Source organism: Leptospira kmetyi serovar Malaysia str. Bejo-Iso9 (genome assembly GCF_000243735.2).
Classification (GTDB): Bacteria; Spirochaetota; Leptospiria; order Leptospirales; family Leptospiraceae; genus Leptospira; species Leptospira kmetyi.
Map to the genome: position 1 here is coordinate 292,501 of NZ_AHMP02000003.1, position 115,343 is coordinate 407,843.

The 115,343-nt window shown below is 45.4% G+C and carries 92 protein-coding genes, 1 tRNA gene and 4 pseudogenes (2 of these 97 only partly in view); 44 read left to right on the forward strand and 53 right to left on the reverse strand.

Annotation, left to right across the window (positions count from 1 at the left end; translation table 11 throughout):
* The 7 genes from fliF to LEP1GSC052_RS03820 form a co-directional block, all read right to left on the reverse strand.
* Positions 1–1,185 carry the 5' portion of a flagellar basal-body MS-ring/collar protein FliF gene (gene fliF / locus LEP1GSC052_RS03790; protein WP_010574501.1) on the reverse strand. It extends 516 nt beyond the left edge of the window, so 1,185 of the gene's 1,701 nt are visible here — the first part of the coding sequence; its start codon is at positions 1,183–1,185; its stop codon lies off the left edge, out of view.
* A 357-nt stretch (positions 1,186–1,542) separates the two neighbouring features.
* Positions 1,543–2,688, reverse strand: coding sequence for a peptidoglycan DD-metalloendopeptidase family protein (locus tag LEP1GSC052_RS03795; protein WP_010574502.1), 1,146 nt, complete (start codon positions 2,686–2,688; stop codon positions 1,543–1,545).
* Positions 2,681–3,679: an N-acetylneuraminate synthase family protein gene (locus tag LEP1GSC052_RS03800; RefSeq protein ID WP_020986831.1), complete on the reverse strand. Its 999-nt coding sequence runs from the start codon at positions 3,677–3,679 to the stop codon at positions 2,681–2,683. The genes LEP1GSC052_RS03795 and LEP1GSC052_RS03800 overlap by 8 nt, the downstream gene beginning before the upstream one ends.
* Positions 3,680–3,694: 15 nt before the next feature.
* Entirely contained in the window at positions 3,695–5,650 is a 1,956-nt protein-coding gene (locus LEP1GSC052_RS03805) for an LTA synthase family protein (RefSeq protein ID WP_010572098.1), read from the reverse strand.
* Positions 5,651–5,659: 9 nt separating this feature from the next.
* Entirely contained in the window at positions 5,660–7,774 is a 2,115-nt protein-coding gene (gene feoB, locus LEP1GSC052_RS03810; RefSeq protein WP_040912820.1) for a ferrous iron transport protein B, read from the reverse strand.
* Positions 7,761–8,012, reverse strand: coding sequence for a FeoA family protein (locus LEP1GSC052_RS03815; protein ID WP_010572099.1), 252 nt, complete (start codon positions 8,010–8,012; stop codon positions 7,761–7,763). Before LEP1GSC052_RS03815 ends, feoB begins: the two co-directional genes overlap by 14 nt.
* Positions 8,009–9,310 carry an ABC1 kinase family protein gene (locus LEP1GSC052_RS03820; protein WP_040912821.1) on the reverse strand — a complete coding sequence of 434 codons (1,302 nt, stop codon included), beginning with the start codon at positions 9,308–9,310 and terminating at the stop codon, positions 8,009–8,011. Before LEP1GSC052_RS03820 ends, LEP1GSC052_RS03815 begins: the two co-directional genes overlap by 4 nt.
* A gap of 169 nt (positions 9,311–9,479) precedes the next feature.
* Here LEP1GSC052_RS03820 and LEP1GSC052_RS03825 point away from each other — a divergent pair, with 169 nt between their 5' ends.
* Entirely contained in the window at positions 9,480–11,483 is a 2,004-nt protein-coding gene (locus tag LEP1GSC052_RS03825) for a helicase (protein WP_010574505.1), read from the forward strand.
* A 148-nt stretch (positions 11,484–11,631) separates the two neighbouring features.
* Here LEP1GSC052_RS03825 and LEP1GSC052_RS03830 read toward each other — a convergent pair whose 3' ends face one another.
* From LEP1GSC052_RS03830 to LEP1GSC052_RS03840, 3 genes are all read right to left on the reverse strand, one after another.
* Entirely contained in the window at positions 11,632–11,901 is a 270-nt protein-coding gene (locus LEP1GSC052_RS03830) for a hypothetical protein (protein WP_002993672.1), read from the reverse strand.
* A gap of 89 nt (positions 11,902–11,990) precedes the next feature.
* A complete protein-coding gene (locus LEP1GSC052_RS03835) occupies positions 11,991–14,528 on the reverse strand; it encodes a methyl-accepting chemotaxis protein (protein WP_010574507.1) in 2,538 nt (845 codons plus the stop codon).
* Between the two features lie 393 nt (positions 14,529–14,921).
* Positions 14,922–16,031: a tetratricopeptide repeat protein gene (locus tag LEP1GSC052_RS03840; RefSeq protein ID WP_010574508.1), complete on the reverse strand. Its 1,110-nt coding sequence runs from the start codon at positions 16,029–16,031 to the stop codon at positions 14,922–14,924.
* A 455-nt stretch (positions 16,032–16,486) separates the two neighbouring features.
* On the opposite strand from LEP1GSC052_RS03840, the gene ilvB reads away from it, so the two are divergent.
* The gene (gene ilvB / locus LEP1GSC052_RS03845) at positions 16,487–18,196 is read left to right on the forward strand and encodes a biosynthetic-type acetolactate synthase large subunit (protein ID WP_040913270.1); all 1,710 of its coding nucleotides are present in this window, start codon (positions 16,487–16,489) and stop codon (positions 18,194–18,196) included.
* Complete coding sequence (ilvN, locus tag LEP1GSC052_RS03850) at positions 18,193–18,678, forward strand: acetolactate synthase small subunit (protein ID WP_010574510.1); 486 nt, start codon at positions 18,193–18,195, stop codon at positions 18,676–18,678. Before ilvB ends, ilvN begins: the two co-directional genes overlap by 4 nt.
* 63 nt (positions 18,679–18,741) lie before the next feature.
* Here ilvN and LEP1GSC052_RS03855 read toward each other — a convergent pair whose 3' ends face one another.
* From LEP1GSC052_RS03855 to LEP1GSC052_RS03865, 3 genes are all read right to left on the reverse strand, one after another.
* The gene (locus LEP1GSC052_RS03855; RefSeq protein ID WP_010574511.1) at positions 18,742–19,158 is read right to left on the reverse strand and encodes an acyl-CoA thioesterase; all 417 of its coding nucleotides are present in this window, start codon (positions 19,156–19,158) and stop codon (positions 18,742–18,744) included.
* Between the two features lie 364 nt (positions 19,159–19,522).
* Positions 19,523–20,686 carry a radical SAM family heme chaperone HemW gene (gene hemW, locus LEP1GSC052_RS03860; RefSeq protein WP_010574512.1) on the reverse strand — a complete coding sequence of 388 codons (1,164 nt, stop codon included), beginning with the start codon at positions 20,684–20,686 and terminating at the stop codon, positions 19,523–19,525.
* The gene (locus tag LEP1GSC052_RS03865) at positions 20,683–22,425 is read right to left on the reverse strand and encodes a glycoside hydrolase family 3 protein (RefSeq protein WP_020985750.1); all 1,743 of its coding nucleotides are present in this window, start codon (positions 22,423–22,425) and stop codon (positions 20,683–20,685) included. The genes hemW and LEP1GSC052_RS03865 overlap by 4 nt, the downstream gene beginning before the upstream one ends.
* A gap of 64 nt (positions 22,426–22,489) precedes the next feature.
* Between LEP1GSC052_RS03865 and LEP1GSC052_RS03870 the strand changes: the two genes are divergently transcribed.
* The 5 genes from LEP1GSC052_RS03870 to clpX all read left to right on the forward strand — a co-directional run bounded on the left by LEP1GSC052_RS03870 (position 22,490) and on the right by clpX (position 26,528).
* Complete coding sequence (locus LEP1GSC052_RS03870; RefSeq protein WP_020986278.1) at positions 22,490–23,128, forward strand: arylesterase; 639 nt, start codon at positions 22,490–22,492, stop codon at positions 23,126–23,128.
* A gap of 62 nt (positions 23,129–23,190) precedes the next feature.
* Positions 23,191–23,262: transfer RNA gene (locus LEP1GSC052_RS03875), tRNA-Gly, on the forward strand.
* 39 nt (positions 23,263–23,301) lie between these two features.
* A complete protein-coding gene (gene tig, locus LEP1GSC052_RS03880; RefSeq protein WP_020985979.1) occupies positions 23,302–24,657 on the forward strand; it encodes a trigger factor in 1,356 nt (451 codons plus the stop codon).
* On the forward strand, positions 24,654–25,247 hold the full coding sequence (clpP, locus tag LEP1GSC052_RS03885; protein ID WP_002626411.1) for an ATP-dependent Clp endopeptidase proteolytic subunit ClpP: 594 nt from the start codon (positions 24,654–24,656) through the stop codon (positions 25,245–25,247). The genes tig and clpP overlap by 4 nt, the downstream gene beginning before the upstream one ends.
* 15 nt (positions 25,248–25,262) lie before the next feature.
* Positions 25,263–26,528 carry an ATP-dependent Clp protease ATP-binding subunit ClpX gene (gene clpX, locus LEP1GSC052_RS03890; RefSeq protein WP_010574517.1) on the forward strand — a complete coding sequence of 422 codons (1,266 nt, stop codon included), beginning with the start codon at positions 25,263–25,265 and terminating at the stop codon, positions 26,526–26,528.
* A 400-nt stretch (positions 26,529–26,928) separates the two neighbouring features.
* On the opposite strand, the gene LEP1GSC052_RS03900 is transcribed toward clpX, so the two are convergent.
* Together LEP1GSC052_RS03900 and LEP1GSC052_RS03905 are read right to left on the reverse strand one after the other, a co-directional pair.
* A complete protein-coding gene (locus tag LEP1GSC052_RS03900) occupies positions 26,929–29,223 on the reverse strand; it encodes an inorganic phosphate transporter (protein WP_010574519.1) in 2,295 nt (764 codons plus the stop codon).
* A 165-nt stretch (positions 29,224–29,388) separates the two neighbouring features.
* On the reverse strand, positions 29,389–30,435 hold the full coding sequence (locus LEP1GSC052_RS03905) for a serine/threonine protein kinase (RefSeq protein ID WP_010574520.1): 1,047 nt from the start codon (positions 30,433–30,435) through the stop codon (positions 29,389–29,391).
* A gap of 115 nt (positions 30,436–30,550) precedes the next feature.
* Between LEP1GSC052_RS03905 and LEP1GSC052_RS03910 the strand changes: the two genes are divergently transcribed.
* From LEP1GSC052_RS03910 to pgsW, 7 genes are all read left to right on the forward strand, one after another.
* Positions 30,551–30,946 (forward strand): RNA recognition motif domain-containing protein, encoded by a 396-nt coding sequence (locus LEP1GSC052_RS03910; RefSeq protein WP_010574521.1) that lies wholly within the window; start codon positions 30,551–30,553, stop codon positions 30,944–30,946.
* Positions 30,943–31,332: an FKBP-type peptidyl-prolyl cis-trans isomerase gene (locus LEP1GSC052_RS03915; protein WP_010574522.1), complete on the forward strand. Its 390-nt coding sequence runs from the start codon at positions 30,943–30,945 to the stop codon at positions 31,330–31,332. The genes LEP1GSC052_RS03910 and LEP1GSC052_RS03915 overlap by 4 nt, the downstream gene beginning before the upstream one ends.
* Before the next feature lie 117 nt (positions 31,333–31,449).
* Positions 31,450–32,571, forward strand: a complete 1,122-nt coding sequence (locus LEP1GSC052_RS03920; RefSeq protein WP_010574523.1) for a sensor histidine kinase — start codon at positions 31,450–31,452, stop codon at positions 32,569–32,571.
* 59 nt (positions 32,572–32,630) lie between these two features.
* Positions 32,631–33,893, forward strand: coding sequence for a SpoIIE family protein phosphatase (locus tag LEP1GSC052_RS03925; protein WP_020986248.1), 1,263 nt, complete (start codon positions 32,631–32,633; stop codon positions 33,891–33,893).
* Position 33,894: 1 nt separating this feature from the next.
* Entirely contained in the window at positions 33,895–35,118 is a 1,224-nt protein-coding gene (gene pgsB / locus LEP1GSC052_RS03930) for a poly-gamma-glutamate synthase PgsB (RefSeq protein WP_020986126.1), read from the forward strand.
* Positions 35,119–35,124: 6 nt separating this feature from the next.
* Complete coding sequence (gene pgsC, locus LEP1GSC052_RS03935) at positions 35,125–35,583, forward strand: poly-gamma-glutamate biosynthesis protein PgsC (protein ID WP_010574525.1); 459 nt, start codon at positions 35,125–35,127, stop codon at positions 35,581–35,583.
* A gap of 32 nt (positions 35,584–35,615) precedes the next feature.
* Positions 35,616–36,701 carry a poly-gamma-glutamate system protein gene (gene pgsW / locus LEP1GSC052_RS03940; RefSeq protein WP_040913272.1) on the forward strand — a complete coding sequence of 362 codons (1,086 nt, stop codon included), beginning with the start codon at positions 35,616–35,618 and terminating at the stop codon, positions 36,699–36,701.
* A gap of 67 nt (positions 36,702–36,768) precedes the next feature.
* On the opposite strand, the gene LEP1GSC052_RS03945 is transcribed toward pgsW, so the two are convergent.
* From LEP1GSC052_RS03945 to LEP1GSC052_RS03955, 3 genes are read right to left on the reverse strand one after another with little or no spacing between them, the layout of a single operon-like run.
* Entirely contained in the window at positions 36,769–37,776 is a 1,008-nt protein-coding gene (locus tag LEP1GSC052_RS03945) for an alpha/beta fold hydrolase (protein WP_010574527.1), read from the reverse strand.
* Positions 37,773–38,078, reverse strand: coding sequence for a hypothetical protein (locus LEP1GSC052_RS03950; protein WP_010574528.1), 306 nt, complete (start codon positions 38,076–38,078; stop codon positions 37,773–37,775). The genes LEP1GSC052_RS03945 and LEP1GSC052_RS03950 overlap by 4 nt, the downstream gene beginning before the upstream one ends.
* Positions 38,079–38,092: 14 nt before the next feature.
* Complete coding sequence (locus LEP1GSC052_RS03955) at positions 38,093–39,319, reverse strand: DUF445 domain-containing protein (RefSeq protein WP_010574529.1); 1,227 nt, start codon at positions 39,317–39,319, stop codon at positions 38,093–38,095.
* 234 nt (positions 39,320–39,553) lie between these two features.
* Between LEP1GSC052_RS03955 and LEP1GSC052_RS03960 the strand changes: the two genes are divergently transcribed.
* The 3 genes from LEP1GSC052_RS03960 (at position 39,554) to LEP1GSC052_RS03970 (ending at position 42,449) form a co-directional block, all read left to right on the forward strand.
* Positions 39,554–40,870, forward strand: a complete 1,317-nt coding sequence (locus LEP1GSC052_RS03960) for a sensor histidine kinase (protein WP_165782926.1) — start codon at positions 39,554–39,556, stop codon at positions 40,868–40,870.
* An 89-nt stretch (positions 40,871–40,959) separates the two neighbouring features.
* The gene (locus LEP1GSC052_RS03965; protein WP_010574531.1) at positions 40,960–41,436 is read left to right on the forward strand and encodes a cyclic nucleotide-binding domain-containing protein; all 477 of its coding nucleotides are present in this window, start codon (positions 40,960–40,962) and stop codon (positions 41,434–41,436) included.
* Positions 41,437–41,507: 71 nt separating this feature from the next.
* Entirely contained in the window at positions 41,508–42,449 is a 942-nt protein-coding gene (locus LEP1GSC052_RS03970) for an alpha/beta fold hydrolase (RefSeq protein ID WP_010574532.1), read from the forward strand.
* Between the two features lies 1 nt (position 42,450).
* Here LEP1GSC052_RS03970 and LEP1GSC052_RS03975 read toward each other — a convergent pair whose 3' ends face one another.
* Entirely contained in the window at positions 42,451–45,522 is a 3,072-nt protein-coding gene (locus tag LEP1GSC052_RS03975; RefSeq protein WP_020986186.1) for a response regulator, read from the reverse strand.
* Between the two features lie 352 nt (positions 45,523–45,874).
* Between LEP1GSC052_RS03975 and LEP1GSC052_RS03980 the strand changes: the two genes are divergently transcribed.
* Positions 45,875–47,287: a sensor histidine kinase gene (locus LEP1GSC052_RS03980; RefSeq protein WP_010574533.1), complete on the forward strand. Its 1,413-nt coding sequence runs from the start codon at positions 45,875–45,877 to the stop codon at positions 47,285–47,287.
* 48 nt (positions 47,288–47,335) lie between these two features.
* Positions 47,336–49,207, forward strand: coding sequence for an ABC-F family ATP-binding cassette domain-containing protein (locus LEP1GSC052_RS03985; RefSeq protein WP_020986550.1), 1,872 nt, complete (start codon positions 47,336–47,338; stop codon positions 49,205–49,207).
* A gap of 15 nt (positions 49,208–49,222) precedes the next feature.
* Here the strand turns inward: LEP1GSC052_RS03985 and LEP1GSC052_RS03990 are convergent, their stop codons facing one another.
* The 5 genes and pseudogenes from LEP1GSC052_RS03990 to LEP1GSC052_RS21770 all read right to left on the reverse strand — a co-directional run.
* A complete protein-coding gene (locus tag LEP1GSC052_RS03990) occupies positions 49,223–51,592 on the reverse strand; it encodes a peptidoglycan recognition protein family protein (RefSeq protein ID WP_156892101.1) in 2,370 nt (789 codons plus the stop codon).
* A 37-nt stretch (positions 51,593–51,629) separates the two neighbouring features.
* The gene (locus LEP1GSC052_RS03995) at positions 51,630–52,769 is read right to left on the reverse strand and encodes an LIC11435 family protein (RefSeq protein WP_010574535.1); all 1,140 of its coding nucleotides are present in this window, start codon (positions 52,767–52,769) and stop codon (positions 51,630–51,632) included.
* Positions 52,759–54,876, reverse strand: a complete 2,118-nt coding sequence (locus LEP1GSC052_RS04000) for a FecR domain-containing protein (protein ID WP_010574536.1) — start codon at positions 54,874–54,876, stop codon at positions 52,759–52,761. Before LEP1GSC052_RS04000 ends, LEP1GSC052_RS03995 begins: the two co-directional genes overlap by 11 nt.
* Positions 54,860–56,710: pseudogene (locus LEP1GSC052_RS21765) on the reverse strand (adenylate/guanylate cyclase domain-containing protein); the annotation flags it as partial. The pseudogene LEP1GSC052_RS21765 and the gene LEP1GSC052_RS04000, both read right to left, overlap by 17 nt.
* A 299-nt stretch (positions 56,711–57,009) precedes the next feature.
* Positions 57,010–57,745, reverse strand: a pseudogene (locus tag LEP1GSC052_RS21770) (adenylate/guanylate cyclase domain-containing protein); the annotation flags it as partial.
* Positions 57,746–57,937: 192 nt separating this feature from the next.
* Here LEP1GSC052_RS21770 and LEP1GSC052_RS04010 point away from each other — a divergent pair.
* The 3 genes from LEP1GSC052_RS04010 (at position 57,938) to LEP1GSC052_RS04020 (ending at position 61,395) form a co-directional block, all read left to right on the forward strand.
* A complete protein-coding gene (locus tag LEP1GSC052_RS04010; RefSeq protein ID WP_020985603.1) occupies positions 57,938–58,396 on the forward strand; it encodes a peptidylprolyl isomerase in 459 nt (152 codons plus the stop codon).
* Between the two features lie 486 nt (positions 58,397–58,882).
* Complete coding sequence (locus LEP1GSC052_RS04015) at positions 58,883–59,935, forward strand: sensor histidine kinase (protein WP_010574538.1); 1,053 nt, start codon at positions 58,883–58,885, stop codon at positions 59,933–59,935.
* Positions 59,936–59,958: 23 nt separating this feature from the next.
* Positions 59,959–61,395, forward strand: a complete 1,437-nt coding sequence (locus LEP1GSC052_RS04020; protein ID WP_020985771.1) for a sensor histidine kinase — start codon at positions 59,959–59,961, stop codon at positions 61,393–61,395.
* Here the strand turns inward: LEP1GSC052_RS04020 and LEP1GSC052_RS04025 are convergent.
* From LEP1GSC052_RS04025 to LEP1GSC052_RS04035, 3 genes are all read right to left on the reverse strand, one after another.
* Positions 61,392–61,823 (reverse strand): LIC13259 family plasminogen/vitronectin/complement-binding protein, encoded by a 432-nt coding sequence (locus tag LEP1GSC052_RS04025; RefSeq protein WP_020985536.1) that lies wholly within the window; start codon positions 61,821–61,823, stop codon positions 61,392–61,394. The genes LEP1GSC052_RS04020 and LEP1GSC052_RS04025 overlap by 4 nt on opposite strands.
* Before the next feature lie 20 nt (positions 61,824–61,843).
* Positions 61,844–62,320, reverse strand: a complete 477-nt coding sequence (locus LEP1GSC052_RS04030; protein WP_010574540.1) for a four-helix bundle copper-binding protein — start codon at positions 62,318–62,320, stop codon at positions 61,844–61,846.
* Between the two features lie 68 nt (positions 62,321–62,388).
* On the reverse strand, positions 62,389–62,793 hold the full coding sequence (locus tag LEP1GSC052_RS04035) for a hypothetical protein (RefSeq protein ID WP_010574541.1): 405 nt from the start codon (positions 62,791–62,793) through the stop codon (positions 62,389–62,391).
* A gap of 140 nt (positions 62,794–62,933) precedes the next feature.
* On the opposite strand from LEP1GSC052_RS04035, the gene LEP1GSC052_RS04040 reads away from it, so the two are divergent.
* The gene (locus LEP1GSC052_RS04040; RefSeq protein WP_010574542.1) at positions 62,934–63,926 is read left to right on the forward strand and encodes a GGDEF domain-containing response regulator; all 993 of its coding nucleotides are present in this window, start codon (positions 62,934–62,936) and stop codon (positions 63,924–63,926) included.
* 16 nt (positions 63,927–63,942) lie between these two features.
* Here LEP1GSC052_RS04040 and LEP1GSC052_RS21775 read toward each other — a convergent pair.
* Both LEP1GSC052_RS21775 and LEP1GSC052_RS21780 read right to left on the reverse strand, forming a co-directional pair.
* Positions 63,943–64,479 (reverse strand): annotated as a pseudogene (locus LEP1GSC052_RS21775) (MOFRL family protein); the annotation flags it as partial.
* A gap of 80 nt (positions 64,480–64,559) precedes the next feature.
* Positions 64,560–65,292: pseudogene (locus LEP1GSC052_RS21780) on the reverse strand (DUF4147 domain-containing protein); the annotation flags it as partial.
* A 145-nt stretch (positions 65,293–65,437) separates the two neighbouring features.
* Here LEP1GSC052_RS21780 and LEP1GSC052_RS04050 point away from each other — a divergent pair.
* Complete coding sequence (locus tag LEP1GSC052_RS04050; protein WP_010574544.1) at positions 65,438–66,331, forward strand: alpha/beta fold hydrolase; 894 nt, start codon at positions 65,438–65,440, stop codon at positions 66,329–66,331.
* A 146-nt stretch (positions 66,332–66,477) separates the two neighbouring features.
* On the opposite strand, the gene LEP1GSC052_RS04055 is transcribed toward LEP1GSC052_RS04050, so the two are convergent.
* Positions 66,478–67,335 (reverse strand): sterol desaturase family protein, encoded by an 858-nt coding sequence (locus tag LEP1GSC052_RS04055; RefSeq protein WP_020986318.1) that lies wholly within the window; start codon positions 67,333–67,335, stop codon positions 66,478–66,480.
* A 51-nt stretch (positions 67,336–67,386) separates the two neighbouring features.
* Positions 67,387–68,568: an AraC family transcriptional regulator gene (locus LEP1GSC052_RS04060; protein WP_020986780.1), complete on the reverse strand. Its 1,182-nt coding sequence runs from the start codon at positions 68,566–68,568 to the stop codon at positions 67,387–67,389.
* A 419-nt stretch (positions 68,569–68,987) separates the two neighbouring features.
* On the opposite strand from LEP1GSC052_RS04060, the gene LEP1GSC052_RS04065 reads away from it, so the two are divergent.
* Positions 68,988–69,389 (forward strand): hypothetical protein, encoded by a 402-nt coding sequence (locus LEP1GSC052_RS04065; protein ID WP_010574548.1) that lies wholly within the window; start codon positions 68,988–68,990, stop codon positions 69,387–69,389.
* A 285-nt stretch (positions 69,390–69,674) separates the two neighbouring features.
* On the opposite strand, the gene LEP1GSC052_RS04070 is transcribed toward LEP1GSC052_RS04065, so the two are convergent.
* Positions 69,675–70,436 carry an exodeoxyribonuclease III gene (locus tag LEP1GSC052_RS04070; protein WP_020986495.1) on the reverse strand — a complete coding sequence of 254 codons (762 nt, stop codon included), beginning with the start codon at positions 70,434–70,436 and terminating at the stop codon, positions 69,675–69,677.
* 99 nt (positions 70,437–70,535) lie between these two features.
* Between LEP1GSC052_RS04070 and hisD the strand changes: the two genes are divergently transcribed.
* The 10 genes from hisD to hisF are packed head-to-tail and all read left to right on the forward strand — an operon-like array spanning position 70,536 to position 84,827.
* A complete protein-coding gene (gene hisD / locus LEP1GSC052_RS04075) occupies positions 70,536–71,816 on the forward strand; it encodes a histidinol dehydrogenase (RefSeq protein WP_010574549.1) in 1,281 nt (426 codons plus the stop codon).
* Between the two features lie 15 nt (positions 71,817–71,831).
* Entirely contained in the window at positions 71,832–72,689 is an 858-nt protein-coding gene (gene panC, locus LEP1GSC052_RS04080) for a pantoate--beta-alanine ligase (protein ID WP_020986242.1), read from the forward strand.
* On the forward strand, positions 72,686–76,198 hold the full coding sequence (mfd, locus tag LEP1GSC052_RS04085; RefSeq protein WP_020986125.1) for a transcription-repair coupling factor: 3,513 nt from the start codon (positions 72,686–72,688) through the stop codon (positions 76,196–76,198). Before panC ends, mfd begins: the two co-directional genes overlap by 4 nt.
* A gap of 48 nt (positions 76,199–76,246) precedes the next feature.
* Positions 76,247–76,981 (forward strand): lipoprotein LipL31, encoded by a 735-nt coding sequence (locus LEP1GSC052_RS04090; protein ID WP_020985829.1) that lies wholly within the window; start codon positions 76,247–76,249, stop codon positions 76,979–76,981.
* Between the two features lie 6 nt (positions 76,982–76,987).
* Positions 76,988–77,836: an undecaprenyl-diphosphate phosphatase gene (locus LEP1GSC052_RS04095; RefSeq protein WP_010574553.1), complete on the forward strand. Its 849-nt coding sequence runs from the start codon at positions 76,988–76,990 to the stop codon at positions 77,834–77,836.
* A 39-nt stretch (positions 77,837–77,875) separates the two neighbouring features.
* The gene (locus tag LEP1GSC052_RS04100) at positions 77,876–80,866 is read left to right on the forward strand and encodes an LPS-assembly protein LptD (protein WP_040912825.1); all 2,991 of its coding nucleotides are present in this window, start codon (positions 77,876–77,878) and stop codon (positions 80,864–80,866) included.
* A 1-nt stretch (position 80,867) separates the two neighbouring features.
* Positions 80,868–82,283 (forward strand): undecaprenyl-phosphate glucose phosphotransferase, encoded by a 1,416-nt coding sequence (locus LEP1GSC052_RS04105; RefSeq protein ID WP_010574555.1) that lies wholly within the window; start codon positions 80,868–80,870, stop codon positions 82,281–82,283.
* A 26-nt stretch (positions 82,284–82,309) separates the two neighbouring features.
* A complete protein-coding gene (gatC, locus tag LEP1GSC052_RS04110; RefSeq protein WP_010574556.1) occupies positions 82,310–82,600 on the forward strand; it encodes an Asp-tRNA(Asn)/Glu-tRNA(Gln) amidotransferase subunit GatC in 291 nt (96 codons plus the stop codon).
* Entirely contained in the window at positions 82,597–84,060 is a 1,464-nt protein-coding gene (gene gatA / locus LEP1GSC052_RS04115) for an Asp-tRNA(Asn)/Glu-tRNA(Gln) amidotransferase subunit GatA (RefSeq protein WP_020986365.1), read from the forward strand. Before gatC ends, gatA begins: the two co-directional genes overlap by 4 nt.
* Complete coding sequence (gene hisF / locus LEP1GSC052_RS04120) at positions 84,057–84,827, forward strand: imidazole glycerol phosphate synthase subunit HisF (protein ID WP_010574557.1); 771 nt, start codon at positions 84,057–84,059, stop codon at positions 84,825–84,827. The genes gatA and hisF overlap by 4 nt, the downstream gene beginning before the upstream one ends.
* Positions 84,828–85,023: 196 nt before the next feature.
* On the opposite strand, the gene LEP1GSC052_RS04125 is transcribed toward hisF, so the two are convergent.
* From LEP1GSC052_RS04125 to folD, 5 genes are all read right to left on the reverse strand, one after another.
* Positions 85,024–86,169: an esterase/lipase family protein gene (locus tag LEP1GSC052_RS04125; RefSeq protein WP_040913277.1), complete on the reverse strand. Its 1,146-nt coding sequence runs from the start codon at positions 86,167–86,169 to the stop codon at positions 85,024–85,026.
* Positions 86,170–86,323: 154 nt separating this feature from the next.
* A complete protein-coding gene (gene rlmB / locus LEP1GSC052_RS04130; protein WP_084492193.1) occupies positions 86,324–87,085 on the reverse strand; it encodes a 23S rRNA (guanosine(2251)-2'-O)-methyltransferase RlmB in 762 nt (253 codons plus the stop codon).
* The gene (gene cysS, locus LEP1GSC052_RS04135) at positions 87,070–88,485 is read right to left on the reverse strand and encodes a cysteine--tRNA ligase (protein WP_020986671.1); all 1,416 of its coding nucleotides are present in this window, start codon (positions 88,483–88,485) and stop codon (positions 87,070–87,072) included. Before cysS ends, rlmB begins: the two co-directional genes overlap by 16 nt.
* Entirely contained in the window at positions 88,482–89,447 is a 966-nt protein-coding gene (locus LEP1GSC052_RS04140; RefSeq protein WP_010574561.1) for an acetylxylan esterase, read from the reverse strand. The genes cysS and LEP1GSC052_RS04140 overlap by 4 nt, the downstream gene beginning before the upstream one ends.
* Before the next feature lie 15 nt (positions 89,448–89,462).
* Positions 89,463–90,317, reverse strand: coding sequence for a bifunctional methylenetetrahydrofolate dehydrogenase/methenyltetrahydrofolate cyclohydrolase FolD (gene folD / locus LEP1GSC052_RS04145; protein ID WP_010574562.1), 855 nt, complete (start codon positions 90,315–90,317; stop codon positions 89,463–89,465).
* A gap of 81 nt (positions 90,318–90,398) precedes the next feature.
* Here folD and asnS point away from each other — a divergent pair, with 81 nt between their 5' ends.
* From asnS to LEP1GSC052_RS04160, 3 genes are all read left to right on the forward strand, one after another.
* The gene (gene asnS / locus LEP1GSC052_RS04150) at positions 90,399–91,706 is read left to right on the forward strand and encodes an asparagine--tRNA ligase (protein ID WP_010574563.1); all 1,308 of its coding nucleotides are present in this window, start codon (positions 90,399–90,401) and stop codon (positions 91,704–91,706) included.
* A 294-nt stretch (positions 91,707–92,000) separates the two neighbouring features.
* Positions 92,001–92,792: a tetratricopeptide repeat protein gene (locus LEP1GSC052_RS04155; protein WP_010574564.1), complete on the forward strand. Its 792-nt coding sequence runs from the start codon at positions 92,001–92,003 to the stop codon at positions 92,790–92,792.
* A gap of 74 nt (positions 92,793–92,866) precedes the next feature.
* Positions 92,867–93,739: a DUF1176 domain-containing protein gene (locus LEP1GSC052_RS04160; protein ID WP_010574565.1), complete on the forward strand. Its 873-nt coding sequence runs from the start codon at positions 92,867–92,869 to the stop codon at positions 93,737–93,739.
* A 239-nt stretch (positions 93,740–93,978) separates the two neighbouring features.
* On the opposite strand, the gene LEP1GSC052_RS04165 is transcribed toward LEP1GSC052_RS04160, so the two are convergent.
* Genes LEP1GSC052_RS04165 through LEP1GSC052_RS04175 form a run of 4 tightly spaced genes read right to left on the reverse strand, consistent with a single transcriptional unit; the run spans position 93,979 to position 98,569 of the window.
* Complete coding sequence (locus LEP1GSC052_RS04165; RefSeq protein ID WP_010574566.1) at positions 93,979–94,845, reverse strand: hypothetical protein; 867 nt, start codon at positions 94,843–94,845, stop codon at positions 93,979–93,981.
* Positions 94,846–94,881: 36 nt separating this feature from the next.
* Positions 94,882–96,858, reverse strand: coding sequence for an ATP-dependent DNA helicase (locus tag LEP1GSC052_RS04170; protein WP_010574567.1), 1,977 nt, complete (start codon positions 96,856–96,858; stop codon positions 94,882–94,884).
* Positions 96,855–96,980: a hypothetical protein gene (locus LEP1GSC052_RS21720; protein WP_020986473.1), complete on the reverse strand. Its 126-nt coding sequence runs from the start codon at positions 96,978–96,980 to the stop codon at positions 96,855–96,857. Before LEP1GSC052_RS21720 ends, LEP1GSC052_RS04170 begins: the two co-directional genes overlap by 4 nt.
* The gene (locus tag LEP1GSC052_RS04175; protein WP_010574568.1) at positions 96,977–98,569 is read right to left on the reverse strand and encodes a sodium:neurotransmitter symporter family protein; all 1,593 of its coding nucleotides are present in this window, start codon (positions 98,567–98,569) and stop codon (positions 96,977–96,979) included. Before LEP1GSC052_RS04175 ends, LEP1GSC052_RS21720 begins: the two co-directional genes overlap by 4 nt.
* 290 nt (positions 98,570–98,859) lie before the next feature.
* Here LEP1GSC052_RS04175 and clpB point away from each other — a divergent pair, with 290 nt between their 5' ends.
* Positions 98,860–101,439, forward strand: a complete 2,580-nt coding sequence (gene clpB / locus LEP1GSC052_RS04180; protein WP_020986685.1) for an ATP-dependent chaperone ClpB — start codon at positions 98,860–98,862, stop codon at positions 101,437–101,439.
* Positions 101,440–101,454: 15 nt separating this feature from the next.
* Here the strand turns inward: clpB and LEP1GSC052_RS04185 are convergent, their stop codons facing one another.
* Positions 101,455–102,621, reverse strand: a complete 1,167-nt coding sequence (locus tag LEP1GSC052_RS04185; protein ID WP_010574569.1) for a helix-turn-helix domain-containing protein — start codon at positions 102,619–102,621, stop codon at positions 101,455–101,457.
* 652 nt (positions 102,622–103,273) lie between these two features.
* On the opposite strand from LEP1GSC052_RS04185, the gene LEP1GSC052_RS20680 reads away from it, so the two are divergent.
* On the forward strand, positions 103,274–105,259 hold the full coding sequence (locus LEP1GSC052_RS20680) for an Lcl domain-containing protein (protein WP_010574570.1): 1,986 nt from the start codon (positions 103,274–103,276) through the stop codon (positions 105,257–105,259).
* Between the two features lie 20 nt (positions 105,260–105,279).
* The gene (locus LEP1GSC052_RS04195; protein ID WP_020986213.1) at positions 105,280–105,768 is read left to right on the forward strand and encodes an Lcl C-terminal domain-containing protein; all 489 of its coding nucleotides are present in this window, start codon (positions 105,280–105,282) and stop codon (positions 105,766–105,768) included.
* 63 nt (positions 105,769–105,831) lie between these two features.
* Here the strand turns inward: LEP1GSC052_RS04195 and LEP1GSC052_RS04200 are convergent, their stop codons facing one another.
* The 4 genes from LEP1GSC052_RS04200 to LEP1GSC052_RS04215 form a co-directional block, all read right to left on the reverse strand.
* Positions 105,832–106,239, reverse strand: a complete 408-nt coding sequence (locus tag LEP1GSC052_RS04200; protein WP_010574572.1) for a helix-turn-helix domain-containing protein — start codon at positions 106,237–106,239, stop codon at positions 105,832–105,834.
* Positions 106,240–106,597: 358 nt separating this feature from the next.
* A complete protein-coding gene (locus LEP1GSC052_RS04205) occupies positions 106,598–108,076 on the reverse strand; it encodes an LIC12015 family putative lipoprotein (protein ID WP_010574573.1) in 1,479 nt (492 codons plus the stop codon).
* A 19-nt stretch (positions 108,077–108,095) separates the two neighbouring features.
* On the reverse strand, positions 108,096–108,449 hold the full coding sequence (locus LEP1GSC052_RS04210; RefSeq protein WP_010574574.1) for a hypothetical protein: 354 nt from the start codon (positions 108,447–108,449) through the stop codon (positions 108,096–108,098).
* A gap of 2 nt (positions 108,450–108,451) precedes the next feature.
* Entirely contained in the window at positions 108,452–109,093 is a 642-nt protein-coding gene (locus LEP1GSC052_RS04215) for a hypothetical protein (protein ID WP_040912827.1), read from the reverse strand.
* 44 nt (positions 109,094–109,137) lie between these two features.
* Here LEP1GSC052_RS04215 and LEP1GSC052_RS04220 point away from each other — a divergent pair, with 44 nt between their 5' ends.
* The gene (locus LEP1GSC052_RS04220) at positions 109,138–109,491 is read left to right on the forward strand and encodes an STAS domain-containing protein (RefSeq protein ID WP_020986572.1); all 354 of its coding nucleotides are present in this window, start codon (positions 109,138–109,140) and stop codon (positions 109,489–109,491) included.
* A 7-nt stretch (positions 109,492–109,498) separates the two neighbouring features.
* Positions 109,499–110,245 (forward strand): diacylglycerol/polyprenol kinase family protein, encoded by a 747-nt coding sequence (locus LEP1GSC052_RS04225; RefSeq protein ID WP_010574576.1) that lies wholly within the window; start codon positions 109,499–109,501, stop codon positions 110,243–110,245.
* A gap of 208 nt (positions 110,246–110,453) precedes the next feature.
* Here LEP1GSC052_RS04225 and lcpA read toward each other — a convergent pair whose 3' ends face one another.
* The 7 genes in view from lcpA to eno are tightly spaced (at most 30 nt apart) and all read right to left on the reverse strand, a layout consistent with a single transcriptional unit that may run on beyond the window.
* Positions 110,454–111,038, reverse strand: coding sequence for a complement regulator-acquiring protein LcpA (lcpA, locus tag LEP1GSC052_RS04230; RefSeq protein WP_010574577.1), 585 nt, complete (start codon positions 111,036–111,038; stop codon positions 110,454–110,456).
* Positions 111,013–111,570 carry a DUF4416 family protein gene (locus tag LEP1GSC052_RS04235; RefSeq protein ID WP_010574578.1) on the reverse strand — a complete coding sequence of 186 codons (558 nt, stop codon included), beginning with the start codon at positions 111,568–111,570 and terminating at the stop codon, positions 111,013–111,015. The genes lcpA and LEP1GSC052_RS04235 overlap by 26 nt, the downstream gene beginning before the upstream one ends.
* A gap of 10 nt (positions 111,571–111,580) precedes the next feature.
* Complete coding sequence (locus tag LEP1GSC052_RS04240; protein WP_010574579.1) at positions 111,581–112,594, reverse strand: YheT family hydrolase; 1,014 nt, start codon at positions 112,592–112,594, stop codon at positions 111,581–111,583.
* A 30-nt stretch (positions 112,595–112,624) separates the two neighbouring features.
* Positions 112,625–112,981, reverse strand: coding sequence for a hypothetical protein (locus tag LEP1GSC052_RS04245; protein WP_010574580.1), 357 nt, complete (start codon positions 112,979–112,981; stop codon positions 112,625–112,627).
* A 12-nt stretch (positions 112,982–112,993) separates the two neighbouring features.
* On the reverse strand, positions 112,994–113,587 hold the full coding sequence (locus LEP1GSC052_RS04250; RefSeq protein ID WP_010574581.1) for an ATP-dependent Clp protease proteolytic subunit: 594 nt from the start codon (positions 113,585–113,587) through the stop codon (positions 112,994–112,996).
* Between the two features lie 15 nt (positions 113,588–113,602).
* Positions 113,603–114,061 carry a septum formation initiator family protein gene (locus LEP1GSC052_RS04255; protein WP_010574582.1) on the reverse strand — a complete coding sequence of 153 codons (459 nt, stop codon included), beginning with the start codon at positions 114,059–114,061 and terminating at the stop codon, positions 113,603–113,605.
* Between the two features lie 15 nt (positions 114,062–114,076).
* Positions 114,077–115,343, reverse strand: partial view of a phosphopyruvate hydratase gene (eno, locus tag LEP1GSC052_RS04260; protein WP_010574583.1) — the 3' portion only. 32 nt of this gene lie beyond the right edge of the window; only the last 1,267 of its 1,299 coding nucleotides appear in the window; its start codon lies beyond the right edge, outside the window — the gene reads right to left on this strand; it ends in the stop codon at positions 114,077–114,079.

The following is a 115,343-nucleotide window of genomic DNA, read 5'->3' on the forward strand; positions in this document are numbered from 1 at the left end:
TTCCCACATGCCGTCGATGACCACGGAGAGATTTACCTTCTCCACTTTCCAAGGTTGTTTTTGAACTTCGGAAACTCTTCTGTTGAATTCGTAGTTGTTGATGTTTTCGGATTTGCTGTATTCCGATTTTTGATAGTCCGTGTCCTTGTATCCGGGAGGAATGTTCGGCTCGGTTCCCGCGGGACCGTCCGGAGTAAAACCTCTTCCTTTGAAGTCTTCTTTGGTTTCTTTGGAGGAAACTTTCAAGGAATAGCCGTCGACGAGTTTCAATTCGGAGTAAGGAGTGTTCGGGTTATCGGGAATTGCGACAACCGGAGAAACGGAGTTGTCTTTGTAGGATTCCTTGTCCCAATTTAAGTTATATTCAAAACGTGTAATGTCGACTCTTTCTTCTCCGCCGAGCAGCCAACGAAGGGTGTTTCTCATGTCGATCAAACGTTGGATTCTTTGTTCTTCGCCGATTCTCAACTTCTCTTGAACGATTCTGAGTTCGAGTCTTTCCTTTTCGAGATCCTCTTCGAAGTCGCTGATGATCTTACCGTCCGCGTCGGCAACGCTTACGTTTTCGGGTTTCAACTTGGGAACCGCTCTGGAAACCAAGTTTACGATCCCTTTGACTTCTTTTCTGGAAAGGGATTCGACGCCAGGAATGTAATGGAGAATTACGGAAGCCTTAACAGGAGAAGCGTTCGAAGTGAAGAGCTCGTCTTCGGGAAAAGCGATGTTGACGTAGGCCTTGTCCACCGAACGAAGCGTCATCAAGGATTGTTCGATCGCACCTTTTAGAGCGCGATACTTTTTGATATCCTTGTCGAACTGAGTCTCTGTGAACTTATCCACGTTGAAAAGTTCCCAACCTTGCACTCCGGAAGGAATTAAATTCTCCTGAGCGAGTTTGGTAACGATCTCCTGTCTTTGTTCGGGATCGACCGTGATGATGCTCGTGTCCGACGAGCCGTATTGATAGCCGAGAGAATCCAATTTCTTGGTCACTTCGGCAAAGTCCTTGCTCGTTAAGTCCTTAAACAGAACCACACGGTTCTTTTGAAGCGAGATCGTGGAAAGAATTCCGATCGCGATCAAAACGGTCAAAGCCACTCCACCGAGTATAAGCTTTTTGGTCGTATCCAGGGTAGTAAAAAATTCCCGGACGTTGTTTAAGATTTTCTGTAACTGCTCAGGCATAACGAATCTCCACCGAATTTACAATACGGGACATAATCAAATATCGGAAAGAAAGTACAATCCCTTTTCGAATTTTTTTAGAAAAATTTATTTCGGTACACAAATGTTAAGCGCAGTGGAGCGCGAGTATTCGTTATTTTGAATGTTTTTAAGAAGGGTAAAACGCGTACTGAATTTTTGTGTAGTGGAACGGGCGAATTTTTCTCCGCTTTGCGCGGGGAAAACCGCTCTCTCGGCTTCAGTCAAGAAATCGAATCTATTGTAAGAATATTATAATGTACGAATTCCGATTTCGTGACTCCAGAACGGCGATTCATAGAAAGTCGTTCTGTTGAGTTTATATTGATCGCTTTCGCGTTAGTCCACGCCGCTTCGTTTGAAGAAGAACTGCAATAACTTTCGCACCTGCGCGGGCGCGACTCCGTTTCCGAAGAATTCTCCGTCGACCCAGATTTCAAAGTGCAGATGAACGTTATCGGCGGAACCTTTCGCTTCCTCGATCAAACCGGAGTTTCCGACGTTGCCGATCACTTCTCCTTGTTTTACCTTGTCTCCGACTTTGAGATTCTTTCGAATCGAAGATAAATGATTGAAACTCGTCATAACCCCGTGTCCGTGATCGATCCAAACCTGTCTTCCGCCGAAATCCTTTTCCACATAGGTCACGGTTCCTTTTTGGGATTGAGCGGTATGGAATTCGTAATCGGCCAAAGTCATCGGAGAATAGGTTTGGTCCGCGCGAACGATCACTCCGTCCGCCGGAGAAACGGCCTCGTCCTGAAAGGAAAGATTCTTAATCTGTCCGTCCGTATCACGTTTTTTGTATATATCGATTCCCTTATGAACTCCGTTTCGATAAACTCGGGGCGCGTTCGGAAGTTGAAAGTCGAAACTCGGAATCAATCCGCCCGGAACGGGAAAGGTATAACCTCTAAGCCGTTGCTCGATTCCGTTTAAAAGCCTTTGGTTGAGGAAAAGTTTCAGATCGCTGATGACGACCCCGCGCTCCGTCGTATCGGGAAAATAAATTCTCAGAACGGATGCGTCCAAATTCTCAAGTTTATGAAAATTGACGAGTTCCACATTCTGATTTGTGAATATGGTTCTCCAGTCGTCCCGAATCAAAACCTGAATCTCGTATTTTTTAACCGCTCTTTCCTTTCGAAACAAAGGAACCGTGATTTCCAAACCGTTGATGAGCCGTTTGGAACCGAAGTCCACGATGATCCATTCGGAACCCGGTCGATTGGAGGAATACCAATGAGAGTTCGGATCGGAATCGAAAAGATTAAATCCTCCGTATTCCGCGGAAAAGGAAGAGGAAACGGAATAACTAAAAGGCGCCGTCGTCCATCGACCGAAATCGATAAAGTCCACTTCCGAGCCGAGGTTTCCATACGCCGAAGGGGGAGCGGCCATCGCCGAAACGGAAACGAGCAAAATCGCCAGAAGGGATTTTACTTTCCAATTTTGTAATTTAGAAAAATGGAATGGATTAAACATGAAAGGGTTCGCCCGGTTCCGCCTTCAATCGGTTCGTTTTTTCGGTTTCCCAGGAATCCAAATACCTTTGGTCCCTTTGTGTGAGGTCCGGTCTAAGAGCGATCGGAGATCCTTTTGCATCCGCGTAAAGGGATCTTCTTCCGAAAAATCTTCCGTTTACCTCTTCGGGCCAAGGTTTTTTTTCTCCGTTTCCTTTCATCTTCCAAGCGATGAGCGCGCTTTCGCAAACCGATTTCAATTCTTCCGGGTTCGCCGAAATTCCGTGGTCCGGTCCGTCTAAATTCCGATCCAAGGTGAAATGTTTTTCGATCATGGATGCGCCCAAAGAAACCGCGACGGAGGAAGCCACGCTTCCCGCCGTATGATCCGAAAAACCCACCGGAAACGTATAAAGATTTTTGAATGTTTCCACGACCTTGAGATTCGCCTTTTCGGGAGGAGTAGGATACAACGAAACGCAGTGTAAAAGACAGAGTCGATCCGTTCCTTCTTTTTCCAAAAAGGAAATCGCGCGGCTCAGTTCGAAAAAGTCCGCCGCGCCGGAGGAAAGAATCACCGGAAGTTTTGTTCGAGCCGTCTCTTCCAAAAGGGTTTTGTTGGTCACGTCTCCGCTTGCGATTTTGATCGCGGGAACTTTTAAAGCGACAAGCATCTTCAAGGAACTGACGCACAACGGAGTCGAAAAAAAGAGCAAACCCTCATCTTCGGCGGCTTTTTGAAACGTACGATGCATCGCCTCGGATAGTTCATACTTTTTGAATATATCCACGAGGATCTTGGCGTCCGGATTTTGAACGTCTATAAATTCTTCCGTTACGTAGGATTGAAACTTAACCGCTTGTGCCCCGGCTTTTTTTGCGGCGGCGATGGTGCGTTTCCCGATCTCTGCGTCGTTGTTGTGATTGAGTCCGATTTCGGCGACTACGATCGGAGGATGTTCCGAACCGACTTGCAGAGCGGAGGAAAGTGAAAATTCTTTTTTAAATGTCATTGTTCTACTTCGTTTTTATTTTTTAGGAGGATATATAAGATTGGAGTTCATCAGCTCATAACTTAAGTTCCAAAAAGATTTCGCTTTCGTATGATAGGCTTCACATTTCGCGGGTGTCGTTTTGCATTCTTCGGTTTCTCCGATCCGAGGAACGATGGAGAACGGGGAAATCCGAACCTTATCGGTCAAACTGTAAAAGATCCAATTTCCCTCGATCCATCCGATGAAATTTCCGAACGCGAAGTAGGCGACCCCTCCGGAGATGTCTTCGCTTAACAAATCCCTTCCCATAGCCGAGAATCGAACCTTCTTTCCCACGATCCCGAGAATTGTCGGAATCACGTCGAGTTGGGAGGAAATACGCGGATCGATTTTCGAAGGAATTCTTCCCGGAGAATATATCAAAAACGGAATGTTGCGGTCCTCGAAATAGTCCAAATTTCTGTGATGCGCGTGATCGCCTACGAAGATGAACACCGTATTCTTGAAATAGGGAGCCTTCTTCGCTTTTTCCAAAAAGTTATGAATCGATTTATCCGCATAACGATACACGTTGAAGTAGTCCGCTTCTTCAAGAGGCGCGGAGAATACTTCGTCTTCTTGTTCGGGCGTTTTGTACGGATAATGGGTGGTCAACGTCAAAGTCACTGCAAGAAAGGGCGCGCGTTGACGCATTAGAATTTCGTGTAATTCGTTTAACAAATCCCCGTCGTAATAACCCCAGGGCCCCGGTTTGTATTTGCCGAGGGAATCGAAATATTCCTGACCGAGAATTGTATCGAATCCCCAATGCGAAAAAAGAAAATTCATGTTGTCGAAGTTTACGTCCCCTCCGTGTAGAAAGAACGTTTCGTATCCGACCGACTTTAGGATCGTTCCGAGTCCGCCGAAACGACTTAAGATTTGGGGTGTTCGAACCACGGTCAAACCCGGACCGTCCGGAATTCCGGTTAACGTGGAAAGAAGACCGTTGGTCGTCCTTCCTCCGCTCGCAAAAAAGGAAGAGAAATACGTTCCTTGTCGGATTAAATTTTCGAAATGAGGGGCGATCTTTTTTCCCTGGAGGAGAATCGTCCCGTTCGTATACGCGTATTTTCCGGTCCAACTTTCGAGAAGCACCAAAACGATGTTAGGTGGAGTGTTCGGATTCGTTTCTTTTGTTTCCCGCAAGATCGGATATTTTTCCGAAACGAACGTTGCGCCCGGATAATCGATTTCTTTCCGCACGGAAACGATCGAATCCTCGTACGAAACGAAAAGATTTCGAGGAATCGACTGATTCTTAATGTCCATAACGGAGGTGAAGATTCCGTTTAAAACCAGTTGATTGACGATATACGTTTCCGAAATCATAGCGTCGCTCGCGCGTAAAGGCCTGGATTGAAATCCTCCCCGAACGAGCAGAAATATAACGGGGGGAAGAATCAAAAGCTGCAGAAGTTCGGATTTCTTTCGGGATGGATCGAAGGTATATAATTCTTTTTGAATGTATTGAAAGATCGAAAAGGGGAGCAGGGTTGCGATCGCCGCAAACGAAAGGATCGCCAAAATCGTATGCCCGACAAAAAAGGATTTGAGAATGATCGCCAATTCGGGACCTAAAAAGACAAAACCCTCGTATCCCAGGTGTTTGTTTGTTTCTCCGAAATACAAAACGTCTCCGATCAAATGAGCGCCCGCCCAAAAGAAAAGAAGGATCGGAACGATTCCCCAGAAGATCGAATAAACACGAAATCGATTCAAAGGATGGATCGCGGACAAAATCCAAAAAGGGCCCAACAAAATCGCGCAAACCGAAAGATCAAAACGGATTCCCGCCAAAAAAGCGAGTAGAACGTCCGAAACGGAAGAGGACGCGAACTTAGAAGAAAACGCGAAAAGAAAACAGATCCTATAGATGGAAAATAAAATCAGATAACCGATCGTAAAACCCGAAACGATTCGGAGGTTGGAGGGAATTTTCTTCAACATCCGTTTCGTTTAGGAAAAAAGATTCCAGATCTGAAAGACTATAAAAGAAGTTGAATATGCTAAAACTGTCATATATCCGAACATAAACAAGGGCCACGCGATCGAATTGGTTTCCTTTTTGACGACCGCGAGTGTGGACATACACTGACAGGCGAACGCGAAAAACAAAAGAAGACTGACCGAGTTTCTCATTCCCCAGACGGGTTTTCCGTTTTCGTCCTTGTCCTTGCGGATCGCCTCTTTCAGGTCGTCGTCCGATTCTTCCCCGCCTACGCCGTAGATGATGGAAAGAGTGGAAACCATGATTTCCCGCGCCGCAAACGAAGTGATGATTCCGATTCCCATTTTCCAATCAAAACCGATCGGTTTTAAAACCGGTTCCATAAATTTTCCCGCGGAACCCGCATACGATTCTCGGATCTGAATTTTTTTCAGCTCGGCTTCGTTTGCGCCGGGATGAAGACCGGAATCGATTCTCGGATAGTTCGCCAAAAACCAAAGAAGAACGGAGATAAAAAGAATGATCTGACCCGCGGAAGCCAAAAACGCTTTCAATTTTTTGAATACGGTAATCGCGAGACTTTTGACGGAAGGGGCGTTGTACGCCGGAAGTTCCATCAGAAAGTAAGAAGAATCGGATTTAAAAAATGTCTTTTTAAAAACGAGCGCGACGATCATGGACGCGATCATTCCCAAAAGAAAAAGTCCGAGCATCGTAAGCGCTTGGATGCTGAAGATTCCGAAAATTTTTCCCGCGGGAAAAATCGCGCCGATCACTAAAACATAAACCGGATAACGAGCGGAACAAGTGATGAGAGGGGCCACCAAGATCGTGGTCAGTCGATCCGATTTGTTTTCGATCGTTCTTGTTCCCATGATCGCGGGAACCGCACAAGCCGCAGAAGACAAAAGAGGAATAAACGATTTACCGGAAAGACCGAACTTGCCCATAAAACGATCCATCACAAAGGAAGCCCTTGCGATATAACCGGTTTCTTCCAAAATTCCTATGAACAAAAACAACAAACTGATCTGAGGAACAAAAACCAAAACCGCTCCGACTCCGCCGATGATTCCTTCCTGAATCAAGGAACGAAGAGGACCTTCTTCCATAAAACCGCCCACAAAACTTCCGAGGTTTTGAACGGTGGATTCGATCCAGTCCATCGGAGTTTCGGACCAGGTAAAAAGAGCCTGAAAGACCAAGGCCATAATTCCCAAAAAGGAAACAAGTCCCCAAAACGGATGCAGAAGAATCTTATCCGCTTTGGAAAGAACTCTTTCGTTGTCGCTTGCGTTTCCTACGAGGGCCTTACCCAAAATCTTCTTGATATACATCGATTTTTGAGTGAGTTCTTCGAGATAGGTAAACGTTTTTCTGAAACGCGTAAATTCTTTCCGAATGTATTTGCGGGAATTTTCGGGAAAAAGAGAAATTCCGGGAAGACCTTTCTGCAACGTTTCTCCCGAAAGTTCCTTAACGGAATTGGTCAAAACGAACTTTAAAGAATTTGAATGTTCGGAAGAAAGGGATTTCAAAAGACCGTTTAAGAATTTTTCGCGGTCCGCGTCCCACTGAAAGGATTTGATCGGAAGACGAAACGCTCCCGGGGAAACGATCAATTCCTTGAGTTCGGAGATTCCGTGACCGGTTTTAGGATTTACGTATTGAAACTGAATTCCGAATTCCCTCGAAAGAGAATCCAAGTCCAAGGAGATTCTTTTTTTTTCGAGAACGTCCTTCATCGTCACAGCGACCAAAACGGGAACGTCGAGTTCCAAAATCTGTAAAAGGAATTGAAGACTTCTTTCCGCAAGAGAAGCGTCCATCACGAAAAGAATCCGATCTCCTTCTTCGTGACCGATCAAAACTCTGCTTGTGACCTGTTTGTCTTCCGCGTTTCCGCCGAGACTGAACGCGCCCGGAAGATCGAGTACCTTGAGAGAATGATCCGCGTGAGACAAAAGACCTTCCGCTTTTTCCACGGTGACTCCGTGGTAGTTTCCGGTTTTTTGTCTAAGCCCTGTTAGGCGATTGAAGAGAGTGGACTTACCGCAGTTCGGATTACCGGCCATCAATATCCGGGAAGTTTTTGAATGCGCTTGGACGTTAGAGTGACCCACGGATATCTCCTATTTGAATCAGCTCGGCTTCTCCTTCTCGGATCGCGATTTCGACTTCGCCCGCGCGGAGCACGATCTTTTTTTGGGAAGAATACTTTTCTAGAATCAAAACTTTGGTTCCGGGAAGAAGACCGATGTCCAGGATGTTTCGGAAAAGATCCTCTTTGCCGGGTTGGGAAACCAAGGAAAGAATGGAGGCTTCCTGACCTTTTTCCAATTCGTTTAACAATTTTTTCATATTAGAAATTTATCACGATCCCGGATGAGATCGATGTCGGGCGCCATTGTTTTTACGTAACGATCGAAGTAGAGAATCTGTTTGATCAGAAGTCCGAATTCTTTCGGAATTTTAAGGCCGTTTCTCTGCGCAATTTCCCGGAACTCGAATAGAATCGCGTTCAACTTTTTATCGTCCAAGGATTCGAGGTCTCCCATCTGAACCTTCATCACCATCTCGGTCATTCTGGAAAAAACCGCTTCCAAATCCTTGGAAAGTTTTTTTTCGTCCACGCCCTTGGCCGTGGAATCCATCTGAATCAAACCCTTGGCGATCTTTTCGGTCCTGTTCAAACTCAGACCTTCCAAAAAGATCATCAAACCGTCCCAGACGCGGGGAGAAATTCTTCCGACAATGCCGAAGTCGATAAAACCGACGGTTCCGTCCCGAAGAATCATTAGATTTCCTGCATGTACATCCGCGTGAAAGAATCCGTTTCGGGCGAGAGTGGAAAACCAAATCTCAAGCGCCTCCGTCAAAGTTTTCTGCGGATCGGAGGAATACTTTCGGATGGAATTCTCGTCCGTGATCGGAGCTCCGTAAAAACGTTCCATGGTAAGAATTTTTTTCGTGGATAACTCTCTATAAACCTTGGGAACCCTCGCTCTGGTTTCTCCCATCGCAAGAAGTTCTCTTTCGAACTCTTCGATGTTGTCCGCTTCCTTATAAAAATCAATTTCTTCTAATATGGATGTTTGGAACTGTTCGACCATATCGGAGATCCCGGACTTACTCAAACCGGGCGCGAATCTTTCGAATAAAACGGAAGCGAAGTAGATGAGGTTTAAATCGGCGGATAACGTGGATTCTATATCGGGTCTTTGTACTTTGATGACTACGTCGAGTCCATCCTTGGTCACCGCGGAATGAACTTGTGCGATGGAAGCGGAGGCGATCGGAACGGGTTCCACGCTGTAAAAATGATCGCTGAGTTTGCCGCCGAGTTCCTTTTGGACGATTTTTTCCACGGTTGCAAACGGAATCGGTCGGATCGAATCCAAACATTTTTGCATTTCGGTAACGAACTCGTCCGGGAAAAGGGAAGGAGCGGATGCGATGAATTGACCTAACTTGATGTAGGTGGCGCCTAACTCTTCGAACGCTTCCCGAAGACGGATCGGAAAGGTTTCCATCGAATCTCCTCCGAGAGCGAGATCTTTTAAAAGGAGGATGGTCTTCGTAGAAAATACAAAACCGCTGTTCAGGATTCGGGAGGCACCGCCAAAACCCATTTTCAGGGAATCAAAAAAACCGGCCATATTCACAAAGATTTTGCACTTCGATTCAAATGACAACTACAGAACGGAACCTTAAAAAACCGTAGAATTCCCGGATTTGCCTGCGGGTCAAAACAGCTTTTTTGTTTACGAACGAACTCAAATTCTGATTATGGCTACATAAAATACTCCGTCCGGCGTATCTTCCCTTATGAGTAGCGATTCAGTATTACTTCAAGAACTCGATAAACTTGAACTCAACGATCTGAAGAAAGTAGCGACTCTTTGGAACCTTGCCAAACTTCCTTATAAAGAAAAAAATAAGAACGTAGCCTATCTCTACGAAACCTTTCAGGACGAGTTTTATCTCAAAGGCGTTCTTGAAAAACTCACTCAACTCCAGGTTACGATTTATACGAGCATTCTTAAGAATAAGAACGTTCTGACTCTCGGTGAGATTTCGAGAAAGGTGAACATTCCTCCGATCAACGTCGAGATGGAATTGAACCTTCTCAGAAAGTATCAACTCGTTTATCAAAGAAAGAACCGCGAACGTCTTACCAATAATTTAGATAAGTATCATGCGTTTGAGGAGATCGCGGATCTGGTTCCGCTCGATCAGAACCTCAAAGGCGATAAGTATAAGATCTCCTTGGAGAAATATCTCGATCGTAAAAAGACGACGGAGATCGCAGACGAGTGGAAAGCCGCCGTTAAGGCGCCGAAACAACTCGATTCGATTAAGAAGTTTTATACGATCGCTGCTTCCGAAGAAGGAATCGATCTCAATCTTCAATCTCTTGCCGATTTGGAAAGAGACACCTTGGTTCGTATCTATCTGAGCGGAGGCGTTTCCGAAGCCGAAGACATCCGCAGTTACGTGGTGACCAGTCGCGGCAAATACGAACAGATCGTTCCGGCTTTGATCGCGAAGGGTCTTGTCGTGGACGTTTGTTTCGTCGACGAGAAGTTCGTGCGCGTGTTCGCGATTCCCGATGAAATCTTAAAATACGTTCAGACGCATCCGATTCTTCCTTCCGTAAAAAAAGGAACCAAACAAAGAACGGAAAAACTCGCGGCCAACGACCTCGATTTCTTTCTCAATACGAAAAAACTGATCTCTTATATCAGCCGCAAAGGACTCGTTCTTGCAAAATCGGGGAAGGTGAAACAAGCCGATCACAAAAGAACCGAACAGGAACTTTTGAACCCCGATATCGGAATTTTTCCGGAAAAAAGTCAGATCTATCAAATGGAACTGATTCTCCCCGTATTAAAACTTTTGAATCTTGTGGATATCAAAGGCGAAAACATCGTTCTGAAAGGGGACGTAAACGGGTTTAACGAGAAAGATATATTCGAAATCATGAAACTCGTCGTACACGAGGTGAACGAAGCGCGTATGAAACGTGTCGTTCCTGCGGAAGTTTTTACGGCGACCGAAATGCCTTTTTACGATAAACCTATACTGGATAAGTGCGTGAGCCTCATCATCAAGGCGAAACGGATTCATCTATCGGTGATCTTTTCCAATATCATTCGGGAACACATGATTCTTTCTCCCGGATTTCGGACTAAGAATTTTCAGTCCGACCTTGCGGAGCTCCGTAAGGAAATCATGAGCGCCATTTTTTATCTGCATCTGTTCGGACTTTTGGAAGTGGAATATCCGAATCGTTTTCTCGGCCTTTCGAAGTTGGGCGAATACTTTTTCCAAACCGGAGAACTTTCGCACAAAACCGAAAAGGGCGGAATCACGATCAACCCGGACTTCACGATCATCGCGTTCCCGGATCGTGTTTCGATTCACGGACTTCATATCCTCAAAGCCTTTACGGAACTCAAGGACTACGATCGTGTTTATACGTTCGTTCTTACCAAGGAAGCGTTTCAGTTGGGAATTCTTCTCGGTTATAAACCTTCCGAGTTCATCGACTTCTTAAAGAATTCGAGCAAGGCCGATCTCGCGCAGAACCTTCTCTTCTTATTGGAAGACTGGGGCGGAAATCTTCCCGTCGTCGACATCACGGAAGATTGTGTTTTGGTTCGCACCAAGGATCAGAATACGATGGAACTTCTGCTCGGTCAGATCAAAGGGAAGAAGATCGTTCTGGATGAAATCGGTCCGACTGCGGTTCTTGTGGATAAAAACCGCGTTCAGGACGTGATCACGGTTTCCGAAAAACTCAATCTCATCGTCAACCTGACTCGTTAAACCGAACTCGAGTCCGAGTACGATTTTTCCAATTTCCAGATTCTTCCCTTTTAAAAAAGAAAGTCTGCGTTCAATTCAATTGGATGGATTTTGAAAAAGAAAGGGGAGTTCGGAAGAATTCCGAGCCGCGCGGCTCGGATGGGGAGAATTATTCTTCCACTTTGATTTTGGTTTTGAATTCCCATTTGCGATACGGAGCGATCGCTTGGAGTCTTTCGTCGGTTACAAAAAAGAGGGCTTCGCCGTATTTAACGAGTCCTCCTTTATAATGCGCGTATTTGGTCTTATGATCGATCAGACCGATCTCTCGAACCTTGCTCCAATCGTCGCAGGTTTTGAGAGTGGGGACTTTTCTAAGATGCAGTTCCTTGATCTTATTGTCTTTAACGGAGTCCCGGAGTATCTTTTCCCATTCCATAAAGTGCAAACTAAAAGGAAGGGGGGAAAAATCAAGGGTTTTTGCGATCGTCCGACCGTTCGGAGCGGGGAAACAAGTTCCCCGATTTCCTAAAGTTTAAAAAATTCCACTTCGCGTTTCAACTCTTCCGCTAATTTCGCTAACCCGATCGAACTAGAGCTGAGTTCCTCCGAAGAAGCCGCCGAGGATTGGTTGAGTTCGTTGATGGTCGTGATCGTTCTTGAAATTTCCTCGATCGCGATTTTTTGTTCCCGCACCGCGACTTGAATCACGTCCGATCTTCCTTTGACTTCCTTGGCCGTTAGATTCATCTGATCGTTTTTGGAAAGTTGATTCTCCATAAATTGATTCACGACCTTCATCTGACGATTGATCTCGGAGATTCCGCTGATGATTCCCGAGATGACCTTTACGGTATCGGTGATGTTTTGAATTCCGATTCCGATCTCGGCTTCGTTGCTTTGAATGATCTGTTCGATGTCTTTGATGCTGTTCGTCGTCTTATCCGCGAGTTTTGAAATCTCGTCGGCGACCACGGCAAAACCTCTTCCTGCGCTTCCCGCTCTTGCGGCTTCGATCGCCGCGTTGAGAGCGAGAAGATGAATCTGTTCCGAGATGGTGTTGATGATTTCGATGACTCCGACGATGTCTTCCGAACTTCGGCTGATCTTGGTGATCGAAAGATTGGTCAACTCCAAGGAGCTTCCTCCTTTTTTCGCGTCCAAGGTGATTCGTTCCACGTCGGACATCGTGTTTTCCAAGTTGCTCGAAGTTTCATGGATGGAAGCGGAGAATTGATTCATATCCGTCGCGAGTTTGTTCAGAAGGCTGACCTGTTCCTTGGTCTGCATTTCCACTCCGTCCATTCCCGCGGAAATCTCTTCGATCGACGCGGAAATTTCCTCCGAAGAAGCCGCTTGATTTTGCGCGTTGTCCGAAATAAAATTCAGAGCTCCGGACATTTCCTCCGAAGAGGACGCGAGATTGGTGGAAGCGTTTACGATCTTACCGAGGATCGTCTTCACCTTTTTGTTAAACGAATTGATCGAAACCGCCATCTCGCCGATCTCGTCCATGGAAAGAACCTTAAGACCTTTGGTGAGATTTCCTTCCGCCATCGCTTCGAGGACGTTCTTACTTTCTTCCAAAGGAAAAAGTCTTTTGCTGAGAATGATGTAGATCAAAAGTCCCACGAAGAGCAAACCGACGAACGAAATCCCTGCCATCGCATACACGGAAACGATCGCTTCTCCCGTGATCTCCTCGTTTTCGATGGAGGCGAAGGTAAGAAAATCGTATTTCAGATTTCTTCTCAGGATCATATATTTATACTTACCGGAAAACAGATAACGCACCGGAACGTTGTCCTGATAATCCTTCACCTGTTCGTAAAAGGGAAAGTCCTTCAGTTTTTTCAGATTCAACGCGGGGTTCACGTGATTGATGACCGTTTCGTAACGATCCAAAAGTCCGGGATATCCCGATTTACCGATTTGAATCGAACCGATCAACTTACTCGTAAGATCCGCGATTCTCAAAGAATAAGCGAGGTAAAGATTCGGAGTTTCGGGGATCGTTTCCAAAACCAAAAAAACGGGAGTTCCCGAAACGGGAGACGGAAGAGGTTTACTCAAAAACATCTTCTTCTTTTCGATCGTTTCCAAAACCGTTTGTTCGGAAGGAAGATCGAAGGCGCGGAGCGCGGATTCTCCGTCTTTTGCGAGGGTTCCGGTCGCGGAGAGAAGTTTCCAAGTTCCGTTTTGGGATTGGATCAGCGAAATCGATTCGTATTTAGGCGAACGCGATAAAAGCGTTTCCAAAAGTTTTTGCGTTTCGGAAATTTTAAAACTCTTCGCAAGGGAAAGAAAGATTCCGTCGTTTTTGAGTTTGTCCGCGTCGGATTGCACTTCTTCAAAGATGGATTCGGTGAGAATATGAAGCGTCTCGTTTACGTTCAACATCTGGTTGAAATAGGATTTGCGGATCGCGTTGTAGTTGAGTTTAAAAACGAGACTGGAAACTCCGATCGCTAAGATCAAAACGATAAAGATAAAGGTCATCGTAAGGGAACGGGTCAAACGGATCTTTACCAAAGAGGAAATATCGATATTGCTGAATGCGCCCGATTCGATCAAACTCGAAGTCAACTTCTCGCAGACCAAAAAAGTATACACGCCCACGGAAAGGGACATGAGAAGCGCGATCGCAAAAAGATTATAATAATCCGCCATGTCCAAGGCCGCAAAACGACTCAACACAGCGACGATGATCGAAGCGGTGATCAAAATTCGAACCGCGATCTCGATCGAATGAAACAAAGGCAAACGAAGAATGGACTTCTGCGCACTGAGCGCGGTTTCCTTGTCGATGATTCCCTGTTCCACCGTATGAAGATATTTGCGGATTGGTTTCAGTCTTCGCAGATCCGAAAGCACGGTTAAGGCCAGCGTAAAAACGGACGTCGCTAAAGTGATGCGAATCGCGATCGAAAGTTGATCGGGATCCATTTCGAGAAACGTTTTATAAAATAGGACGGCGGCTCCGATCGTAAGAACGAAACCTACGACTTCCGTAATCAAGATAAACTGAAAAGTGAATCTACGTATCGATTTTGTAATATCATCCATGAGTTGTCGGTTCCGAAATCCAGACGCTACGTTACGCGTTTTTGAATTAGTTTTTATTTCCTGAGTAAATTTCCGAATTTGGGTCCTTGAACACAAGGATTAAAGTAAGAAGAGGGGGAAATTCTGCTTCGGAAAAAAAGAAAACGCGTAGGAATTAGGCGACGGAAGCGAGATTGATTTCGTCTAACTCGATTTAAAAGACAAACGATTGACTCGGTTTGTGTCGAATTTTCCGTGCAAGAAATCCGGAATTTTAATGCGACATCACTCGAATCGGCGCTTATTTCCTAAGTGGTGTTCGACTCTAAACTGAAATCAAAAAAGGAATCGGAAGGAAGGACGATACAGGACGACTTAAGGGAGGAAAGAAATTTCCTCCCGGAAAGAACGGAGTCATTCTCCTCGAATGCTTTCGAGTTTGTGTTTGATTTCTTCGTTGAGAGGTTGTTTCTTCTGAAAGTCTTCGAGCAAACGAACGGCCTCGGTCGGTTTGTCGACTTCGACGTAAAGATCCGAAAGTTCGAGAAGAGGTCTCGGATCCATCGGAAACTTTTTGTGGAGATCGAGATAGATTTCCTCCGCCTTGTCGCGTTTGCCGATGAGCTTGAGGGAAGAAGCCTTGCCCAAAAGAGCGAAGTAGTCTTCTACTTCCGCGAGAATCCGGTTAAAACACTCGAGTGCCTTGTCGAATTCTCCCATTCCGCGCAAGCTGTCCGCATAACGATTGATGATGAGTTTGTTGTCCGGATCGAATTCCAAAATTCTTTCCCAATATTGATTGGCTTTGTGAAAATCCTTCTTACCTCGATAACTTTCCGCAAGACCGTATAACGCGAAAAAGTTTTTACGATCGAGTTCGGCGGCCCTGTGATAATACTGAATCGCTTCGTCGTAATCCTTGATTTTACGGTAAGAATTCCCGATTTCCGTGAGAATTTTGATATTGTCCGGTTGGATCAAAAGAAGTTTTTCCCACCAGTGAATCGCATCCTTGTATTTCTGACACGCGAAGTAGAGATGACCCAAACCTACGATCACATACTGATCCTTGGGATTGATCTGCAAAGCCTGCATATAATAAATTTCTGATTCTTTAAAGTTTTTCAGTTTTCGATGAGCATCCGCGACCCGGCTGAGAATGGAAGCGTCCGTAATGGTGATATGTCTGTAATCTTCGGCTACTTCGATCACTCTGGAAAGAAGATTCATCTCGCGGTAGCAATTCATAAGGCCCATCAAAGAGAACTTGTTTGAGGGATCTTCTTGTATACATTTATGATAATATTCGATCGCGTTCTTATAGTCTTTCTTCTTAAAGTAAAGGTCGCCCATACCGACCAATCCGTATGTGTTATGCGGATCTTTTTCCAGAAGTTCCTTGAGTTTTGCTTCCGCCTTCGGGAACTGATGAGAATCTAAAAGTTTATAGGCTTCTTTCGCGAGACTTTTGATAACCGCGAATTGTTTGTCCTCTTCTTCTTTTTCAATATTAGGATTTTCCATTTGATTCTCTCTTTTTAAAGTTTGCTCTCTTCCAAATTTAGAATTCGCATTATTATTTTTTGACGCGCGAGATTCATTGAATATTCTTTTGAGGCTCAAATATTCTGTAAAGAAAATAAGAACAGATAGCTACATTCTCAAAACAAAAAGTAATTTGAACCGGAAATTAGTCCTTTCTATCTATTAGATTTTGGAAAAAAATTTCCGTTTCTCTTTTTTATAAAAATGTTCAATTAAATAGCAACCATGATTTTCATCCGATGAATTCGAGTGGGAAGATGTGCGTTTGTCTCCGTATAAAAAACCATCGAACCGATACGACTTTGCTCATTAATTTTTTGAGTTCCTTGAACGCCCGAAAAAGCGAATTCTCGGGAGAAGGGCGACGATCGAAGAACACGGTTCCTCTTGACAGTAGCCTTTCCGGTATCTTTATGGACGTAAGGGGTGGGATCATGTCCGCAGAATCAGTGAGAATTACAGGCGCCAGACTGATGGTGGAACTTCTGGAAGAATATGGGGTGGATGTCGTTTTCGGTTATCCGGGCGGAGCCATTCTTCCCTTTTACGATGAAATTTATAAAAGCAAAAAGATCAAACATATCCTCGTAAGACACGAACAAGGCGCGGTTCATATGGCGGAAGGATATGCGAGAGCGACCGGCAAACTCGGTGTGTGCATTGCAACATCGGGACCCGGAGCGACGAACTTAGTGACCGGACTTACGGACGCAAAGATGGATTCGGTTCCGGTACTTGCGATCACGGGTCAGGTTGCGACCAACACGATCGGAACCGACGCGTTTCAAGAAGCCGATATTTTCGGTATTACGATCCCGATCACGAAATACAACGCGCTGATGAAGTCCGCGGACGATATCGCGAGACATTTCGAGGAAGCCACCTTGATCGCGTTAGGCGGTCGTCCCGGTCCGGTTCTTTTGGATTTTCCAAAGGACGTTCAAACCGAGCTGACTAACGTAAGAAAGGCGAGCCGTCTGAAAATCGCCGCACACCACTATAAAAAGCCGGAAGTTCGCGGTAACTTGGAAGAATTCGCCGAAGCGATCAACCGAGCTGAAAAACCTCTTTTGTATGTCGGAGGAGGAGCGATCAACGCGGGGGCTTCGAAGGAAATTTTCGAACTCGCGACCAAGGCCGGTATCCCGGTAACGACAACTTTGATGGGGCTCGGTTCTTTTCCGGGAACACATCCTTTGAGCGTGGGAATGCTCGGGATGCACGGAACCGCCGCGGCCAACAAAGCAGTATTAGAATGTGATTATATTCTCAACTTAGGTGCGAGATTCGACGACCGTGTGGCAAAAATCGGAGAGTTTGCCGAAAAAGCGGTAAAGGCGCATGTTGACATCGACACCGCGGAATTTAATAAACGAATTCAAGTGGATCATCTTCTGCACGGAGATCTGAAGGACGCGTTAAGCGCCATTCTTCCCTTCGTGAAAAAGAAGGAGAGAACTTCCTGGATTCAATATCTGCAAGGATTGAAAAAAGAACATCCTCTCGATTTTGATAACTCCGGAAAAACGATCAAACCTCAGGACTTTCTGGATCGTCTTTATAAAAAAACCCAGGGTAAGGCGATCGTTTCCACGGACGTGGGACAACACCAGATGTGGGCCGCTCAGTATTATCTTTTGGATGAACCGAACAACTGGCTTACGTCCGGCGGACTCGGAACGATGGGTTACGGTTTGCCCGCGGCGATCGGAGCGAAATTCGGAAGACCGGATAAGATGGTCATCTGTGTTTCCGGTGACGGATCCATCCAAATGAATATTCAAGAATTGGCAACCATTGCGGCGAACAAACTCGGGGTGAAAATTCTCGTGTTCAACAATAACTTTCTCGGAATGGTTCGTCAGTGGCAGGAACTTTTTTATGAGGAACGATTCTCGCAATCGGAATGGAACTTCAATCCGGATTTCGTGAAACTCGCGGAAGCGTATTCGATTCCCGCGATGAAAATCTCCGATAAATCCGAGATCGACAAAGCGATCGAATTTTTCACCAAAGACGACGGCGCGGCTTTCTTGGAAGTGATGATTCCCGCCGAGGAAAAAGTATTTCCGATGATTCCCGCGGGAAAATCCCAAAAAGATATGATCGAATTTAAGGATCTGGCCGGACTGAAAAAAGCATGAAACACATTCTAAAAATTCTGGTTAACAATCATCCCGGGGTCATGAGTCATGTTTCCGGCTTATTCACTCGTAGAAGTTATAATATAGATTCGATCGCGGTCGGTGTGACCGTTAATCCCGAAGTTTCGAGTATGGTGATCGTCGTCAAAGGCGACGAATCCACGGTGGATCAGGTCAAAAGACAACTTTTAAAACTCCCGGACGTTTTGGAAGTGGAAGACCTTGCTTATCACGATTGTGTCAGCAGAGAACTCGTTTTGATCGTGGTCAAACTCACAGAAGCCACAAGAACCGAAATTCTTTCCGTTTGCGACGTGTTCGAAGCGAAGGTCGCGGATTTAACGCATTCTTCCCTTACGATCGAATATTCGGGTAACTCGCGTAAGGTGAACGCGATCGTGGAGATTCTTTCCAAATACGGAATCGAAGAGATCGTCCGCACCGGACAAATCGCGATCCGATACAGAAGCATCGGATCCTGATCGTTTTCGTCGTGTTCGCCTACGTTTCGTTAGGTGCAAATCCCGAATTCAAAACTTCCGAATTCAAACGGCTCTGATTCGCAATGGAGTGGAAGCAGATTGTTTCCAAGGTCTTTTGCGATCGTAATCGAATAGAATGCAGAACGAATTCGAGTTGCAGATCACCTTACGATCCGATTTACGAATCAATCTCTGAAGAATCCGATACCGCGCGTTTGAGATCGTTCTAAACTCGGTCTGAACGAGAAGCGAATCCGGGAATTTAATCTTTCCTCTGTAATCGCTTTCGGACCAAAGAACGATGGGTTCTATGCGGCTCAGATTCGAATTCGAAGAATCGAGCTGAACTTCTTGAAGCGCGTGGTTTCTCGCTTCGTTCAAAACGGTTTGTGCGTTTTCGATCATCAGGCTTCCATCCTTGTCGCATTGATGACTCGCTATGGAAATCTCATAGTTGTATATTTTTGTGTCGGAAATCATTGGTTTGTCTCTTCAGTCTAACTGCTTTGAATAAAAAAAAGTGCCGTTGGAACTTGCGTAAAAAAATTCTTTCTTGGAATCTTTGAAATCCATCTTTGCAAGTGTTAATCGTTTGGATACAAAACGGAGAATCTTCTCTTCTGTATCGTTCTTCTTGGACACAGTTTATGGATCTGATATATATTAAAAATTGTATACAATTATTTTTGAATATTTCATTTCCGTTTTTACTTTGAAAATCGAGTTCTTTTGCGAAAGAATGGGGCGCGGGTGAGGATTCAAAAAACGAATTTATCATTTGTCGAACTGTTTATAAGTCGCGACTGATCGGCGCTTATAAATCGGGAAATAAATTTTTGCGAGGTTATAAGGAGGCGAGTTCGAGAATCTTAGTATCTAAGAATAACACCGCTTCCGGTTTCCACTGAAAGATCCCGTTGGAAAACTCGCAGAATCCGGTTTCTTCAAGTCGTTTTAAATGTTTGTCCAAAACTTGTTTCCGATCGGGGATGAGGGAATAAAAACTTTCCATGGCGATCGGTTGAAAAAGTCGGAATAAGGAAAGAATCAATTCTTCGTAAACGTCGGGTTTCGTATATTCTTTGGAAAAATCTTTCCGTTTGTAAGTTTCCACGTTTCTCGGATTGGAATATCTTCCCGATGAAAGAAATCCGTGCGCTCCCGGTCCGATTCCCAAATACTGTTCCATCGTCCAATACTTGAGATTGTGTCTGGAATGAAATCCGGGTTTTGAATAATTGCTTACCTCGTATTGACGCAGTTCGTGAGGAGAAAGTAGATCCGGTAAAAGTTTCAGAATCTCTTCCTGGATTTCCTCTTCGGGCGCGGGTACGACGCGGTCCATTACTTTTCTTGAATATTCGGTTCCCTTTTCCACGGTCAGCGCGTAAAGGCTGATGTGTTTTCCTCCGGCAGATAAAACCTGTACGATATCCTGAAGAATTTCTTCGATCGTTTGTCCTGGAATTCCGTAGATCAAATCCGCCGAGAAGTTGGTGATCGCAGAATTCTTTACCGTTTCCAAAATCGTTCCGTATCGATCCGGATCGTAGTGTCGTCCCAGAAATTTCAGCTTTTCCGGATGAAAACTTTGAATCCCCACGGAGATCCGATTGATTCCGGCCTGTTCGATGGATTTTAGAAAATCGGGAGTGATGTCCTCGGGATTGCATTCCATCGTAATTTCCGAATATTCGGAAACTTTGATGTTTCGTTTTAGAAAAACGATCAGATCGGCGATCTGTGCGACGTCAGCGCGGGAAGGGGTTCCTCCGCCGAAAAAGATCGTATCGAATTCGAGGTCCGCGCTCGAAGGATCGTCCGAAATCCTGCGTTCGATTTCCTCTTTGTATCTTCGGAAGAGGGCGGATTCGTCCGGGATCGGATTTTGGCCGTTCCCTACCGAATAAAAATCGCAATATTCACATTTTTGAATGCAGTAGGGGTAGTGGACATAGATTCCCGGAATTCCCGTTTTAGAAACAGGATTTCCGGAAACGGATTTCATGGCTTTTGGGAAGCCGTTTTCTCGTTTTGACCCTTTAGGATCAGATCTACGACCGGAATCGGAGAAGTTCTTTCCAACACGGAATACAAAAGAGCCTTTTTGGATTCCAAGGTCGGAGAAAAGGAGAATAGAATTTTTAGGTTCGGAAGCGTATTCAATTTTAAGAATGGAGTTCCGTAGTGAAGCGCGACGATTTCCAAATCGGTATGACGTTTCGCGAGTCCCGCGGCGAGATCCAACTCCAATTGGCTGAAGGTGGTCACCACGATTCTTTTGAATTGATTCTCTTTAACGAGAGAAGGAATTTTACCCGCGTTCGCGTTCGGAAGATTCTTTTCCGCAAGAACGGTTTCGAATTCTTTTCCGCGAACGGCAAAGATCGTTTCTTCCGCTTTCACCGAAGCCGGATTGAAGGAAGAAGGAAACGAAACGATGGTCGCCCTGGAGATTTCGGCGTTTAACGTGGGAGAAAAAATTTCCAAGAAACTTTTTTCTCTTTGTGCGAGCTGATCTTGAAAGAACGCGACTTCCTTTTGTTCGATGTCGGAAAGTTTTTCTTTCGCCGCCGTTTTTTTAGGGGAGAATTCGAATACGATTCCGTGTTTGAGTTTTAAAAGAACCTGTCTGTAAGCGGCCTCTTTCAATAGGTCGCGTTCTCCTTTTTGAAAGGTTCCTTTTTTATACGCGCTTAAGATTTGATTCTTCATATCACGCGTGGTTTTTCCCCAGCTCGTCATAAGAAGTATATCAGCGCCTGCTAATAGAGCCAAAACGCCCGGATCGCTGTCCTTGTAATGTACGTCGATCGCGTCCATCTCCATCGCATCCGTGATGATAACTCCTTGAAATCCCATCTTCTCTCTTAAGATTCCGGTAAGAATTTTGGAAGAAAGAGTCGCCGGAAAATTCGGATCCAACTTGGGATATACGATATGCGCGCTCATCACGACTTCCGCGCCTTGTTTGATGGATTCTTGAAACGGAATGAGTTCCATTCTTTCCAATTCTTCCAAGGTCTTGTCGATCTTCGGAAGTCCGAGATGACTGTCCACGTTCGTATCTCCGTGTCCCGGAAAATGTTTGATCGTGGGAATCGCACCGCCGACTCTCGCGCCTTTTTCGTAAGCGATCCCGGCGGTCGAAACCATCTCGGGAGTACTGCCTAGAGAACGTGTGTTGATGACCGGATTGTCCGGATTGTTGTTGATGTCCAAGTCGGGAGCAAAAACGAAATTGAGTCCGAGTTTACGAAGTTGGTAAGAAGTTACAAAGCCGACCTTATACGCGTAATCCGCGTTCTTGGTTTGTCCGAGCGCCATCGCACCGGGAAACTGAGTGACCCCGTCCTTCACTCGAAGGACTCTTCCGCCTTCTTGGTCGACGGAAATCAAAAGAGGAAGTTTGGAAAACTCCATGCTCTTCTTCTGCAATTCGAAGTTGAGTTTTAAGATTTCCTGTTTGGTTCCGAGATTCATTCCGAACAGAATGATTCCGCCGGGAAGAATCTCCTCGATTTCTTTTTCAGCGGTTTGATCCAGGGATTTACCCGGAATCGCCACGTGAATCACTTGCCCGGTCAATTCTTCCGGGGTCATTTTATCGACGATGGATTTGGCTTGGGATTCTAAATATCCGTCCCAGCCTTGCGCTTGGAGTTCTTGTTGATAAGAACTTACGTAGTAGAACACGGTGAGGAAACCCAAAAGAAGGAGGAACGCGAAGGAAAAACGTCGGATCATAGTTTGACAGAATATCAAAACCGGAAATTCTGTAAAAACAAATTCCGTGGAGAAGACCTTCGTTATGATTCGATCCAAACTCTTAATTATAATTCTGTGTTCTTTGTGTTCGCTTTCCTTGTCCGCGCAATCCAAGGATTCGAAAGTTCGAATTCTTTTCTTCGGAGATAGTTTGACCGCGGGGCTCGGACTGAATTCTCCCGATGAGGCGTTTCCCGCCTTGATCGAAAAGGCTCTGAATCAAAACGGAATTTCTTGCCAAGCCGTGAACGCAGGAATGAGCGGGGATACGACCTCGGGCGGGCTTGCGCGTTTGGAATGGGCGATGAGCGCGGGATTCGATCTGTTCGTGTTGGAGCTCGGAGCGAACGATTCTATGAGAGGAATTTCTCCCGATCAAACCGAAAAGAATCTGAAGGAGATTCTTACGAGGGTCAGAAAGAAAAATCCGAAAGCGAAGATCCTTCTCGTGGGAATGAAAACGTTTCCGAATCTCGGAAAAGAATATCGAAAAAAATTCGAAGCCGTTTTTCCAAAAATTTCCAAAGAAGAGAATCTTCCACTCGTTCCTTTCTTTATGGACGGCGTTGCCGGAATCAAAAAACTCAATCAGAAAGACGGAATTCATCCGACTGCGGAAGGTCATAAGATTCTTGCGAAAAATCTTTTGCCCTTCGTTCAAAAAATTCTGAAGAAAGGATGATTCTCCAAAAAGTGAGTTTACACCGGACTTTTGAAGAAAATTATGGATCTACCTGAATAATCGCGGGAATAGCTCAGTGGTAGAGCACCTCCTTGCCAAGGAGGGGGTCGCGGGTTCGAATCCCGTTTCCCGCTTTTTCTTTTATATCACCCTTCCCCAGGCCGATTTACATCATGGATTATAAAACAAAAAAAAATTCCAACGCTACCGTTGATATTAAACTTACCTTCGAAGCTTCCGACATCGAAAAAGCTTTTGATAAAACTTACGCAGAAAAACAGAAAGACGTAAAGATTCCGGGCTTCCGACAAGGAAAGGCTCCGCTTCACCTGGTTAAAAAACAACTCGGCGACGCGGTGGCGAGTGACGCGATCAACAATCTCATCCTAGACGGAATGACTTCCATTCTCACCAAACTGGAACATCCGATGGTGCGTTTTCCGAAATTCGAAATTCAGGATTATCAACCGGGTAAAACCCTCGTTGCAACCGCGGTTTACGAAACCAATCCCGAAATCACCCTCGGAAAGTATAAAAAAGTAAAAATAAAACTTCCCGAAGTCAACGTAACCGATTCCGACGTCGCCGAAGAACTCGAAACCATTCGCAAACAACTCGCTCGTAAACAGCTCAAGGAAGAAGGTCAAACCGCGGCTTCCGGAGACATTATCGATATGGAATATACGGTTCACGAAAAAGATCAGGAACCGAAAAACGCAAGCAACACTTCCAACGACTATCACTTGGGTCATGAAAGCAATCTGAAAGGTTTCGACGAAAACCTCTACGGTTTGAAAGCCGGAGAGAAAAAAGAATTCTCCCATACTTTCCCCGAAGATTATTCCCAAAACGAAGTGGCCGGTAAAACGTTCGAATACTCGGTTACCGTAAAGGCGCTTTATGCGAACATTCTTCCCGCTGTGGACGACGATCTTGCGTCCGAGTTCGACGGTTCCGAGTCCCTAAAGGCTCTGAAAGAAAAGATTCGCAAGAATCTGAAGGAACGTTTTGAGGAAGGAATCCGCAATAAGAAGATGGAGGAGATTTATAAGGAAATCATCGACGATTCCAAGTATATCTTCCCGGATTCTTACGTGAAGGAAGAATCGGAACACGTTTTCCACAATATGATCCACGAATTCAGACTTCCTCACATTACCATGGAAAAATACGCCGAGATGATCAAAAAGGATCTGAAAGAAGTTCAAGAATCCTTTAAGAATCTGGCGGAAACCCGTCTCAAACACTTCTTTACCCGCCAAAAAATTGCGCAAACCGAGAATATTACGTATTCCGATACGGATTTTGATGCCGATTTAGAAAAACTTGCGTCAAGTTACCAAATTTCCCTGTCCGATCTTAAAAAAGAGCTGGAAAAGGGAAAACTCATGGATAATTATCGAGAGAATTTTTTCGCAAAAAAGGTGGATGATACCCTCTTTGATCTTGTAGAAAAGAAATACACTGACAAATTGAGTATTGGCCAGGTAAAAGACTATCTGAACCAAAAGGAAGAACAGAAAGCATGAGTGTAATTCCGTATGTGATCGAGCAAACGAGCAGAGGGGAAAGATCTTACGATATTTTTTCCCGACTTTTAAAAGATAGAATCATCTTTCTCGGGAATGCAATCAACGACGATTACGCAAACGTCATCACGGCGCAGTTGTTATTCCTCGAGGCCGAAAATCCCGAAAGAGATATTTATCTTTATCTGAATTCTCCCGGTGGTTACGTATCTTCCGGTCTTGCAATTTACGATACAATGCAGTATATTAAACCGGATGTGAGAACTCTTTGTCTGGGACAGGCTTCCTCTATGGCGGCTCTGCTTCTTGCGGGAGGAGCGGCGGGAAAACGTTCCGCGCTTCCGAATTCAAGAATCATGATGCACCAACCAATGGGCGGGGCAACCGGACAAGCGAGTGATATCGAGATTCAAGCGAGAGAGGTTCTCAAGCTGAAGGAAATTCTCAATTCCATCTATCATAAACACACGGGAAAAAGTGTGGAGCAGATACAGAAGGATACCGAAAGAAACTTCTATATGACTGCGGAAGAAGCGAAGAATTACGGGATCATCGACACCGTCATTCAGATCGATCGCAAACAAGCTTAATAAAGGAGCGCTCCCTTGGCTAAGAAAACACCGGGAACCAACGGTAAACAAAAACTATTCTGCTCTTTCTGCGGAAAGGAACAAGATGCAGTAAAACGTTTAGTCGCCGGACCTGGTGTTTATATCTGTGACGAATGTATTTCCCTCTGTAACGAAATCATCGCCGAAGATCATGATCACAACGCACACGAAAAATCGGAAGTGTTCAGCGAGGTTCCAAGCCCCGCAGACATCAAATCCATTTTAGACCAGTATGTGATCGGTCAAGACCACGCTAAGAAAGCGCTTTCCGTAGCGGTTTACAACCACTACAAACGAGTGAATCTCAAAGAGAAGAAGTCCGACATAGAAATCGAAAAATCGAATATTCTTTTGATCGGACCGACCGGAAGCGGTAAAACCCTTCTTGCTCAAACACTTGCCAGAATCATCAAAGTTCCTTTTGCGATCGTAGACGCGACCGCGCTCACCGAAGCCGGTTACGTCGGGGAAGATGTGGAGAATATCATTCTCAAGTTGATCCAAAACGCGGACAACGATATCAAAAAGGCCGAAGTAGGAATCATCTATATCGACGAGGTGGATAAGATCGCCCGTAAATCCGACAGCGCTTCCATTACGAGGGACGTGAGCGGAGAAGGAGTGCAACAAGCGCTTCTGAAAATCATCGAGGGAACGGTGGCTAACGTTCCTCCGCAAGGCGGAAGAAAACATCCGCATCAGGAATACTTACAAGTGGATACGAAGAACATTCTTTTTATCCTCGGAGGAGCCTTTGTGGATCTTCCGAACATCATCAAGTCCAGAACCGGCGTGAAAACGATCGGTTTCGGCTCCGAAGAACAGAGAATCCAAGGCGATAGTAAGGACGCTCTGATGGAACAAGTGATCCCCGAAGATCTGATCAAGTTCGGATTGATTCCGGAGTTTATCGGAAGACTTCCGATCGTTGCGACTCTGCAAGAGTTGGACGTGGAAATGCTCAAACAAATCTTCCGCGAACCGAAGAACTCCGTTCTCAAACAATATACTCGTCTTTTAGAACTCGAAAACGTAAAATTGACTTTCCGAGAAGACGCGATCGACAAAATCGCGGAACTCGCGATCAAAAGAGAATCCGGCGCTCGCGGTCTCAGAGCGATCGTGGAAAACATCATGTTGGATCTGATGTTCGATATTCCTTCGCGCAAGGATATCGAAGAGGTGATTATCACCGCAGAAGTGATCACCGATCGAGTGACTCCTACTTTAGTTTTGAAAAAAGAATCGAAGATCGCTTAATCGATTTTCGATCTTCCGTTTCAAACGTAAAGGGCGTTGTCATCGCGTCCAAAAGGACAAAATACCGTCCGTTCTCACTCCCTCCAAAAACTAGAGCCTAAACGTATCACTCGGGGCGTATCAAACGTGAAACGTGTGCTGCACAGGTGCATGGAACGTATAACGATCTACCGTATTCGAATTAGAGTATATTCTGGATTTGGCATATTCCAACGAAGAAAAAATCTTCGGCTTCTCGTGCCCGGTCCCTTGGTTCGTTTTCGGATTAATCCCGTAAATCGGTTCGGTTTTTCGTTTTCCATTCTTCCCAAATCCAGAAAATAAAAAACCCCGTGATGTCCAAAAGGATCACGGGGTTCAAACGAAGAAATCGACCGATTTTTACGGGTTAGTCCTTTTCTTATTTCTTCTTTTTCTTTTCTTCCGCTTTCAAAGCGAGAATCGATTTGCTCTGCAATTCTATCTTTTTCTTTTCGGTCCAAGGAATCGCAACGCTCAATTCTTCCGCGAGAGAAAGAAGGTTTTCGTTGATGTCGATCAGTTCGTCGATGATCACGAAGTAGGAGACGCTGGACTTCAGTTTGCTGTCACCTTTTTTGATCCGTTTCATCTGACTCTTGTAGATGTTCTGTTTCATCTTCTCGAGATTTTTGGTTTTCTTTTCCGATCTCGCTTTTTCCAAAAGATCGGGGAACTTATCCGAATCCGCGAGGAGTTCCATGAGATTGGTAGCGGACTTTCTGAGTTCCTTGACTTCTTCCTTTTCGTCTTTGGAAACTTCCTGGAAAGTGCTGATTCCGTTCGAGGAAGTTCTCAGAATGTTCCAAATACTTTCGGTGATTCGATCCAAATGATTGATCGACTCGGTGATCGGATGAATGGAGGAAAGATCGTCTTCTTCCAAATGTTTGTTGGCGATGGATAAGAAGCTGGAGAGGGAATTTTCTCTCATCTTCTTTAAGTCTTTCAGAAGTTTTTGGGTCTGTCTGAAATTCTTCTTTTTACCGTTTACGTAACCCGCGCACGCGTTGTTCAAAGCCTTTCTGGCGACGCTCAAACTCGCGAGCATGGAAGATATCGTTCTGGAAAGAGCTCTCTCCGGATGTTTTTTGAGAGTAATGAGTTTTTCGAGATTCTCATCGTATGCTTCTTGGCGTTTTTTGTGAATTCTTCCGAAGAGGAAAATCAAAAGCCCCGCTACCAACACGAGAACGATCACGGAAGAAAATCCGAAGATGTAAAGAATCGATCCGATGATTCCCGCGGTTGTCGACGCGATGATCGCCGTGAAGAACCAACCGCCTACGACGGTAAGAACCCCGCTCACTCGGTTGACCGCGTTGTCCTTGTTCCAAGCTCCGTCCGTCAAAGACGTTCCCATCGCAACCATAAAGGTAACGAACGTTGTGGAAAGCGGAAGTTTGTAAAGGGTTCCGATCAGAATCAACGCGCTGGAAATCTGAATGTTTACGGAAGCTCTGAGCAAGTCGAACGCTTCGGTTTCGTGAACCTTTACGATTTCGGCAAAACCGTTTTTCTGTTCGAAACGTTTTCCGATAAAGTTGCGGACGCTCGCCGGAAGAATCGCCTTGATCGGAGTGTAGATTCCGAGAGCGATCTGAACGAAAACGCGGGCCACTAAACTCGTATTAAAACTTTCTAATGTTTCTCCTTGAGAACCCAAGGTGACTTCGGTTTGTGTCACCGTCTCCGCCTTTTTGGAGAACCAAAGAGGGAAAAGCATCACACAAGCCGCGCCCAAAAGGATGAAGTTCGGAGTGGGAACGTTTCCGGCAAGACCGGTTGCAAGAGCGCTCGCGTCTCCGCCTCCCGCTTGGATCAAGGTCCAAGTCGCGAAACTCGCGAGCGGAACCCCGATGAAGTTCACTAAGTCGTTGCTCGCAAACGCCATCGCCAAGGAGCCGGTTCCGACCAAAACTAAGAATTTTAGAATATTCCATTCTAATAATACTAAGAATTGGAAAACGACCGCGAAACTCGCGAACGTAACGAGAAGAATGTTCGTAAAGTTTTCGTTGATGTATTTTACGATTTCGGGCGGGATTACGGTGGAACCTTTCATCGCGGACAATAGCGTAAAAAACGCCACCGTCGTCATGGAAAGACCGCCGAACAATCCTCCGAAGTATTTCAACGAATTCTTAAGATTGAAGGAGAAGATGAATCGGAAAACGAACTGTAAGATCATTCCCGAGAAGAACGCCACGATCACGCTCGTAATGATACCGAAGATGATCTTGAGCGCGCTTTCGGAGTTGATGATCTGAAACGCTCCGTTTAAGGTTCCGGTTTTTAAGAATGCGATCGCAAGAGCCGCTCCTAAAAGTTCGAAAACCAAGGACACCGTAGTCGAGGTCGGAAGTCCGAGAGTGTTGTAAAGATCCAGAAGAACGATGTCCGTCAGCATCACCGCTAAGAATAAGAACATCAGATCTTGAAGCGCGAAACCGCTCGGATGAAAGATCCCTTTTCTCGCGACTTCCATCATTCCAGTGGAAGAAAGAGCGCCGAGGATGATCCCGATTCCGGCCACGACCAGAATGATTCTTTTAGAAGAGGCTTTGGAACCCACGGCCGAGTTCGTAAAGTTTACGGCGTCGTTTGAAACCCCGACCAAGAGGTCGCCGACACCGAGGATCGCCATGAGTACAACGATGATTAAAAAAAAGTCCATGAAACGCTTCCGTTGATTGTTTTGTAGAATCTACAGTTTTAAGTTTTCGCATTCACTCGTCAATTTCGAGTTCGATTGAGTGTTTTTGATCCTGGGAACCGGACAACTGAAATTTTGCCGGAAACCCATCCGTGATTATTACTTTTCCGTTACAAAATCAACCGGTTAATCTTCCAAATCCCAAAAAAAATCTTTATTGGTAAGTTCTTCTTCCTCGGGAAGAGAATCTGTAACGGAAAAGAAATGTTTTCCCCCTAAGGAATCCAAAATCAACTTGTATTGTTCCTTAAGTTCCAAGGTTTCCTTTTCCCAATATTCGTTTCCGGCAAAATGAGGAAACGCGGTCGGGAAGGAAGGATCGGTTTGGAAGCGAGTCGAAATCCATGCGGAGTAGTGAACGAACCGCATCGCTCTGAGAATTTCGATCAGATCAAACCAACGCTCTTCAAAATCCCTAAATTCTCTGTAACCGGAAAGAAGATGTTCTCTTTCTTCGAGCCCTTCTTTTCCTCGGGAAAGAAGCATCCAAAAATCTTGAACGGCCGGACCTTTCAAACAATCGTCGAAGTCGACAAAGAACCAACCGTCTTTTCCGAAGAGAAGATTTCCCTTATGACAATCTCCGTGGATACGATGCAACGGAACCGATTCGATTTTTTCCCGGAAAAGATCCAGGATCGCGTTTGCGGTTTCCAGATATTGGGTCCTGCAACTCGAAGGAATCCATTCTCCCTGGAGTAAGGTTTCCAAAGGTCCGCTTCCGTATGTTTTGGAATCGAGGGTGATCCTATGTTCGAACCGTTTCGCTTCGCCGACGTTGTGAATTCTCGCGAGAAGTCTTCCTAAGATTTTCAGATTGTCGGGGCTGAGTTCGTCGGGCGATCTTCCTCCGACCCTCGGCCAAAAAGAATAATGGATCTCATCCTGAAACGAGGCGAGGCTCGTTCCGTCTTGAAAACGATAGGGAGCGCAAACCGGAATTTCTTCCTCTTTCAAATCCTCTAAGAAACGATGTTCTTCCAAAATCTGTTCTCGGTTCCATCGTCCCGGACGGTAGAATTTCGAGATGATATGCGAACCGTCTTCGAGCCGAAGATCGAAAACCCGATTCTCCAAACTGTTCAAAGCCATACAATGACCGGAAGGTTCGTAACCCGCCTTTTCGACAAGGGTGAGAATTTCTCCCGGATTGAGTTTAAAAAAATCGGCCATCGACTCCAGGATTCCCGCTTCCGGTTTCCTTGGAAATTTTTTTATTGGAATGGTCTTCCAACTTGATCGTTTTGTTCTGATCGCTTTAGAATTTGGTTTTCAATAGAATTGGATTTTGCAAATTGATTCCCGAGAAGGAAAAATCATGAAGATATCAGTAGGAAATCTGCCTCAGGAGCTTACCGAAGACGAGTTAAAAAAGATATTTTCGGAGTTCGGTACGGTTCAGGAAGCGCATATTAAAAAAGACAAAACCACAGGTCGTTCCTTATCCTATGGATCCGTCGAAATGGAAGACTCTGCGGGCGCAAAAGCGGTCGCGGCTTTGAATAAAAAAGAAATCCAAGGCAAACAGATCGCGGTCGTCGATTCTGAAGAACTGAAAAAAGAATTCGAGAAAAAACAATCTTTAAAAGGTGGAACTTCCTCCGGTAAGATCCACGGAAATCAAGCGAAAGGCGGATTTGCTGGTGGAGCAACCGTAAGAAGAACCGGAGGGAGAGGAAAATGAAATCAATCCGTTTAACGTTGATCTTAGTCGTTCTTTTTGTTTTTATCGCTCCCGCGTTTGCGGAAGATTTAGTCATCAAGGACATTCGTATCGGAACCGGTAAGGAAGCTTTCTCCGGTTCCAACGTGACCGTTCATTATGTGGGAACTCTTACGAACGGTAAGAAGTTCGACAGTTCCAGAGACAGAAGAACTCCGTTTACGTTCAATCTCGGAGCGGGCGAAGTCATCAAAGGTTGGGACAGAGGCGTGCGCGGGATGAAAGAAGGCGGGATTCGCAAACTTACCATTCCTCCCGAACTCGGCTACGGTTCCAGAGGTGCGGGAGCCGCGATTCCTCCGAATTCCACTCTCATTTTCGAAGTGGAATTGCTGAAAGTGTACTGAGATTCAATTCTTTTGAAACAGAATTTACCGGATTCTGACGTTAGATTCTGAGAGGTTTCCGGTTCTAATCTATCATGGAAAGGAGGGGCTTTCTTCCACTGCGATAGCTTAAACCGGATGTCTTACAACTTTTTCGAACATTCCCCGGTTCCGGCCTGTATCTTAGAGCCGTCCCTTTTGCTCCTTCGAGTCAATACCGCGTTTAGCCGAGCCTTCGGTTTTTCCAAATCGGAACTCGAAGGAATTCAAAACTGGAATCATATCTGCGAGTTTAAAAACTCAAAACCCAATCTTTCCGATCCTTCTCTTTGGCCTTCCGTAAACGTTCTGGATGAGAATTCATCCTACGCAGTCTCCATTCTTACCAAAGATGGAACGAGAAAAGAATATTCGGTTTCCTTTGCATTCGATTCGGAAGAATTTCAGATCTTCGCGTATTTGGAAGCTTCTCCCTTTTCGGACCTTTCTCCGATCCGTTACGATTCCGCCAAAGTTCTCGCAGGAAACGGCGATTGGGAAAGACCGAGCGATTCCTGGGTTCAAAAACAAAAACTGGAAGCGATCGGAACTCTTTCCGCCGGGGTCGCGCACGAAATCAACAATCCTCTGATGGGAGTGATCAACTACGCGGAGATGGTGTTCAACGGAATCGAAACCGGAAATCCTCTTCGCAAATACGCGGGAATCATTCTTCAGGAAAGCAATCGTATCTCCGAGATCGTCAAGGACATGCTTACGTTCACACGTTTGGAAAAGGAAGAAGCGAAGGTCCACGACCTCACGACCGTTTTTTGTTCCACGTTCGGTCTTTTGAAAAGCGGTTTTCGAAAAGCAGAAATCGAAACCGTCGCTCCGGCCTTGGACATTCCGATCTACGCGGTTTGTTCCGCCGGAAGACTCAGACAGGTTTATCTCAATCTTCTGACAAACGCAAAAGACGCGATCGAAAGTCATCCCGATCCGGATCATAAAAAGATTCTCACCGTATATTGGGAAAAGATCAAAAAGGGAAATCGCAATTACGTTCGCACGATCGTCGAGGATACGGGACCGGGGATTCCGGAGCAAAACAGACATAAACTTTTCGATCCGTTTTACACCACCAAGGAAATCGGAAAAGGCACGGGACTCGGTCTCACCGTTTCCTACAATTTGGTTCGAGAAATGGGCGGGGATCTTTCCTTCGAATGCGCAAACGGAACGACCCGCTTTTACGTGGATCTTCCCGAATCTTTCTGAAAGATCCTTGACTTTGGGGAGAATTATCGGATTCTAATAGACTCTCTTTCAAACCCCTCATGACCGGTTCCACGCGTTCAGAACACAAAAGTTACGATCCCGAGGAACGTTATTCGATTCTATTTCATTCCGCGATCGACGCAATCGTTTCTTTGGATAAGAATTTCCGCGTGTTTCTCATCAATCCGGCCGCCGAAAAAATGTCCGGTTTTCTCGCATCGGAACTGATCGGCAATTCCATAGAACAACAGTTTCCTCTGAGAATTCGAAATCGATTTTATAAAATTCTAAAAAACGTAGCCAAACTTCCGGATAAAAAAAGACAAAAGCCCTTCGGTCCGATCCGTTTGATTCGAAAGGACAAAAGCATTTTGATCTCGGAGGTTTCCGTTTCCGTCACCGGGCCCGCCGACGACTATCAATATCATATCATCATCCGAGATATATCAGAAAAACATAGAATTCTAATAGAGTTGAAACGGGCCAATCAGACCTTGAAAAAGATGGACCGCGAAAAAGAGGAACTTCTCGAAAAACTCGAAGAAAAGGTAAGACAAAGATCCAGACTTCTCGCGAACTATTACAAGGTAATGAAGGAAGAACTCAGTCTCGCCAAAAAACTTCAAACCGAAATTCTTCCCGATATTCCTTCGGTCGCCGGAGTGCAGATTCATTCGGCGTATCTTCCGATGATGGAAGTGGGCGGGGATCTTTACGATATATTCGAAATTCGTCCCGGAGTTCTGCGCGTGTTTCTTGCGGACGCGACCGGTCACGGCGTACAGGCTGCGCTTCTTACGATGACTCTTAAGGGGATTTTGGAATCGATCAAAAAAAAGGATACGGATCCGGGAAGTATTCTCACCGAATTCAACGGAGAATATTGCAGAAACTTCGGCAATATAGGAATGTTCTTTTCGTGTTTTCTCGCGGACATAGATACGATTTCAAAAACGATCGTGTATTCTTCGGGCGGTCATCCTCCTCAATTTTTTCTTTCCCAGGATTTGGTCATGGGTTTGGATCGGACCGGTTCACTTTTGGGGCTCGATCCGAACAACCGTTACGCGATCTTTAAACTGAACTATCAATACGGGGACCGTTTATTTTTACTGACGGACGGGATCTACGAAGAATTCAACTCCGACAAACAGCAGTTTGGCGAACTTGCGGTTCAGAATATTCTCGCGAAAAAATTCTCGGAACCGATGGAAGAAACGATTCCGGCGATTCTTCAAAGTCTTATGGATCATCTTGGACCGCAAAAAATACAAGACGATATCACGGCCATTTTGATAGCGTTGGATTCTCCCGATCTTTGATATGTCTTTTTCGATTTTTGTTTTCGGTCTTTTGATTCTTTTCTTTTTTCTTTTTTTAAAAAACGAAAAAAGAAAACACGATCTTTCGATCGAAAACGTTCCGATCCGCATCCATATAAACGGAACGAGGGGAAAGTCCTCGGTGACCCGTTTGATTCATTCCATTTTAGTCGAAGAAGGTTGGAACGTATTCGCAAAGACGACCGGCTCGGTTCCGAGTCTTTTGTTCCCCGATCGAAACGAAAGAAGAATCTTTCGAAATAAGATTTCCATCGGAGAACAAGGTTCCTTTTTACGTTTTGCTTCGACTAACGACGCACAGGCGGTTGTGCTCGAATGTATGGCGGTTCAACCCCGTTATCAAAAAGAATCGGAAGAGATTCTCGTACAAGCGACGCATACCGTTCTTACGAACGTTCGACCCGATCACGGAGAATGGACCCAATTGGAAGAAGAAATCTGGAAAGGATTTTCGGAAACGATTCCGAAGGAAGGGATTTTGATCCTCGGAAGTTCCGTTACGAACTCAAAGGCCGCAACGTATTTTGAAACGATCGCAGACCAAAGAAACACAAACGTTGTAAACGCGGAAATGCCAAACGGGGAAACAAGCCATTCTTCGGATTTTATACAAGCGGCCTTACGTTCTCTCCGTTATCCGGAACACCCGGAGAATGTGGAAATCGCTGTCCGCGTTTGTAAAACGTTAGGCGTAACCGAAACGTCGATCTTGTCCGGCATCGCGAAAACATTTCCCGATCCGGGCGCGCTTAGGATTACGGAAACGGAGTTTGAGGGAAAGAAACAAAGATTCGTATTTGCGTTTGCCGCCAACGATACGGTTTCCTGGAATTCTATCTTGCAGGAAACTCGAAAGACCGGCAAAGATAAGAAACAAAGTTTTGATTCCGTAGTCGTCGTCTTCAATTCGAAACAAGAAAGACCGATTCGAACGATGGAGTTCGCAAAATTCTTCAGTAAGAAAGAAGAGTTTTCTAAAATTTATTTTTTCGGAGCCTGGAAAAACTTGTTTCGATCCTTTTATCAAGGAAACGCCGAATTGATTTTTTGTAAGAATGATTTTTGCTTTGATGAAAACGAATGTCAACGCGGTTCTCATCTTTGGATCGGCGCGGGAAATTTCCAAGGACCGGGTCGAACTCGTTTGCTGGAATTCGTAGAACGGATCCAAACCGAACACGGCGACGGCGCTCACATTGGATAAGAAAGAATGGAAATCATAACTTTATCGATCGGTGTGGGAATTCTTTTCGGTTTTTTACTTTGGGAAAAGACCGGTCTCTATCCCGGCGGTTGGGTCGTTCCGGGTTACGTTGCCCTTTTTCTATTTCAACCTTGGGTCATAGGAATCTTGGTATTCAGTTCGATTCTGACGATCGGGATCTATAGGATTTCCGAATTTTATTTTTTAAGTTTTGGCCAAAGAAAGACGGTTTTGATTTTGCTCCTTTCGATTTTAGTTTCGATGATTTTGGATTATTTTGCGGTGAGTCACTTCGGGTATATTCGAGATTTTGAATCTAAAACGATCTCTCATATCGTTCCCGGGTTGATCGCACTTTCCGCGGAAAAACAAGGAATTCCCAAGACACTTTCCTCGATCTGGATCTGTTCGATACTCGTTCGTTTGTTTTTGATTTTCGTTTTCGGAGACGTTTTGCTTCCGTGAAAATTTCCTTTTTGAAATCAAATCCGTTTCGAATGAATTCGGCGATCGCCGTGGTCTTGTTGTGTTCGGTTTCGTTCGGTTTTGTGGTTTGGATCGAAACGGTTCCGATCGTAAAAGAAGCCGATCACGCCGTTATAAAAAAAGAAGCGAGCCAAAGAGCGTATAACGCGTTTCAAAAAATCAAAGAATGGAGACTTTCCCAAAACGTTCCGATCGATCCTACGATCGATCCGGCTCGAACGGGTTGGATCGGATTGGAAAGTTCCCCGGTCACCAGTTCTTCCGGAAAACTCTCCTCCAAACAGGCGTCGATCCATCCGGACTTTGCGGTTTGGTTTCTAGATCGTTTTCAAAATGCGGGTTTAAAACCGGGAGATACGATCGCAGTGGGAATGTCCGGTTCTTTTCCGGCGTTGAACGTTTGTTTTTGGATCGCGGCGGACACGATGAGGTTGAACGTGATTTCGATCGCGAGCGTGGCTTCTTCTCAATACGGAGCGAATCACCCGGATCTTCTTTGGCCGGATCTTGAAAATCGCCTGTATCAAGAAAATAGTATATTCCAAAAATCTGTTTTTATGTCCATCGGCGGAATTTCCGATCTCGGAATTGGCATCGGAAAAGAGGGTAGGGAAAAAATTCTAAACTCGATCCGAAAAAACGGATACGCCCATCTTTCTTCCGATTCGTTCGAGGATTCCCTGATTCAAAGAAAAAAAATCTACGATCAAAAACCGGTTTCCCTCTATGTCAACATAGGAGGAGGAACGATTTCCTCGGGAACAAGCCTTGGAAAAAAGAAAATTCCTAAGGGAACCGTGATCGGCGAAGACGATCTTGCAGTTGCCGATTTACCGGATTCGATTTTAAAAAACTATCTGTTGCAAAAGATCCCGGTGTTGCACGTAAGCGGGATCGAAACGATCGCAAAAGAATCCGGTATGAAATACGAATCGGATCGACTTTCCAGTCCGGGAAGTTCCGATCTGATTTTTAAAAAGGAAAAGAATCGTTGGCTTGCCGGTTTTCTTTTCGTTTTGTTAAGCGCAATGATCTGGAAACTTTCGCCTTGGATCTCTTTAACCGATACGAAAAAGGAAAATTCTTTTTTTCTTTAAGAAAAACTTTTCGAACGAGGAATCGAAAAACGAAACAACGTCCCGATGCGGCCGCGGCGTCCACAGGCTATTCGTTCTTAAATTTGGAAAAAAACCAGGCGATGGTTTCGTCCCGTTTGAGATCGGGAAGAAGGATCGCCTCGTAATGATTCTTATCCGGTAAGGTCAAATAAACGGACGTCCTTAGTTCCCTTTGAAAAACTTGGATCGCGGAATCGGGAAGCAATTCGTCCCCTTTTTTAAAGTTCGATTTTCCGGCGCGGATCACGAGCACCGGCGAATGAATTTTGGAGTAGGGAAGTATTTTATTCTTTTTTAATGTTCGAACGCTTGCGATCGGGCTTTTCAAAAAACGAAGCGGAATCTGCCAAGGAGATCGCGCGCCTCCCATACTTTTTAGTTCCGAGTCGATGATGGATTCCGGAATACTACATCGAAAACCGGTCGTTCCCGATCCGTTATCCGAAACCTCTTCCAATTCGTAGTTTAGGAAATTCTCAACGTCCTTGTTCCAAGAACTCAGAATCGGGGATGCTTTGGCGAGTTTTAGATAGGCTTCTCTGGAAGGAAAAATCTTTCCAAGACGTTCCAGAGATTGTTGTATCATGACGAGATTGGAAAGTTTTCTTCGGACCGAAAGTTGTCCGCCCCCGTCGATGAGACAAAGTTTGCCGGTTCTTTCGGGATAATTCTTTCCGAACGCGAGAGAAATCCAACAGCCGAGGGAATGTGCGAGCAGATTGGCTTTGTCGATTTTTAAAAAATCGAGCATAAACTTTAGATCTTTTGCATGTGATTCGTGGGAATATTGCGTATCGGGTTTGGAGGAATTTCCTCTTCCTTTCAGATCGTATGCGATAACGGTAAGGCCTTGTTTGACGAGATCTCTCGCAAGAGGCGCGAAGTTTTTTAAATTCCCCGTAAGACCGTGGATACAAATCACGGGCGACGGAGAATTTTTGGAAAGTGGAAACTTGCCGTACACCTCCGCCGCTAAAAACTCGGAACCGCCGATCGGGATTTGTAATGATTTCGAAATCGTTTTCGGGTTCGAAGCGGAAGTTGAATTCTTCATTCGTCCGTTATTTCAGCTCCGAATCTTTCCATCAAGCTTCTTAACTCGGATTCGATTCCAGATCGAAACGCGAGATGCGTAAACGCGATCTTTTCTTTTTGTTTGATCGCTTCGTAACCCGTTTGTGATTTGGAAACGTTGTACCAGATTTTGGATTCTCCGAGACCGGCAAAACGGATCGTCAACTTTTCTCCTTCTAAAAGAAAGCTGACGATGTTTCCGAGTTCCTTTCCGCTCAGAGCCTTTTGGATCTTTTTCAAAAAGATCTCGGGAGAATCTTCGGACAATCGTATCGTTTTCATCTCAGTTCTCCCTGTTAGGAAACGTAGAGCATATAGATGCCTTGGAAAAGACCCACGATGGCTCCGAGCACCGATCCGATGAGAATCAAAACGTATTCGTCTTCTTGAAACGCGGAACGAAGAATCGGTTCGAACTCCTCGGGCGGAAGATCCTTCATTCTTTTAAACATATTGTTCTCGATGGACATCGCGCGTCCCATATACGTTTCGAGTTTGTTCGAACTGTTTGCGAGAGATTCGGAAACTCTCGCGATCACTTCCTTCTTCGTCGTTTCGAATTCGGAATTTTCGTTGCTCGTCTCCGAATCCAAACCTCCGTTGAGATGCAGACGTTTCGCCGCTTCTTCGGTTTCGCTTTGGATCGTTTCCACGAGGGAACGTGCGGCGCGTTTGTATAAGATTTCTTCGAGAACGTTTCTTGCGGTCAACACTTGAGTCGCGAATACGTTGGAATATTTTTTGGAAACGTCTTCTTGTCTTTTTAAAAAAAGACCTTGGTAACGGATCGGTCCGATCTTCTTTTCATACAAGGGACGAAAGATCATCGTAAGGGCGACCCAGTTCGTGATATAACCTACCACCACGCCTTGGATCGGAAGAGTCCACCAATACGGAAATAAATTCCATGCAAGGGCTTGTAGAATTCCCATCGCTCCGCCCAAATACCAACCGCAGTGTTCTATGAATTTGAATTCTTTCGAACCGACTTCCTGAAAGATGTCCACGATTCTTTTTACGTTGGGACCGGTGAGTTTACGAAGAACCAAGGAGCGGAAATTGAATACGCTCGAAACGTTCTCCTTTACCTGGATCATAATATTCTTAACCGTATGTTCGCTTTTTTTCTGAACGCCGGAGATGATTCTCGCTTCTTCTTGTCCTTCCAATTTGGCGCGAAGGGCCGGATTGATATGATGTACGATTTCGCGCGTGGCCTCGGGAACGAGTTCGTCCAATACGGGTTGGAATTCTTTTTCCAACTGATCCGGGTCCACCTTCGAAAAGAAGTCTTCCACCTTGATCAATCTTTCGGTCATGATGTTGACCGATTTCAACGCGAGTTTTTGCGATTTTTTGGGAACGATTCCCTGCCAACCTAAGTAAGGCGGAATTCCTACGAACTCCAGCGGATAAAAGGTCATTTTGAGAGCGACTACGTTTGTAAACCAACCCACGAATCCGTAGGTGATCGGCATCATCAAAATCCCGATCAATTCCTTGTTTTCAGCTAAAAATTCCATACAATTTCCTGTAGCAACCGCTATAATTTTTCAACTTCTAGCAAGTTCGGTTCCTCGTTGAAAGAGGGCAAATCATTTTTTTTGAACGGTTAGAATAAAATACTCGAATTGGACAAGATCGAAGATGTCTTTCCAGCCTAAAATTTCCGCCGCCCGCGCCCTTTTCGGAGAGTTTGGAAATAAATTTTCATTTGCAGTTTTGGCGATTTGAGCGATTCTATGGGTTCATTCGATATGAATTCACAAAGTCCGAATCAGAAAGGGGAGAATCCGGAGATAAAACCGGATTTCGAACCCCGAATCTCCGTACTTCTGAAAAAGAACGGGGAAATCCTTTCGATCGATTCCGGAATTATAAAATATCTCGGTTACGAAACGGAACCTCCCGCCTCTGCGGAGAATTTTTTCGAGGACTGGACGAAGATCGCGGATCTCCGTTCTCCCTGGTCGGGAACGTTACGTCTGATCGATTCGAAGGGCGTTCGGATTCCTTTTGACGTTTTAATAGAATTGTTAAGCGAAGAACTTTTTCTGATTCGTTTTCAGAATCTGAAAGCGGGTTTCCGTTTGGAGGAACAGTTCTTTCAGATCTTTCACAAAAACCTCGCAATCAAACTCGTCATTGACGTGGAAACGGGAAGGCTCGTAAACGTAAGCGATTCCGCCCTCGAATTTTACGGATATACCCGGGAAGAATTTTTAAATCTAAAAATCAGCGACGTCAACATGCTCGGTCCCGAAGAGGTGAAAACCGAGATGCTCAAAGCGAGTTCGGAAAACCGTCTTTATTTCAACTTCATCCATCGTTTGAAATCGGGAGAACTGAGGGACGTGGAAGTTTTTTCGGGTCCGATTTCGATCAACGGAAGAATTCATCTTTATTCCATCATCCACGACGTTACGGAACGAAACCTCATCCGAAAGAAACTCGAAACTTCTTTGAAGGAAAAGGAATTGATGCTTCAGGAAATTCATCACAGGGTGAAAAACAATCTGCAGATCGTTTCGAGTCTTTTGAGTCTTCACGCGGAATACAAGGAAGATCCTTATCTGCAAAAGGTTCTTCGGGAATGCGAACTCAGAGTCAAATCCATGGCCTTGGTTCACGAGGAGTTATACCGTTCGGACAATCTTGCCAAGGTGGATCTGAAGAATTATTGTTTTTCCCTTTCCTCGAATCTTCTTTCGATCTACGGTCAGGCTGGAAAAATCCGTTTTCACAATTTGGAAAATTCTTTCTTTATCTCGATCGACCGCGCGATCCCGATCGGATTGATTCTGAACGAACTTCTTACCAATTCCCTAAAATACGCGTTTGCCGATCAGGACAAAGGAGAAATTTTTCTGATCTTAAAACATACCGGAGGCAACGTGGAACTCGAATACAGGGACACCGGAGTCGGCTTTCATCTCGACGGAGCGCAGAACAAACAAAGCGGTCTCGGTTTGAAATTGATCGACATGCTTTCCATGCAACTCCACGCAAAACTTTCCTTCGAAACCGAAAACGGATTTTATCTGAGAATGCACTTCGCGGGTTGGAAGGACTAGAACATTTTCGAAAGAAGAGGGCTTGTCCGATTTCGGAACCTGCTTGCATTATTTAAACTGCGATTTACAGTCGCATTTCGGGAAATATTATGCAACATACAAAAGAAGAAATTCTCAAACAGATATATCTTTTCTCCAATTTTACGGAAGACGAATTAGGGGCGATCGCCGAGAAGACCGAATACAAAGTCTACGACCAAGGCGACTCGATTTTTCACGAAGGCAACGAAGCGAAAGCGTTCTTCGTTGTAATCTACGGAACCTTAAAGGTCCTCGCTTCCACCGAAAAAGGGGACGACGTAAACGTAACCACGATCGCAACCGGCGATCACTTCGGCGAACTTCCTTATCTCGATCCTGGCAAACGTTCCGCTTCCGTCGAAGCGATGGAAAGATCCGAACTTCTTCGAATTCCTTACGATCATCTCAAGGCGGTTTTCGAAAAGGATAAGAACGCTTCCTTAAAATTCTACCAAGCGATTTCCCATTTCTTAGCCAAACGCTTGAGAATGCTCACACACGATTTAACATACGCGAGAGAACTCAGAAAAAGATACACCATCTGATTTCTTCGACCGGTTTCGGAAACGTATTTAAAATCCGATTCCGGTCTTTCTCTCCTCAAAAGGACATTGAAATGAAATCCAAAACTTCTTCTCTTTCCATTCTTCCCTTCGTTCGATCCGCTTTTGTTTCCCTTCTGGTTTTATTCGTCTTTTCCTCGTGCACGAACCTTTTGGTGAGCGGCGGTCTTTACTACGAACGATCCAAATCCGAGCTCGAAAAGAAAGAAATCCAAGTCGGTACGTATCATTGGAAATATTTGGAAGGCGGGAAGGGGGAAACGATTCTTCTGGTTCACGGTTTCGGCGGAGACAAGGATAACTGGACGAGATTCGTAAGAACGTTAACGCCTCACTATCGCGTGGTGATTCCCGATCTTCCGGGTTTCGGAGAAAACGATCGCAAACAAGAAGACGAATATTCCATTCTTACCCAGGTAAGTCGTTTGAACGAATTTCGCAAAAGTCTTGGATTAGAAAAGTTTCATATCATCGGAAATTCGATGGGAGGTTCGATCTCCGGAGTTTACGCGGCGACGTATCCGGATCAAATTCTTACCTTGGGTCTTGTCGATTCCGCCGGGGTCAAGGCTCCGATCAAAAGCGAACTTCTTACCTTGCTTGAACAAGGAAAAAATCCTCTGGTTGCGGGTAACGCGGAAGAATTCGATTTTCTAATGAATTTTATTTTCGTGAAGCCGCCGTATGTTCCTTCTTTTTTAAAAGAATACTTTGCGAACAAGGCGATCGAAAGCCGGGATTTCAACACAAAAATTTATAGCGAAATCAGAACGCAATCCACCGCGCTCGAGGAAAGACTCGGAAAAATTCAGGCGAGAACGTTGATCCTTTGGGGAGATTCGGATCGTGTGATTCATATCAGCGCGTCCGACGTGATGTTGAAAGGAATTAAAAATTCCAGAAGAGTCGTGTTGAAAGAATGCGGTCACAGTCCTCAACTCGAACGTCCGACCGAATTGGCCGAGCTATACGCGGATTTCCTAAAGGGTCAATGACCTAAGACTGAAACAGAAGAACGATCGTCGATTCTATGTCCTGAGTCTGGATCGGTTTCGAGATATACGCGTCCATTCCCGCTTCCAGACATTTTTCCTTGTCGCCTTCCATCGCGTTAGCCGTCATCGCGACGATCGTGGGTTTTTGTTTTGCGAAATCCTTTCGGATATGAAACGTGGTTTCGAATCCGTCCATCTCGGGCATTTGAATATCCATAAAGATCAGATCGTATCGGTTGTTTTGAAGATTTGCGATCGCCTCGACGCCGTTCAGCGCCGTGTCCGCGGAGTAACCGAGTTTGGAAAGAAGTCGGAGCGCGATCTTCTGATTGATTACGTTGTCCTCCACCAAAAGAATCTTCAGAGGAATTTTTTCCGAAAGAAGTTTTTTCGAATCTCCTTGTTTCTCTTCCTTTAAGGTTTTTGTAGGAAACGCCTTTTCGAAATTCTTACTCAGTTCGTCCAAAAGAATCGGTTTAAACATCATAAAAATCTTAAACCCAGGACGATTGAACAATCCTTCCGTGACGAGATAATACGAATCCCTGAGTTCCTTTTCCATAAAAAGAATGATCGTAAGTTTTAAGGTCGGGTTTTGATTTTTGAGTTCGTCGAGAACCTCGGGCAATGTCATGTCCGGAAAGTTGAGATCCGTAAGAAAGATTCCGATTCGATCCTCCTCTACGAGCGCGCGGATCGCCTCCTTTGCGGTTCGTACAATCTTAACGGAAAACCCGTTTCGTTCGCAGAACTTTTTGATCTGATCTCTGAGAGTGAATTCTTGGATGGAAAGAATGGCGGTAGTCGCCAAGTTTTTGGAATGAAGTTCCTGAACTCCGACCGGAATTCTATATTCCAATCTTTCCGTGATGAGCGAAAGGGAGAATTCGGAACCGCGGCCCACTTGGCTTTTGACGATGATTTCTCCTTTCATAAGTTCGGCCAATTTTTTACTGATGGTAAGGCCGAGACCCGAGCCTCCGTATTTACGGGTCGTGGAAGAATCGACTTGATTGAACGCTTTGAAAAGAAGTTCCAATTTGTCTTCCGCGATTCCGATCCCCGTGTCTTGAACGCGAAAGATCAATCGTAACTTTTCGTTCGGAAACTTTTCGGCTTCCACATCCACGAGAATTTTTCCTTTTTCCGTGAACTTCACCGAGTTGCCGAGAAGGTTCATGAGAATCTGCCTGAGTCGATACGGATCGGAGATGATCCAGTTCGGAACCTGGGAGGAAATTCTGGATTCGATCACAAGACCTTTCTCTTCTGCCATCGAACGAAAAAGATTGACCACGTCCTTGGTGAGTTTTTCGGGAGAAACGGGTTGCATTTCGAGTTTGAGCTGGCCCGATTCGATTCTGGAAAGATCCAGAATGTCGTTTAACAAAATTAGAAGATTTTGACCGCTCGACTTGATGATGTCCAGATATTCCTTCTGTTCCACGTTGAGCGAGGTTCCTTCCAAAAGACTCACCGTGCCGATCACTCCGTTCAAAGGAGTTCGGATCTCGTGGCTCATCATCGCGAGGAAGTCCGTTTTCGCTTTCGAAGCGGCCTCGGCGATCTCCTTGGCGCGCTTTAGAGAATCCTCATATACTTTACGTTCCGTGATCTCGTGCCAAACCGCGAGAAAGACTCGTTTCTGATTGATCAACATCGGAGTCAGAGTGATTTCGGTTTGGAATTCTTCTCCGTTAAACCGTTTGTAAATCCATTCGAACGTATAAGAACCTTTTTTCAGAGCGATCGCCTCTAACTCGGAAATACTTTCCCGCTCCCTTTTTCCGTCGGCTTGTATCTGCGCCGAAAAATCCGCGGGATGTCTTCCGAGGACGAGTTTTTTATCGGGACAACGAAGCATCTTCAAAGTCGCGGGGTTACATTCGAAAATTCCGGATTCGTCGTAGAGAACGTGCGGTTCGCTCGAACGTTCGAAAAGAAGTCTGAACTTTTCTTCGGCTAATTTTTTATCCGTGATGTCCACGGAAACCGCGCTGACTCCCGTGATCGTATCTTCCGTGTTCACGATGGGATAAAAGGAAAGTTCGCTGAACACAAAACTGCCGTCCTGATTCGGTCTGCTTCGAGTTACGCTAAATCGTTCCCCGGAAAGAGCCCGATCGTAAAATTCTTTCCAATACTGGACGATATCGGGAGGAAGTTCCTTTTGGAACACGTTAAAACCTGTCGAGATTTCGGAATGATAAAAATCCTGCATCATCTTCTGAAACTGGGAATTGAATATTAGCAATTCATAATTCGTATTGATGGACCAGATCATCGCGTCCGAATTTTCGATGATCGCGTTCAGATTCGCTTCGTGTTCCGCGATCGTTTTGGATTGTTTCAAAAGCGATTTGCGAGCGTTGATCTTATCGGTGATATCCTTGATTTGTACGAGAACGATCCGGTTTAGATTCGAGGTGAGAATTCGAAACGAAGCGTATCCCCAGAATTTTCTGTCCCGAAACGTTTTGAATTCCACTTCCCAGGAAACTCCTTCTCCCGAAAGAATCTTTTTTTTTCTGGATTCGTATTCGGAAGGGGAGAATCCCTCCGCCAATAAATCGGAAAATGGAATATTCAAAATTTCGGATGAACCTTCGGTTTCGAAATACTGACTCGACGTATGATTGATTTCTAAAATCCGATCGTCTTCGGGGTTTAACAAAAGAATCGCGTTCGCCGATTTCTGAAAGATCATCGAACGAAGTTCGGAATCCCTCAAAAAGATGTTCGGAGTTTCCGAGGAAGAGGATTCCGAATCGGTAAAAAATAAAAGCAGAATATGATTTTTGCCGGAAGGAAGGATCCGAATTTCCAAATCCAAAAAGGTTCGATTTCGGTTTCGATACGCGGTCTTAAAAAAGGCCGAATTTTCTTTTAGATTCTGCGCGCTTTTCCACAGAGAATCCCAGGAATCGCTTTCCGACCAATTCCACTGGGAAGGATGGATTTGATGGTCCAAATTCTCCGAAAATTCTCGAAGCGGCTCGGAGAAATTCCAGGTCACCGCCTGTCCGGCGGAATCGAGAATGAGAAAGTCTGAATCAGATCGTAAGATGGACATTTCTTTCTATAATCGAGACAAAGGGTATTATAATTTCTCGTAGGGAAAACGCAAACAAGCAAAATAAAAAATCAAAATGCCCTCGGAGTCATTTATTTTCCATGAGACGGAAGAATCCTTTCTCAGATTCGATTTTTGTCAAATCCTCGTATATTTTTTAGGAATTGGTTATCAAATTAAAAAAATTGAATCTTGGACGGACATTTGAATCCGGCATTCATTTTTCAGGTAATTTGAGTGAATTTACCATTCTTTCTTTTTGATAAATCAGTATGGGATCGCAAATCGGGTTTGATTGACGTCCCGTTCCTTCTCTTTAGGATGCGTTTATTGCTCGTTTATAAAAAGAATCATGGAACCGATCCCAATTACAGAAGAACGTTATCAGCTCCTTTTTGATCTCTCCCGAGACGGTCTGGCGATTCATTCCGAAGGAAAAATTCTAAGAGCGAATGACGCGCTCGTTCAAATGCTCGGGTACGACTCGGTCGACGAGGTGCTTGGAAAATCCGTTCTTCAATTTGTACATCATAGATCGCAAAACGTAGTAAAACAAAGAATCCAAAAAATGAACCAAGAAGGCGTTGCTGTCGGAGTTCTCGAGGAGGAATTCGTTCGCAAAGACGGTTCCACCTTGTTCGTCGAAGTAGTCGCCACGGCGTTCTTTGAAAACGAACGCCAGTATGTTCAAGTGATCGTAAGGGACATCAATACGCGAAGAAGAGCCGAGTTGGAATTGGAAAGACTCCGTTCCAAACTCAAAACCACAAGGGATCGATTGATCGGCGTGATCGAAGGAACCAAGGATGCGATCTGCGCGGTGGACATCAACTTCCGAGTGATCGCGTTCAATTCTTCCTTCGAGCTGAACTTCTGGAAACTCTACGGTAAAAAAATCGAAGAGGGAAATCTTTTACCCGAACTCATTTTGGATCCGCTCGAACGAAGTGTGGTCATCGAAAATTGGAGCCGCGCTCTCCGAGGTGAGGTCTACACGACGGAAAGAACGATGCGCGGTTTCGTTCAGGACGTGGCTATATTAGAAATCAGTTATAGTTCCATAAAGGATTCTTCCCACAATCTGATCGGCGCGACGCAGATCATCCGCGACATCACCGAAAGAAAACGCGGTGAGGAAAAGCTCAAAAAAACCCTGGAAGAAAAGGAAGTGATGTTGAAGGAGATTCATCACAGAGTGAAGAATAATCTTCAAGTGGTCGCGAGTCTTTTGGGTTTACAGGCGGAACATTCCGAAAACGAAAAGATCTCCCAGATCTTAAAGGAATGCGAACGTAGAATCCAATCCATGGCCCTCATTCATAAGGAACTCTATCAATCCGAGAATATTACAAAAATCGATTTTTATGATTATCTAAACACTCTTCTCGTAAGTCTTCTTCATTCTTTCGGAAAAGAGAAGAAGGTTGAATTTCGAATTTCCTCAAAACCGAATTTTGTTTCGATCGAAACCGCGATTCCATTGGGATTGATCGTAAACGAACTCGTCACCAATTCCTTAAAATACGCGTTCCCGGACGAGAACTCGGGGCTTATTTCCGTCAAACTCCGATCGGATATGAACGAATCCGTTTTGGAAGTGGAAGATAACGGAATCGGAATGCCCGAAAAATTCGATCTCGCAAAATCGGAATCCTTGGGTTTACGCCTTGTGGAAATTCTTTCCAAACAGTTGAGAGGAAAGTCTTCTCTTCTTCCCGGCAACGAAGATAAGGGAACGAAGTTTCAGGTTCGATTTAAGATCTAAAAACACTTGTCCTAAGACGTTCCGATTCGGACCCTGCTGGTATCTCCTATGAATTTAATATCCGTCGACAAGATCTCGAAAGAGATCGGCGCCAAAGTTTTACTCGATCAAATCAGTTTCGGAATCAACGAGGGAGAAAAAATCGGAATCCTCGGAATCAACGGTTCCGGTAAAACGACCCTTTTAAAAATGCTCGCGGGTTTGGACGTTCCCGATAGCGGGCAGATTTTGAAGAACAAAATTCTTCAGACCTCCGTTTTATCGCAGTCGCCTTCTTTTGATCCGGATCATTCCATCTTGGAACATATCTTTTCGAGTCCGAGTCCGCTCTTAAAAACGGTTCGTTCTTACGAAGCGGTTTGCGAACGTCTGGAATCCGGCGACTCGGACGTAGAGGAAGAATACAATCGTTTGATGCAGGAGATGGATCGTCTCGATGCTTGGGAGCTCGAGTCTTGGTTCCGATCGCTCTTGAAGGAATTGGCGATCCCCGATCTTTCCTTGAAGATGGGTTCTCTTTCGGGGGGAATGCTCAAGAAAGTCGCATTAGCACAAACGTTAATCGAAGAATCCAATCTGATCATTCTCGACGAACCGACCAACCATTTGGACGTGGACGCGATTCTGTGGCTTCAGGATTATCTGATCGAAACGAAAAAGGCGGTCCTTCTCGTAACCCACGATCGTTATTTTTTGGAAGAGGTCTGCGATCGGATCATAGAACTGGAGAATGGAAATTTATTTTCCTTTCCGGGGAACTTCGGATTTTATCTCGAAAAAAAAGCCGAAGCCGAAATCGTCCGCGAAAAAACCGAACAAAAGGAAAAACAGTTTCTCAAAAAGGAATTGGAATGGCTCCGAAGACAACCCAAAGCCCGTGGAACAAAACAAAAAGGAAGAACGGACCGCGCGCTCGAGGTTTTAAACCGGAAAAAAACCGGAAAGGAAATCGTTTTGGATTTTTCGGTTTCGGGAAGAAGGCTCGGCAAAAAGATTCTCGAGTTGAAAAACCTCAACAAATCATATCAAAAAACTCTAATATCTAATTTTTCTTATACGTTTAAAAACGGGGAACGGATCGGAGTCGTGGGTCCGAACGGGGCCGGAAAATCCACGCTTCTCAATCTGATCGCGGGACGGGAAAAACCCGATTCGGGCGACGTAAGCGTAGGGATGAACACGAACTTCGGTTACTTCGATCAGATTTCCAAGGAACTCTCCGGAGATACGCGAGTGATCGAATACATCAAAAAAGAATGCGGAGTTTCCGTAAAGATGAGCGACGATCGCGTTTTGAGCGCGGCGGATATGCTCGAACTTTTTCTCTTCGACGGAAGATTGCAGGCGGGATATATCAAAAATCTTTCGGGCGGAGAACGAAGAAGGTTGTATCTCGTTTCGATTCTTATGACTAATCCGAACTTTTTGATTTTGGACGAACCTACGAACGACTTGGACATCAAAACCTTGTCGGTTTTGGAGGAATTTCTCGCCGAATTCGGCGGTTGTATTCTCGCGGTTTCCCACGATCGTTACTTTATGGACCGGACCGTGGATTATCTTTTTGTCTTCGAAGGGAACGGGGTGGTCGAAAAATTTCCGGGAAACTATTCCGAATATTTGGAATATAAGAATTATCTAAACAAGCAGAAAGATAAAAAAGAACCCGAAACGAGAGTCAAGGAGAACGATTCTTCCAAAACCAAAAAAGGTCTGAATTTCAATCAGAAAAAGGAACTCGAAACCTTGGAAGCGGAAATCGCGGAACTCGAAGGGGAGGAAAAGAAACTCACCGAAATTCTCCAATCGGGCGCGGGAAAACCCGAAGAACTCGTTTCTTCCGGGAACAGACTTACCGAGATTCACTCCATTCTTCCCTTAAAGATGGAACGTTGGGAAGAACTTCAAAATCTACTTTAAGAAAGTTGAATGTGATTAAGGGGAACAGGTTCCGTCGTGTTCCTTAACTCCGATCGTATATCCGAACGATCCGACCGGAACGGGAGCAGGGGCCGAGTTTGTCGTTCTTGCGGTTCCGAAAAAGTCGTTTTGATACAGAGTGATAAACCCGCCGTAATTCGGATCCACCCCGCCGTAGACGGTATCACATTTAGAACCCGCGCCGATCAGATAATACGTAAGAGGACTTGTAGGCGGTAAGAACCCCGGATTGTGACTGAAATTTTGAGTGTTGGCTCCAGTCACGAGGTTCGTAAGACAAAGTACGTTGTTCCGTAAAGGTCCGGGGTTTCCCGCACAAAGACTAAAACCGAATAACGGGGTTTGCGCCAAGGTCGAACAGTTGAATAAGTTATTTCCTTTGACTTCCGCGCTCGCGCCCGGTGCGACCCCGTAATTGATACAGATTCTGCTCGGAGCGGTCGAGTTTGTAAAGATCTGATTGTTCGCGATTTTGGTTTCCACCGCGGTTCCGAGAGAATAAATTCCGATCGATTCCGAAGTTCCGACTCCGCCAAAAACCGTATTGTGGATCAGATGTAAGTTCGTGGAAGTTACGTTTTGAAATCTAAGTCCCGATGTGCTCGCCGCCGTAACCGCAGGGGTTCCCAATTGTTGAAAAGAATTGACCACGTTGTTCGATACGATCAGAGGTTGTGCGGCCGTTAAATTTCGTACGAGAAGCGCTGTTGAAAAATCTGCTGCCGTAGATCCTACATGAGAATTTCCGTTCAGCCAATTGGAATAAATCACACCCCAGCTTCCGTTGTTGTAGATTCCCGCGGAGATACTGTTTCCGCTTCCGCCGACGATATAATTATAAGACACGTTTAAGTTCGGAGTTACGTTATACGTCGCGATTCCCGATCGAATCGTGGTCGCCGTATACGCACTGGACGAATCCGTTCCTTGGATCACGTTTCCGGCGATGATCAACTGGGACGCGCCCGTAGCCAATCCGTTTAAGAAAATGCCGGTCGCCCACGGGTTGTTCGGATTCGATTTGATCGTGAATAAATTCACCACAAGATTGCTCGTCATCGTCGTAAACGGAGGTCCCGCAAAGATCGGGGCGCATGTAACACCTTCGGAAGCGCCGCAGTTTCCGGGAGGGGATATGTCTTCGATGATCGTGGTATGAGTCGTTCCGTTTCTTTGAGTAAACGTCGAGTCGAAACCGCCCATAAGATTGACCCCGTCCTTGAGATCGATCCTTTGAGTCGCGTTATCCGAAATCGAGAAGATTCCTTCCGAAACCAAAACGAAACAAGGAACCGCGGAACACTGAGCGACCGCATAACGGATCGAGGAACAAGCGGTCGCGACCGTATCACAAAGACCGGCTCCGGCTCCTCCAGGACTTGCATACTTCACTTCGTTTGCGACCGTATAGGTGAACGTCAAAGGGGTTCCGTTGTTATACGCTTTTCCGGAACCGGGATCTATACACCCCGTTAGGCGGAGATATTGATTTACTCCCGTTGTCCAAGTTCCTCCCGAAGTGATTCGTATCGTATTGGAAGTCGGATAACTAAAATTGGAGCCGGGATGGGTGGATTTTAGATTTCCAGCGGGCGTATTGACCGGATCCAAAACACAACCCGATACGTTTTTGGAGAATGTAAGATCGACATTGTCCGAAGGTTTGAGAACCGTTTGACTCGGAGGACTCGAGTTCGTAACGCTCAAACAGTTTATTAAGACCGTATTCGGTCCCGTCATCGTACCGGTCGCGTTAGCCGGAATCTCGAACTGACAAATGTGATTCTGAGGACTTGCCACGATTTGAATCGTATAACTCGATTGATCCGGAATTGGAGCGGCGAACGTATTGGTTCCGTCCGCGCTGAGATTCAATAAATCCACATTCCCGCTTCGGATCTGCAAGGTCCCGCTGACCGATGAGGAAATTCCGTAGACTTGAACGGAAAGGGGATAAGACCTTGTGGCACAAACAACTTCCACGTATTCAAAAAAAGGAGAAAGAATTCCGTTCGCGTTGGTGATCACGCAATCGATCGCCGGAGTGACCGTCGGTTGGGTTTTGACGCTCACGCTATAAGAAGAATACTTCGGCTTGAATTCAGGAAAATTGAAATCCCCGTTGGAACTCAGAGAAAGAGTTTCGTTGTCTTGGTTTGCAAGGACCAGGGTTCCACCGGTCAAACCGGAAAGTCTTACTTTGAGAGGAATCGGGGTTTGTGCGATGGAAGCAAAATTGGCAAAGGTAAATGTGTCTAAGAAAGAGGTCCCGGACGGCTTTGGAAAACAGTTTTGAAGCAAAAGGAAGCTTAGGAAGAATAGAAGGGTATGTACGGTCCTCGATTGTCGGTTTGGTTCTTCCACGGAAAAAATATCCTTTTCTATAAATAACAACACGTATCTATAGAAAAATTTTCATCCCAAATTCAAATGAATTTGGAAAAAAATTGCCGGAACCAGTTCCTCCGTTTCTGGAATCGATCGTCCCGGTTTTGAAATACGGGACGAATTTGCGGTCCGATTCCGAGACCGTCGTTTTCGAAGAGGACGGGCCGACAAATGCCGCATCTGACACATTTAAAAGGTAAAGCAATGCCACAATTCCCAAGGAAACGTTAAACGAATTGTAATGCGAAACCGCGTTTGAATAGTCCGACTGGACCTGCAGGTAGTTGTAAGTCGCAAACGGAATAAAAGTCGGATTATCGAGTAGAAGAAGACTCGAATTCAGATTCTTACTTTGATCTAAGGCCGCCAAACTCGCGTTATACTCCGAATACTGTTGCGCCGAATAGGCGATTGCTCCCGCGATCAAGATCGGAAAAATCCAAGTTCTATACGTTTTGTCCTGATTGGATTGTCCCCAACCCGGAAGAACGGCCGATTGCAACGCAGGACCCCAGTTGATTCCGGGCGTTGCGACCCGATTCTCCCGTTCGTTCTGCTTTACGATTTCCGCAAGTTCTTGTTCGGAATCGGCCAAGACCAAAAAACCTTTTTTCGCGGTCTTTTTGTTTCGAGGATTTTCCAGGGAAAGAGTATAACTCCCGTTTTTCAGATTCAAACCTTCGATTTTGATCTTGATTTCCTTCGAGTTGATATATTCGAATTCGGGTTTGATCGTTTCTCCGGAGGGTAAAAGAAGACTAACGTTCATCGCCTCGGTAAAGTTCTCTCCCTTTACGACGAGCGAGGGCCCGAGTTTTTCCTTTAACAATTTCATGTTGGATTCCGGATCGACCACGGGAGCGCGGGAAAGAATCACCTCGAAGGAAATCCATTCCGAAAAAACGGAAACCCTTCCGAACTTATTCAAAACGCCGATTCTGTGTTCGTAAATCCCGGGGGGAAGATTGACCTCGAAGCGCGTTGACTTCGTTTTTTCCCTCGTGATCCTTCCGCTGGAATCCTTGATTTCGACCATATAGGATCCCGCTTCGGGTACGGGTTTCCATTCCAAATATTGATTTTCCTCTTCCGCAAAAACCGAAAGGGAAACGATCAACAAAAGAACGAAGTATAAAAGAATCTTATTCCACATAAATTTCCTTCGGCGAAAGTATTTCCGGAGGTCGGATCGTCTTACTCAACTTAATTTCAAAATTTCTGGAAACGGGAATCGTGAACTTCTGAATTCCCGCCTTGTCCTTGTATTTCGCGGAGATTCTCCACTGAAATTTACCTTCTTCTAATATTCCAAAATCCTTAAACGAATAGGAATCGCCCTTGAGTTCGCGTTTCCAAATCGTTTTATTTCCTTTTGCACGAACCTCGAAAATTTCCAACGTGATCGATTCCGTGTTTCCCTCGGTTTCCCATCGGAAGTCTATACTTTCCCGATTGGTGATGTCTATACTTTCCTCGGTGGCCGGACTGTTCTGGCTTAGGAAAGGAGCGCTGTCCGAGGTTTTAAAGTTCTGGGTTTTACTGGTCAATAAATTCTCCCCATTGGATCCGAGCAGCGAAACCTTCCAATAGTATTCTCCCACGGAAGGAAGAGAGATCGTTCCGGAGGACGCACGGAAATTCTCGCGAATCACGTTCTCGCTGAACTCGGAATTTTTGGAGACTTCCAATTTATATACTCCCGAAGGTTCGGGTCTTTGCCAACGAAACGTAAGTTTTTGATTGGCCGGATGTCCGAGTTCCTGCTGATTTGCGGGAAACAGAAGATCCAAATTCTCCTGAGATTGAACCGTAAATTTTCTGGCGGACGAAGAGATCGGCTCTCCTTCTTTCGGGTTCGCTTTGACCCTCCAGTAGTAAACGCCCGCGTTGGCGATCGGGGAGGAAGTCGCGGAAGAAGAATTCGTTTTTTTGGAGAATAGAATATTCTTAAAGTCGGAATCGTTTGCGATTTCAAGATTGTATTCCGCTAAGTCGGCGGAGCCGGTCCAAACAAATAGATTTCCTTCTTTGGAAATTTTGCGTAAGGATACCTCTTCCTGATCGGAAGGTTTTTTCAATACGGGAGGTTCGGGTTTTTCCAGCTTTCTTACGTTAAACGAAATCGTTTCCGATACGGACGTTTTCAAGTCGTTCATCAAAGGTTTCGGAGTGACCCTTGCGTAATACGTTCCTTCCTTCGTTTTATCCCAGCGATACAAGGTTCCTTGGATTTCCTGACTGACGACCGTTTCCTTAAAGGTTTTATCCTTTGCGAGTTCGAACGTGTAATTCTTCGTAAAATCCGAAGGTGTCCATTGGAAGACGACGTTCGGAGGATTGGATGTGAACTTGAACTCCTCGGATTTGGATGGAGCGAAGAGAGAAGGTTTCAATTCTCCTAATATAATTAAGGAGCGGGTTTCGCTGTATTCCGGAGTTCCACTTCCCGGATTGACCGCGGTGACTCTCCAAAAGTAAGTTCCCTTTTCCAGGGATTTGTTCAGCGAAATGGAATTCGATTTTGTTCGGATCACGTTTTTGGAAAAACTAGGATGATTCGAAATTTCCAACGTATAATCTTTTACCGATTCGACCTTGTTCCAGCCGAAAGAAACCGGATAAGAACCGCCCGATGTTTGAAAAAATTTTCTTTCCTGCGGAGAATTGAGAGAGATGGATAAGGATCGAATTTCGGATTTTCCGTTTTTGAGTTCGATGGCTTGGTTGTTCGCCACGTTCGATTCTTGGTTTCCCGATTTTACCTTTGCGTTTCCTTTGGAAACTTCGAGGTTCAGGGCCTGGTCTTCGGATTTGGAAAGTTTTAGATCGCCTTTGTTGACTTCGACGGTCGTCTCACCGCTTTTGATCTTCATCTCGGTTCCACTGTCCTTGTTCGCGGAAACGGAACCGTATGCGAAATCGATGGAAAGATTCTTATCCGAAAAGTCGAGAAAGATCATACTCTTTTGATCGAGTTTGATTTCGGTCCCGTCGTTCAAAACGAGAATGGCTTCCGCCCCGTCGTCGGTGCGGACCGTGTCTCGGTTTCGAACCTTCATTTCGGTTTCGATTTCCTCCCAGACCACCTCGGAGTCGAATTTTCTCTGAGCTTTACGGTTTTTGAATATGATTTTTCCGATTTCGGGATTGTTTCCCTTTTTGTGACCGGAAGTTATATGAAGGTACAGTAATACACTGAAGAGGACTATCAGCCCCGTCAAAAAAGATACTACGTATTTTCCTTCAGTCAAGTATCTCATACTTAACTTCTTCCCCCGGTTCCGAATCCTTCGCCTTATCCTTCTTAGGCGGTTCCCATACGATTCCGATTCTCGCTCTGAGTTCCTCGATATTTTTGGGGCAGTTCGGATCGTCCTTTCTTCCCAAAACCGCATAGATGACCTGCGGTTCTTCCTTTCCTTTTACCTTGATGGATTGCATCTTCTCCACGTTGAAGATGCCGGGAACGTGATCCAAAAGATCCTGAGTGATGAGAATGTCCGTTCCGAAAGGTTTATTGAGGGCCTCGACTCTGGAAGCGAGGTTTACCGCGTCTCCGATTACCGTGTATTCCAATCTTTGTTCGGAACCGATTTGTCCCGCGATGACCGGGCCATAGTTCAGACCACAACCGATTTTGATGATCGGTTTTTTATCTCCGCCTCTGCCTTGGTTGAATCGAATCAAAGCTTCTCTCATCATAAGAGCTCCGTTGACCGAATTGACCGCGTCTTGGTCCGAAGTTTTTGCGGCTCCCCAAGTCGCCATGATCGCGTCCCCGATAAACTTATCCACGATTCCGTGTGTTTCGTTTACGCAATGGACCATTTCGGTCATGTACTCGTTTAAGAATTCGACGACTTCTTCCGGTTGTAATTTTTCGGAAATCGCCGTAAAACTGCGGATATCGGAAAAGAAAATCGCGCACATCTTTCTTTCCCCGCCGAGGGTAAGTTCCTGTTTCAGAACCATTTCCGCGATTTCCTTGTTTACGAATCTTCCGAGGGCGTCCTTAACCTTTTCCCTTTCTTCCAAACCCTTACCCATGTCCACGAAGTAGTCGGTGAGAAGTCCGACCTCGTCCCTTGTCGTGGAGCTGATTCCGATTTTGAAGTTTCCTCTCGCGATTTCGGTCGTCGCCTGAAGAAGATTTAACAACGGTTTGGTGATCGTTTTTGCGAAAAAGAATACGATGATGAGCGCCAAACAAAGCGCGATTCCCATGATGAGAAGATTGGTTCTTTGAATTCTATAAACCGCTTCGAAGGCCTTGTCTTCGGGAACGATGGAGATGACCGCGCCGCCGCCGAAGCCGAGTTTTTGATACGAACCGAACCAGGATTTACCTTCCTTGTCCTTATACTCGGTTTGTTTCGTGTTTTCCGAACTGTTGATCATGGACTCGACGATCGGAAGATTCATAAAGTTCGTATTGGATTGAAGCAGTTTCGCGTCGGAATGCGCGATCAGATCGCCTTCTCCGTTTACTAAAAAGACTTCGGATATATCTTGTTTTTGGAATGCGTTTAAGAATTTTTCCAAACGAAGAATCAAAACCAAAACCTTCGGATTGGAACTGGAAGAGGGAACCGCGATCGCAAAGATCGGTTCTTTGAACTCCGCGCTTAGATTCTCCATTCTCCCGCCGGTAAGAACCGATTTTTGAATCAGTCCCGGTCTTCCCGCGATGAGATCCGAAACTTCTTTTTGCGAAACCTTCACCTCGCTTAAATACGGTTCGTTGAAGAATTCGTTGATCGCGGTCGGCGCGTTTCCTTCGATCTGATAAAGCCCCGCGTAGATAAAGTCCGGATCGTTTTGAAAGAAAATATCCGCGAAGGAAATTCCTTCCTTTCCTTGAGCCAACGCCCCGACGATTTGTTTTCCGTTTCCGAGAATTTCGTTGATATCGGTTTTGATTTTTAAACCGAGAATATTCACTAAACTTAAATTGTTTTGAAGAACCCGAACCTCGGAATCGCCTCGAAACGCGGAAGAAGCGAAGAAGATGATCGTGGAAACCGTCAAGGTCATCAAAAGGGAAATCACCGCCATCAACTTGATTTGCAACGGCAGTTTCGTTTTTACGGAAGCGGAAGAACCGTTTTCTACTTTTTGCGGTTCGGCTTTGGGCGTGGAAGATTCTTTCGCGGGCGAAGTTGTATTCGATTTTTCTAATGTTTTATTTCCGTTGGAAGAATCGGAAACGGCCGGAGTTGCGTTCTGCGACGGAACTGTATCGGAAACCGTCGAAGACGCAGAAGTTTCGTTTGTAGTTGCGGGAGAATTCTCCGTGGGTGGAGCAGAAGCGGGGGCAGTCGCCGCGGCCGGAGCGGCAACGTTTTGAACTTCGGCGTTGTTCGTTCCGTTTTCATGGGAAGAATCGGGGATTTTTACCGAAATTTCCTTCGGTCTTTGCGCCTCGTCCATATGATCGATTTCGATCGCATGAATCGGAGAGGATTGAAAACCGGGTTTGGAAATTTTTCTTTCCTCTTCGGAATAAGGAACCGCTTTGATTTTGGTCAGATTTTCCACGCCGGGTTCGTATTGGATTTTGTATTTGAGCGCGGACGGACGTCGGCCTTCCCGAGCGAGATGGGAAGAAACCGAAAATTCTCCCGGAGGAATTTCATGAAACGCGTGACCGTCTTTGTGTCTGGAAAGAAATTTCCTAAAAACGGCTTGGTCCGCTTCCGGGTAAGAATATCCGAAACGGGAAATTCGATCCTGAAGATCGGAGTCCGTGATCGACGGATCGCTTGCGAGTAAAAGTTTGGAAAGAAAAAGAGGGAATCTGGATTCGCAATCGGGCGCGATCAAAAAAAGAAGGTTTCCTCTTTTTAAGAATTTTCGGATTTTTAAATACGTTCCGTACACCGAATCGTTCGTTTCGGGTCCGGGTGGGATGAGAATGGAAAGTACGGTCGCCGAAGGATCGATGGAGTCTAACGTTTCCGCATCGATCGAATGATCGCTTGACACGACGCAGACGGTGCCTATTTCTTTTTTGGCGATTTCTTCCGAGAGAATGGAATGGTCGGTTCTCGAATTCGAATGCGCGCCCGAAATAAAAATCAGAGCGCCCGAGGTTCCGAATGGAAGATAACGATGATTGATTTCTAACATGTATGAAGACTCTCTTATCCAGAAAAAAATAATTCCACTGGGAGGAATATTCTATTTTAATCTTAGATTTTCCTCTTATATAATATAATCGCTCAATTCCGCGTTTTTGTTTGTTTTTCGCAAGAAATCGCTTTCTGCTATTCTCTAGTTTCGGAAAATGGAGTTGAATTCTTAAAATAGAGGAAAACGGACATGGCAACTGCATTATTTAAGACAAATTATGGAAATTTTTCGGTCTTTCTGGACGAAGAAAGAGCTCCGATCACTGCGGGCAATTTTATCAAATTAGCGAAGGACGGATTTTACAACGGTCTTACATTTCACCGTGTTATCAAAAATTTTATGATCCAAGGAGGTTGTCCGACGGGGAACGGAACGGGCGGGCCCGGATACAAGATCCAAGACGAGTTTCACAAGGATCTTAAGAATGAGAAATTCACCCTTTCTATGGCAAACGCGGGACCGAACACGGGTGGATCTCAATTTTTTATCAACGTAAGAGACAATTTCTATTTGGACAACCGCCACGCCGTGTTTGGAAAGGTTACCGAAGGATCGGATATCGTGGAAAAAATTTCCGAAACCGAAACCGGTTTCCAAGACAAACCAACGAAAGCAGTCGTGATCGAGTCTATCACATTTTCTGAATAAACGATCTACCATAAAAACGATATAAAACCGCTCGAAACAAAAAGTAGGGCGGTTTGCCGCTCCACTTTTATAAATAAGTAATTTCCAAACCTCGATTTTCCAATCTTACCGAACCATCCAAGAAAAAACGAATCCGATTTGAATGTATTCTTCGAGAGATTGTTTTCTTTTGGGTTTCACCTTTTCATTTTGAACGGGGGCAAGCCTTTTTCTTTCAAAATCGTTTTCTAATCACTTCGTACTAATGCGTATGCTTTAGAGGATTCTAATTTCGAAAAAAAGAATATTCTGAAATGCGTAAAAAAGAAGGAAAACCAAAAACCAGGATTGACATTTTTATCGAAATCTCTACTTTTTAACGTCAATAAGAACGGGTCTTAGGAAATTCGATAGAATTTTCTAAATCGTTCGGTGGATCGAGGGTTCGAACTTTGAACACGCATTGGATTCTTTTTAAGACCCGGAAAAATTCAGGAGTCATTTCCGTTGACTGAATCCGATTTTCAGATTTTGTCCCATTTGAAAACGCCCATCGGTGTTTTGGACAATGATTTACGTATTATAATATGCAATTCTTCTTTTGCAAATCGATGTTCTTGCTCCAATCCGGAAGATTTAAAAAGCCAAGACCTTTCTCAAGTCCTTCCGTTTCAAAATGTTTCCCTTTGGGAAGAATTCAAAAATTCTAAATTAGAAAAAACGATTTATTTTAAGGAACATTTTAAAAACCGATTTGCGGAGGAACTCGATCTCAAAGGCGCCTTAACGCGGCAAAGATCCGGCGAAGACGAAGTTTTGTTTTTGGAAATTTGGGATTCTTCTTCGGAAGAAACGGGGAAGATCCAAGAAAAGGAAATCGCGACGATCGTTTCCAGAATGTATCACGATCTTCAGGAACCGATTCGTAATCATACCACCTTTTTAAAATTCGTTTCCGAAAAATATTCGGACGCGCTCGACGGCAAGGGAAAAGAATTTCTACAACTCAGTTTGGATGGTGCGGGTCGTCTTTGGAATCGGATCAACGGTTTGCTTTTGTTCTTAAGAATCGAAAAGGAAAGAAACGTTTTTAAAACTCTTTCCCTTCGAGAAGTTTTGGAAGAATCGATTCTTCCCTTTCGCGAAAGTCTCGACGACGCAGGTATGAAGATCGGTTTTACGGGAGAATTTCCCGAACTTGTGGGAAACCTTCCTCTTTTAAAAGAACTTTTCGGAAATCTAATCTCGAATTCGATTCAATTTAAAAACGAGGACGGAAACCGCGTTCTTTCTTTTTCGTACGAGCGCGAATCGGATCGTCACGTCGTCCGCGTTCGAGACAACGGAATCGGTATCGATCGAATGGAAAAAAGTTATTTCATAGATCTATTCAAAAAGTATCATATTGCGGAGGAATTTTCCGGACCCGGAACCGGTTTGTTTTTTTGTAAAAGGATAGCGGAACTTCACGGAGGCGGTTTGGAAATCCGCACCGATATCGGCTCGGGGTTCGAAGCGATCGTACGCTTTCCGTTGGAATTTAAGTTAGAACAATTATAAATAGAGAAGAGAGTTTCCCCTTTATGTTTAAAGATTCTTTTTCAGTCCTTTTGATCGAAGACTCGAACGCGGATTACAGATTGATCCAGGAATATCTGGGCGAGTCGCAGAGCCCTTCGTTTCGAATCAGCCGAAGCGAGGATTTTACCGCGGGTCTCAGTAGAATTACGCACGAAAATCCGGACCTCGTCCTTTTGGATCTTTCGCTTCCGGATCGGGCCGGTCTCGAAGCGTTATCCGAAATCAAGAAAAAATTTCCGCAAATTCCGGTCATCATCTGCAGTGGAGCCGAGGACAAGGAAATTACGGTGAACGCGCTTCAGATCGGTGCGCAGGATTACGTTTATAAGGGAAAGTTCGATTCTTATTCCTTGAGCCGTTCTTTGATCTTTGCGTATGAACGAAATCGTCTCGCTTTGGAACTCGAAAAGAAAAACGTATTCGAACAGGAAAGCGAAGAAAGATACCGTTTGTTTTTTCAATACAATCCGCATCCTGCGTTTTTATTCGAACACGATACGTTTGAAATTTTGGAAGTGAATCAGGCCGTCCTTGAAAAATACGGTTACGAAGAAAAGGATTTGATCGGCAAAAACATTCTCAAGATTTTCGAGCCGGTCGATTTTGATATGGTTCGAAAGGAAATTCTTACCTTTAAATTCGGAGTCAATCGGGCTTCCTCCGTCGTTCACAAAAAAAAGAACGGGGAAGAATTGATCGCCGATACGACCGTTTATAAATTTCGTTATCGAAACCAGATTCTGGATTTAGCGGTGGTTACGGACGTTACCGAAATGGTCCGCAACCGCGAATCGATTCTCGCTTCTTTGGCCGAAAAGGACACTCTGATTCAGGAAATTCATCACAGGGTCAAGAACAACATGCAGATCATGGTTTCCCTTTTGAATCTGCAAGCGGACAATGCTATGTCAAGGGAACTCACCGCAAAAGAACTTTACGGTCTGCTAAAGGATACGGAGAGCCGCGTATTCTCCATGTCTTTGGTCCACAACGAATTGTATAAGTCCAGAGATCTTTCTCACGTGGACTTCGACAGTTATTTGAACATGCTTCTTCAAAATCTTTGGAATCTTTACGGTGTCGATCCTAAGATCCGTCAAACGATCGAAGCGAAGGGTTTGATTCTCAGCATGAACATCGCGATTTCTTTGGGATTGATCGTATGCGAACTCGTGACCAACGCGATCAAACACGCGTTTTCGGACGGAATTCAAGGAACGTTAAAGGTAATCGCGCGTTCCGAAAACGGAATCGTTACGGTAGTGATCGAAGACAACGGAAAAGGAATTCCAGAAGAATTTTTAAATGCGGATCACGAAACGCTCGGGTTACAGCTCGTTACGATTTTAACCAAACAGATCCAAGGGAAGTTGAAGTTGGAAACCTTAAGTCCGGGAACCAGATTTCAAATCCAATTCCCGGAAAAGGAGCTTTCTTAGATTTTTTTTCCGCAACCCTTCATCGAAGGATCGTACGGATTTTGAACCTTATCGCCGGACGCGATCCATTTCTTTTTTACCATGGGACAGTAAAAAACGTGGAACCCGGTGGATTCATCTTTTTGAATATACTCTTTGAGGCTTTCCGAAAGTTCTCCGTAGGCATCGAGTTTCGTTTTTTCGTCGGTCGACGCCTTGAGTTTTTCGGCCGCTTTCAACGCGGGAGTCAGCGATTTATCCCTTGCCACTTCCTGTTGTAAAACCGCGATCAATTTATCCGTGTTCACTTCCTTTCCGTGTAAAAAGGAATGATGGATCTGATCCAGTTCCGCGAGGACCGTCGGTCTTGTGGGAAGAATCGACTTCGCTTCGGCGGTACCGAACGCGACAAGAGCTATCAATGAGAATATTATAATTTTCTGTTTCATTTTTTTTATTCCTTCCTGGATTACGCGACTTTTTTCAGTTCCGCGATACATTCTTTACAGCTGTCCGCGCAATTCTTGCAGATTTCGTGATGGGATTCGTGAACTCTACATTCTTTCTCGCAGGTTTCGCAAGCCTTGATGCAAACCGCGGCGATTTCCTTTGTAAGCGGAGAATTGGAAGCGCCCAAACTTACGAACGCCTTACAAAGAGCCAGAGTGTCCTTTACGGTTTTTAAACAATCGGCGAGCATCGTATCTCCGGTGGAAAGATTCTCCTCACAATGAGAAAGACAGATTTCCGCGTTTAAGATACATTTGGAAGCCGCTTCGAGTGTTTTACGATCCACTTTTTTCGGAGCCGCGCCCGATGCGGGTTTTTCCGATTTCTTGGAGGACTCGTGGTGTTTGTGTCCGGATTCTTTTGCCAAAAGGGAACCGGCGGATGCAAACGCGAGCAGTGCGGCGGATTGAGAGATTAATTCTTTTCTAGTCAACATACAATATTCCTTAATTCTAAAATTCAAAAAACGAGTTTAAAGGGTAAAACAAAAAAGGGAAGGATGGATCAGATCAGAAGTCGAACCGATGCGATCGATTGAAACGTGAATTTTTGAGAGCTCGGGTTCGGACTTCGACCATACAAATCTTTGCGATCGGTATGAATTCCGAATCCGAAATCGAAGGGGTTCTGCAGAACGGACAAAACCAAAAAATAATTTCTATCCAACTCGGGAGTTTTCGGATGAACGGATTCCGGAGAAACGAGTATGTCGCAGGAAGAACAGGTTGGAACGGGATCGTTCGACTTTTCGGTTTGATGACAAGGAGGAAGATCGTTAGCCGAGATTTGTTCGGAAAATCCGAAGGCCGGACATTGATTTCCGGAAAGCATTACGGTAAAACAAAGGAGGGCAACCACCAAACCGGTCATGCCAAAAAGAGCGGCCAGACGTTTCGTTTTTTTGCTCATCCTGCCCCTTAGACTTTGGGAATCAAAGGATCAGGCAAGAAGTTTTTAAAAAATTCGTTTGATTTCATTTATAATTCGGTAGAGCTTAGTATCCTTCCGAGGCTCGGCGAAACTTTGAAACACCGAGGAGAACATCCGTGATGAATTCCATTCTCATTTTAGACGACGCACAGGAGAATTGCATGTTGATGCAAGGTATTCTGAGAAAGTCGGGATACAAGGACACGAAGACGAGTCAATCTCCGGATGAGGTCATCGGTTGGCTGAGTTTAAAAAGTTCGGATCCTCCTCAAAAGGAATTCTCACTCATCCTATTAGATATTCTTTTACCCGGAATCACCGGTCTTGAAATTCTAAAGATGATCCGTGAAAAGGAAGAATTAAAGGACATCCCCGTCATCATGATCACCGCGCTCAAAGAATCGAACGTTCTGCAAGAAGCGTTCGATACGGGCGCGATCGATTACGTGGTAAAGCCGTTCGACGCCAACGAACTTTTGGCGCGGGTTCGTTCCGCTCTTCGTCTTTTTGAAGAGATGACTCGAAGAAAGGAAAGGGAAAAAGAACTCGAAAAACTCACCGATCAACTCCAAGAAGTGAACGCTTATCTCGTGGCGATCGCGAGAACGGACGCGTTAACCGGTCTTTACAACCGAAGATATTTCGACGAGGTTCTCGCCACCGAATGGAAACGTTGCTGGAGAACGGGAACGAGCGTCGCGCTTTTGATGTTGGACATCGATCATTTTAAACTCTACAACGATTCGTACGGTCATCAAGGCGGGGATCAATGTTTGAAACAAGTCGCCTCCGCGATTCGAGATTGTGCGAGAAGAGCGGGCGACGTAGCAGCGCGTTACGGGGGCGAGGAATTTTCCGTGATTCTTCCGGAAACGAGCGAGTCCAACGCGGTCATCGTAAGCAGAAACATTTTGGAAAGGGTGGAAAAACTCGCGATTCCCCATATCGCTTCCAAAACTTCTTCGATCGTCACGATCAGCATCGGAATGGCCACTTTGAGTCCGAGTCCCGAAAATTCTATCGCGGAATTGATCGAACGGGCGGATAAGGCCCTCTACTTAGCGAAGGAAGAAGGAAGAAACTGTCTTCGGTTTTATCCTCAAGGCGATTGAACGCGCGAAATTTCGACTAACGTTCTTCGTTTGGATCGATCCATAAAAATTGAATGTCGTTTACGTTGGTTCCGGTCGCTCCCGTAAATACGAGACAATCCGCCGTCTTCAAAGCCTCGTACGAATTGTGAGTTCGAAGAGCCGCTTGCGGGTCCGTAGATTCCTCGATTTTTTTCCAAGTGCTTCCGTCTACGATCGCTCCCGCTGCGTCGGTCGGTCCGTCGCTTCCGTCCGTTGCCAGGGATAAGAACGTGATTCCTCTTTGTCCCGAGATTTTTTCGGCAAAGGCCAAGGCGAGTTCCTGATTTCTTCCTCCTTTTCCCTTTCCGTCGTGTGTCACGGTAGTTTCCCCTCCGCAAAGAATCAACAAAGGCCCGGTTGTATCTTTGAGTTTTTTCAAAGCAAGAGACGCGAGAGAATACCCGGCTTCCTTCGCTTCTCCGTTTAAGGAGGAAGTATATAATAAAACGGGAATATTTAGATTCTTGCATTCTTCTTGAAGATGCGCCAGGGTTTGGGATACGTTTCCGATAGATTCTACGGAGTTTCTTTTTTCGTCGAAAGGGGTTGATTTCGAACTTGACGGATTCTCTTTTGACATCGTCGGTCGTTGGTTTTCTTGGACTCGCCGATCCAGAATCGATTCGAGTTTGGAATCCGTTGATAAATTATATTTTTTGAATATTCTTAAAATAGAATTATTTTCGATCCGAGAAGGGATCGTAGGCCCCGAAGCGACCTTGGATAAATCGTCTCCGAGAACGTCCGAAAGAATCAAAGTGATCGATTTCGAGGGAAGAATCTTTGACAAAAGTCCGCCTCCCTTGATCGAGGACAATAGAATTCGAACCGAGTTCACGTCTTGAATCTCCGCTCCGCTCGCCAAAAGTTTCGAGTTCCAGGAAATCAAATCCTCCAATTCCAAACCTTCCGCGGGAACTTCCATCAAGGCCGAACCCCCGCCCGAAAGAAGAACCAAAACCGTATCTTCCGGTTTCAAAAGAGAACAAAGTTCCAAAATTCTTTTTCCGCCGAGAATGCTGTTCGCATCGGGGATCGGATGACCCGCTTCCAAAATTTCCAAGGGCGGAAATTTTTTTCCGGACGTATGTCCATATTTGGTAAGAATCATTCCCGCGAAAATTTGATCTTTTAAAATTTCATACGCGGCCGCGGACATTTCCTCGGCGGCTTTTCCGATCGAAAGAAGAAGGATTCTTCCGGAAGGTTTTGAGTTTGTCAAAAAGTTGTGAACTGCCGGACCCGGAAGGGATTTGCGGATCGCAAACGCGCCCAGATACGATAAAACGGATCGGGGATAATGGAGATTCGGGATTCGAGTTTGATCAAAATCGAAACGAGGCACGAAATCAGAATCCGAATCTTCGGGGAAAAAAAGAAGTCTTTATTTCCTTTGACATTTGATTTCGAAAAACCAATGTAGTTCCGCGCGGGAATCGCGGAAACGTTAGACGCCGCATTCGAATCGGCGTTTGCAATCAGGAGAATTCATGTCCGAAATCAAAACCTCTAGCTTAAAAAACGGAGAAAGGGAATATAAATATCTAAGTCTGGGTAAGGGGAAAAATCTCGCCTTTTTCTTTCACGGATTTCCGGACGACGCGGGTTCCATGAAGGAACTCATGGAAATTTTTTCGAAGAAGGATTTCACCTGTATCGCTCCGTATATGAGAGGATATTCTCCCGGTTCCAACGTTCCTTTTTCGACGACCGTAAGCATCGCCGAACTCGCGGGCGATCTGAAGTTTATCATAGAATCCTTAAAGACGAAATTCAAATCGGAAAACACGGTTTTGATCGGTCACGATTGGGGGGCGATCGCTTCCTACGCCGTCGCGAATCTTTCGCCGGGATCCATCGATGCGTTAGTCGCTCTTTCCGTTCCACCGCTTCCGACATATATCAAAAACCTGTTCGTATATCCTTCCCAAATCGTAAGAAGCTGGTACATTCTATTCTTTCAATTGAGGGCGGGGATTCCGGAATCGGCTCTTCTCAAAAACGAACTTCTACGCAGACTTTGGGAGGATTGGAGCCCCGGTTGGAAAATTCCCGAAGATCGTTTCCGGGAGGTTTCCGAAAACCTAAAAGTTCCCGAACATCTCACCGCCGCGCTCGGGTATTACAGAGGATTGTTGACCCCGGGAAATCTCGCGCTCTGGAACTCGAGTCGGGAACTCGTGTTTCAAAAAATTTCTGTTCCCACCTTGGTTTTGGCCGGAGAGAACGACGAATGTATTTCCACTTCGGTATATAAGGGATTGGAATCCGAGTTCTATTCCAGAGTTTCGTTTCAGGTGATCGGAAAGGCCGGACATTTTTTACCCTTGGAAGCGCCTGCCCAAGTCTCCAAAGAAATATTCAAGTTTTTGAAATTAGAATAACTGCATATTCTTTCGGGTTTCCGCGAAGGTGAGGGAAGTCCGCGTTCTACATTCTCCGTTCAAAATAAAAAAACCGCGTTCGGTTTTCACCGAAACGCGGCCAGATGTGTTTCGTAAGTTTGGGTTGAGGAAGGGTTCGTTGCCGCTTAACTTTCCGCGGGTGACTCGGACCACTGAATCTTAGGATTGGAATCGCTTCCTTTGGCGGAACGTTTGTCCGCAAGAGATTCGAAGTAGTCTTCGTAGTAAGGAAAGTTCGTTCCCATAATCCGATCCCAAAAGTTGAAGTAAAGGCTGTAGTTGCCGTGAAACTTTTGGTGATGGAGATTGTGGTGCGTCGAAGTGTTGATCCATTTGAGAATCGGATGTCTAGTCCAGGACTTGGGAAGAAACTCGTATCCCAAATGCCACCAGATGTTCATGATCATCGCGTAAAACGTGTGAAACAAAAGCACGTGAAAATGGATCGGAATCAAAAGAACGAAGAATACGATGTAGATTCCTTCCAAAAACGCTTCCAGAAAATGAAAGTGATACGCGGCGATCGGAGAAGGGTTGACCGATTGATGATGCACCGAATGCACTCTGGAATAAACCTTCTTATGATGCATCAAACGATGCGCCCAATAAAACCAGGTTTCGTGCCAGACCGTAATCAAAAGAAAGGAAAGAATCATATAAGGGATTCCGCCGTGTGAGGAATAATCTCCGAAGTAGACGTTGTTCGGAATCAGTCCCATTCTCGCTGAAACGATATTGGTCGTTGCGATGATCGTGAAAACGAAAAGGGTCACGGCCGATTGTTTGATTTCGTTTTTGATCTTTTCCATCTTTGGATAAACGGATTGGATTCTGAAACGATGGAAACTGTCCTTTTTCCAAACGTAAAAAATCAAAAATGCCAAACCCGCGATCGGATAATAACGGATGACGTTCATCGTGAACTGAAACAATCCGATCTTTTGAACGCAGTCTAGGACTAACTCACACTGAATTGGATTCATGGAAAGAATCTCCCCTGTTTACTTGAGAAGAGTTTACTTTCGTTTCGGAAATCAATCGTCCGACTTGGTCGAGACGGTCGAAAAAAAACGACCTGACTTATCAATCAGGTCCTTGGATTCGCCTTTTTTTCTAAATTCGGTCGGACTCAAACCCACTTCTTTTCGAAACGCTTCGTTGAACGAGGATTTGGATTGAAAACCGACTTCGTAGGCGATCGACAAAACCGTATCCTTGGGAGAATGGAGGAGCAGATGTTTCGCCTCGGAGATTCTATATCCGTTGACGAGTTGGAAAAAACTTCTTTTTACGTGAAGATTGAGATATTCCGAAAGTTGATGCGAAGAGATTCCGAGTTCCTCGGCCAATCTTGCGAGCCCGAGATTCTCCTCTTTGTACATCTTTTTTTCTTTCATCAGGGAATTCAGATTCTTTTCCAGGGATTCCAGATCCACGGACTTGAGCTGGGTCGTTTTGTATTTTCTTTCCTCTTCCACGATCTTTTGAACCGCGCTGAAAATTTCGGGATGGCTCTGACGAATGATATAAATCCCGCAAAGAAGAACTCCGATGAGAACGGAAGAAATTTCCAAACGAACTACGCCGGTTTGTTGGATGCTCGTGGATAAACCCAAAAGGGAAGAAGAAACGGCAACCGCGAGAATAAACAGAATCAAACGGATTTCGGGCCGAGTGTAAATCACGATCCAACGGATTCTATGCACTAGGTTGAGAATGATATCGATGAGATAACCGAGCAGGGTCAAGGACATCACCGCGATTCCGATTCTTAGATCGGTGGAGAAATTTCCTGCGGCGGATTGTCTCAGACATTCCAGTTTGTTTTCTTCCGAAGAGAGGTAAAACGGGAACATAATGACGAGAATGACGACTAACGGAATCAAATCCCAAAGACGAAAGAGGGGAATCTTACTTTCTTCTTCCCAAAGATTGGAGATGTAGGATCGCAACAACGGTCCGAACAAAACCGCCAAAGGAAGATGGATCGCATACAGATGAGGGAAGAATCGAATATTCTTACTCACCAAAAGATAGGCGTGGATCTGAAAGATAAAAACGGCCACGAACAAAATGAGAAGAATCGTATTTCTCCGATTTTTGAGCGCGAGAGGGATTTCTCCCAAAATAAAAAGCAGGGAAAGCGCGGAGGTAAACCCGACGAATCCGGAAACGATGGAATGGATTTCTAAATTTCCGAGGCTAAACGCAAACATGGAACTTTTTTCGTAGGATAACCGAGTTCATTCCTTTGGAAAGCAAAACTAAGCTTTTGGGGGTATAAAAAGAACGTTTGATTCTGCCGAAAATGGAACGATCGCAAGAAAAAAGGGTTCGAACTCCTTATATTCTTTCTCGGATTTCCGAGAATCAGAAGGTCGGGCGGCGGTGTGGATAGGAATGTTGAGCCAAAACCCGTCCTCGCTCGGTTTCATTGGGATCCAAAACTGAAAAAATTAAAAACATACGAAAGAATGAAAAAAACAAAGAATTCAGATGTTTTTACAAGAAACAGATTCGTTTAAGATTCCAATAGTTTGGGAAATTTGTTTTGTTGTTGCGTTGCACAACGTCTAATAGGACAAAGATAATGGGACAAAATAATGTTCTTTTCTCCTTAGAAGGGAGGCGCCAAATGCTCGAAAAAATGATCGAAGATTTAAAAGATTCCGTAAAGGAATCCGTAAAATCCGTTCGCATTCCCTTGGAAGTTCACAGTAAAACAGGAAATTATTCCGCTGAAATCGGCGGTTGGGAAGGCACGTCCATGAGTTTAAATCTCGGACGTTTTAACACGGACTCGGTGGGCGAATCGGCTACCTTGGAAGTGAGAATTCCTTTCTGGAAAGATCCGATCCTACTGCACGGGACGATTACCGAAAAGAAAATCGTCCGTTCCAAGTCTCAAGATAGAATTACGGATAACGTACTTTTGTTCGAATCGGATGCGATCGGATTGGTTAAAAAATTCTTACCGAAATTTCCGGTGGATCTGAAGGATTGGAAAATTCCGGATTTTCCGAAAAAAGCGAGCTGATCGAAAGATCGGTTCGTTCTTCCGGAAATCGGAAGTTTTTGAACAGTTTAAAAAGGACGCTCTAAAGCGTCCTTTTTTATTGTCCGTTGGAGGTGAGAGCTTTGTTTTGATTTTGTGGTAGTTCCTACATTTTTCAGGATTTACTCGGAAACGATCAGCTTGTGGGAGATCCTACATTTTTAAGGATTTACTCGGAAACGATCAGCTTGTGGGAGATCCTACATTTTTAAGGATTTACTCAAAAACGATCAGCTTGTAAGAGTTCCCACATTTCTAAAAATTCCTTTAAAGTTTGATCTCAAATTCCAAAGGAGCGTGATCGGAAAGCGGTTTTTCTCTGTAAATAGAATGAGACTTTACGTTTTTCTTAAGTTCTTCGGTAACAAAAAAATAATCGATTCTCCATCCCTTATTTTTAGCGCGAGCTCCGGCGCGAAACGTCCACCACGAATATTCCTGTTTCTCCGGATACAGATATCGAAACGTATCCACCCAGCCTTGGTTTAAAAATCCGCTCAACCACTCTCTTTCTTCGGGTAAGAATCCGCTACTCTTCGCGTTTCCTTTCGGATCGTGAATGTCCTGCGGAGTATGCGCGATGTTTACGTCCCCGCATACGATGATGTTGGGTTGTTTTTTTCTTCTTTTCGCGGCTTCTTTTTGAAACAGATCCAGAAATTTCATCTTCGCGGTTTGACGCACGTCCCCCGTCGTACCGGATGGAAAGTACAAGTTCCAAAGGGCAAAACCGGGATATTCCAGATAGATGCTTCTTCCTTCCTTGTCGAAAAAAGGATCTCCGATTCCGATCGTGATTTTTTGAGGCGGCTTTTTATAAAGAATCGCGACCCCGCTGTATCCCTTTTTTTCGGCGCTGTTGAAGACGGGACTGTAACCGAGTTCTTCCCAAAAAGGAGACACTTGTTCCTGCATCGCCTTGGTTTCCTGAAAGGAAACGAAATCGGGTTTCGTATTCCGAATGTAATCGGCGAGTCCTTTTTCCAACGAGGATCTGATTCCGTTGCAGTTGAGAGATATGAGTTTCATAGGCAAGGTGTAAATTGAACGAATTCTTCTTCCGGGCAATTGTTTTTTGTGTAAATTTCAGATGCAGGAACAGTTCTTCCGGAAATTCTGGTTTTTGAAATGGCGATACAAATTCTGCAAGTCGGTCTGAAAGATCGGTCCGTTTTGGATCCGGTTCTGAAACGCGCTCGAGAGGACTTAAGTTCCACCTTGACGATCGTAAAACCGATCATCGAAGACGTTCAAAAAAACGGGGATTCTGCGCTCAGAGAATATACTCGGAAGTTCGACGGAATGGTTCCCGATTCTTTCGTTCTCGATCTTGCCGGTTTGAAACCGAAGATCGATTCGGAACTCGAAACCGCTCTTCAAAAAGCCGCCCAAAACATAGAAGCGTTTCATCGGATTCAAATTCCGGAAGATAAGGAAATCGTCGTTCATGGAAACCGACTCGGGATTCGCCATACTCCCGTGGAATCGGTTTCGGTTTACGCGCCCGGCGGAAAGGCGTTGTATCCTTCCACGATTTTGATGGGAGTGATTCCCGCCAAACTCGCGGGAGTGAAAAACATTCAAATCGTTACACCTCCACAACAAGGGGCCTTGCCCGACGGACTCGTTGCCGCAGCGAAGATTGCGGGCGCGGATCGGATCATTCTCGCGGGAGGAGCGCAGGGAATCGCGGCGGTTTCTTACGGAACCGAAAGTATTCCTTCTTCCGAATTCGTCATCGGTCCGGGTAGTAAGTTTGTGACTGCCGCAAAAGTTTATCTCAGCGGTCAAGGTGTGATCGGAATCGACAGCCCCGCCGGTCCGAGCGAAGTGCTCGTGATCGCGGACGATTCCGCAAATCCGGTCTGGGTCGCCGCGGATCTTTTATCCCAAGCCGAACACGGAGAGGATTCGGTTGCGATCCTTTGTACGGATTCGATCGAACTCGCCAAAAAGGTTCAAGTCGAAGTCGAAAAGGCCCTGGTCGAAAGACCCAAACGGGGCGAAATGAAACGCAAGTCCGTCGAGGATCACGGAAGAATATTCGTTTTTCCTAATTTAGAAGAATGTTTTGCGTTTTCCGATCTTTTCGCTCCCGAACACCTGGAGATCCAGACTCGAAACTTCAAAGAGGATCTGAAAAAAATCCGCCACGCGGGTTCGGTGTTTTTGGGGAATTATTCTCCCGTGGCGATGGGAGATTATATCAGCGGGACCAATCATATTCTTCCCACCGCGGGCGCCGCGAGAATCTATTCTTCTTTGGGAGTTTCCACGTTTTTAAAACGGGTCACCTGGCAGGAGGTTTCCAAGGAATCCTTGGCGGATCTTTATCCGCACGTAAAGGTTCTTTCGGAATTCGAAGGTCTGGACGAGGAACACGGAACCTCCGTAAAAATTAGAACTTAAGAATATTCAAATTTTATGATTATCTGTAAAACTCCAGAAGAAGTCGGGGCCCAAGTCCGCAAGTGGAAGGCCGAAGGTAAAAAAGTGGGATTTGTTCCCACGATGGGTTATCTTCACGAAGGTCACGCGACCTTGTTCGACGAATCCGTTTCCAAAGCGGATAAAACCGTGGTTTCGATTTTCGTAAACCCGGCCCAGTTCAACGATCCGGAAGACTACGCCAAATATCCGGTCAACACGGAAGGGGATTTGAAACTCTGCGAATCCAAAAAAGTGGATCTCGTTTTTTTACCGGACAAAGAGGCCATGTATCCCGGCGGAATTCCGAACGTAATTTTGCAAATTCCTCATCTGATGAAAAATCTCTGCGCCGTCTCAAGACCCGGACATTTCGAGGGAGTTCTTCTCGTGATCTCCCGATTGTTTCACTTCGTGGAACCGGACCTCGCGTTTTTTGGAAAGAAGGATTATCAACAATATCTTTTGATCCGCGAGTTTTGTAAGACGCTTGCGTTTCCGGTCGAAGTGATCGGTTGTGAAACGATTCGATCGGGAAAGGGTTTGGCTTTGAGTTCCAGAAATGCAAGACTCAGCGAAGAGGAAAGGGAAGAATCCTTGTTGGTTTCCAGAGCCCTTCGTCTCGGCGAAACCCAAATTCTTTCCGGGATGAAAGATCCGGTTCTCGTGCGCGACATCATGAAGGACGTTTTGGATTCTTCTTCCAAAATTCGTTTGGATTATCTTGAAGTTTTGAACGCGGACACTCTCGAACCTTTGGAAAATTTGGTAGGGAACATTCTTCTCGCGGTCGCCGTTTTTATCGGACCTGTGCGTTTGATCGACAACATCACCTTGAGCGTGAATCCCTTATGAAGGATCTTCTTCGGATCATCGGCGAAGAATTGTTTTCCCAATTCGATTCTTCACCCAAAAAAAAGAACGTCGTTCCCAAAAAGAAAACATCCGTCGCTTCCGCGGCGGCCGCGAAATCCTCTTCTTCCGTAAACGAAGAGATTTCGGGTAACGTGTATTCCGTGACGGCGGGAAGTCATTCCATATTAGCTTCTTCTTTATTCCAAAAATTGAATCAAACGGTCGTGGTCGTTTCGGAAAACAACACCGCCGCCGAGTTTTTATACCGGGAAGCCTTGAGTTTTCTTCCCGCGAGCGATCTCGTTTATTTTCCGGGTCAAGAAGTTCTTCCTTACGAATATCTTCGTTATCCGACCGAAATGAAACGGGAAAGAATCAAGGCGATCGCAAAGATTCTCTCCGGCGAACCCGCGCTCATCTTTACTTCCGTCGCCGGTTTTTTAAAAACGCTTCCTCCGATCGAAACGATGCAAGGACGAGCGATCGTTTTGGAAAAGGGAAAGGAAATCGATCTCGAAAGTCTTCTCATCGGGCTCATCGATCTCGGTTATAAACGTACGGACGTTTGTGAAACCTTCGGCGAATTCAGTTTGAAGGGCGGGATCCTGGATATTTATTCTTCCTATTCCACCGAACCCGTGCGGATCGACCTTTTCGGAGAGGAAATCGAATCGATTCGAACCTTCGATCCGGACAGCCAAAGATCGATGGCGGATCTGAACAAAGCGGTTCTTCTTCCCGCGGACGAATATATCCTTTCGGACGAACAAAAATTAGAATATCAGAATCTTCTAAAGTCTGCGGATTCTTCCCTGCATCTTCCCGAAATCCCGGAAGCGAACTACGGAATTTATTACGAGGAACTCGTTCCTTTGGTAAGGGAGAATCACGGGATTCTTTCCTATTTTCCGGAACCTCCGGTTCTTTTGTTTCCTTCTCCGAATACGGTGAAGGAAAGAATTCTCCACTTGGAACGGGAATACGTTTCCTTGTTCGAAAAACGTTCCAAAGAAATCCTCTGCGCTCCGCCCGAAAAACTTTTATCCTTCGGGGAAGAACATCGGGTTCTGACCGATTCGATCGGTTTGTCGTTCATCGGTCTTCCTCCGAGAAACGGAAACGATCTGGTTTCTTCTTTGAAGGAAGCTCCGGCCTTTAAGGGAAAAATCCGCGAAGTCCGCGAAAAGATCGCCGAACTCAGAAACGAAGGCGGTTGGAAGATCGTCTTAACTTCCTCGTTCGAGGCTCAGACAAAAAGACTACAAGGGCTTTTCGAAAAGGAAGGAATCGTTTTGTTAAACGAAGACTCCGCCGAGCCGATTCCGTTTCATCTGGGCAAACACAAAAAGGACGCCTTTCTCGTGTTATCCGAACTCAGAAACGGATTCATATTCGAAAATCAGAAAATTCTAATCCTTTCCGAAAACGATATTTTCGGCCGAGAATACAAACGCAAAACCCGTTTTAAAAAGCAGAACAGCAAGGCTCTTCAGAGTTTTATCGATCTCAAAGAAGGGGATTACGTCGTTCATATCCATCACGGGGTCGGTAAGTTTTTAAAGATCGAAAGAACGAACGCGGGCGGTAAAGAACGAGACTTTCTGAAACTGGAATACGCGGGAGGGGATTCTTTATTCGTTCCCTTGGATCAGATTTCTCTGGTGCAGAGATATATCGGTGGAACAGAATCTCCTCGTTTGGACAGTCTTGGTAAGAGCACTTGGAAAAAAACCAAGGACCGTGTTCAAAAGGCAGTCGAAGCGCTCGCCGAAGATTTGGTTCAGATGTATTCCAATCGTTTGAAACTTCAGGGTTACGCGTTTCCACCCGACACGATCTATCAGGAAGAATTCGAGGCCGAGTTCGAATACGAGGAAACCCCCGATCAGATCGACGCGATCGAAGCCGTCAAAAAGGATCTGGAATCGCCCCGTCCTATGGATCGTCTTGTCTGCGGGGACGTGGGTTACGGTAAAACCGAGGTGGCGATCCGAGCCGCGTTTAAGGTCGCGATGGCGGGCCGTCAGATCATGATGCTCGCGCCCACCACGATTTTAGCATTACAACATTATAATACGTTTAAGAACCGTTTCGAAAACTATCCGCTTCGCGTAGAACTCGTTTCCCGTTTTAAAACGGCCGCGGAAACGAGAGATATTCTTTCCGACTTCAGTCTCGGAAAAATCGACATGATCATCGGAACCCACGCCATTCTTTCCCCGAAATTGAAACCGAAAAATCTGGGACTTCTGATCATCGACGAGGAACAAAGATTCGGAGTCAATCACAAGGAAGCGATCAAGAAGTTTAAGAATCTCGTCGACGTTCTCACCTTAACCGCGACTCCAATTCCGAGAACGCTTCACATGGCCTTGACCGGAATCCGCGAACTTTCCATCATCGCCACTCCGCCTAAGAACCGTCAGTCGGTCGAAACCTACGTACTCGAAGAGGACGAGGATCTGATCGCGGACGCGATCCGAAACGAAATTCAAAGGGACGGTCAGGTTTTTTATCTCTACAATCGAGTGGAAACCATCGAACAAGAAACGAAATATCTGAACGAAATCGTTCCCGAGGTTTCGATCGGAGTTCTGCACGGACAAATGACCGAGGACGAAATCGAAGAAACGCTTCTCGATTTTTACAATCGCAAATACGACATTTTGGTTACAACGACGATCATCGAATCGGGAATCGACATGCCCAACGTAAACACGTTGTTCGTAAAACGCGCGGATCTATTCGGTCTTTCCCAGTTGTATCAGATTCGGGGAAGAGTGGGTCGAAGCGATCGAAAGGCGTTCGCGTATATGCTTTTGCCGAAGGATCGGGTCGTCACCGAACAAGCCGAAAAACGTCTCAACACGATCTACGAATATCAGGAGTTAGGTTCCGGTTTTAAGGTTGCGATGCGGGATCTTGAAATCCGAGGCGCGGGAAATCTTCTCGGGAAAGAACAATCCGGAGACATCATGGAAGTAGGATTCGATCTTTACGTGAGAATGCTCGAAGAGGCGATTGCAAGAATCAAGGGAGAAGAAGTGGCCGTGGAAGTCAGAACTTCCGTGACCTTGAACACGAACTTCTTCATTCCGGAAACATATATTGCGGATACAAGACAAAAGATCGAGTTCTACAAAAAGTTCGAAGGCGCACGGGATCTGGAAGAGATCGACGAGGTTTACACCGAGATGGTGGATCGTTTCGGAGAACCTCCCGAAGATGCAAAAACCTTTATTCTTTTGGAGAAGATTAGAACTCTCGCATCCAATTTAGGTTTCGAATCCGTCGCGGAAATGAAGGATGAAATCAAATTGAAATCCGGTTCTTACTTCCGAGGCGATAACGTAAAAATCATTCAACTGATCTCCGCGAGAACGGGCTTAACTCTCAACCCGAGGGAACCGAACGTGCTGATTTTTCAGACCGGAAAAAAATCGGAGAAGGAAAAGCTCGATACTTTGATCTTTCTTCTTTCGGAAATGTTACCTTCCAAAAAAGTATAGACGACTAAACCCCGAATCCTATCCTTTGCACCAGGAACCCTAAGTCCGATGAAAAAAAACATTATTCTGATTTTTATTGCTCTTTCTACCGCTTTTTTTGCGGGTTGCGGAGATAACTCCGAAGTGATCGAAACCCTCGATGGAAACAAAATCACTGTAAATAGTTTTGATGATACCTATAACGTGGCCATCGACGCGATGAGCCGAGTTCAAAACATCGAGAAGGAAAATCTTCTCGAGTTCATCCAAAAGGATATCGCTGAAGTTCCCGAGCAGATGAGAGCTTTGAACTATCAGTTTCAAAAGAAGAATTTTTACGATCAGTACAGAGACATGATGATCACGACGATCGCGGCCGAAAAAGACGGTTTCACGAAACGCGACGACATCAAAAAGATTCTTAAGTTTCAAGAGATGCAGATCGTTTCTCAGCTTTACGTAATGCACCTTGTGGAAAGCAAGATCAAGATCTCCGAAGAAGAAGCGATGGAAGAATGTCAGAAACTCCGCGCGAAAGAACCTCAAATCGGTTCTCTTCCGATCGATCGTTGTATCCTTTTCGCGAGAGCGAAGTTGAAAAAGGACAAGTCTCAGGAAATTCTTCCTAAGGTTCTCGAAAGAATCAAAGAACAAGTCTCGATCAAACACAACGACAAGTTCGACCTCGAAGCTTTCTTAAAGAGAAAAGTCGGAGCGCCTGCAACCGAAGAGAAAAAGGAAACGCCCGCGACCGGAACCGAAGCTCCTAAAACAACGGAAACTCCGAAAACTCCCGGACAGTAAATCCCCTTGAACCATTATCTGAACGCCTTTCTGAGAAGCATCATTGAGGCGATCACGGAATTTCTACCGGTGTCCTCCACGGGACACCTGTTCTTATTCAGTTCCTTCTTTCCTTTCAGCGGGGAGAATTTCGGAATTGAATTTGACGACCTCTTCGATATATTCATTCAAAGCGGAGCGATTCTTTCCGTTTTGTATTTGTATCGGGAAAAATTCAGATCGCAGATCGTTTCTTCCTTTCAATACGTAACCAAACAAAACGCGGACCCTCATGGGTTTCACTTTCTCATTCAGATTGCGATCGGCGCGTTTCCGATTTTAGCGGCCGGTTTTATCGCGAAGAAATTTTTGGACACGATCAAAGCAAGACCGGATCTTTTGGAGATTCTCGCGGGCGCCTGGATCTTCGGCGGAATTCTCATTCTCATCGCGGAATGGTTCTTTCATAAAAAACAAGGAAGCGGAGAACGCGAACCCATCGGTTTTAAGGATTCGATTCTCATCGGAATCTTTCAATGTATGGCTCTCGTTCCCGGTATGTCTAGATCTGCGGCGACGATCATCACGGCTCGTTTTTTAGGAAAGGATACGAGGAGCAGCGCGGAGTTTTCCTTCTTTCTTGCGGTTCCCGTTTTACTCGCGGCGGGTATATACAAACTTTATAAATATCGTTCCATTCTGAACGGAGATACGATCCCCGTTTTAGCCTTCGGATTTTTGGTTTCCTTTCTTCTTTGCACCTTGGTGATCCGTTGGTTTTTACGCTATCTTCAGAGACATTCGTTTTCCGTCTTCGGGGTTTACAGAATCTTATTGGGGGTCGGCGTTCTCGTTTTCACTAAATTTATTAGATGAAAATCTAATTCACGAGAATAATCTGACACCGGTACCGGAATGCATCTCCGTCTGATTCTGATTCTATTTTTTATGCTACTGGGCCTTCCTATCTTTGCCCAGACCGAAGAACAGATGCTTCGTTTTATCACGGGCGGAGCGGGATCTTCCGATCAAAGTCCTTCTTCTTCTCCGGGAGACGATAAGAAACTCGCCATTCTCCGAGCGAAAAACCGTCTTCTTGGAAAGTCCATCGACACTCTTCCGGACCGGGAAGTGGACGATCTTTTATTATCCCTCGGTTTGACTCGGGACGGTTCCTTGTTCAGCAGAAGAAAACGTTTGCGCGCGGCCTTGGAAGAAGCGGTTCCCGTCGCGGCCGATCCGTTTGCACAAATTCCTCAACAAAAAAAGGCCCTTCCGATTTCCATCGAAAACGCTTCCGAAGGAGAACTCCTTCAAGTAGATAAGAATAAATCGGGCGTTCTCGTGCTTCGGGGACGGGTTCGTTTGAAACTTCGTTCGGGTTCCATCGAAGCCGAAACGATCACGGTCGACAGCGAACGTCAAGAAATCTACGCGGAAGGCGGGATCGTCTACAAGGACGGACGCGCGGTCGTGGAAGGCGATAAGTTCATCTACGATTTTCGTTTGGAAAAAGGGGTCGTTTACAAAACGAAAGGAACCTTCGCACCGGCTCATTTTATCGGGGAGAAACTCAAGAAACTAGACGACAAACGTTATGCGCTCGAGATGGGTTACTTCACGATTTGTAACGCGGAAAAACCGCATTATTCCTTTAAGGTCAATCGCCTTTATATCTACGACGATAAAACGGTAATGGCGACTAACGTTCGTTATCAGGTCGGAGGCACTACCGTTCTTTGGTTGCCTTTTTTATACAACAGCAATTTAGGAAACGGATGGATCACCCAAGCGGGTAAGAACAATACGCAGGGTCTGTTTATGCAGAACTCGTATCAGTGGTCCGTGATGCCGACCTTCGCGATCGCTCCGATGGGTTACAAGGTCCGCGCCGACTTTTACGAAAAGACGGGGCAGGCGTTTCACTTGGAGATGTGGAAACAAAGTCCTTTCTTAAACTATTTGATCGATATCGGTTACGCGAATCATAAAAACTATCAGATTTCCGGCGCGTATGAGGATCGTTTTCATAACTTCGGAATCGGAACGAGCGCGGTTACCAATCAGGTCGATCGCGGGGCGTATTACTCCGCGGATCCGAACGCTCCTCTTCGAAGAATCGGCGAGGATACGGAACCTTGGTGGAAGGGGAGAATCATGTTGAACTCCAAATTCCACAACACCGAAAAAGACGTTACGCGAAACATCAGTCTTCAATACGAAAACTACACCAACAGACTTTTTGAATACGAATACGGAAACCGTTACGAACCAGCGAACACTCTCCAATCCCTTTACACCGCGAGAAACGTTCGTCTCGGTTTTATCCGAAACACCCTCGAATGGAAGTTCGATTACACCGAGAACCGGGGAGATCTTTCCATCAACGTGGGAATGAAACGGAACATGCTCTACTATATCTTGAACCCGACGGGTAAGTCGGGATACTTTCCGACAGTGGACGTCCTTCCTACGACTACGATTCGAAATTCTTCCGAGATTACAAGGCTTCCGTATTTCAACGCGCCCGTATATTGGGACGTATATCTCACCAATATGATTCTCCGGTATTACGGAGTTCCCACAAGGGAGAATTTAAACATTCCGACGCTCGACGGTTCTTATCAGGATCCTTGGGGCAATTACAAGGAAAACGTCTTAAGAACACAGTATTTTACGCAAGGCGAGTCCGGTCTTCGAACTACCTTGAATTTCGGAAGTTATCTTACCTTTACTCCCAACGCATTTTTCGGAGCTAAAAAACAATCCGCGACGGTACGAAACAACGCCGCGGTCACCGGTGTTACGGATAACGCGTTTACTTCTCTCGAACGTTTTCTTGCGAGAGAATCCTACGAATACGTAAGAACCTCCTCGAATTTAAGATTCGGGGTTCCATTGTTATTTTTTAATGCGACATACAGAAAACTCGAAGCGTATAAACCGGAACTACAGGATCCGATTCTCGCCAAAACGAGACAACACGAACTCGAACTTTCCTTGGAAAGTTACGCGCTTGAGAACTTCGAGATTTCGGTTCGTACCATACGGGATTTGAGAAACTTCTCCCCCGAATACAAACCACAACCAACGGACGCGGAACGATGGTATTTTACGGTCGCAAGATTTTCGGGTTACTTCGATTTCCTGGACGGGTTTCGTCCGAAACGAGCTTCCTTATTGGAGAAGAAGAGAAGTTTTTATTCCGGTCTTTTTATCAACAACGACTACGTACATCATAACCCAAAAGCGAAACCTCTTTCCAACAGTTTTACCGCTTCGTATAAGATGGGCGGATTTACTCTTCCGTTTATCCGTTTGATCCGCGAACTCGAGTTAGGCGGAACCTGGTATCACGTCTACAACAGTCCGATTCTGGACGGTTATCGTGTGTTCGTAAAAGCGAACGTGGACTTTACGAGACATTTGGGAATCGAAGCGGAACTCGATTCTCGCGTAAGTCAGCCTTGGAGATATACGAATCAGGTTGGAAATACGTACGATACGTTCTATTATGGAAACGATCCAACGACTTCCGTCGCGAATCTCAACTTGGATCGAACCACTCTCCAAAGGGACTTGGTCGACGGAACCGGGGTGAACGGAAACGGAGCGAGACAGAACACCGCCTTGAACATCAACCGCTTTATGGGAACCATCAAATACAACCTTCATACCGCGAACTTTAGACTCGGTTACAGTATGGACTTGCGTGCGGTTCCGGGCGGAAGAACGGACGGTCTTGTTTCCTTTTACGATCAATCCGTGTTCTTTTCGATTTCGATCAGCGACTTCACCTTGGGTCAACAGGATTCTTCGGAACTTACGAGAGTCCGTCTGTTTCGTTTCAGAAAACGTCCTTTCCAAACGGGAGACCGCGCGGGAATTTCTTCGGAGAACCCTTGATATGCTGAAGGAAAGAAGCCAAACGTTCAAACTGATCTTTACCGTATTAGATTTTGTGAATGCGCTTTTCAGCGGCGCGCTCGCGTTCGTTTTCCGATTTTACTTTCTGGACGAGAACGGGGCCGATCGCCGATACGTGGACGTGGAAAGTTATATCTTTCTTTTCTTTCTTTTGGCGTTCTTTCAAGTGATCGTGTTCATCGCGATCGATCTCTATCATCCGAGAAGAGGTCTTTCGTTTATCGACGAATTCTTGACCATCGTAAGCGGCGTTTTTTTAAATCTCGTTTTGGTTCTTGCGGTTTTATTCTTCTTTCGAGGCGACTTAGGAAGCGAACGGTTTTCGAGATACGTCATTCTCGCGTTTGCGACGATCAACACTCTGACTTCGAGCGTTCTTCATTATACGGCGAGACTGGTTTTACAAACTCTCCGCAAAAGAGGTTACAACCTAAGAAGCGTTCTTGTGGTCGGAGTTTCCGAAACCTCCAAACGTTTTAACGACGCGGTCATCAAACACGGAATTTACGGTTACAAAATTCTCGGGTTCGTTCAGACAAAAACCGCCAAACCGGTTCGTAAGGACATGAAGGTCATCGGTAAGATCGAAAAGATCGCGCAGGTTTTGGAAAAAGAAAGACCGGACCTGGTCGTTTATACTCTGGAACCTTCCGAAGGCGATTATTTAAAAGAGGTTCTCGACGCCTGCGATCACGAAGGAATCGATCTCAAGATCGTTCCCGGTTTTCAGGAATTCATCAAAGCTCGGGGAAGAGTGGAGGAGATGGAGGGACTTCCCGTGATCTCCATCCGAAACATTCCGATCCGACTCGGTTATAATAAATTCATCAAAAGAATCTTCGATCTCGCGTTCTCCATTCTATTCATTTTGTTTTTCTCCCCGTTTTATCTATTGATGGCCTTGCTCGTGAAACTCACTTCCTCCGGTCCCGTGTTTTATTATCAGGAACGAGTGGGTTTGGATAATAAGAAATTCAACATGATCAAGTTCAGAACGATGGTCGTTCAGGCGAAAAGCCAATCCGAAACGACTTGGACGATCCAAAACGATCCGAGGGTCACGAGCGTGGGAAAAATTCTCCGCAAACTTTCCTTGGACGAAACCCCTCAGTTTTTCAACGTCCTTTTCGGGGACATGTCCGTCGTCGGACCGAGACCGGAACGTCCTCATTTTGTGGAAAAGTTCAAGAACGATCACAGACATTACATGAGAAGACACGCCGTAAAAGCGGGAATCACCGGACTCGCCCAGGTCAAAGGACTTCGGGGGGACACTTCGATCGACGATCGGATTGCCGCCGACATCTACTACATCGAAAACTGGTCGCTTTGGCTCGATCTCAAGATTATTCTACTGACTCCTTTTAAAGGAATCATGGACAAAAACGCATACTAAAACACTCTGACCGCAAGGGGAGAATCATGAACCTGAACGAAGATTCTTTGCAGAAAATCGCCGAACTCTCGCGTTTAAAAATCCGCCCGGAAGAAAAAGAATCCGCTCTGACCGACTTCAACAAGATTTTGGAATACGTGGACCAGGTAAAAGGTCTGGACGTAAGTTCCATCGGAGACGACGAGATTTATTTTCAGCATGAGAATGCGATTCGTCCCGACCTTATGGGAAAACATCTTTCCCGAGAAGAGATCGAAAAGTTCGCTCCTTCGTTTCAGAACGGATATTTCGTCGTTCCTAAGGTGATCGAAACATGAACGAAATATTAAAAAAATCTTATACTGAACTCAAAACTTCCCTGAACTCGGGAAAAATCTCCGCGACCGAACTCGCACAGGCTTGTATCGATCGAATCAAGGAAGTCGACGGCTCCGTTAAGGCGTTTCTTTCCTTGGACGAGAAACGGATTTTAGACGCGGCCGCGGAAAGCGACGCACGCAGAAAAGCGGGAAAACCTCTTTCCGAATTCGACGGAATGCCGGTCGCGATCAAGGACAATATCTGCATCCAGGATTCGATCACTTCCTGTTCCTCAAGAATATTAGAAAATTATAAATCTCCTTTCAACGCCAACGCGGTCGAAAAACTTCTTGAAAAAGGATTCGTTTTGTTTCCGCGCGCGAACATGGACGAGTTTGCGATGGGAAGTTCCACGGAAAACTCCGCGTTTCAGACCACTCGCAATCCGTTCGACTTGGAAAGAATTCCCGGCGGTTCGAGCGGTGGATCTGCGGCTGCGGTTGCGGCTTCTATGGTTCCTTTGGCCTTGGGTTCGGACACGGGAGGATCGGTGCGTCAACCGGCTTCTCTTTGCGGTTTGTTCGGATTAAAACCTACGTATGGAACCGTTTCCCGTTACGGTCTTGTCGCGTACGCTTCGAGTTTGGATCAGATCGGTCCTCTTTCCAGAGACGTCCAAGGTTGTATCGATTTGTATTCCGTGATTTCCGGAAAGGACGTTCGGGATTCCACTTCGGTGAATCGTCCGGGTTTTTCCGCGGACTCCGTTCAGGTTCCGGACTTCAAAGGATTGAAGGTCGGCGTGATCAAGATGACTCCCGAAATTCAACCGGAAGTCACAAAGGCGTATGAAAACGTTTTGAAACAATTGAAAGAAAAGGGAGCGACCCTGGTCGAACTCGATTTTTCCAAATTCAGTTTTGCGATTCCGATCTATTATATCATCGCTACCGCGGAATGTTCCTCCAACCTTTCACGCTTTGACGGAATCCGTTTCGGTTCGAGAAAGGATAAGACCGGAAAACTCGAGGATCTTTTTGTGGATTCGAGAACCGAAGGATTCGGTCCCGAAGTGAAACGAAGAATTCTTTTGGGAACATTCTCCCTTTCCGCCGGTTATTACGACGCTTATTACGGAACCGCTCAGAAAGCGAGAGTTCTGATCCGTAAAGAATACGAATCGTTCTTTTCCAAAGTGGATTTGATTCTCCAGCCCACGTCGCCTACGACCGCGTTTAAGATCGGAGAAAAAACGAAAGATCCCGTTCAGATGTACAAAGCGGACATTTGGACCACGAGCGTAAACTTGGCGGGTCTTCCCGCGATCAGCGTTCCGATGGGAACGGACGACAAAGGTCTACCGATCGGATTGCAGGTTACGGCTCCGCATTTCGAAGAAGGAAAACTTTTCGGAGCGGCAAAGGCTTTTTCTACATTAGAAGGTTTGAATATTCAATTTCCGGAAAAGATCGGATGAGCGATTTGACGGCAAGAGTCATTCCCTGTCTGGACATCAAGGACGGACGCGTGGTCAAGGGAGTGAACTTTGTCAATCTCGTGGACGCGGGCGATCCCGTCGAATCCGCGGCGATCTATGAGGAGAATTTAGCGGACGAACTTTGTTTTCTGGACATCACCGCGTCTTCCGATCGAAGAGAAATTCTTTTGCATCTTGTGGAAAGAATCGCCGAAAAAATCTTCATTCCGTTTACCGTGGGTGGAGGAATCCGAACCGTTGCCGACGTGCGCGCCGTTTTGGAAAAAGGAGCCGACAAGGTTTCCATGAACACGGCCGCGTTTCAAAATCCCGAACTTTTAAGGCAATCCTCGGAGATCTACGGATCACAGTGTATCGTTTGCGCCATCGACGTTAAGTTTCATAAGGAAAGGGATCGTTACGAAATTTTTCTGCACGGCGGAAGGACGCCAACAGGAAGAGAAGCTTTGGATTGGGCCGCGGAAGCCGCCGAAAAAGGCGCCGGTGAAATTCTTTTGACTTCGATGGACCGGGACGGAACTCGAAACGGATTCGATATCAACTTGTTGAAGACGTTTTCTTCCGCGCTTGAAATTCCGATCATCGCTTCGGGCGGAGCCGGGAATCCGGAACACATGGTCGAAGCGATCTTGCGCGGAAAGGCCGACGCGGTTCTTGCGGCGTCCATCTTTCATTTCGGAGAATATTCCATCCGAGAAACAAAACGTGCGATGCAGGAAATGGGAATTTCGGTTCGTTTGGACTGAAGATAGAATTTCTGAAAATCATATCGTGAACGAAACCCTGTCGTAGTTCCGACAAAATCTTACCGTTGAATCTTGCGCACCCCACCCGCTTTTAGGGTGGAGCGGTGGGCGGCGGGAAAATCGCACAAAACTCACATATCACGAAAATGCGATCGAATCAACCGCAAAATCTCTCGACTATTTTTTGTAGGAACTCCTACAACGCGTTGATTACGGTCAAAACCTGATTGAAATACGTATTTCTCGAGGTGTTATCCACGTGATTGCGAAACGAAAGTTGCGCGTGATCCAAATCCTTCACAAATTGTTTCGCCCCCGATAACTTGGAAGACATCTTCCCGCTCGTAGAACTCACGATCCCGTCGCTTTTGTTCGCAAAACTCGGACTTCCGCTGGAAAGAAAATTACAACCGATCACATAAATCGCGTCGGATCCGGGATGATTCGTGCAAACGGTCATCTCCCCGTAAAACGCGGTGACTCTCGAGTCCTTGGACGATTCCGCAAGAAGTCTTTCCAAATAAGGATTGATCGCGCCGTTGATGTATTCGCTCGGAATCGGAACCTGATACGAGGTGCCTAACGCGTTTGTGTAAGCGAGATCCTTACCTCCGTCCGTCCCGGTCATAAACGCGATCAGATCGCCTAACGTTCCGAAGTTTCCCTGATAGCTGGAGGACGCGAACGGGGAACCCAGATAAGGAGTGCCTAACGTAACTACGAAGTCGATTACGTCGTTCGTGTTGTGAGAATGGTATAAGGCCGCTCTGCTCACCAATCCGCCCATGGAATGCGCGAGAAGAATCACCTTGTCGCTCGGTGAAAAAACGGTATTGAGTTTGTCGATCAGTCTTCTTCCGTTGTTGTCCACGAAATCGGAGGTTCTATACGTGAACGCATAGAGTTCGTAAGAAGTCTGAACGCCCGAAAGGTTCTGAGAATAAATTTCCAAAGCGTCGTCCCAGGTTCCTCTCAGATTCGTGACCTTTGTGAACTTGTCCGTCGGAGGGTTCAGGTTTTTTTCCTTAAAGTCCCAGCCGTGAATCAAAACGATCTTCGTCCGACTGTCCTTGAGTTCGGGCGTCGCGACCGCGAATTGATCCGCGTTGATTTGACTTTTGGTAAGAATGATCGGAACCGGAACGAACTTATAGAGCTCGTGATTGAATTCTCCCCAGAAAGCGACGGTTAACGTATCGAGAATCTCCTCGGCCATACTTTTTTTCTTTGCGAGATTCAGCTTTTCTTTGATCTTATGGATCGAAAGATCCGCGCAGGAGGACGTGAAAGCCAAAACGAAAACAAACGAGAGAAGACGGAAAGAATTTTTGTATGATTTCATCGAATTCAATTGAAAACGAAAACGAAGAAAAAGCAAGAGATAAATCCTGAATTTAATCGGGATATAAACGTCGTAAAACGATCGTAACAAAGCTGAAACCGAGAACCGCTTTCAGAAAATTGAATGTGATTGAAGAGTTAAAAACCGGGAACGGTTATTTTCGATTTACGATCCGATCCAAAACGACGCCCGTCGCGACCGTTACGTTCAACGAAGAAAGATTTCCGTGCATCGGAATTCTTAAAACAAAATCCGATTTTTCCATCAGGATTCGTTTCACACCTTCTCCTTCGTTTCCCATCAGAATCGCGAGTTCTTGGAGATCGGGGAGCTTGGACCAATCCTCTTCGCCTCGATCGCTCGTCGAAACGATCCAGTAACCGTTTTCTTTTAAGAGTTCGAGAGTGTTCGCGAGATTTTTTACGGTGAAAATTTTTAAAAACGAAAGCGCACCCGAAGAAACCTTTTCCACAACCGGAGTGATTCCGGCCGATTCTCTTTCGGGAAGAATGATATTCTTTACGCCGAAACATTCCGCGGTTCTCAGGATGTTCCCCAGGTTGCCCGGATCTTGAATCCGATCCAGGATCAAAAAGGGTCCGGGTTTTTCGGCGAGGTATTCCTCTAAATTTTTTTTATCAGCGGTTTGTTGTCGGGAAGGCGCTTTGAGCGCGACGACGCCTTGGTGGTTTCTTCCCGGAACGAGAGAATCGAGTTTTGCGCCCGAAACCTTATGCACTTTGATAAAAGAAGGAAGTCGGTTTAATATCTTTTCGACGATGTCCGTTCCGGGATTCTCCTTAACAAACAACTCGGTGAAAGGAAAAGAATGTTCCTTTCCTTGATGCGCCTCGGTAAGCTCGATCAGAGTTCTCTTACCGAAAATGTATTCCGGTCTGGCTATTTTCTCCTCCAGCGGATTCCGTCTTTCGTGTCCTCGATCAAAATTCCTTGGGCCAAAAGTTGATCGCGGATCGCGTCGGAACGCGCGAAGTCCTTATTCTTTCTCGCGGTTTGTCTTTCTTCGATCAAAGAATCGATTTCGGAATCGATCAGATCTTTTTCGGAAGAAAAATCGAGAACTCCGAAAATACGGTCATAATATGCAAGAATTTGAATGTATTCCATTCTTTGTTTGGAATCGGCCTTGTCCGCGTCCATTACGGAATTGATTTGTTTGATCGATTCGAAAACGACCGCCAGGGCTTTGGAAACGTTTAGGTCGTCCGCCAAGGATTCTTCAAAATCCTTTTTCCAATGTAAAACCGATTCCGTTGAAAAAACGAAGGAAGAATCCGCTTTTGCGTCCGGTTCGAGATCCAGAAGACGATCCAAACAATTTTGGATTTTTCGAATATTCGAAGAAGCTTCCGCGATTCGATCCGTCGAAAAATTCAACTTGGAGCGATAGTGGGAAGAGATCAAAAGAAAACGGATCGACTTCGGATCCAAACCGCGTGCGATCAGATCTCGTAACGTGTAAAAATTCCCCTTGCTCTTGGACATCTTTTGTCCGTCGACTAACAGGTGTTCGCTGTGGAGCCAGGTTCCGACAAAGGTTTCCTCGGGAAACGCGCCTTCGGATTGAGCGACTTCGTTTTCGTGATGGGGAAACAAAAGATCCACGCCGCCGGTATGAATGTCCACGCCGCTTTTATAAACCTTGCGGATCATCGCGGAACATTCCAAATGCCAACCCGGTCTTCCGGTTCCGAGTTCGGTTTCCCAGGAGGCTTCTCCTTCCACCTTGGGACTTTTCCAAAGAACGAAATCGCGCACGTCCTCTTTTTCGTATTCGTCGGTGTCGTAACGGGTTCCGGTTTTCATACCCGAAACGTCTATCTTACTGAGTTTTCCGTAGCCGTTGAACTTCTGGATGGAGAAGTAAAGACTTTCGTCTTTTTCGTAGACGAGCCCCTTGCTCTTTAGTTTTTGAATGATTTCGATCATCTCCGGAATCGATTCGGTCGCCTTGGGATAGTGTTCCAAAGTTTCCGCAGAAACCGTTTTTAAATCTTCGAAGAAGGCTTCCGTCCAAGGCGCGGTGAATTCTTGAATGCTTTTTTGGGACGCGATCGAATCGCGGATGATCTTGTCGTCTATGTCCGTGATGTTCATCGTCATATCGACGCCGTATCCTAGAAGTTTCAGGGATCTGCGGAGAATATCCACAAAAAGAAAGGCGCGGAGATTTCCGATATGAGCGAAGTTGTAAACCGTAGGGCCGCAGGAATAAACGGTCACCCGTTTGGGATCGGCAGGGGAGAATTTTTCCTTTTTACCCGAAAGGGAATTGTGAAAGTGAACTTCCATCATTCGGGAAAGAATATTTCCCTCACAAATTCGAGATTGGCTCCGTTCTGTTTTTCGCCCTTGAGGCCCGCTTCGTTTCCTTCGGTTGGATATACCTGCATTCTTTTGTCGTTGTTGAGATGATTAAAAAAAGCGAATACGGATTTCGGGTGGGAGATATTGTCGTCCATTCCCACCGAAACGAGGGTGGGGATCTTGATCTTCTTCGAGAAGTTTATACTATCATAATATGCTAAACTCTTTTTCATCGCGGTCTTTTTCGTTTTGGAACTGTTCAACTGCGCGTTCACTTCCTTCATCCAGCTTTTTTCGAGTTTGAGCTGGTTGTCGTCGATATGACAGAAGTTCGGAGTTTCAAGGATCAATCCTTTGATCCGGTTCGTATACGCCGCGCCGAAGGCCGCAAGAGAAGCTCCCATGGATTTTCCGGCGAGGATGATCTTATCCCCGTCGATTCCGTCGGTCAGTCTTAAAAATTCCACCGCTCGGATCACGTCGAGATACAGCCCTTTCATGTAGAAAGAATCCTTTCCGTCCAAGCCTTTGGAAAAGTAACCGGGGGTCCAATCGGGATCGGCGACTTCTCCTTCTTTGAGCTGGGGGCGAACCAGTTGAGAACCGTGACCTCTCAGATCGAGGATGAGTTGAGCGACTCCGGTTTCCGTAAGTCCTTTGATGATTGCGGGTCTGTCCTTTCCGTAGTCGTGAAAGTAAACGACCACGGGAAGATCTCCTCTTTTTCGGGGAATGACGAGTGTCCCCGTGAGGGTTGCGTTTTGCCAGGATTGAAAGGAAATATCGTAGATGGTTTCCTTGATAATCGATCCTTTGAGAAGAGCCTTGGATTGTTTTTTAATCGGAAAGTTTTTTAAATCCCGAATCGCCTCGGACCAAAATTCGTCGAGGTCGCTTGGGCTGTGAAGCTCCGGATAGGTTTGAAAACATTCGTCAAAACTGATCGCCATCTTGAAACATCGTTTTCACTTTACCGGTGGTGTAAAGTGTTCTTTTGCCGAATAGAGCGTCTGTAAGAGAAGTACGGCGATCGTCATAGGACCGACCCCGCCCGGAACCGGAGTGTAATACGACGAAACATCCTTTGCTTTGGAAATTTCTATATCTCCTACGTTGCCCGGATTGTAACCGGCGTCCAAAAGAATCGCGCCCTTGGAAATCCAATCGGCTTTGATGAATTCGGGTTTTCCGACCGCACCCACGATGATATCGGCCTTACGGACGACCTCGGGGAGGTTCCCGGTTTTAGAATGACAGAGAGTAACGGTCGCGTTCATTTCGGTCAGAAGCATCGCCATCGGTTTCCCGAGAATGGGAGAACGACCCACCACGACCGCATTCTTACCCGCAACGTCGATTCCGTATTCTTTGAGTAAAAGAACCATTCCGTACGGAGTACAAGGAAGATAGGTTTCCACACCCATGGAAAGTTTTCCGAAGGAAAGTGTAGTAACTCCGTCCACGTCCTTGTGAAGCGCGATCCGATCAAAGGCCGCTCGTTCGTCGATTTGCGGCGGAGAAGGATGTTGTAGTAAAATTCCGTCGACATTCGGATCCGCGTTCAACTTGTCGATGACTGCCAACAATTCTTCCGTTGTGGTTTCTTCTCCGAGGCGAATCATCTCCGAACCCATTCCCACGCTATGACAGGCTTTGACCTTCATGGCGACGTAGGTTTCGGATGCGGGGTTGTTTCCGACTAGGATCGTAGCGAGTTTTGGAATTCTGAGATTCTTCGCTTTTCTTTCTTCGATCGAGGTTCGGATTCCGTCCCTGATTTTTTCGGAGAGTTTTTTTCCATCTAAAAGAACCGGATTCATACTTCTCAGGATTTAGGGCCTATCTTCTCTGTCAGGTAAAAAATATCCTTTCCGGTGAAACCGAAAGGGTAAAATGAGTCCATGTCCGAAACTCCGATCGTAAGCAATCATGATTTAGAAAAACACGTGGATCAAAAAATCCTTATCCAAGGTTGGGTTCACGGAATCCGGGGAAGCAACGCAAGACAGTTTCTTTCTCTCAGAAACAGCGGAAGAATTTTACAGGTTCTCGCAGAAAAAGAAATTCTCGGGGAAGAAGTTTTTCAAACCGTAAAACATCTCCGTCAGGAAACATCCGTAGAAGTTGCGGGCAAACTGGTTCGAAACGAAAAGTCTCCGCTCGGATTCGAGCTCGTGATGGATTCAATTCGAGTTGTCGGAGAATCCGAAAATTATCCGATCACGCCCAAGGAACACGGGATCGACTTTCTGATTTCGCAAAGACATCTCTGGCTTCGGTCATCGAAACAACTCGCGATCCTCAGAGTGAGGGACAATCTTTCCTTTGCGATCCGCAAATACTTTCACGAGCGGGATTTTCTTTTGATCGATACGCCGATTTTGACCGGTTCGGTCGGGGAAAGCGCGGGAACCTTATTCTCCACCGAATACTTCGATCTTGGAAACGCGTATCTCGCACAAACCGGACAACTCTATTTGGAAACCGCGATCTTTGCGCACAACAAGGTCTTTTGTTACGGACCGACTTTTCGCGCGGAGAAGAGTAAAACCAGAAGACATCTTACCGAGTTCTGGATGGTGGAAGCGGAGGTAGCGTTTGCAAGCCACGCGGATAACTTGAAGTTGCAGGAAGATTTCGTAAAAACGATCATCCGAGAAACGGTTCAAAATTCTTTGCAAGACTTAAAGGTTTTGGAAAGAGATCCCGCGCCGCTTCTGGCTTATCTTGAAAAAGATTTTCCGGTGATCGATTACACGAAGGCACTTGAGATTCTCCAGTCCAAAGGAGAAGACATCGTATGGGGAGACGACATCAATTCCGAAAGAGAGCAGATGCTCACGACCGAATTCGGCGGCCCTGTTTTTATCCAAAAATATCCGAGAGAAGCCAAAGCGTTTTATATGAAGGTCAACCCGGAAGATCCGAAAACCGTTTTGAACGCGGATTTGATCGCGCCGGACGGAGTGGGCGAGATCATCGGAGGTTCGGAAAGAGAGGAGAATTATGAGAATATCGTTCACCGTCTCGAAGAGGAAAAACTTCCCGTGGAATCCTACGATTGGTATTTGGATCTGAGAAAATACGGATCGGTTCCTCATTCCGGTTTCGGGCTCGGTTCGGAAAGAATGATCGCTTGGATCTGCGGACTTCAGCACGTCCGAGAATGTATTCCGTTTCCGAGGATGATGGAACGACTTTATCCCTGAAACGCGATCCGTAGAGAGCGTTTCGCTGAGTTAACGCGATCTGTCGAGCGACCCGTAAGGAGCCGAGACGCTGAGTTCAGGGAGCGACGCTTGAGTTAACGCGATCTGTCGAGCGACCCGTAGGGAGCCGAGACGCTGAGTTCAGGGGGCGACGCTTGAGTTAACGCGATCTGTCGAGCGACCCGTAGGGAGCCGAGACGCTGAGTTCAGGGAGCGACGCTTGAGTTAACGCGATTCACTTTTTTTTAAGCTGAATTCTCCCCGCACATCCGATAAGAAAAATAGAGGTATCCTATGGGTCAGAATTTAGCAGTATCCAATCCGTCTTCGATTGAAGAATCCGCTTGGGAATTATTCGAAACGGGTTCTTACGAAGAAGTGATTTCGATCGCGAAAGAAAATCCGAATCACGTTTTTTTAAATCATTTGAGCGGAATTGCTGGGTTTGAATCCGGTTCGGATCATGGGATCAATTATTTCTTAAAGGGTTCTTCCGTATTGACCCCGCTTTTGGAAGCGTATCTTTTGAAAGAAGCGGGAAAGTTCAGAGAAGCCGCAAAGAAGTTTCACGGTTATTTTAAAACCAATTCGGTTCCGGTCGCGTATTCCATTTTGAGAACGGCGATTTTAGTCAGCGAAGACGCGGTGGATTTTAAGGTCGTTTTGGATCTGATCTCGATCTATAAGGCTCGTTTTTCCAACGATTATTTCTGCAAGGCGGAATTCTTTTCCAACTATCATCTCAGAAATTACAAGGAAGCCCTTCAGGTTTTTGCGGAGAATGCAAAACGTCTTTCCGAAGAAAGAGACGTTATGGGCGCATTGGGGCTTGCCTTGGTTCATACCGGAAAATTCGACGAAGCGAAATCGGTTCTCGAAAAAATTCCCGGTTACGAAGAACTTCCGACTTTCGATGAAAAGAAAAAACAATTCTCCGATAAGATCGCGAGTATTCCCAAAATGGAAGCGAAACGAAAATCTCTTTCGATGAAAGAATTGATCGATTTGGGTTTTGCGTATCTCTTTTCCGAAAATTTCAAAAAAGCGGAAGAGGTCTTTAGCGAACTGGTCGCCGCGCACGGTTAAAGAGCGGATTCAAACCAAGACGATCGATTCGAATCGTTTTTCTTTTTTGAATCGCACCGAAGGGACCGAGTTTTATGAAACGAATTGGTTTTATACGAACTCGGTTCTTTTTTTTGCTTTTGATCGTTTTCGGAATTTCAATCGTTCTTTTTTGGTTCTTCAAAGAAAACCTCGAACAAGCATCCGAAAATAATTTCGCTTCTTCTCCATTCATCCGAGAATTTCAGTTCTCCCAAACTTCTTCAATCAACCCCAACCCGAAAAGAACTTCCATAGAATGGCCGAAGGATTGCGATTTTTATGCGCGTTCTCCGAAGGAGAATTTTCCAAGTTCAGCGGATGTTTGTGCGGAAGCCTTGGAGTCCTTAAAGGATCGACTTCCGAAAGAATGCGATTTTGATTCCGCAAGATCGGGAAAAGACGGAACGATTGATTATTATCTCTATGCGGATTTTCTAAAGGATTCTCCGATTCGTTTTTTTCCTCTTTCGGAAAGAAAGTTTTTGGGAGAATTGTCGTGCACGTCGGCCGCATACAATCGTTACAACGTATATTTTATTTATGATGAAAATAGACTTCCTGCAAAAACGAAAATTCTTAGATTTAGAGCGTTTCGTTTTGAGAAAGAAGGCGGAACGATTTCCAAAAGAAGTTTTGAAAGCGATCGTTTGATTCGTTTTTACAAACCGGAAACAAAGGAGTTCGTTGCGTTTATCAAATACAGAGGGATGGGGGATTGTGGAGAATATTTTCGGTATTCTCTTTCCGAATCGGAGGAAGTTGTTTTACAAGAAATGCGCGCAAAACTCGATTGCGATGAAACAGACGCACATTCGGCGGAGGACGTTCCGGTCGATTGGACAAGATATGAGATTCCGTTTGATTTTTGGAAATTTTTAAAAATCGAGATCGGCGAAAAAATCACGAGATTTGCAAACCATCTTTGAGGGGAACAAACTGAGCGATCACGATCCATGTCGGAGTTCCGACGGCTTTTTCGTAAAACGTCGGCCCCCGCCCGAAATTGGGTGGTGGAGGTGGGCTTCGTGGGAAAATTTCGGCCTATTTTCTATATCAGAAAATCATACTATCTGCAAGAAGAATTCTCAGATTGTAGCATTGTAGGAACTCCTACAAATCCCTAAAAATCACTTGCAAATTTTTGAATCGGATCTCCGACAAATTCTCACTTGTTCTTTAAGATAATGACCCTGCAATTTTTCAAGGCCGCCTTGGTTTTCGGGGAAGCGAGCAGTTTTCTTGCGTCTTCCGCGGCGATTACGGGGTTGACCGGATAATGTCCGGTGACGCCTAACGCGGTTACGAAGTAGGGTTTGATTCCCGCGATCGGAGACCGAAACGCTTCCTCGGGAGTTTTCATATAACTCACGTAACCGTTTTTCACTGCGTTCTCCTTCGAAACGAAATAAGGAGAATAAAGACTGTTTCCTTCCTCGGAAAGAATTTCCGGGAACAAAGCCGTTTCCAACTTTAGATGTCTCGCGTCTACGATCAAAGAAGTGAACTCCGCGGCCAAGGTCGGAGCGGGATATTCCGGAAACGCTTCCGTATCATACGAAAGAAAAACGTAATTTAGAATTCCTCGTTTCCCTTTGAACTGAACGAGTCCTTTGGCGACCGCTTGGTTCTCGACAAAGTTGACCGTCGTAAAGATCGGTTCGATTTCGTAGATCTGATTGAAGATTTCCCGAAACATGGAATCCTCTTTGATCTTTTCCCGAAGCGTAAATTCCGAATCGAGTTTCAAAGTGTCGATTTTTCTAAAAAGAAATTTTTTGAGTTCCTCTTCCGCGTTGGACGAGGCTTTTTTTCTCGCCTCGGTAAGATTTCTCGCGGTATTCTCCCCGCCCCAATCCGGATCTTCCACCGAATACGTCAGTTTAGGAAGTTTGAATGTAAGAATCTTCTGAATTTCCCCCTTCTTCCAATTGACCACCGTATCGGTAAAGTCCCTGCTTTCAAAGGAAAAGGATGTCTCGAACGGAATCCAAAAAAGAAGAATGAATAAAAGAAGTCGGGTTTTCCAATACATCTTGAGCTACTCGATTGATAGAAATGCGTCTTCTATTTATTTCGGCAGATTGTCGAATTCTCTTCTTAAATCTTCCCGATTCTGGATCAGTTTGGCGGGGGGAAGCGACTTCAAAAGGTCCTTTCCATAGGTTTTTGTAAACATTCGCGGGTCCAAAATCGAAACGACTCCCGTATCCGTTCCCGATCGGATCAAACGACCGAATCCCTGTTTCAAAACCGTACACGCATACGGAAGTTGCAGTTCCGCAAACGGGTTTCCTCCGGATTCTTTCAGCTTTTCGCTTTTGGTTTCCAGAACCGGATCGTTCGGAACTTGAAACGGAAGTTTTGCGATGATTACCGATCTGAGTTTATCTCCTCGAATGTCGATTCCTTGCCAAAACGTGGACACGCCGAAAAGAACGCTGTTGGGTGTTTCCAAATACATTTGTTTCGCGCCGTCGGGTCCGAGATCGGATTGGGAAAACAAAGGAAGATCCGTATGAGGACGAATCGCTTCGTATACGAGTTTCAAAGACTTAAAAGAAGTAAAAAGTACGAATGTGTTTCCCTGAGTCATCTCGATCAGCCAGAGAATCTGTTTCGCGAGATCCGCGTGATAACCGTCCGGATCGGCGACCGGATCTCGGATTTCTCTCGGAACATACAAAAGAGCGTTTTTTTGATACGGAAACGGAGAAGGAACGGTAAGATTGGAAGTCGGCAAATCTCCGATCTTCTTTTTGAAATATTTAAAATCGTTTCCGGATGTGGACAAGGTCGCGGACGTAAAAATCACCGATTGCATTCTCGAAGCGAACAGATCCCGAATGATCTCGTCCGGGCTCATCGGTTCCATGCAAATTTTATAATATATTTCTTTCGAGTTCTGATCCGGAGGTTCGATCCAATAAACGAGACTCGGATCGTCCACTTGACGAAACGTTTCCAAACCGACCGCGATTTCCTCCATTCTTCCGCTTAACATCTCTAAGACGAGAGCCGATTCTTTTTCGGTGATGTCGTCGCTGTCCTTGGATATTTTGGAAAGATGTTTCTGGAGAATTTCCGTGATCCCTGCAAGAACGGAAGCGAACGCTCCCTTATCCAACTTCAAAGGTCTTTTGATTCTTTGCGGGCTGTAAAAGTTCAAAGGAACTTCGCCCGAAAGAGCGTTGAAAAAAGAAGTCAAAGAATCTCCCGCTTTCGTAACCAAGTCTTTCAATTCGCTCGAACCGATCGAAACCGCTACGCCCGTGTTCTTATTCGGAAGCCAGATTTGTTGTAGAAGTTTTTGAATTTCCTGAGAACGGATTTCCTGACGAAAGGAAGAACCGATGATGTCCGGAAAGTTATGCGCCTCGTCCAGAATCACTCGGCTGAATTCGGGAAGAATGTTGAAATCGCTCGCGATATGCGCCGCCAAAAGATGGTGATTGACGATTAGGATATTGCAACGTTTCCATTTTTCCCGTTCTAAAAAATAATAAGAATGGGAAAAGTTCGGGCAATTCCTTCCCAAACAGTTGTCCGCTTCGCGCGTGATCTTATTCCAAAAATCATAAGAAGCGGTTCCCGTATATTCCTGTTTTCTTCCCGACTCGGTGGTTCGGATCCAACGATTGAAGGAATCGATATGAGGAATCATTTCCGGACCGAAGGTTCCGTCGCGCATAACGTGGTTCAGCTTGCGTTTGCAAACGTAGTTCGACGCGCCCATCGCGACTTCGGCCCTCAGATCGGTTCCCAAAATTTTGGAAACCATGGGAATATCCTTTAAAAGAAGCTGTTGTTGAAGAGATTTCGTTTCCGTCGAGATGACCACGGGTTCTTCTCTTTCCATCGAAGAAAGCGCCGCAGGAATCAAATAGGCGAGGGATTTACCGACCCCCGTTCCGGCTTCCGCGATCAGATGCGTTCCGTTAAAAAGAGATTCTTCTATCTTTTGGGAAAGTTGAATCTGTCCCTTTCTGGGTTCGAAATCGTCCCAGATCGTAGAAAGTTTATCGAAGTATTTTGTCGAACGGTTCAATGGTTGCGAGTTTTAAAGAGTTTGAATATACAAAAAATCGAAAGTCCCGTCACCAAAAAGAGGGAAAGGACCATGATCGAGGTTCCCTGCCAATTCAAACCTTCCTGAGCTAAGAACATCATTCCGCGAGTCCTCTCTTTTCTTTATACTTCAAAGCGTAGTGAACGAGAAGCACGATAAAACTGAAAACGATCAGAATTCCGAAAAAAACGGATCTGGAAATGAGAGCGCCCATTCTTGCGGCTTCCACCGAAGTTCCTTTGGCGATGGCCTGTGCGACCATGGAATCCACGCTCATTCTTTCGAAATGACCGGGAAGATTTTGGATCAAAAACGCGATGAATACCACGATCAAAAACGTAGGCGTCACGTATTGGATCACGAACCAAAAGAATTTCGGAAGTTCCAAATGAGAACCTTCGTTTCCGTCTTCGAGACCTTTTTTCGCGCCGACCTTCCAACCGAATAAGAAAATTTGAATGCTTGCAAGAATAAAAATGAGAATCGTTCCGATCCAAAAATCGGCGAGTTCAAGCGCTTGAAAGTTTTGATTGAAGTAAAGAATCGGAAAACAAAGACTCGCCGTGAATAAAAACAGAATCAAACTGGAGGTTTGTCTTCTCATTCCGAAGGATTCTTCCAAGAAGATAATTCCCGGTTGTAACATCGTAACCGAGGAAGTGATCGCCGCGAGAAAAAGGACGAAGAACCAAATCGCGCCGAACAATTCTCCGCCGGGCATCATGGAAAACACGGAAGGAAGCGCGATAAATCCCATGCCGAACATTCCGAAGTCGTTGATCGAAGCGCCTAAGAATAAGAATGCGACCGGAATCGTAACCATTCCTCCGATCGCAACTTCTACGAATTCGTTCAAAGAAGCCGCGGAAAGAGAGGAAAGAACCACGTCGTTGTCGCGTTTGAGATAACTGGAAAATACGAGAGCGATTCCGAATCCAGCGGACAAAGTAAAAAAGATCTGACCTGCAGCCGCGATCCAAACTTCCGATTTTAAAAGCGCGGACCAATCCGGGTTCCACATTCTTCCCAAACCGATCTCGATGTTGTCTAACGTAAGAACTCGAATCAAAATCACCGCCGACGACGCGAGCATCAAGGGAACCGCGATCTTCGCGAAGGTTTCGATTCCTTTTGAAATTCCACGATAAACGAGTGCGAAGTTCAGTACGAAACAAGTCAGAGTCGCGTAAAAAATCTTACCCGAAATGGCGTCCCCGTTTTGTCGCGCGCCGGTCAAATCCATGTAATAGTTTCCGGCCGCTTGGATGATTTGACTTTGTGGAACGTTTCCGTCCGCGTTCAAACGGATTTGTCCGGTTAAGAATTCGAAAGAATAAGCGAGACACCAAGCCTCAATAAAAACGTAATATACGTAAATGAGAATGGGAACCGTAACTCCGATCGCACCAACGATTCTTAAGGGGAAACCGGATAAAAAACTTTTGAACAAGAAGGGGGCGCTGTGACCGGTTCGACCGCCCATTCTCCCCATGATCCATTCGGTGATACAAACCGGAATTCCGACGAGGATGAAGCTGATGATGTAGGGGACCATAAAGGCTCCGCCTCCGTTTGCGACCGCTTGTCCGGGGAATCGGATAAAGTTTCCGAGACCGATGGCTCCGCTCGCGACGGTTAGAATCAGTCCGGTTCTGGATTTCCAGCTTTCTTTGGGGGGTTCCTTACTCATGATGTTGGTTCTTGCAAAACGTACGCCAAACCTCCAACTGTCAAAAGAAAAGCGGGTCAAATGATAAAAAAGGGGACATAAAATGTATGAGTTCCCACACTTTTCCGTGTTCTGAGGGTTCGGAAGAAACTTGTATGAGTTCCTACATTTTCACAGAAGTTCTCAGATCGGTCGTTCGCTTAAGAAAATTGATAAATGTCAATATGGCAGAAAATTTAGGAATTTTGAACGAAAACACGGTCTAAATTCTAAATCAAGAAAGGGATCTCCCGACACTGGAGAATCAGACAATGAAACTAGACAAACTCACCGCAAAATTGAATGAAGCTCTGCATAACGCGCAGAGTTTGGCGGAACAAACCGGGAATCCGGAAATCAGCGAGGAACATATTGTCCGAGAAATTCTTTCCCAAGAAGACGGGCTCGCGCCGCTGCTCATTTCAAAATTGAACCTGAATCCGAAATCTTTCTTAGGAAGAACGGAAGACGCGCTTCAAAAACTTCCCAGAGTCGGAGGAAACGTTTCCGCCGACGTGGGATTTTCAAGATCCGCCGTAGCGCTTTTAAAATCTTCCGACGAAATCCGAAAGGAACTCAAGGACGAATATTTGTCCACCGACCATATTCTACTCGGATTGACGAAACACGGAATCGGACCGCTTAAGGAAGAATTTCGAAAACTAGGATTAGAATATTCTAAATTACTCAAAACGACTCTGGAAAATAGAAAGGGAAAAACGATTATGGACGATTCACCGGAAGGAAAAACGGACGCGCTTGCCAAATATGCAAAAAATCTAAACGAGTTGGCCAAACAGGGAAAACTGGATCCGGTCATCGGAAGAGACGAGGAAATCCGAAGGACGATCCAGGTTCTTTCCAGAAGGACCAAAAACAATCCGGTCCTGATCGGAGAACCCGGCGTGGGTAAAACCGCGATCGTGGAAGGACTCGCAAACAAGATCGTTCAAGGCGAGGTTCCCGAAGGAATCAAAAACAAAACGTTATACACTTTGGATCTCGGATCCATGATCGCCGGAGCCAAATACAGAGGAGAATTCGAGGACAGACTCAAAGCTCTTCTCGACGAGGTGAAGGCTTCGGACGGGGAAGTGATTCTGTTTATCGACGAGATTCATACTCTTGTGGGTGCGGGAGCGACGGAGGGTGCATTAGACGCTTCTAATATGCTGAAGCCTATGCTCGCTCGCGGCGAACTTCGTTGTATCGGAGCGACGACTCTCAAAGAATATCAAAAGTATATCGAAAAGGACGCGGCTCTCGAAAGAAGATTCCAACCCGTGTATGTAAAAGAACCTTCGGTGGAAGAAACCGTAACGATTCTCAGAGGACTCAAAGGAAGATACGAACTCCACCACGGAATTCGAATTCTGGATTCGGCTTTGATCGCCGCGGCTACATTATCTAATCGTTATATAGCCGATCGTTTTCTACCCGATAAGGCCGTGGATCTGATCGACGAAGCTTCGTCCAAAATGAGGATCGAAATCGATTCCATGCCGGAAGAACTCGATCGCGCGAGCAAACGGATTCAATCCTTAAAGATCGAAAGAGAGGCTTTGAAAAAGGAACAGGATCCCGCGTCGAAGGAAAGATTAAAAACCCTCGAAAAGGATCTCGCCGAACAGGAAGAAACCTTTCAAACCTTAAAAGCGAGATGGGATTTGGAAAAATCCAAAATCTCCCGTTTGAAACAGATCAAGGAAGAAATCGAAAAGTATAAAACTCTCGAAGCGGAAGCGGAACGAAGGGGAGAAATCAACCGAGTCGCCGAAATCCGTTACGGAAAGTTGGTCGATCTTCAAAAGGAATTGGAAGCCGCAAACGAGCAGTTGAAAAAACAGGAAGGCGCTTCCCGGCTTTTGAAGGAAGAAGTTTCCGAAGAGGACATCGCGAACATCGTGTCGCGTTGGACCGGAATTCCGGTTTCCAAAATGCTCCAAGGAGAACGCGCGAAACTTCTTTTGATGGAGGACGCTTTGAAGACGAAGGTCATCGGTCAGGATCACGCGTTGAGACTTGTTTCCGAAGCGGTGCAAAGATCCCGCGCGGGTATCTCCGATCCCAATCGACCGATCGGAACGTTTTTGTTTCTCGGACCGACCGGCGTGGGAAAAACCGAAACGGCAAAGGCTCTTGCAGAATTTCTTTTCGACGACGTGAACGCGATGCATCGAATCGACATGAGTGAATACATGGAGGCTCATTCCGTAGCAAGATTGATCGGAGCTCCTCCTGGTTATGTTGGTTACGATGAAGGGGGACAACTCACGGAAGCGGTACGAAGAAGACCGTATTCTTTGATTCTCTTCGACGAAATCGAAAAGGCGAACCCGGACGTATTCAATATCTTTCTTCAGATTTTGGACGAGGGAAGATTGACCGATGGAAAGGGGCGTAACGTGGACTTTAAGAACACGGTGATCATTCTCACTTCCAATATCGGTTCGGACGTTTTGGGATCTACGGATTACAGCGCCGAGGAAAAGGAAAGAATGGTGGAACAACGTTTGAAAAAACATTTCAAACCGGAGTTTCTAAACCGAATCGACGAAGTGATCTTGTTTCATTCGATTACGGATTCCGTGATTCATAAGATCGCCGACATTCAGTTGGAAGTGTTGAAACAAAAGGCTAAGGAAAACGGTCTCAACGTCGAATTTACGCAAGAACTCAAGGATTACGTGTCCAGAGTCGGATTCGACGCGGAATACGGAGCGCGCCCTTTGAAACGTTTGATTCAAAAGGAAGTCGGCAACGCCCTCAGCCGTTACATCCTAAACGGAAAATTCAAAGAGGGACAAAAAGTTACCGTAAACTACGAACACGAAAAGGTCGTAGTCAGGTAAGTTTCCAAAACCCGATCAGGTGGTTCTTTTTTCGGCTATGTCCGAAAGATGAACCACCTTCGGGTCTTCTTTTTTAAGAATCAAATTTTTGAGATCCTTGGGAGAATAACCCGTAAACCGGATGCAGGCGCGGTGAAACGGAGAATAGGAATTGAACCCGCATTCCAAACCTATATCGATCAAGTTCTTGTTCACGTCCAATACGATCAATCTTTTGGCCTCTTCGATTCTATGTTGGTTTATAAAATCCGCAAAACTTAAATTCTTATATTGATTGAGATATAAGGAAGCCTGATGAACCGAAATTCCGAGATACGCGGAAAGATCCGGAAGTCTGAGTTCCTCGTCTAGGAAACGTTTCTCTTCCAAGAACAACGCGAGTTTTTCTTCGATACGAATCAATTCTCCTTCTTTCAACGTTACCCGATTCTCAGGAAGTTCGCTCCGTTTGCGCGCGGTCTTTGCCTGAATCTGAATCACGGTTTCCTTTCTTTTATAAAGTCTATGAGCGACCGAAAGGGAAGTGATCGTTTTTTTATCCGTGATGATCGGAAAATAAATTTCGAGAAGATGGAAATACACGATCAAAACGCTCGCGGTCATGTTGGAAAGAACGCGGAATTGAATGTCGTTTCTAAAAATTCCGATGAGATCCAGCAAAAGCGCGAGACACATAAACGCGGCCATAATGCTCAGGTTAAAGTAAATCGAAGGAAGTCCTCTCGTCTGGATCGAGTTCGTGATTTCAACGAACGTAAAGGTCGTGATCAAAAGACTGATCGCGTTTCCGGCGATGTTTAAGGGGATTTCCTCCTGAAGAACGGATCTGAGAACGACCATAGCCGCGATGGAAAGAAGAAGATTGATTCCTAAATCGTGCTTTTTCACTTCCAATCCGATCGCGCGTCTCATCAGGGATCTTGTGATCGCACAAGCGTAGATGATTAAGCCGAAAAACACCAAAGATTGGTTGTATGTGGTCGAAGATCCGGCCTGAGCGCGGTAAAAATCCGCGTCCGAACCGAGATATAAGAAGAAACTGATACAGATGAAGTTGATTCCGTAGACGACATTCAGACGATTCTTTTTAAAACGAAATAGCCTAAGAACTCCCAGAGAAAATCCCAGATAAATTCCTATAAGTTGTAGATGGTGAACGATGGGTTCTATTGCGAATCTCATATTTTTTCCTAATGTACCTTGTTTTTAAACTTTGAATTTTAAATATTCAAAATATCGCATATTCTTTTTTTGCTGTTCCGAAATCAGTTCTCCCTTTCGTGATGAAAAGCGGTCAAAAACAAATTTACAGAAATTATTTTTCCTATGAGTTCTGTTCTTTGGCCTGGGTCTCATTTGACAACAAACTTTGTATAAAACGATAACAGCTCTCTATAAATTATTTACACAATTATAATTTGTTTGGGGTCCAAAGTTAGCGTTTCTTTGATTGTAAAAAGTTGATAAAAATTTTAATGCGACATGCTTTAAAATATGCGAAGAATAGAACGAACACTCTATTCAATTTTTATTGTATTGGGAATATAAAATTTATTCTGACTTAATTTTGTAATGTCGGATTAATTCTATGTATATTTGCCAAACTTTAAAAATATCCGTTTGCGTACTTTTTGGAGTCTTTCTGGTCTTTTTATAGATCAGGAAGACTCAGCTTAGAATTTGATATATTATAAGATCCAAACGGAGAAAAACGATGGATCTGAACGTGAAGCATTCTGCAATTAATTTAGTATCAAAATCTTTTTTGACCGTAAGCTTCTCACTTCTGTTTTGCATTTCCTGCTTAAACGACAGCTTTGGAGACGGGGTTAAGATGAAGTTTTTATTCTTCCCTAGCTCGATCCAAAGTCCGTCCGATATTTTCGGCTTGGGAAATTCGAATCCGGCCCAAAGTGCGCTTTCCGTTTCCGGGGGAAAAAGTCTCTACAACGGCAGTTTTTACGCGTCCAAGGTCACGTCCGGAAACTTCGGGTTCAACGTTCTTCTTTCTTTTTCAAACATTCCTTCGGGGACTTCTTTGCGAATTTGTCTGAACGATCCAGGTTGTACGGTTCAGGCGTTGTTGTACGATTCCATTCTTACCTCCGGAATTGCGAATTTGGATTTAAACGTTGCGATCCCGAATACATATCCGGTCAACGTAGGGGGAAATACTCTCAATTTTGCCTTATTCAAGGACGGGCAGGTTGTAAGCCAAAAGTCGGCTTCTTTTATTTACGATTCGACGGCGCCCACGCTTAGTTTTTCGGTTTCCTCCGGAAGTTTTACGGTTCAACAAGATATTTCCATGACCTGCGTCGATGCGGTCTCGGGTTGTATGGATCTGATTTATACCATCGACGGCCAGACGCCGGGGCTTTCTTTGTTAAGCGACTTTGATCCTTTGCAGATCGTCTTGGGAAATATCTTTCCAACGACTTTGAGCGTTGGAAACGGAACCACGACCGTTCAAGTGATCGCGTCCGATCGGGCGGGGAATATTTCCTCTCCGGTTTCCGCGACTTATACGATCACCATACCTCCTAGTTCAGCACCTACGGTTTCTTTGAATTCGATAACGAATGGAACCACAAACGGCTCGGGCTCGGCGACTTCGGTGAATTGGACATCGGATACGGCCGGAAATTACTTCGTGGTTCCGAACACCACCAGTTGTTCGAGCATCACTCCCGGAGTTACCATCGTCTCCGGGACGCTCGGCGCCGCGGGAACGCAGGATCTTACGATTCCGACGGGAAGTTTTTCCGAAGGAGCAAATTCTTTGAAACTTTGTCTTTTGGATTCTTCCAATCAGTCGGGTTCCTTCGGATTTAACGTTACGATCGATACCGTGATTCCCTCCTTGGTTTCGACTTCTCCTTCGGGCTCCGCCGTGGACATCGACGTTTTCAACCGAGAGTTGATTCTTACCTTCAGCGAAAACATGCAACCGAATACCAATTTAAGTCCTCATGTTTGGATCACATACGGTTCCGGCGGGAGCTTGACCACTGTCGAGATCACGTTGCCCGCAAGCGCGACGGCCACATGGGTTTCGGCTAACGTTCTTAAGTTCGATCTGGATATGATTCTTCCCGAATATACTTCGATCCAAGTCAAGTTTCCGGTAGCGGGCTTAAAGGACGTGGCGGGGAATTCGATTACAGGCGACGGTTTCGGAAATTTTAATCTTTCTTATACTACCGGCGGAGCGGTTTCTTTGAAGGCGATCATCGACACGAACCAACCCGGTTGTTTTGATTCCGTCGGCTCTGGAATTTCGTGTACGGGAACGGGACAGGACGGAGCTTTCACAGCGACTCCGACGGCGCAGGTGATCGGAACACCGACCACCTTGGGAGGTTACGCGAGCGACACGGTGACAGTGGATTCCACAAGCGGACTTACCTGGAAAACCTGCGTGCAAGGAATGACCTGGGCAAGCGGAAGTTGTTCGGGAACCCCCACGGAGATGACTTGGCCGGACGCCTTATCCAGTTGTGCGAATCTAAACGAAAAAAACTCCGGGCAAGGATACGCCGGACTTAAAAATTGGAGACTGGCAAGTATGGACGACATCCATACTTTGATTACGTTTCCTTCCGGAACCTCCGGTTATACGATCGTCGCTCCTGCGAGTTTTCCCGGATTTCCGAGTAGCGCGCTCAACCAAAGATTTTGGAGTTCGACAACGATTCGTTCGAGCAATCTGAACGCGTATGTGATTCGGAATTTCGGAGCCAGGGCCTTTACACATTCCAAAAACAGCGCCAACGACGGTTTTCCGTATCTTACGATTTGTGTCAGCGGAAATCCTTAAATTCGTATCAGGAGAGAATCATGAAATCTAAAATTTTATTCTTCGTTTATATCGGCTTTTTAACAGGATCGGCTTACGCATATACGGGACCGTTTACGGATTCCGGAAACGGAACCATTCTCGATCAAAAAAGCGGACTTGTCTGGCAAAAGTGCGCGAACGGGCAGGGGAGCGCGGGAGATTCTTACTCGGACTGCACGGTGGGAACCGCCGTGAATATGGATTGGACCAGTGCATTAGCATATTGTAATACTTTAAATTTGGCGGGGACGGGCGGATGGAGGCTTCCTTCGTTTAAGGAATTGATTTCTTTGATCGATTACAACCGAGCCGTTTCTCCCTATATCAATCCGACGTTTTTTCCGAATGCCGGTGCGAACTACTGGACTTCCACGACCCATCCGTCGAGCACTTATAAGAATCAGGCTTATTATGTTCAGTTTACCGGGGGAACCTACGACACGGGCGATAAGGTTACGATGTCCGTTCGAGTGAGATGCGTTAAATAGAATCGATCGTACACAAAAAAGGGAAGCAGTGCTTCCCTTTCTTTTTAGGAGTTTAACCCTTTTTTAATATTCAACTTTTTGAAGGAAGAGTTCTTCTTTTTTCATCTTTAAGGCTTTGGACGCCATGTTTTTAAAATCTTCAGGCGGCTCCAAACGTCCGAGTTCCACTTTCGAAAGAAAAGGAGTGGATACTTTCAGTTTTTTAGCCATGTCGTATTGTTTAATTCCCAACTCTCTGCGTTTTGCCCAAAGTCTGTTGGTGAGCCCTTCCGTAAACTCAGGATATACATCCTCAACGGCTTGCTCGTTAAACAATTTTTCAAGAGTGGTTTTCAAATATTTTGCGCAGGATTGTTTGAATTTTTCGGTAGGGTCCTGGCTTCCCGTTTCGATTTTGGAAAGGTAACTCGGAGATACTCCTAGCGCTCTCGCCATATCGTATTGTTTTACACCCCGTTTTTTACGAAGCATGTAGATGTGGTTTTTCATTCAATTCCCCTCTCAATCTACCAGGCTATTTGTATAGGAGGGAAATTCAAGAAAAAATTTCCAATGCCCTCGAAACAAGATTATGAAATCATGATTTAGTAATCCAAAAGGGTTATGAGGAATAAATCGAACGACGAGCGAAATTAAGAAGGATAAGAATTGCGATAAGAAATAAATTCTTTCGAATTCGAGCGAAAGGAGCAGTAAAAACAAATTATTGCATTAGAATTTTTGCAAGTGATTGAGAGGATTTCCCCTAATGACCGTTAGTTTTTCAAACGAAACGAAAGATAAAAATTTTAAAAAGCCTCGGATTTTTAAGGCCGAGGCTTTGAAATTCTTAGATTTGTCCCGCTTTCAAACTCTCGGATGAGATTTTGAATTCGTTTTCGGATTTGAGTTTTGACAAATAGTCTTGAAAAACCGATTGTTTTCTCGCTTCGACTAACTCTTGTTTGATACGGTCTCTTACCTTACCGAAATCCTCGGGGACTCTTTCGTTCGGATTTCCCGGAGCCGGTTTGGAATACGCATAGAGTTTTCCTGCTTCGTACGTATCTCTGATTTCTTTTTCGGAAATGTTCACGTCGGAGTCGGTGGAACGATTTCGGATTAACATAAAAAGAACCGATCTTCCAAGAAGAGGAAGGGTCTTCTTAAATTCTTTCGTATCTTTTAAGGATTGAACCTCTTTGGATTCGGCTGAGATCCGTATCGGAAGATAGATCTGAGTGTAAAAAGACAACTGATCGTTTTTCTCCTCTTCGGGAGTCGCTTTGCGTTTTTGAAGAATCGGAGCGATCTTGTTAAACTCTACGAGTAGATCCTTGAAAGAAAACTTCGTTCCGCTTTTATCTTCGAAAAGAACGGTTTCCGGTTTTAATCCTTTGATAAACTCGGGCGTAAGATCCACGATCTTCAGTCCGCTTTGATCTCTCAAAGAATCCATTTCCTTTTTCCAAGCCTCTTTGAGAAAACGATTTCCGTAGTGTTCAGCGGTTTGGTTCGCTCTTTCGTTTACGTTTAAGTCGGAATAAAATTTCGCCGCGTTCTTTTCGTCTTCGCTGATTCCCTCTTTGGAAAGGGATTTCAGAGCGAGGTTCTTGAGTTTTTCCAATTCGTTTTGAAAAAACTTATCGATCTTCTTCGGATAGATTCTTTCGATTCTTTCCACTCTGAGAATATAATAATTTCCTTGTGCTTCCTTGAGGATGAAGTTTCCTTTTTTGTCCGCTGCTTCCTTCAAGATCGCGGTGAAAGGATCGTCTCCGCAGTTGATACAATGAGGTTCGAGTCTTCCGCCGATGGATCTTCTTTGAACTTCGTCCGTGTTTTTGGAGATGAACTCCGCGACTTCCTTATCGGATTTGATCGCTTGGATTTGGCCGAGAAGAGTGTTCGCTTTGGTCGCCGCGTCCGGAGTCGCTTTTAGGAAAAGAATTCTTCCGAATGCGAATTCCAACATCCCGGATGTGAGAAGTTTTTCGGAGAATTGTTTTCTATAATCGTTGAATAGAACCTGAGGTTCGACGAATCCCATGATCTTCGCGTATTCTTCTTTGGTAACGACGTTCGTGTTGTTGTTATTGGCTTCGGCGATCTTTTGAATTCCGAGTTCTTCCACGATTTTCGCCTGAGTGGCGATGGACGCGTTATTCGCATCGGGTTCCACCCCGCGGAGTTTGTAATAAGCCCTGAGTTCTTCACGCGTTACGGTTCCCGATTTGAAGGAAGCGAGAACGTCCGAGTCCCTGCTACAGTTGATCGCAAACAGTACGATTAGGGAAAGAATGGTTAGAGATAGAGTCTTTTGTTTCATGAAGTTGTTGTCTTGAATCTTAGTATTTGTGAATTGTTTTTCGAGTAGTCTGAGGTTTGGGATCCGGGATTTCCACGGAGATTTCCCGAGTAAGATTTTTTTCTCGGGAACTGTATAAATTCTTCATCTCTGCAGGGGAAGATTTTCCGGAATTTTTCAACAGAGCGGACTTGCCCGGTTCTTCTTTGATTTTCAAAGAGAGAATTTCGGCTTTTCCGGATTCCAGATTTTCCATTTCCTTTCGGATGGAATCCTTTAGAATTCCCGAATAGTCTCGGTCCGAGGATATTCTTTCCTGAATCTTTCCCAATTCGAGTATGTCTCGGTCCACTTCTTCAATCTTCCGAAAAAGATGTGCTACCTTTACTTTCATACTCAGGTCCCGACGTTGATCTTTTTGGATTCTACGTCGGTTTGCAAGAATGAAAATAAATAGAAATAGGAAAAATTCAAAATTCCCTGGGAAGGATGAACGAACAAGGTGCAAAGGACCAAAAAGAGAAAGAAGAGAGTTTTAAGACCCGATTCTCCCGAACGTAGATACAAAAATCCTAAAATGCAGGTTAAAATCGAGGACTTCAAAAGATAAAGAATCCCGATTTCTTCCCAGAAATTCGAGTTCCATTGATACCAGATTCGAAATCCGGCGATCAAAAAGAACAAAAGCAAAACGGTTTCCTTGAGAAGTCCGTCTTCCGTCAAAAATCTTTTTCGAAAGCCTGATCCGGTTTCCTCGAAAGGACTTTTCTGTCTCCATTCTCCCTTTAAAAGAAGAATTCCGGAACAGTGAATGCAGATCAGATCGAGAAGATCTCCGGCCGTGGAACCGTCTAACCCGCCGATTGCGAGAAAGAATAGGGTGAGAATGGAGATCGGAAGCGCGAAGTTTTCTACGGGGGAAGAAGTTCCTTTTTTACGAAAGAATAATACGGAAAGGCTTAAAACGACCGCGCCGGGCGATAGGAAGGAATAAGATCTTAAAATCAAAAATAGAACGGATAAGAATAGAAAAACCATTTGTCTTACGGAAGAAACGCTTATAGACTGACTTTCCAAGCATCATGATTCTGAACGAAATCATCATTTCCATGGAAAAAATCGACAACGTTCAGGTTATGAAACTTCAGGGTTCCATCAACTCATTTACGGAAAAAAAATTCAGAGATCAGCTTTCGGTTTCGATCCGTTCCGGTCCCGTGATTTTGGATCTGGAAGAGGTCAGTTTGATTTCCTCGCGCGGGATTCAATCCTTAAAAGAGATGAATCAACTGAGCTTCACTTCGCGTAACAAATTGGTATTGATTCATCCCACCGATTCGGTGAAGAATGCGATCAAGATGGCCGCGCTCAACGGACTTTTTCTGATCGCTCCGGACGAAGAGTCCGCCCTGAAAATGACGATGAAAAATAGGTAGGATACAAGTGACAAATTCGGTTCGATTCAATTACGCTCGCAAACTCTGGCATCTTCTCGGATTGATTGTTCCTGTCTGTTATTATCTGGACGTCTTTCAAGGCGCATTCGGACTTTTGAATGCGACCCGCGCCGTGGTTTCTCTTTCGCTAGTTCTTTGTTTGGCGATCATTCTTCTTTTGGAATATCTTCGTTTTCGATTTCCCGGTTTTCAAAAATTCTTTTTGTCGGTTGCGGGAATTCTGATGAAGGAAGAGGAAAAAACGAGACTCAACGGAACGCTTCCTTATTTTCTTTCCTGCACGTTCGTCGTGTTTTTATTTCCGCCCGAGATTTCCATTCTTTCCATGTTGTTTTTGGTGATCGGAGATCCGACCGCGGCTTGGGTCGGCACGTTTTACGGAAGACGCAGGTTTTCGAACGGAAAATCCGTGGAAGGAATCGTTGCGTTTATCGTTGCTTGTGCGATCGTCGGTTTCGTTTTTATGTTTTTGTCCGATACGTACGGAAAACAGAATTTTTTGAAGGCGGAAGGTTTCGTATTTTATAATAATCTAATTTTCTTGGTTCCCGCGATTTTGATTTCCGCGGTCACGGAACTTTACTGCGGAACGTATTGGAACGGTTTGATCGACGATAATCTTTTGATTCCTACGGTTTCCGCGGTCGTTCTCGGTTTGACTGCGTGGCTCGTGTTGGGCGTGGAACCTTCCACGATTTTTTTGAATCCCGCCGAGTTGTTTTTGACGATCTGAGATTTGTAGGAGTTCCTACTATTTTTTAGTGAAAGCTGTCGGCCCCGCCCAAGCTTAGGGTGGGGGGTGAGGAGGTGGGAAAAATTTCGGACAAATCTTCTATATCAGAAAATCTGCATAAACTCCAACAAAATCTTGAGATCCTGTCGGAACATTCAAGAAAAATCTTCGCGCTCTACGCTTGTGGAGTTCCTACAAAAACTTCCGCCTACTTTTCCGGAGGAAGAACCGTAAAACTCAAATTGATCTTCGTTTTTTCTTCGCCTTCAAAAAGGGAAGAATTGAATTTGAATTCCACTTCCGCGGGAAAGATCGTATTCGTATAAGGAAACGAACCGAGCCGATTCTCTTTTTTTAGTTTATCCTTAATCATCGAACCAAGATACTGAAACGAACCGACCCAGTCTTCTCCCATTTCAAAACCTTCCATTCTTTCCACCGTTCCCGAAAGACTCATCGTGGCGTAATAGGAATCCTTGATCGCCTTGGATTCGGAAGGCGTCAATTTTCGATTGAACCGAACGAGAAAACCCGGCGTCTCCCTTGCGTGAAAGTACAGATAGTTCGCGAACTTTTCCCAAGTATCCGGTTTTCTATTGTTGGGAATTTCGACCTTGTAGTGATGATTTTTTTCGATCGGCTCCAAACATTCTCCGGCGCGGTTGAAATGATCGCAAAGAGAAACCGAAGCTATAGAAAGCGGCTCGGGCGCGCAGGAAACGGAACAGGCGACGCACAACGCAAGCGCGCTTAAGAATATTGGAATATTAGGTTTTATGAATGTTTTGAACATAGGATTCTCTCAGACTTGTAAAAAAATAGACGGATTCGGGCGTTTTGAAAAAGGGCGGGGCGGTTTCTCGAAATACCATCTTTTGTTTTTGATAGTTGTAGATCGTTTCCGCGTAAACGCCGTTGAAAAGATAGATTCTATGAAAGTCGTCCCGAATGCTCGAAACGACCACCGAATGACTGCAAAGATAACCCGGAAAGATTCTCACCCCGTGATCCTTTTCGATCGCGGAATTCTGAATCGCCAAACATTCCTTTTGAATCGAAGGAAGTTCTTCCCTGTGAATTCTTCTTTTAAAGGAAAGAATTTTCGTATGTCTTCCCGGAAACTGATTCCAAAGATCGGCGTCCGGATCTTTCCAAGTCGGCATAGGATTGCTTTCGTAAAGAGTCGCGGAGAATTTTTTTTCCGTCTTCGCCTTGATCGAATAAAACATCTCCGCGTCTTCGTACGCGACCACGATAAAGAAGGATGCGCCGGGCGGACGTTCGAGTTTTTCCTTTGCGGGAGAATTTTTTTTGGGAGAATTCATCGGTTGAAAATCAGCTTCCAGGGTTTACTTTCGAATCGAAATAATCCAGGATTATTTTATTCAACCATCTTCCGTCCGGAATTTCGGGAGTCGGATCGGTTAAGAATCCGACATGTCCTCCCTTCGGACTTAGGATCGTGCGGATATGCGGTAGTTTGTCCCATTCGATCGTTTCCCAATCAAAAGGAGGAACCACAGGATCGTCTTCCGAGTGAATTACGATTCCAGGATGACGGATGAACGGAATGTATCGAATGCTCGAACAATCCTGGTAATATTCCGCGGCGCCTTTATAACCGAAAAAGGGAGCGGTCACCTGATCGTCGAACTCGAAGAACGTTTTCGTTTTAAACGCGTTCTTTTCCAATTCCGGCGGAAGTTGAATGATTTTATTTTTGATCTTTTTGCGGAATTCGGATACGAACCTGTCTCTGTAAAATCTTCCTTCGCTCGAATCGATAAACTTGCAACCTTTGAGCAGATCCAGAGGAGGGTTCGTCGAAGAGAATGCTTCCACTTTGTGATTTCTTCTTTCTCCGAAGTATTTCAAAACCAAACTCGCGGAAAGGGAGAATCCCGATAAAAAGATACGATGTGAAAGTTTTTCCCAAACGAAGTCGATCACGTCTTGAACGTCCCTCGTCTGACCGATGTTATACGTTCCTTTGGAAAATCCCTGACCTCGGCCGCAGTTTCTGAGATTCATCCGAATACATCCGTATCCTTTTTTAAGCGCGGTCTGCGCCAAACTTACGAGATAAGAACTGTCCGAAGTTCCTTCCATTCCGTGAATCATAACGAGATAAATTCCGTTCCACTTAGGACCCGAGGAAGAATAATGCGAGATCGGAGGATTGTGTTCCAGCCAAAGCGCGTCTCCCGAACCGTCGGAAAGTTGGAGAAGAATGTCCTCGTAATAAAACGAGGATCTCAATCGGTTTTCGGGAGGAAAAAAAGTGCTATAAACGGTTTGGAGGTGTTTGCCTTTGACGAATCGTTTCGGTTTGAAGGCTTCTGAACTCATAATGGGGGTTAAACGCGACTAACGTGAATCTCAGAGTTCCTTAAAGAATTCGTCCCAGTCTTCCAGTTGTTCCTTCCCGATGTGCGGACTTTTTTTCGCGAACTTATGAAGTCTTCTTAAAAAGTCGATTCCCCGTTTTACGATCGCCGGATCGTCCGGATGCATGTCGGAAAGATAAAAGTTTACGAACTCGTCGAGTTCAAAGGAACCGATGTCCTTTACGAGAACCTCTTCCTGAGTTTCTTCCTCTTCTCCTTCTAAGAAGAGAAGGGAGGAGAATTCAAGGAAGAGTGAATTTAAGTTTTGATCCTCTTCCGGATTTCGTTTTTGTCCGGGAGAGGCTAAAAATTCTTTTAAGAATTCTTCTAAGGAAACGGATTTGGACAAGACTTTATCCGATCAGTTGAAATCGATTTTTGTCGCGAGTTTGTCTACGATTCCGTACTTGATCGCTTCTTCCGCGTCCATGTAATAGTCTCGGTCCGTGTCCTCTTCGAGTTTGGAAACGGGATGTCCGCAAGCGTCCGCGAGAATCTGATTCAACTTCGCTTTCGTTTTGAGGATTTCTTCCGCGTGAATTTTCAAGTCAGTCGCGGGCGCCACGATCTGACCGCCGATGCTCGGTTGGTGAATCATCACTTTTCCGTTCGGCCAAATGGAACGTTCTCCCTTTTTTCCGGCTGCGAGAAGAACCGAACCCATGGATGCGGCCATTCCCATACAAACCGTGTGAACCGGAGAAGTAATCATCTTGATCGTATCGAATACGGTCATTCCGGAAGTGACGACACCGCCGGGGCTATTGATAAAAAACGTGATCGGTTTTCCCGGATCTTTCATTTCCAGGTAGAGGAGTTTTCCGACAAGGTCCTTAGACGATTCGTCGGTTACCGGACCCCAGAGAAAAATCTTTCTGTGGTCGAGGAAATTTTTGGAAATTTTGCTTCCTGTGAGTTCTTCGAATACTTCCGCGATTTTTTCTGTTTCTGGCATTCCTGAACCTTTCCTTTAGTAGTTGGTAAAGTCCAGTTTCTTCTTCCTCATTTTTATGAAAACTCCAATACAGGTAAAACTAGCGAAGATTGCGTAGAAAATACGAATAAAATGAATCGGCGGAACCGGAAATTGTTTACCGGGACGAAACGCATTGAGTCTGGACGCGAGAACGGGTTTGAGTTCGGAAGAATTCTCCGTTTCCCTAAATTTGACGATATGAGCGTTTTCGCTCAAAAGATAGAATCTTCGGGCCTCTCTTTCGAGGGCCACTTGATCGTTTTTTAAAATCTTCTGCTTCTCTTCCAACTGTCTATTTTCATAGGCGAGTCTTTCCACGTCTAACTGTAAGGACGCGAGGGATTCTTCCAACTGGGAACGTACTACGATTCCGGATTCTCCTAGGACGATAAAATAAAACAGTCCCGAGAGAAAACAAGAGAACCAAAAGACTTTAGTCGAAAGAGAAGTCATAAATTTTTTAACCGATTACAGGTTGTAGAATGTCTCCCTACCTTTGTAAACCGCGGATTTTCCGAGTTCCTCTTCGATTCTGAGAAGCTCGTTGTATTTCGCGATTCGATCCGTTCTGGAAAGCGAACCCGTTTTGATCTGACCCGCGTTAGTCGCAACCGCGATGTGCGAGATCGTAACGTCCTCGGTTTCGCCGCTTCTATGGCTTACAACGTTTGTATATTTCGCTTTTTTCGCCATTTCTATCGAAGCCAACGTTTCCGAAAGGGAACCGATCTGATTTACTTTGATCAAAATCGAATTTCCGACTCCGGAAGCGATTCCTTTGGAGAGTTTCTCGATGTTCGTCACAAAAAGATCGTCTCCTACGAGCTGAACTTTTTTCCCGATCTTATCGGAAAGAAGTTTCCAGCCGTCCCAGTCGTTTTCATCCAAGCCGTCCTCGATGGTAATGATCGGATACTTGGAAACCAAGTTCGCATAATAATCCACGAGTTCCGCGCTGGAGAATTCCTTATTATTTTCGGCACCGAGTACGTATTTCTTTTTGCTTTTGTCGTAAAACTCGGAAGAAGCCGCGTCGAGTCCCAATAAAACGTCTTTTTCGGGTTTATATCCTGCCTTTTCGATCGCCTGGAGAATGACTTCGATCGCTTCCACGTTGCTCGTTAAGTCCGGAGCAAAGCCGCCTTCGTCACCGACCGCGGTGTTCAAATTCTTACCCTTCAGAACCGCTTTTAAAGAATGGAATACTTCGGCGCCCATTCGGAGTCCCTCGCGGAAACTTTTGGCTCCTACGGGAAGAATCATAAATTCCTGAAAGTCCACGTTGTTGTCCGCGTGCGCCCCGCCGTTGATGATGTTCATCATCGGAACCGGAAGTTCGCGCGCAAAGTTCCCGCCGATATAACGGTACAGTGGAAGTTTAGAATGCGCCGCCGCCGCTTTGGCGACCGCGAGAGAGGTTCCCAGGATCGCGTTGGCTCCGAGTTTGCCTTTGTTTTTGGTTCCGTCCGCCTCGAGCATCAGTTGGTCGATTCTGTTTTGATCGAGTCCGTCTTCGCCTTTCAGAACTTCCTGGATTTTTACGTTTACGTGTTCTACCGCTTTGAGTACACCTTTTCCGAGATAACGGTGTTTGTCGCCGTCTCTGAGTTCTACGGCTTCGTATTCTCCGGTCGATGCTCCGGATGGAACTGCGGCTCTTCCGAAAGATCCGTCTGCGAGTGTTACGTCAACCTCCACGGTTGGATTTCCTCGAGAGTCGATGATTTCCCGAGCG

Coding starts and splice junctions, on each gene's coding strand:
- LEP1GSC052_RS03960 (WP_165782926.1), top strand. CDS start 39,554: ATGAATTCACAAAGTCCGAATCAGAAAGGGGAGAATCCGGAGATAAAA.
- pgsB (WP_020986126.1), top strand. CDS start 33,895: ATGTCTTTTTCGATTTTTGTTTTCGGTCTTTTGATTCTTTTCTTTTTT.
- cysS (WP_020986671.1), bottom strand. CDS start 88,485: ATGATGGAAGTTCACTTTCACAATTCCCTTTCGGGTAAAAAGGAAAAA.
- LEP1GSC052_RS04255 (WP_010574582.1), bottom strand. CDS start 114,061: ATGACTTCTCTTTCGACTAAAGTCTTTTGGTTCTCTTGTTTTCTCTCG.
- gatA (WP_020986365.1), top strand. CDS start 82,597: ATGAACGAAATATTAAAAAAATCTTATACTGAACTCAAAACTTCCCTG.
- LEP1GSC052_RS04020 (WP_020985771.1), top strand. CDS start 59,959: ATGTTTAAAGATTCTTTTTCAGTCCTTTTGATCGAAGACTCGAACGCG.
- asnS (WP_010574563.1), top strand. CDS start 90,399: ATGTCCGAAACTCCGATCGTAAGCAATCATGATTTAGAAAAACACGTG.
- LEP1GSC052_RS03915 (WP_010574522.1), top strand. CDS start 30,943: ATGAAATCAATCCGTTTAACGTTGATCTTAGTCGTTCTTTTTGTTTTT.
- pgsC (WP_010574525.1), top strand. CDS start 35,125: ATGGAAATCATAACTTTATCGATCGGTGTGGGAATTCTTTTCGGTTTT.
- LEP1GSC052_RS03925 (WP_020986248.1), top strand. CDS start 32,631: ATGACCGGTTCCACGCGTTCAGAACACAAAAGTTACGATCCCGAGGAA.
- clpP (WP_002626411.1), top strand. CDS start 24,654: ATGAGTGTAATTCCGTATGTGATCGAGCAAACGAGCAGAGGGGAAAGA.
- ilvB (WP_040913270.1), top strand. CDS start 16,487: ATGTCCGCAGAATCAGTGAGAATTACAGGCGCCAGACTGATGGTGGAA.
- mfd (WP_020986125.1), top strand. CDS start 72,686: ATGAAGGATCTTCTTCGGATCATCGGCGAAGAATTGTTTTCCCAATTC.
- LEP1GSC052_RS04105 (WP_010574555.1), top strand. CDS start 80,868: ATGCTGAAGGAAAGAAGCCAAACGTTCAAACTGATCTTTACCGTATTA.
- LEP1GSC052_RS03855 (WP_010574511.1), bottom strand. CDS start 19,158: ATGATTTCCGACACAAAAATATACAACTATGAGATTTCCATAGCGAGT.
- LEP1GSC052_RS03865 (WP_020985750.1), bottom strand. CDS start 22,425: ATGATCCGACGTTTTTCCTTCGCGTTCCTCCTTCTTTTGGGTTTCCTC.
- LEP1GSC052_RS04195 (WP_020986213.1), top strand. CDS start 105,280: ATGAAATCTAAAATTTTATTCTTCGTTTATATCGGCTTTTTAACAGGA.
- hemW (WP_010574512.1), bottom strand. CDS start 20,686: ATGAAATCCGTTTCCGGAAATCCTGTTTCTAAAACGGGAATTCCGGGA.
- pgsW (WP_040913272.1), top strand. CDS start 35,616: ATGAATTCGGCGATCGCCGTGGTCTTGTTGTGTTCGGTTTCGTTCGGT.
- LEP1GSC052_RS03955 (WP_010574529.1), bottom strand. CDS start 39,319: ATGGAATTTTTAGCTGAAAACAAGGAATTGATCGGGATTTTGATGATG.
- LEP1GSC052_RS04240 (WP_010574579.1), bottom strand. CDS start 112,594: ATGAGTTCAGAAGCCTTCAAACCGAAACGATTCGTCAAAGGCAAACAC.
- LEP1GSC052_RS03800 (WP_020986831.1), bottom strand. CDS start 3,679: ATGACATTTAAAAAAGAATTTTCACTTTCCTCCGCTCTGCAAGTCGGT.
- tig (WP_020985979.1), top strand. CDS start 23,302: ATGGATTATAAAACAAAAAAAAATTCCAACGCTACCGTTGATATTAAA.
- LEP1GSC052_RS04235 (WP_010574578.1), bottom strand. CDS start 111,570: ATGAATTCTCCCAAAAAAAATTCTCCCGCAAAGGAAAAACTCGAACGT.
- LEP1GSC052_RS04100 (WP_040912825.1), top strand. CDS start 77,876: ATGCATCTCCGTCTGATTCTGATTCTATTTTTTATGCTACTGGGCCTT.
- clpB (WP_020986685.1), top strand. CDS start 98,860: ATGAAACTAGACAAACTCACCGCAAAATTGAATGAAGCTCTGCATAAC.
- LEP1GSC052_RS04030 (WP_010574540.1), bottom strand. CDS start 62,320: ATGTTGACTAGAAAAGAATTAATCTCTCAATCCGCCGCACTGCTCGCG.
- LEP1GSC052_RS04220 (WP_020986572.1), top strand. CDS start 109,138: ATGATTCTGAACGAAATCATCATTTCCATGGAAAAAATCGACAACGTT.
- LEP1GSC052_RS03975 (WP_020986186.1), bottom strand. CDS start 45,522: ATGTCCATCTTACGATCTGATTCAGACTTTCTCATTCTCGATTCCGCC.
- LEP1GSC052_RS04000 (WP_010574536.1), bottom strand. CDS start 54,876: ATGAGATACTTGACTGAAGGAAAATACGTAGTATCTTTTTTGACGGGG.
- LEP1GSC052_RS03815 (WP_010572099.1), bottom strand. CDS start 8,012: ATGAAAAAATTGTTAAACGAATTGGAAAAAGGTCAGGAAGCCTCCATT.
- LEP1GSC052_RS04205 (WP_010574573.1), bottom strand. CDS start 108,076: ATGAAACAAAAGACTCTATCTCTAACCATTCTTTCCCTAATCGTACTG.
- LEP1GSC052_RS04065 (WP_010574548.1), top strand. CDS start 68,988: ATGCTCGAAAAAATGATCGAAGATTTAAAAGATTCCGTAAAGGAATCC.
- gatC (WP_010574556.1), top strand. CDS start 82,310: ATGAACCTGAACGAAGATTCTTTGCAGAAAATCGCCGAACTCTCGCGT.
- LEP1GSC052_RS04060 (WP_020986780.1), bottom strand. CDS start 68,568: ATGTTTGCGTTTAGCCTCGGAAATTTAGAAATCCATTCCATCGTTTCC.
- LEP1GSC052_RS03980 (WP_010574533.1), top strand. CDS start 45,875: ATGGAACCGATCCCAATTACAGAAGAACGTTATCAGCTCCTTTTTGAT.
- LEP1GSC052_RS03900 (WP_010574519.1), bottom strand. CDS start 29,223: ATGGACTTTTTTTTAATCATCGTTGTACTCATGGCGATCCTCGGTGTC.
- LEP1GSC052_RS04155 (WP_010574564.1), top strand. CDS start 92,001: ATGGGTCAGAATTTAGCAGTATCCAATCCGTCTTCGATTGAAGAATCC.
- LEP1GSC052_RS03840 (WP_010574508.1), bottom strand. CDS start 16,031: ATGGAAAATCCTAATATTGAAAAAGAAGAAGAGGACAAACAATTCGCG.
- LEP1GSC052_RS04090 (WP_020985829.1), top strand. CDS start 76,247: ATGAAAAAAAACATTATTCTGATTTTTATTGCTCTTTCTACCGCTTTT.
- LEP1GSC052_RS04140 (WP_010574561.1), bottom strand. CDS start 89,447: ATGGCGATCAGTTTTGACGAATGTTTTCAAACCTATCCGGAGCTTCAC.
- LEP1GSC052_RS03805 (WP_010572098.1), bottom strand. CDS start 5,650: ATGTTGAAGAAAATTCCCTCCAACCTCCGAATCGTTTCGGGTTTTACG.
- LEP1GSC052_RS04070 (WP_020986495.1), bottom strand. CDS start 70,436: ATGAAACTCATATCTCTCAACTGCAACGGAATCAGATCCTCGTTGGAA.
- LEP1GSC052_RS04175 (WP_010574568.1), bottom strand. CDS start 98,569: ATGAGTAAGGAACCCCCCAAAGAAAGCTGGAAATCCAGAACCGGACTG.
- LEP1GSC052_RS04025 (WP_020985536.1), bottom strand. CDS start 61,823: ATGAAACAGAAAATTATAATATTCTCATTGATAGCTCTTGTCGCGTTC.
- LEP1GSC052_RS03985 (WP_020986550.1), top strand. CDS start 47,336: ATGAATTTAATATCCGTCGACAAGATCTCGAAAGAGATCGGCGCCAAA.
- lcpA (WP_010574577.1), bottom strand. CDS start 111,038: ATGTTCAAAACATTCATAAAACCTAATATTCCAATATTCTTAAGCGCG.
- LEP1GSC052_RS03870 (WP_020986278.1), top strand. CDS start 22,490: ATGATTCGATCCAAACTCTTAATTATAATTCTGTGTTCTTTGTGTTCG.
- LEP1GSC052_RS04010 (WP_020985603.1), top strand. CDS start 57,938: ATGGCAACTGCATTATTTAAGACAAATTATGGAAATTTTTCGGTCTTT.
- ilvN (WP_010574510.1), top strand. CDS start 18,193: ATGAAACACATTCTAAAAATTCTGGTTAACAATCATCCCGGGGTCATG.
- LEP1GSC052_RS04165 (WP_010574566.1), bottom strand. CDS start 94,845: ATGTATTGGAAAACCCGACTTCTTTTATTCATTCTTCTTTTTTGGATT.
- LEP1GSC052_RS04200 (WP_010574572.1), bottom strand. CDS start 106,239: ATGCTTCGTAAAAAACGGGGTGTAAAACAATACGATATGGCGAGAGCG.
- panC (WP_020986242.1), top strand. CDS start 71,832: ATGATTATCTGTAAAACTCCAGAAGAAGTCGGGGCCCAAGTCCGCAAG.
- LEP1GSC052_RS04050 (WP_010574544.1), top strand. CDS start 65,438: ATGTCCGAAATCAAAACCTCTAGCTTAAAAAACGGAGAAAGGGAATAT.
- LEP1GSC052_RS03830 (WP_002993672.1), bottom strand. CDS start 11,901: ATGGAATGGGAAAAGATACTCCGGGACTCCGTTAAAGACAATAAGATC.
- LEP1GSC052_RS03950 (WP_010574528.1), bottom strand. CDS start 38,078: ATGAAAACGATACGATTGTCCGAAGATTCTCCCGAGATCTTTTTGAAA.
- hisD (WP_010574549.1), top strand. CDS start 70,536: ATGGCGATACAAATTCTGCAAGTCGGTCTGAAAGATCGGTCCGTTTTG.
- folD (WP_010574562.1), bottom strand. CDS start 90,317: ATGAATCCGGTTCTTTTAGATGGAAAAAAACTCTCCGAAAAAATCAGG.
- LEP1GSC052_RS04040 (WP_010574542.1), top strand. CDS start 62,934: ATGAATTCCATTCTCATTTTAGACGACGCACAGGAGAATTGCATGTTG.
- LEP1GSC052_RS04035 (WP_010574541.1), bottom strand. CDS start 62,793: ATGAGCAAAAAAACGAAACGTCTGGCCGCTCTTTTTGGCATGACCGGT.
- LEP1GSC052_RS03920 (WP_010574523.1), top strand. CDS start 31,450: ATGTCTTACAACTTTTTCGAACATTCCCCGGTTCCGGCCTGTATCTTA.
- LEP1GSC052_RS04210 (WP_010574574.1), bottom strand. CDS start 108,449: ATGAAAGTAAAGGTAGCACATCTTTTTCGGAAGATTGAAGAAGTGGAC.
- LEP1GSC052_RS03905 (WP_010574520.1), bottom strand. CDS start 30,435: ATGGCCGATTTTTTTAAACTCAATCCGGGAGAAATTCTCACCCTTGTC.
- LEP1GSC052_RS03835 (WP_010574507.1), bottom strand. CDS start 14,528: ATGGATGATATTACAAAATCGATACGTAGATTCACTTTTCAGTTTATC.
- LEP1GSC052_RS03970 (WP_010574532.1), top strand. CDS start 41,508: ATGAAATCCAAAACTTCTTCTCTTTCCATTCTTCCCTTCGTTCGATCC.
- LEP1GSC052_RS04215 (WP_040912827.1), bottom strand. CDS start 109,093: ATGGTTTTTCTATTCTTATCCGTTCTATTTTTGATTTTAAGATCTTAT.
- LEP1GSC052_RS04125 (WP_040913277.1), bottom strand. CDS start 86,169: ATGAAATCATACAAAAATTCTTTCCGTCTTCTCTCGTTTGTTTTCGTT.
- LEP1GSC052_RS04250 (WP_010574581.1), bottom strand. CDS start 113,587: ATGCCAGAAACAGAAAAAATCGCGGAAGTATTCGAAGAACTCACAGGA.
- LEP1GSC052_RS04160 (WP_010574565.1), top strand. CDS start 92,867: ATGAAACGAATTGGTTTTATACGAACTCGGTTCTTTTTTTTGCTTTTG.
- LEP1GSC052_RS21720 (WP_020986473.1), bottom strand. CDS start 96,980: ATGATGTTCTTAGCTCAGGAAGGTTTGAATTGGCAGGGAACCTCGATC.
- LEP1GSC052_RS03820 (WP_040912821.1), bottom strand. CDS start 9,310: ATGGCCGGTTTTTTTGATTCCCTGAAAATGGGTTTTGGCGGTGCCTCC.
- LEP1GSC052_RS04055 (WP_020986318.1), bottom strand. CDS start 67,335: ATGAATCCAATTCAGTGTGAGTTAGTCCTAGACTGCGTTCAAAAGATC.
- LEP1GSC052_RS04185 (WP_010574569.1), bottom strand. CDS start 102,621: ATGAGATTCGCAATAGAACCCATCGTTCACCATCTACAACTTATAGGA.
- LEP1GSC052_RS03995 (WP_010574535.1), bottom strand. CDS start 52,769: ATGTGGAATAAGATTCTTTTATACTTCGTTCTTTTGTTGATCGTTTCC.
- LEP1GSC052_RS20680 (WP_010574570.1), top strand. CDS start 103,274: ATGAAGTTTTTATTCTTCCCTAGCTCGATCCAAAGTCCGTCCGATATT.
- LEP1GSC052_RS03795 (WP_010574502.1), bottom strand. CDS start 2,688: ATGTTTAATCCATTCCATTTTTCTAAATTACAAAATTGGAAAGTAAAA.
- hisF (WP_010574557.1), top strand. CDS start 84,057: ATGAGCGATTTGACGGCAAGAGTCATTCCCTGTCTGGACATCAAGGAC.
- LEP1GSC052_RS03945 (WP_010574527.1), bottom strand. CDS start 37,776: ATGAAGAATTCAACTTCCGCTTCGAACCCGAAAACGATTTCGAAATCA.
- LEP1GSC052_RS03825 (WP_010574505.1), top strand. CDS start 9,480: ATGAGTAGCGATTCAGTATTACTTCAAGAACTCGATAAACTTGAACTC.
- LEP1GSC052_RS03965 (WP_010574531.1), top strand. CDS start 40,960: ATGCAACATACAAAAGAAGAAATTCTCAAACAGATATATCTTTTCTCC.